The 114,624-nt window shown below is 46.6% G+C and carries 106 protein-coding genes (2 of these 106 running past the window's edge); 40 read left to right on the top strand and 66 right to left on the bottom strand.

Annotated features, from left to right (window positions below; genetic code table 11):
• Positions 1-106, top strand: the end of a protein-coding gene (locus ACMVP2_RS03125) for a hypothetical protein (protein WP_416866669.1). It extends 134 nt beyond the left edge of the window; 106 of the gene's 240 nt are visible here — the last part of the coding sequence; the start codon falls outside the window, past its left edge; its stop codon occupies positions 104-106.
• Here ACMVP2_RS03125 and ACMVP2_RS03120 read toward each other — a convergent pair.
• The 3 genes from ACMVP2_RS03120 to ACMVP2_RS03110 all read right to left on the bottom strand — a co-directional run bounded on the left by ACMVP2_RS03120 (position 99) and on the right by ACMVP2_RS03110 (position 4,567).
• Positions 99-2,180 (bottom strand): ATP-binding protein, encoded by a 2,082-nt coding sequence (locus ACMVP2_RS03120; RefSeq protein ID WP_416866668.1) that lies wholly within the window; start codon positions 2,178-2,180, stop codon positions 99-101. The two genes, ACMVP2_RS03125 and ACMVP2_RS03120, sit on opposite strands and share 8 nt — an antisense overlap.
• 124 nt (positions 2,181-2,304) lie before the next feature.
• Positions 2,305-3,489 (bottom strand): phosphoglycerate kinase, encoded by a 1,185-nt coding sequence (locus ACMVP2_RS03115; RefSeq protein WP_416866667.1) that lies wholly within the window; start codon positions 3,487-3,489, stop codon positions 2,305-2,307.
• A 124-nt stretch (positions 3,490-3,613) separates the two neighbouring features.
• On the bottom strand, positions 3,614-4,567 hold the full coding sequence (locus ACMVP2_RS03110; RefSeq protein ID WP_339793824.1) for an L-threonylcarbamoyladenylate synthase: 954 nt from the start codon (positions 4,565-4,567) through the stop codon (positions 3,614-3,616).
• A gap of 85 nt (positions 4,568-4,652) precedes the next feature.
• On the opposite strand from ACMVP2_RS03110, the gene ACMVP2_RS03105 reads away from it, so the two are divergent.
• A complete protein-coding gene (locus ACMVP2_RS03105) occupies positions 4,653-4,814 on the top strand; it encodes a hypothetical protein (RefSeq protein WP_193217886.1) in 162 nt (53 codons plus the stop codon).
• Positions 4,815-5,183: 369 nt separating this feature from the next.
• On the opposite strand, the gene ACMVP2_RS03100 is transcribed toward ACMVP2_RS03105, so the two are convergent.
• The 4 genes from ACMVP2_RS03100 to ACMVP2_RS03085 all read right to left on the bottom strand — a co-directional run bounded on the left by ACMVP2_RS03100 (position 5,184) and on the right by ACMVP2_RS03085 (position 9,580).
• Entirely contained in the window at positions 5,184-8,015 is a 2,832-nt protein-coding gene (locus tag ACMVP2_RS03100) for a FlgD immunoglobulin-like domain containing protein (RefSeq protein WP_416866666.1), read from the bottom strand.
• Positions 8,016-8,152: 137 nt separating this feature from the next.
• Entirely contained in the window at positions 8,153-8,587 is a 435-nt protein-coding gene (locus ACMVP2_RS03095) for an NUDIX hydrolase (protein ID WP_416866665.1), read from the bottom strand.
• 5 nt (positions 8,588-8,592) lie between these two features.
• Complete coding sequence (locus ACMVP2_RS03090; RefSeq protein WP_339793830.1) at positions 8,593-8,961, bottom strand: carboxypeptidase regulatory-like domain-containing protein; 369 nt, start codon at positions 8,959-8,961, stop codon at positions 8,593-8,595.
• A gap of 31 nt (positions 8,962-8,992) precedes the next feature.
• Positions 8,993-9,580: a hypothetical protein gene (locus ACMVP2_RS03085; protein WP_339793832.1), complete on the bottom strand. Its 588-nt coding sequence runs from the start codon at positions 9,578-9,580 to the stop codon at positions 8,993-8,995.
• Between the two features lie 82 nt (positions 9,581-9,662).
• Here ACMVP2_RS03085 and ACMVP2_RS03080 point away from each other — a divergent pair, with 82 nt between their 5' ends.
• Both ACMVP2_RS03080 and ACMVP2_RS03075 read left to right on the top strand, forming a co-directional pair.
• Positions 9,663-10,040, top strand: a complete 378-nt coding sequence (locus ACMVP2_RS03080) for a RidA family protein (protein WP_339793834.1) — start codon at positions 9,663-9,665, stop codon at positions 10,038-10,040.
• Between the two features lie 57 nt (positions 10,041-10,097).
• Positions 10,098-10,505, top strand: a complete 408-nt coding sequence (locus ACMVP2_RS03075; RefSeq protein WP_339793836.1) for a DUF4174 domain-containing protein — start codon at positions 10,098-10,100, stop codon at positions 10,503-10,505.
• 32 nt (positions 10,506-10,537) lie between these two features.
• Here the strand turns inward: ACMVP2_RS03075 and ACMVP2_RS03070 are convergent, their stop codons facing one another.
• Both ACMVP2_RS03070 and topA read right to left on the bottom strand, forming a co-directional pair.
• Positions 10,538-11,533 carry a 2-hydroxyacid dehydrogenase gene (locus tag ACMVP2_RS03070; protein WP_416866664.1) on the bottom strand — a complete coding sequence of 332 codons (996 nt, stop codon included), beginning with the start codon at positions 11,531-11,533 and terminating at the stop codon, positions 10,538-10,540.
• 11 nt (positions 11,534-11,544) lie between these two features.
• Complete coding sequence (gene topA / locus ACMVP2_RS03065; protein WP_416866663.1) at positions 11,545-13,863, bottom strand: type I DNA topoisomerase; 2,319 nt, start codon at positions 13,861-13,863, stop codon at positions 11,545-11,547.
• A 151-nt stretch (positions 13,864-14,014) separates the two neighbouring features.
• Here topA and ACMVP2_RS03060 point away from each other — a divergent pair, with 151 nt between their 5' ends.
• Positions 14,015-14,536: a SixA phosphatase family protein gene (locus tag ACMVP2_RS03060; RefSeq protein ID WP_416866662.1), complete on the top strand. Its 522-nt coding sequence runs from the start codon at positions 14,015-14,017 to the stop codon at positions 14,534-14,536.
• Positions 14,537-15,673, top strand: coding sequence for a glycerate kinase (locus ACMVP2_RS03055; RefSeq protein ID WP_416866661.1), 1,137 nt, complete (start codon positions 14,537-14,539; stop codon positions 15,671-15,673).
• Here the strand turns inward: ACMVP2_RS03055 and ACMVP2_RS03050 are convergent.
• Positions 15,668-16,243 carry a TlpA family protein disulfide reductase gene (locus ACMVP2_RS03050; RefSeq protein ID WP_416866660.1) on the bottom strand — a complete coding sequence of 192 codons (576 nt, stop codon included), beginning with the start codon at positions 16,241-16,243 and terminating at the stop codon, positions 15,668-15,670. The two genes, ACMVP2_RS03055 and ACMVP2_RS03050, sit on opposite strands and share 6 nt — an antisense overlap.
• A 175-nt stretch (positions 16,244-16,418) precedes the next feature.
• On the opposite strand from ACMVP2_RS03050, the gene ACMVP2_RS03045 reads away from it, so the two are divergent.
• From ACMVP2_RS03045 to ACMVP2_RS03030, 4 genes are all read left to right on the top strand, one after another.
• Positions 16,419-18,722 carry a Tex family protein gene (locus tag ACMVP2_RS03045; protein ID WP_416866659.1) on the top strand — a complete coding sequence of 768 codons (2,304 nt, stop codon included), beginning with the start codon at positions 16,419-16,421 and terminating at the stop codon, positions 18,720-18,722.
• A 74-nt stretch (positions 18,723-18,796) separates the two neighbouring features.
• Positions 18,797-19,057 (top strand): DUF6364 family protein, encoded by a 261-nt coding sequence (locus ACMVP2_RS03040; protein WP_151999454.1) that lies wholly within the window; start codon positions 18,797-18,799, stop codon positions 19,055-19,057.
• Positions 19,054-19,476, top strand: a complete 423-nt coding sequence (locus tag ACMVP2_RS03035; RefSeq protein WP_416866658.1) for a type II toxin-antitoxin system VapC family toxin — start codon at positions 19,054-19,056, stop codon at positions 19,474-19,476. Before ACMVP2_RS03040 ends, ACMVP2_RS03035 begins: the two co-directional genes overlap by 4 nt.
• A gap of 72 nt (positions 19,477-19,548) precedes the next feature.
• Complete coding sequence (locus ACMVP2_RS03030; protein WP_416866657.1) at positions 19,549-20,568, top strand: DUF3500 domain-containing protein; 1,020 nt, start codon at positions 19,549-19,551, stop codon at positions 20,566-20,568.
• A 5-nt stretch (positions 20,569-20,573) separates the two neighbouring features.
• Here the strand turns inward: ACMVP2_RS03030 and ACMVP2_RS03025 are convergent, their stop codons facing one another.
• The 3 genes from ACMVP2_RS03025 to ACMVP2_RS03015 are packed head-to-tail and all read right to left on the bottom strand — an operon-like array spanning position 20,574 to position 22,047.
• Positions 20,574-21,077 (bottom strand): GNAT family N-acetyltransferase, encoded by a 504-nt coding sequence (locus tag ACMVP2_RS03025; protein WP_416866656.1) that lies wholly within the window; start codon positions 21,075-21,077, stop codon positions 20,574-20,576.
• Positions 21,074-21,511, bottom strand: a complete 438-nt coding sequence (locus tag ACMVP2_RS03020; protein WP_416866655.1) for a MarR family winged helix-turn-helix transcriptional regulator — start codon at positions 21,509-21,511, stop codon at positions 21,074-21,076. Before ACMVP2_RS03020 ends, ACMVP2_RS03025 begins: the two co-directional genes overlap by 4 nt.
• Positions 21,512-21,558: 47 nt before the next feature.
• Positions 21,559-22,047 carry a cupin domain-containing protein gene (locus tag ACMVP2_RS03015; protein WP_416866654.1) on the bottom strand — a complete coding sequence of 163 codons (489 nt, stop codon included), beginning with the start codon at positions 22,045-22,047 and terminating at the stop codon, positions 21,559-21,561.
• A 64-nt stretch (positions 22,048-22,111) separates the two neighbouring features.
• Between ACMVP2_RS03015 and ACMVP2_RS03010 the strand changes: the two genes are divergently transcribed.
• Positions 22,112-22,918, top strand: coding sequence for a tetratricopeptide repeat protein (locus ACMVP2_RS03010; protein WP_416866653.1), 807 nt, complete (start codon positions 22,112-22,114; stop codon positions 22,916-22,918).
• A 40-nt stretch (positions 22,919-22,958) separates the two neighbouring features.
• Here the strand turns inward: ACMVP2_RS03010 and ACMVP2_RS03005 are convergent, their stop codons facing one another.
• The gene (locus tag ACMVP2_RS03005) at positions 22,959-23,738 is read right to left on the bottom strand and encodes an NIPSNAP family protein (RefSeq protein WP_416866652.1); all 780 of its coding nucleotides are present in this window, start codon (positions 23,736-23,738) and stop codon (positions 22,959-22,961) included.
• Positions 23,739-23,888: 150 nt separating this feature from the next.
• On the opposite strand from ACMVP2_RS03005, the gene ACMVP2_RS03000 reads away from it, so the two are divergent.
• The 4 genes from ACMVP2_RS03000 (at position 23,889) to ACMVP2_RS02985 (ending at position 30,247) form a co-directional block, all read left to right on the top strand.
• Entirely contained in the window at positions 23,889-25,697 is a 1,809-nt protein-coding gene (locus tag ACMVP2_RS03000; protein WP_416866651.1) for a hypothetical protein, read from the top strand.
• Between the two features lie 344 nt (positions 25,698-26,041).
• Positions 26,042-27,052, top strand: a complete 1,011-nt coding sequence (locus ACMVP2_RS02995; protein WP_339788875.1) for a glutamine synthetase beta-grasp domain-containing protein — start codon at positions 26,042-26,044, stop codon at positions 27,050-27,052.
• A gap of 731 nt (positions 27,053-27,783) precedes the next feature.
• Positions 27,784-29,070 carry an ammonium transporter gene (locus tag ACMVP2_RS02990; RefSeq protein ID WP_416868189.1) on the top strand — a complete coding sequence of 429 codons (1,287 nt, stop codon included), beginning with the start codon at positions 27,784-27,786 and terminating at the stop codon, positions 29,068-29,070.
• Between the two features lie 109 nt (positions 29,071-29,179).
• Entirely contained in the window at positions 29,180-30,247 is a 1,068-nt protein-coding gene (locus ACMVP2_RS02985; protein WP_416866650.1) for an outer membrane beta-barrel protein, read from the top strand.
• A gap of 54 nt (positions 30,248-30,301) precedes the next feature.
• Here ACMVP2_RS02985 and ACMVP2_RS02980 read toward each other — a convergent pair whose 3' ends face one another.
• A complete protein-coding gene (locus ACMVP2_RS02980; RefSeq protein WP_416866649.1) occupies positions 30,302-31,018 on the bottom strand; it encodes an RsmE family RNA methyltransferase in 717 nt (238 codons plus the stop codon).
• Between the two features lie 171 nt (positions 31,019-31,189).
• On the opposite strand from ACMVP2_RS02980, the gene ACMVP2_RS02975 reads away from it, so the two are divergent.
• The 3 genes from ACMVP2_RS02975 to ACMVP2_RS02965 all read left to right on the top strand — a co-directional run bounded on the left by ACMVP2_RS02975 (position 31,190) and on the right by ACMVP2_RS02965 (position 35,362).
• Positions 31,190-33,349 (top strand): glutamine synthetase III, encoded by a 2,160-nt coding sequence (locus ACMVP2_RS02975; protein WP_339788885.1) that lies wholly within the window; start codon positions 31,190-31,192, stop codon positions 33,347-33,349.
• 27 nt (positions 33,350-33,376) lie between these two features.
• Complete coding sequence (locus ACMVP2_RS02970; RefSeq protein ID WP_416866648.1) at positions 33,377-34,228, top strand: alpha/beta fold hydrolase; 852 nt, start codon at positions 33,377-33,379, stop codon at positions 34,226-34,228.
• A gap of 66 nt (positions 34,229-34,294) precedes the next feature.
• Positions 34,295-35,362, top strand: coding sequence for a DUF6340 family protein (locus ACMVP2_RS02965; protein WP_416866647.1), 1,068 nt, complete (start codon positions 34,295-34,297; stop codon positions 35,360-35,362).
• Between the two features lies 1 nt (position 35,363).
• On the opposite strand, the gene ACMVP2_RS02960 is transcribed toward ACMVP2_RS02965, so the two are convergent.
• Positions 35,364-35,558: a Lacal_2735 family protein gene (locus ACMVP2_RS02960; RefSeq protein ID WP_416866646.1), complete on the bottom strand. Its 195-nt coding sequence runs from the start codon at positions 35,556-35,558 to the stop codon at positions 35,364-35,366.
• 173 nt (positions 35,559-35,731) lie between these two features.
• Between ACMVP2_RS02960 and ACMVP2_RS02955 the strand changes: the two genes are divergently transcribed.
• Both ACMVP2_RS02955 and ACMVP2_RS02950 read left to right on the top strand, forming a co-directional pair.
• Complete coding sequence (locus tag ACMVP2_RS02955) at positions 35,732-38,146, top strand: TonB-dependent receptor (protein ID WP_416866645.1); 2,415 nt, start codon at positions 35,732-35,734, stop codon at positions 38,144-38,146.
• Positions 38,147-38,178: 32 nt separating this feature from the next.
• Positions 38,179-39,243 (top strand): DUF4249 domain-containing protein, encoded by a 1,065-nt coding sequence (locus ACMVP2_RS02950; RefSeq protein WP_416866644.1) that lies wholly within the window; start codon positions 38,179-38,181, stop codon positions 39,241-39,243.
• Here the strand turns inward: ACMVP2_RS02950 and ACMVP2_RS02945 are convergent.
• The 6 genes from ACMVP2_RS02945 to ACMVP2_RS02920 all read right to left on the bottom strand — a co-directional run bounded on the left by ACMVP2_RS02945 (position 39,240) and on the right by ACMVP2_RS02920 (position 46,462).
• Positions 39,240-40,724 carry a hypothetical protein gene (locus ACMVP2_RS02945; RefSeq protein WP_339788899.1) on the bottom strand — a complete coding sequence of 495 codons (1,485 nt, stop codon included), beginning with the start codon at positions 40,722-40,724 and terminating at the stop codon, positions 39,240-39,242. The genes ACMVP2_RS02950 and ACMVP2_RS02945 overlap by 4 nt on opposite strands.
• Positions 40,725-40,869: 145 nt before the next feature.
• Positions 40,870-41,475 carry a hypothetical protein gene (locus tag ACMVP2_RS02940; RefSeq protein WP_416866643.1) on the bottom strand — a complete coding sequence of 202 codons (606 nt, stop codon included), beginning with the start codon at positions 41,473-41,475 and terminating at the stop codon, positions 40,870-40,872.
• Positions 41,469-42,476 (bottom strand): beta-ketoacyl-ACP synthase III, encoded by a 1,008-nt coding sequence (locus tag ACMVP2_RS02935; protein ID WP_317487560.1) that lies wholly within the window; start codon positions 42,474-42,476, stop codon positions 41,469-41,471. The genes ACMVP2_RS02940 and ACMVP2_RS02935 overlap by 7 nt, the downstream gene beginning before the upstream one ends.
• A gap of 52 nt (positions 42,477-42,528) precedes the next feature.
• Positions 42,529-44,577 (bottom strand): OmpA family protein, encoded by a 2,049-nt coding sequence (locus ACMVP2_RS02930; protein WP_416866642.1) that lies wholly within the window; start codon positions 44,575-44,577, stop codon positions 42,529-42,531.
• A 110-nt stretch (positions 44,578-44,687) separates the two neighbouring features.
• On the bottom strand, positions 44,688-45,386 hold the full coding sequence (locus ACMVP2_RS02925) for an SOS response-associated peptidase (RefSeq protein ID WP_416866641.1): 699 nt from the start codon (positions 45,384-45,386) through the stop codon (positions 44,688-44,690).
• A gap of 71 nt (positions 45,387-45,457) precedes the next feature.
• Complete coding sequence (locus tag ACMVP2_RS02920; protein WP_339788909.1) at positions 45,458-46,462, bottom strand: YheT family hydrolase; 1,005 nt, start codon at positions 46,460-46,462, stop codon at positions 45,458-45,460.
• Between the two features lie 265 nt (positions 46,463-46,727).
• Here ACMVP2_RS02920 and ACMVP2_RS02915 point away from each other — a divergent pair, with 265 nt between their 5' ends.
• The 4 genes from ACMVP2_RS02915 (at position 46,728) to ACMVP2_RS02900 (ending at position 50,048) form a co-directional block, all read left to right on the top strand.
• The gene (locus ACMVP2_RS02915; protein WP_416866640.1) at positions 46,728-48,386 is read left to right on the top strand and encodes a pyruvate dehydrogenase complex dihydrolipoamide acetyltransferase; all 1,659 of its coding nucleotides are present in this window, start codon (positions 46,728-46,730) and stop codon (positions 48,384-48,386) included.
• Positions 48,387-48,511: 125 nt separating this feature from the next.
• Positions 48,512-49,048, top strand: a complete 537-nt coding sequence (hslV, locus tag ACMVP2_RS02910; protein ID WP_151999427.1) for an ATP-dependent protease subunit HslV — start codon at positions 48,512-48,514, stop codon at positions 49,046-49,048.
• Between the two features lie 7 nt (positions 49,049-49,055).
• Positions 49,056-49,400 carry an arsenate reductase (glutaredoxin) gene (arsC, locus tag ACMVP2_RS02905; RefSeq protein WP_339788915.1) on the top strand — a complete coding sequence of 115 codons (345 nt, stop codon included), beginning with the start codon at positions 49,056-49,058 and terminating at the stop codon, positions 49,398-49,400.
• A gap of 75 nt (positions 49,401-49,475) precedes the next feature.
• Positions 49,476-50,048 (top strand): Uma2 family endonuclease, encoded by a 573-nt coding sequence (locus ACMVP2_RS02900; RefSeq protein WP_416866639.1) that lies wholly within the window; start codon positions 49,476-49,478, stop codon positions 50,046-50,048.
• A 46-nt stretch (positions 50,049-50,094) separates the two neighbouring features.
• On the opposite strand, the gene ACMVP2_RS02895 is transcribed toward ACMVP2_RS02900, so the two are convergent.
• Positions 50,095-51,234 (bottom strand): cystathionine gamma-synthase, encoded by a 1,140-nt coding sequence (locus ACMVP2_RS02895; RefSeq protein WP_416866638.1) that lies wholly within the window; start codon positions 51,232-51,234, stop codon positions 50,095-50,097.
• 70 nt (positions 51,235-51,304) lie between these two features.
• Between ACMVP2_RS02895 and ACMVP2_RS02890 the strand changes: the two genes are divergently transcribed.
• Positions 51,305-51,985: a TVP38/TMEM64 family protein gene (locus ACMVP2_RS02890; protein WP_339788922.1), complete on the top strand. Its 681-nt coding sequence runs from the start codon at positions 51,305-51,307 to the stop codon at positions 51,983-51,985.
• Between the two features lie 156 nt (positions 51,986-52,141).
• On the opposite strand, the gene ACMVP2_RS02885 is transcribed toward ACMVP2_RS02890, so the two are convergent.
• The 7 genes from ACMVP2_RS02885 to ACMVP2_RS02855 all read right to left on the bottom strand — a co-directional run bounded on the left by ACMVP2_RS02885 (position 52,142) and on the right by ACMVP2_RS02855 (position 60,701).
• On the bottom strand, positions 52,142-53,467 hold the full coding sequence (locus ACMVP2_RS02885; RefSeq protein ID WP_416866637.1) for a hypothetical protein: 1,326 nt from the start codon (positions 53,465-53,467) through the stop codon (positions 52,142-52,144).
• 173 nt (positions 53,468-53,640) lie between these two features.
• A complete protein-coding gene (locus ACMVP2_RS02880) occupies positions 53,641-53,967 on the bottom strand; it encodes a hypothetical protein (RefSeq protein WP_416866636.1) in 327 nt (108 codons plus the stop codon).
• Between the two features lie 197 nt (positions 53,968-54,164).
• Positions 54,165-54,842: a M15 family metallopeptidase gene (locus ACMVP2_RS02875; RefSeq protein ID WP_416866635.1), complete on the bottom strand. Its 678-nt coding sequence runs from the start codon at positions 54,840-54,842 to the stop codon at positions 54,165-54,167.
• An 88-nt stretch (positions 54,843-54,930) separates the two neighbouring features.
• Entirely contained in the window at positions 54,931-56,148 is a 1,218-nt protein-coding gene (locus tag ACMVP2_RS02870) for a DUF4249 domain-containing protein (protein WP_416866634.1), read from the bottom strand.
• 222 nt (positions 56,149-56,370) lie between these two features.
• Positions 56,371-57,279 (bottom strand): hypothetical protein, encoded by a 909-nt coding sequence (locus ACMVP2_RS02865; protein WP_416866633.1) that lies wholly within the window; start codon positions 57,277-57,279, stop codon positions 56,371-56,373.
• Positions 57,280-57,721: 442 nt separating this feature from the next.
• On the bottom strand, positions 57,722-58,909 hold the full coding sequence (locus ACMVP2_RS02860; protein ID WP_416866632.1) for a DUF4249 domain-containing protein: 1,188 nt from the start codon (positions 58,907-58,909) through the stop codon (positions 57,722-57,724).
• Positions 58,910-59,135: 226 nt separating this feature from the next.
• Positions 59,136-60,701: a M81 family metallopeptidase gene (locus ACMVP2_RS02855; protein ID WP_416866631.1), complete on the bottom strand. Its 1,566-nt coding sequence runs from the start codon at positions 60,699-60,701 to the stop codon at positions 59,136-59,138.
• A gap of 431 nt (positions 60,702-61,132) precedes the next feature.
• Between ACMVP2_RS02855 and ACMVP2_RS02850 the strand changes: the two genes are divergently transcribed.
• Positions 61,133-61,513, top strand: a complete 381-nt coding sequence (locus tag ACMVP2_RS02850) for a DoxX family protein (RefSeq protein ID WP_416866630.1) — start codon at positions 61,133-61,135, stop codon at positions 61,511-61,513.
• 110 nt (positions 61,514-61,623) lie between these two features.
• On the opposite strand, the gene ACMVP2_RS02845 is transcribed toward ACMVP2_RS02850, so the two are convergent.
• The 12 genes from ACMVP2_RS02845 to ACMVP2_RS02790 form a co-directional block, all read right to left on the bottom strand.
• On the bottom strand, positions 61,624-62,457 hold the full coding sequence (locus tag ACMVP2_RS02845; protein ID WP_416866629.1) for a universal stress protein: 834 nt from the start codon (positions 62,455-62,457) through the stop codon (positions 61,624-61,626).
• Between the two features lie 303 nt (positions 62,458-62,760).
• A complete protein-coding gene (locus ACMVP2_RS02840) occupies positions 62,761-63,477 on the bottom strand; it encodes an SGNH/GDSL hydrolase family protein (protein ID WP_416866628.1) in 717 nt (238 codons plus the stop codon).
• Positions 63,478-63,668: 191 nt separating this feature from the next.
• The gene (locus tag ACMVP2_RS02835; protein WP_416866627.1) at positions 63,669-64,532 is read right to left on the bottom strand and encodes a restriction endonuclease; all 864 of its coding nucleotides are present in this window, start codon (positions 64,530-64,532) and stop codon (positions 63,669-63,671) included.
• A 145-nt stretch (positions 64,533-64,677) separates the two neighbouring features.
• Entirely contained in the window at positions 64,678-65,379 is a 702-nt protein-coding gene (locus tag ACMVP2_RS02830; protein ID WP_416866626.1) for an endonuclease/exonuclease/phosphatase family protein, read from the bottom strand.
• 861 nt (positions 65,380-66,240) lie between these two features.
• A complete protein-coding gene (locus tag ACMVP2_RS02825; protein ID WP_416866625.1) occupies positions 66,241-66,858 on the bottom strand; it encodes a hypothetical protein in 618 nt (205 codons plus the stop codon).
• Between the two features lie 252 nt (positions 66,859-67,110).
• Entirely contained in the window at positions 67,111-67,542 is a 432-nt protein-coding gene (locus ACMVP2_RS02820; RefSeq protein ID WP_416866624.1) for a DUF6326 family protein, read from the bottom strand.
• Positions 67,543-67,561: 19 nt separating this feature from the next.
• Complete coding sequence (locus tag ACMVP2_RS02815) at positions 67,562-68,029, bottom strand: DUF5655 domain-containing protein (protein WP_416866623.1); 468 nt, start codon at positions 68,027-68,029, stop codon at positions 67,562-67,564.
• A gap of 9 nt (positions 68,030-68,038) precedes the next feature.
• Positions 68,039-68,632, bottom strand: a complete 594-nt coding sequence (locus ACMVP2_RS02810) for a peptidylprolyl isomerase (RefSeq protein ID WP_416866622.1) — start codon at positions 68,630-68,632, stop codon at positions 68,039-68,041.
• A 161-nt stretch (positions 68,633-68,793) separates the two neighbouring features.
• Positions 68,794-69,549, bottom strand: coding sequence for a hypothetical protein (locus ACMVP2_RS02805; protein ID WP_416866621.1), 756 nt, complete (start codon positions 69,547-69,549; stop codon positions 68,794-68,796).
• A gap of 1 nt (position 69,550) precedes the next feature.
• Positions 69,551-70,240: a L,D-transpeptidase gene (locus ACMVP2_RS02800; RefSeq protein ID WP_416866620.1), complete on the bottom strand. Its 690-nt coding sequence runs from the start codon at positions 70,238-70,240 to the stop codon at positions 69,551-69,553.
• Positions 70,237-71,340 (bottom strand): L,D-transpeptidase family protein, encoded by a 1,104-nt coding sequence (locus ACMVP2_RS02795; RefSeq protein WP_416866619.1) that lies wholly within the window; start codon positions 71,338-71,340, stop codon positions 70,237-70,239. Before ACMVP2_RS02795 ends, ACMVP2_RS02800 begins: the two co-directional genes overlap by 4 nt.
• Positions 71,341-71,415: 75 nt before the next feature.
• On the bottom strand, positions 71,416-72,018 hold the full coding sequence (locus ACMVP2_RS02790) for a DUF2291 family protein (RefSeq protein ID WP_416866618.1): 603 nt from the start codon (positions 72,016-72,018) through the stop codon (positions 71,416-71,418).
• Positions 72,019-72,564: 546 nt separating this feature from the next.
• Here ACMVP2_RS02790 and ACMVP2_RS02785 point away from each other — a divergent pair.
• Positions 72,565-74,604, top strand: coding sequence for a penicillin acylase family protein (locus ACMVP2_RS02785; protein ID WP_416866617.1), 2,040 nt, complete (start codon positions 72,565-72,567; stop codon positions 74,602-74,604).
• A gap of 98 nt (positions 74,605-74,702) precedes the next feature.
• On the opposite strand, the gene ACMVP2_RS02780 is transcribed toward ACMVP2_RS02785, so the two are convergent.
• The 9 genes from ACMVP2_RS02780 to ACMVP2_RS02740 form a co-directional block, all read right to left on the bottom strand.
• Positions 74,703-75,704, bottom strand: a complete 1,002-nt coding sequence (locus ACMVP2_RS02780) for a hypothetical protein (protein WP_339789003.1) — start codon at positions 75,702-75,704, stop codon at positions 74,703-74,705.
• A gap of 480 nt (positions 75,705-76,184) precedes the next feature.
• Complete coding sequence (locus ACMVP2_RS02775) at positions 76,185-76,478, bottom strand: helix-turn-helix transcriptional regulator (RefSeq protein WP_339789006.1); 294 nt, start codon at positions 76,476-76,478, stop codon at positions 76,185-76,187.
• A complete protein-coding gene (locus ACMVP2_RS02770) occupies positions 76,475-76,825 on the bottom strand; it encodes a type II toxin-antitoxin system RelE/ParE family toxin (protein ID WP_339789009.1) in 351 nt (116 codons plus the stop codon). The genes ACMVP2_RS02775 and ACMVP2_RS02770 overlap by 4 nt, the downstream gene beginning before the upstream one ends.
• Before the next feature lie 168 nt (positions 76,826-76,993).
• On the bottom strand, positions 76,994-77,599 hold the full coding sequence (locus ACMVP2_RS02765) for a hypothetical protein (protein WP_339789012.1): 606 nt from the start codon (positions 77,597-77,599) through the stop codon (positions 76,994-76,996).
• 7 nt (positions 77,600-77,606) lie between these two features.
• Positions 77,607-78,110, bottom strand: a complete 504-nt coding sequence (locus tag ACMVP2_RS02760) for a sigma-70 family RNA polymerase sigma factor (protein WP_339789015.1) — start codon at positions 78,108-78,110, stop codon at positions 77,607-77,609.
• Positions 78,111-78,231: 121 nt separating this feature from the next.
• Entirely contained in the window at positions 78,232-78,594 is a 363-nt protein-coding gene (locus ACMVP2_RS02755) for a hypothetical protein (RefSeq protein ID WP_339789018.1), read from the bottom strand.
• A gap of 77 nt (positions 78,595-78,671) precedes the next feature.
• Positions 78,672-79,844, bottom strand: a complete 1,173-nt coding sequence (locus tag ACMVP2_RS02750; RefSeq protein ID WP_416866616.1) for an alginate lyase family protein — start codon at positions 79,842-79,844, stop codon at positions 78,672-78,674.
• An 82-nt stretch (positions 79,845-79,926) separates the two neighbouring features.
• A complete protein-coding gene (locus ACMVP2_RS02745) occupies positions 79,927-82,554 on the bottom strand; it encodes an FtsX-like permease family protein (protein WP_416866615.1) in 2,628 nt (875 codons plus the stop codon).
• Positions 82,551-82,889, bottom strand: coding sequence for a PadR family transcriptional regulator (locus tag ACMVP2_RS02740; protein WP_416866614.1), 339 nt, complete (start codon positions 82,887-82,889; stop codon positions 82,551-82,553). Before ACMVP2_RS02740 ends, ACMVP2_RS02745 begins: the two co-directional genes overlap by 4 nt.
• Before the next feature lie 149 nt (positions 82,890-83,038).
• On the opposite strand from ACMVP2_RS02740, the gene ACMVP2_RS02735 reads away from it, so the two are divergent.
• Positions 83,039-84,022: an NAD(P)H-quinone oxidoreductase gene (locus tag ACMVP2_RS02735; RefSeq protein ID WP_416866613.1), complete on the top strand. Its 984-nt coding sequence runs from the start codon at positions 83,039-83,041 to the stop codon at positions 84,020-84,022.
• A 154-nt stretch (positions 84,023-84,176) separates the two neighbouring features.
• Here the strand turns inward: ACMVP2_RS02735 and ACMVP2_RS02730 are convergent, their stop codons facing one another.
• The 3 genes from ACMVP2_RS02730 to ACMVP2_RS02720 form a co-directional block, all read right to left on the bottom strand.
• Positions 84,177-85,073, bottom strand: a complete 897-nt coding sequence (locus ACMVP2_RS02730) for a pirin family protein (protein ID WP_416866612.1) — start codon at positions 85,071-85,073, stop codon at positions 84,177-84,179.
• Between the two features lie 275 nt (positions 85,074-85,348).
• The gene (locus tag ACMVP2_RS02725) at positions 85,349-85,837 is read right to left on the bottom strand and encodes a DUF1905 domain-containing protein (protein WP_416866611.1); all 489 of its coding nucleotides are present in this window, start codon (positions 85,835-85,837) and stop codon (positions 85,349-85,351) included.
• 177 nt (positions 85,838-86,014) lie between these two features.
• Positions 86,015-86,404, bottom strand: a complete 390-nt coding sequence (locus ACMVP2_RS02720) for a DoxX family protein (protein WP_416866610.1) — start codon at positions 86,402-86,404, stop codon at positions 86,015-86,017.
• Positions 86,405-86,644: 240 nt separating this feature from the next.
• On the opposite strand from ACMVP2_RS02720, the gene ACMVP2_RS02715 reads away from it, so the two are divergent.
• Together ACMVP2_RS02715 and ACMVP2_RS02710 are read left to right on the top strand one after the other, a co-directional pair.
• Positions 86,645-87,103, top strand: coding sequence for an antitoxin Xre/MbcA/ParS toxin-binding domain-containing protein (locus ACMVP2_RS02715; protein ID WP_416866609.1), 459 nt, complete (start codon positions 86,645-86,647; stop codon positions 87,101-87,103).
• A complete protein-coding gene (locus ACMVP2_RS02710; RefSeq protein WP_416866608.1) occupies positions 87,100-87,543 on the top strand; it encodes an RES family NAD+ phosphorylase in 444 nt (147 codons plus the stop codon). The genes ACMVP2_RS02715 and ACMVP2_RS02710 overlap by 4 nt, the downstream gene beginning before the upstream one ends.
• A 142-nt stretch (positions 87,544-87,685) precedes the next feature.
• Here ACMVP2_RS02710 and ACMVP2_RS02705 read toward each other — a convergent pair whose 3' ends face one another.
• The 6 genes from ACMVP2_RS02705 to ACMVP2_RS02680 form a co-directional block, all read right to left on the bottom strand.
• Positions 87,686-89,230, bottom strand: coding sequence for a RagB/SusD family nutrient uptake outer membrane protein (locus ACMVP2_RS02705; protein ID WP_416866607.1), 1,545 nt, complete (start codon positions 89,228-89,230; stop codon positions 87,686-87,688).
• 38 nt (positions 89,231-89,268) lie between these two features.
• Positions 89,269-92,796: a SusC/RagA family TonB-linked outer membrane protein gene (locus ACMVP2_RS02700; RefSeq protein ID WP_416866606.1), complete on the bottom strand. Its 3,528-nt coding sequence runs from the start codon at positions 92,794-92,796 to the stop codon at positions 89,269-89,271.
• 73 nt (positions 92,797-92,869) lie between these two features.
• Positions 92,870-93,922, bottom strand: a complete 1,053-nt coding sequence (locus ACMVP2_RS02695) for a FecR family protein (RefSeq protein WP_339786178.1) — start codon at positions 93,920-93,922, stop codon at positions 92,870-92,872.
• Between the two features lie 142 nt (positions 93,923-94,064).
• Positions 94,065-94,691, bottom strand: coding sequence for an RNA polymerase sigma factor (locus tag ACMVP2_RS02690; RefSeq protein ID WP_416866605.1), 627 nt, complete (start codon positions 94,689-94,691; stop codon positions 94,065-94,067).
• Between the two features lie 463 nt (positions 94,692-95,154).
• Entirely contained in the window at positions 95,155-95,304 is a 150-nt protein-coding gene (locus tag ACMVP2_RS02685) for a hypothetical protein (RefSeq protein ID WP_416866604.1), read from the bottom strand.
• A gap of 169 nt (positions 95,305-95,473) precedes the next feature.
• Positions 95,474-96,214, bottom strand: coding sequence for a peptidoglycan recognition family protein (locus ACMVP2_RS02680; RefSeq protein WP_416866603.1), 741 nt, complete (start codon positions 96,212-96,214; stop codon positions 95,474-95,476).
• Positions 96,215-96,401: 187 nt separating this feature from the next.
• On the opposite strand from ACMVP2_RS02680, the gene ACMVP2_RS02675 reads away from it, so the two are divergent.
• From ACMVP2_RS02675 to ACMVP2_RS02665, 3 genes are all read left to right on the top strand, one after another.
• On the top strand, positions 96,402-98,276 hold the full coding sequence (locus ACMVP2_RS02675) for a 7TM diverse intracellular signaling domain-containing protein (protein ID WP_416866602.1): 1,875 nt from the start codon (positions 96,402-96,404) through the stop codon (positions 98,274-98,276).
• Entirely contained in the window at positions 98,266-98,898 is a 633-nt protein-coding gene (locus ACMVP2_RS02670; protein WP_416866601.1) for a response regulator, read from the top strand. Before ACMVP2_RS02675 ends, ACMVP2_RS02670 begins: the two co-directional genes overlap by 11 nt.
• Positions 98,899-99,210: 312 nt before the next feature.
• Positions 99,211-103,272, top strand: a complete 4,062-nt coding sequence (locus tag ACMVP2_RS02665) for a T9SS type A sorting domain-containing protein (protein ID WP_416866600.1) — start codon at positions 99,211-99,213, stop codon at positions 103,270-103,272.
• 22 nt (positions 103,273-103,294) lie between these two features.
• Here ACMVP2_RS02665 and ACMVP2_RS02660 read toward each other — a convergent pair whose 3' ends face one another.
• From ACMVP2_RS02660 to ACMVP2_RS02645, 4 genes are all read right to left on the bottom strand, one after another.
• Entirely contained in the window at positions 103,295-104,908 is a 1,614-nt protein-coding gene (locus tag ACMVP2_RS02660; protein WP_416866599.1) for a mechanosensitive ion channel family protein, read from the bottom strand.
• An 81-nt stretch (positions 104,909-104,989) separates the two neighbouring features.
• Entirely contained in the window at positions 104,990-105,490 is a 501-nt protein-coding gene (locus ACMVP2_RS02655) for a hypothetical protein (RefSeq protein WP_339786203.1), read from the bottom strand.
• Positions 105,491-105,497: 7 nt separating this feature from the next.
• Positions 105,498-106,403 (bottom strand): mechanosensitive ion channel family protein, encoded by a 906-nt coding sequence (locus tag ACMVP2_RS02650; RefSeq protein ID WP_416866598.1) that lies wholly within the window; start codon positions 106,401-106,403, stop codon positions 105,498-105,500.
• A 12-nt stretch (positions 106,404-106,415) separates the two neighbouring features.
• A complete protein-coding gene (locus ACMVP2_RS02645) occupies positions 106,416-107,618 on the bottom strand; it encodes an S-adenosylmethionine:tRNA ribosyltransferase-isomerase (protein ID WP_416866597.1) in 1,203 nt (400 codons plus the stop codon).
• A gap of 70 nt (positions 107,619-107,688) precedes the next feature.
• On the opposite strand from ACMVP2_RS02645, the gene ACMVP2_RS02640 reads away from it, so the two are divergent.
• The 7 genes from ACMVP2_RS02640 to ACMVP2_RS02610 all read left to right on the top strand — a co-directional run bounded on the left by ACMVP2_RS02640 (position 107,689) and on the right by ACMVP2_RS02610 (position 113,774).
• On the top strand, positions 107,689-108,783 hold the full coding sequence (locus ACMVP2_RS02640) for an o-succinylbenzoate synthase (protein WP_416866596.1): 1,095 nt from the start codon (positions 107,689-107,691) through the stop codon (positions 108,781-108,783).
• Positions 108,780-109,505: a VIT1/CCC1 transporter family protein gene (locus ACMVP2_RS02635; protein ID WP_416866595.1), complete on the top strand. Its 726-nt coding sequence runs from the start codon at positions 108,780-108,782 to the stop codon at positions 109,503-109,505. Before ACMVP2_RS02640 ends, ACMVP2_RS02635 begins: the two co-directional genes overlap by 4 nt.
• Positions 109,506-109,551: 46 nt before the next feature.
• A complete protein-coding gene (locus tag ACMVP2_RS02630; protein ID WP_339786219.1) occupies positions 109,552-110,406 on the top strand; it encodes an alpha/beta hydrolase in 855 nt (284 codons plus the stop codon).
• A gap of 2 nt (positions 110,407-110,408) precedes the next feature.
• Positions 110,409-110,720, top strand: coding sequence for an L-rhamnose mutarotase (gene rhaM / locus ACMVP2_RS02625; RefSeq protein ID WP_339786221.1), 312 nt, complete (start codon positions 110,409-110,411; stop codon positions 110,718-110,720).
• Between the two features lie 118 nt (positions 110,721-110,838).
• Positions 110,839-111,201 (top strand): four helix bundle protein, encoded by a 363-nt coding sequence (locus ACMVP2_RS02620; protein ID WP_339786224.1) that lies wholly within the window; start codon positions 110,839-110,841, stop codon positions 111,199-111,201.
• A gap of 144 nt (positions 111,202-111,345) precedes the next feature.
• Complete coding sequence (locus ACMVP2_RS02615) at positions 111,346-112,629, top strand: Gfo/Idh/MocA family protein (protein ID WP_416866594.1); 1,284 nt, start codon at positions 111,346-111,348, stop codon at positions 112,627-112,629.
• Positions 112,630-112,868: 239 nt separating this feature from the next.
• Positions 112,869-113,774: a Nif3-like dinuclear metal center hexameric protein gene (locus ACMVP2_RS02610; protein WP_339786231.1), complete on the top strand. Its 906-nt coding sequence runs from the start codon at positions 112,869-112,871 to the stop codon at positions 113,772-113,774.
• A 55-nt stretch (positions 113,775-113,829) separates the two neighbouring features.
• Here the strand turns inward: ACMVP2_RS02610 and ACMVP2_RS02605 are convergent, their stop codons facing one another.
• Both ACMVP2_RS02605 and ACMVP2_RS02600 read right to left on the bottom strand, forming a co-directional pair.
• Entirely contained in the window at positions 113,830-114,282 is a 453-nt protein-coding gene (locus ACMVP2_RS02605; protein ID WP_416866593.1) for a DUF1569 domain-containing protein, read from the bottom strand.
• A 5-nt stretch (positions 114,283-114,287) separates the two neighbouring features.
• A protein-coding gene (locus ACMVP2_RS02600) for a VOC family protein (RefSeq protein WP_339786237.1) crosses the window boundary here: on the bottom strand, positions 114,288-114,624 show its 3' portion. It continues 92 nt past the right edge of the window; 337 of the gene's 429 nt are visible here — the last part of the coding sequence; its start codon lies off the right edge, out of view — the gene reads right to left on this strand; the stop codon is at positions 114,288-114,290.

Below are 114,624 nucleotides of genomic sequence, written 5' to 3'. Positions count from 1 at the left end.
GGGGTATTCTGGCAAGACAAAGGAAGCGAGAATGTACGGGATCAGACACTTGCTGGATGAAGAAAAGGTGCGATACAATGAAGTAGGGAAGCTGATGCTCACTTAGCCAGCATCGTCGGTTGAGGCACGTGGCTATTTTCCAATGTTGGAATGCTCACAATAAAACGGCAGCCCCTGCCAATATCACTTTCTACCTGAATATCCCCTCCCAGCGCCTGGGTTAGCTTTTTTGCTATTGACAAGCCAAGGCCTGTGGAAGACTCATTTCCGGTTACCTTGTTGCTGGTGGTGGTGTATTTGTCAAACAAGGTCAATTGTTCCTTTTTAGAAATGCCAGGCCCATTGTCTCTCACGATGATGGCGCAATGCTTAAGCTGCATGGCAAACTCCAGGCTTACAGTGGCACCCGACTGGCAATACTTTATAGCATTCGACAAAAGGTTGGAAAGGATTTGCGAGATGTAGTCGCCGTCAGTTAGCACCTTGTGTTTTTTACGTGTTGGGGTAAATAGCAGCTCGATATCTTTTGATGCAGCTTTTGGACTAAACTCACTCATCGTTTCAACAATCAAATCATTGATACTCACCATCTCAAGCTCTGGTACCCTGCTGGCTGGTGAGGCTTGCTCATTCCTGCCCAGGAATTTAGAAATGCTGCTATTGATTCGCTGGCAGATGGATGCTATCAGTTGTACATATTCTTTTCTCTCTTCGGGGGTAGTGGCTTCATGCTCCAGCAGCCCGGCGATGGAAACAATATTGTTAACAGGGCTGCGCATGTCGTGTGCCACAAGCTTAATTAAGTCACTTTTCTCGTCGTCAAGTTTCTTTAATTCCAAATTTTTTCTATTCACTTGTTTGTTAACAGCATAGAGCTTTTTTGTGATCTTTTTTAGCTTTAGCTGGTCAAAAGCAATGAATGCGAGCAGGGCCACAAAGAAAAGTGTAGCGGCCAGGTAATACTTTGACAAAGTGCTGGTGCTTGCCAATTCCCCCTGTGTAGCTTCAAGTTGATTGTTGAGGGCTTTGATTTTAAGGTTGGATTTTTGAATCTCGAAAGAGGCCACCATATCTGCAATGTAGTTCTTGTAGCCTTCCGAGTTAATTGAATCCTGAAGGGTGTAAGCCCTTGAAATATCCCTTAAAGCAGGTCCTTCCAACCCCATTTTTTTAAGGATTTCGGCTTTGGTGAAGAGTACCCTGGTGAGCAGGGCAATGGCCTTGGTCTTCTCACTCTGTATGAGCGCAGAGTCGATCATCTCAAGCGCACTTCTCAGGTAGTTTTGTTTCAGGCAAACGCTAGACAGATCCAGCATTATTTCTCCTTTTTCAATATCGTTGGTGCCCTCGTCAATGACGGTTTTTGCCTCAAAAAAGGACTTTTTAGCCTCTTTGTAAAGGCCTTTTTCCAGATAGAATTTCCCCAAAGCCCTGAGTCCGGCTGCATTGATTCTCGGCGATAAGTTCTCTTTTCCTATCAGCACCAGCCCCAATTTATAATTCTCGAGGGCCAGCGTGTCTTTATGCATGCCAGCGTATATGTCTGCCAAAAGAATGTGGGAGAGTCCACCTTCAATTTTGACACCATTGCTCAGGCTGAATTGATCACATTCCCGCACCCTGTCAAGCGCCTTCTGGAACTCTTTATTTTTCACATAAACAGCCGCTTCATCGTAGTAGCAATAGGCTATTAGCTGGTTTTCATTTCCCTGGCGGTAAACATCCATAGCTTCATTGAGGTATTTCAAAGCGTACTCATGGAAACCGAAGGCAGAGTAAACAAGGCCAATGCAATGTAAGGATTCGCCAATGAGCCGGTAATCATTGATTTCAACGCTAATATTTCTGGCCTGTTCAAGCAACGTAAGAGCCGGAATGATTTCTCCATTATTTAGCTTCATCATACCCTCCTCCTTTGTTGCGAAGGCCAGACCTGCATTGTAGTCGAGCTCTCCAGCCAAACTTTTTGCTTGCTGGATATAAGCGCTGGCTTTTGAGGGATCGGATATATTGTAGTAAAGGGAAAGTTTGTTGAGCACGTCCACAAGTTGCTCTTTCTCACTGGTTTGGAGCAGGTTGATCAAGCTGTCCCGACTTTTGTCAGAAGGGAAATAGACGGAGTCAGCCAATAGATTGGCTGAAATAGAAAGGGTTACAACGAAGAGAAGAAGTGATTTCACCTTTATAAAAAGTCTTTTATAGGTTAAAGCACTCTAAGGATATAAGTTAAGGTCTGTGGTGAACGAAAATACAAAAAGGCGGCCTTAAAGCCGCCTTTTTTTTATTTATTTTCAGGGTGTGGCTCTATTGAAGGGCCTTTACGCCCGGAAGTTCTTTGCCTTCCATGAACTCAAGAAGGGCTCCTCCTCCTGTTGATACGTAACTTACCTTGTCTCCGTAGCCGAGTGTGTTAACGGCGGCAGCAGAGTCGCCTCCCCCAATCAGAGAAAAAGCACCATTGCCTGTTGCTTTCACTACAGCGTCGGCGATTTTCTTTGTTCCATTAGCAAACTTTTCCATTTCAAACACGCCCATAGGCCCGTTCCAGAGAATAGTTTTGCTGGATTCTACCACCTTCGAGAAGATGGCCGTTGCCTCAGGCCCGATGTCAAGCCCCATCCAGCCGTCGGGTATTGAGTGGTTGTTGGCCACTTTTGTGTTGGCGTCGTTGCTGAAGTTATCAGCTATTATCGAGTCGATAGGCAAGTGAAGCTCAACACCTTTTTCTTTGGCTTTCTGAATCAACTCCTTGGCGAGTGAAAGCTTGTCTTCCTCCACCAGTGATTTGCCAATATGGCCGCCCATTGCTTTGAAGAACGTGTAGGACATGCCGCCGCCAATGATGAGGTGATCCACTGTATCCAGCAGTCTTTCGATGATCAGTATTTTATCGGAAATTTTAGCACCACCCATAATGGCCGTAAATGGCTTTGTGGCATTTTCAAGCACCTTCTGTGCATTTTCAAGCTCAGCCTGCATCACGTAGCCACACACCTTGTCCTTCATATAGTTGGCTACAATGGTGGTGGAGGCGTGGGCCCTGTGGGCAGTTCCGAAAGCGTCGTTTACGTACACGTCGCCATGCTTGGCAAGTTTTTGTGAAAACTCAGCATCACCTTTTTCTTCCTGCTTGTAAAACCTCAGGTTTTCAAGTAACAAAACACCTCCTGGTTGCAGAGCGGCACTCATTTTGAAAGCAGCGTCGCCAATACAGTCGTCTGCAAACTGAACCTTTGTTCCAAGGGCTTCACTTAGGTAGGCTACTACATGCTTCAGCGAGAACTTGTCTTCCGGCCCTTCCTTCGGGCGACCTAAATGGCTCATGAGAATCACCGAGCCTCCGTCTTTTAATATTTTATTGATCGTCGGAATGGCTGCCCTTAAGCGGTTGTCGTCTGTTATATTGTTTGACTTGTCGAGGGGCACATTAAAATCGACCCGTATTAGCGCTCTTTTTCCTTTAAAATTGTACTGATCTAGTGTTATCATAAAAGGTTTTTAATTTTTTAAAACCAGGGAAATAAATTGGCTCGAGAATGTGGGCTAATGATAGATGTAAAATTACTTTTTTTAGGCGAGTTTGAAAGCGGTTCGCCGGGTCTTTCATTTTCAGCTATGCCTGGGCACGCTTCAGGCGGTCATTAATGGCCTTCCCCAAACCGATTTCGGGAACATATTCGGCAACAATGCAGTTCGCAGCGGTTTTATCCATTTTTCGCATGGCTGAAAAGAGGTTGGCGGCCGCCTCTTCAATATTTCCCGTCTGCGAAAGGATGAACTTATGGCTTTCGGGCACCTCTGGGTAGTCTTTCTGAAATGAAATAACCGCCACTTTTAGCGGGTTCAATTTGGGGATCAGCTCTTCCAGGTCGCCAATAACTACTCTTTTCACAGGAGCGTAGTGGCTTTTTAGCATGCCTGGTGCCGTGGGGTCGGAACTCATATTGGTTCTTATGCGCACAGTGCCAATGAGCTTTTCTATTTCGTCAATTCGCTTACCACCCAGGCGATAAACAACCGGCTTATTGTTTTCGAACCCGATAATGGTTGACTCAATACCCACTCTGCACGGCCCCCCATCGAGGATGTATGGAATGGCTTCTCCAAGTTGGTCCTGCACATGGTGTGCCGTGGTGGGGCTTACATAGCCAAATGGATTGGCACTGGGTGCCGCCAGCGGATAGTCAAGCTTTTCCAGCAATTCCGTAGTGATCGGGTGATCGGGGATTCGCACCGCCACAGTTTTTAACCCGGAGGTAAGCAGCAGCGGAATCCTTTTTTTCTTTGGAAGCAGCAAAGTGAGCGGGCCGGGCCAAAATGCCTCAGCGAGGTCAAGCGCTACATCCGGGATGTCCTTAACAAATGTCTTAACTTTTTCGAGGCTATTGGTGTGTGCAATAAGCGGATCGAACGAGGGCCTGTTTTTTACCTGAAATATTTTTAAAACAGCGGATTCATTGAAGGCGTTTCCCGCAAGACCATACACAGTCTCGGTAGGGAGCCCTATCAGTTGCCCCCGATCCAGAAAGGATTTTGCTTTGTCTATGTCGATCCCTATTTCCGCCATGAAATTTCATCAGATACTGCGAATCTACAATTATTCTGTTTATTTCGTGATGTATTAAATTACACACAAAAAATATTTTAAAGCTATGAGTCAAAGAACCAGATCTATCATAAAACTAATCGCCGTGCTCGTTGTGCTGCTACTTGTTTTGGGTGAATTGAGTATTGTCATTATCCCCGCTATCGCTGCCTACAAGTTTTGGCTTATGGTCATCGCCTTTATGTTGGTGCTGATTAGCTCCAAATAGGATAAAACAAAGATTATCTTGCAGATGCTCCTGATGAAGTTTTGACTATTCAAAGGTATGAATTAGCGCTGCCTACGAGTAATCGCCTAATATTTTGTAGAAAACAAGGAAATACTTACATCAGTTCTTTGCTTTCATAGCACTATTCTGATGTGTTATCTTCCTGAAAGGCATACAAGTATTGTTTTTTGCACCAAAACTTACATGTATAATATTGGCAGGTTTAATGCCTGAATAGTATCAAAGCAGCGCTCTATATTTGAATTAATTAATCAAATGGAAAACGATCCAATTGATTAGGTTCTTTAAGGTTTAATTAAGGTTGATGGTGGGCCCCGAGCAGATTTTGTCTGCCGGGGTTTCTTATTTTTAGTGGTTGAGTATCAGCCTGACGGTTTTTTGTTCACCCGAGGCCAATTGTATCCGGCAAAAGTAAACTCCATCCACCACTGCCGTGCCCGTCACGTTCGTTCCATCCCAGGTCATAGTAGTGGCCCCTTCAAACTGTGTGCCCCAAACAAGCGTTTTGATCTGCTGGCCGGCAGCATTGTAAATGATGGACTTCACAATTTGCTTTTTTGGTATTTCGAAGGGAATGCTGATCAAATCAGTGAAAGGGTTGGGGTAGGGGGCGCCAACAATAAATTTCTCTGAAGGAGATTGTTTTTCGATCACCAGATGATCCGATATAAAGGTTTCAAATATCCCATTTCCATGGGTAGCAATGGCCAGCCTCCCATCAAGCGGATTGTAGCTCAGCATGGGCACCACGCTATAGCCAACCACGTCTGCACCTTCTCTTGCCCAGGTGGTGGCAGTTCCCGACAGCGCTTCGGTTGCGTAAAGCCCCGATCCGGTTCCCACGGCAGCCATTAGCTCACCGGCTTTCATAGGGATGAGCTGCCCCCAACGGACACTGGGGCCATTTCCGGTTCCATCTGCATTCTCTTCCAGATTGCCACTGATGTCGGTGAACGAAAGGCCACCATCGTCTGAAAAGAAGACACTGGGAATACCGTAGTTGGAAAAGACTACCATGATGTTGTGGTGATCGGAAGGGTCGATAGAAATGGAGCTTATGAAAGCCTGCGGAAAATCGGGATCCGTGATTTCCTCCATCTCAAAACTATTTCCATTTGCTAATGGCAGTTTGAAGAGCCTTCCTGTGCTGTTGCCATAGAGCAGCCACTTTTCGCCTGTGGTGCTTATCTCCATGGCTGTGATTTGCCCTTCCGGAATAACCGAAGACTCAAGTCGCTGCCAGTTGGTGCTAGTCTTGTCTTGCGAACCGTTGGCGATTTGGCTTAAGTTTGAGTTTCTCCAGATGACATTTCCACCTGCCAGAAACATGATATTATTATTGACAGGATCCAGCCTGAAGGGGTTCACGAACAGGTAGCCATTGTCGCTGGCGAGGCCCCCATTGATTGGATCCACTCTGGCATAGCCGGTGAGCTCGAATTTAGTATTGAATGTAAGCCGGTAAATTTGTGCCATTTGCGCCGACACATACCAAAATGTGCCGTCGGAGGTGGTTTGGCAGTAGCTGCCATCTCCCGAAAAAACCTGGTCCCACGGAGGGTTTTCGCCAGGCGCACTTCTCAGGTAGGTGCCATTGTCCTGCATGCCACCCACCATCAGGTCGCTGTATTCATATTTGGGGATGTCAATGGTGAAAAACTGAGAAGTCAGGTAGCCGTTGTTCAGGCTTAGCCAGTTTACTTCTTTCGATAGTCCACTCCAGGTTATCGAGATGCCTGCGTCGTGCCCGGAAAGCATTTTGGCGGGATCGGAACTGTAAAAGGTGAGCACATGCTGGTCGGCGTGGTGATTGGAATACTGGCTTGCGTTGTTTTCCGGGCTGTAGCCACCAATCCACTCGGTATTGTCTTTGCTTTTGAATCCGTCAGAAGAACGAAACAAATTGGTACCACCCAAGAACACTATGTTTTCATCTGTGGGGTGCACCTCTAGCAGCATATTGTAACCGTTTTGGGTATCAAACTCGCCCACTCGGCCACCAAAGTCAGGTATATTGGCAGACAGGTTCTCCCAAATATAGTTGTTGCCCGAAGGCAGGTAGGTGGCTTTCCACAGATTAGTAGCGGCTGCATCAACTAAAAAGTAGATGACTCTTTCGTTGGAAGGCGACGGCGTAATTACGATTCTTCTGTATTGCACTGGAAACCCTGTCGGGGTAATGTTGACCCAGGATAGCCCATCATCTGATCTGTAAATACCCGCTTTTGCCCAGTTGTTGTCGGCGTTACTCACAGTGCTCAACGCACCATACTTAATCCCATTTTTGGTAATTGACACGTCGCTAAAGAAAGGGAAGGTTTTGTCATTCAAATCTGTTCCAGGTGGCTCGTTGAGCAAGTCTGCACCCAGCACTGTTGCCCAGGTCTCGCCGCCGTCGGCAGAGCGGATCACACCTCCAATAGTGGCGGCATACAGTTCGTCTTCATTGCTGTTGGCCGTATTGATGGCCAGTTTATAGACATATTGGAAAGGACTCCCAAAGGTGGTAACATCTCCTGACACCGTAGCGCTCAGTGCCTGCCACGTGAGGCCTTTGTCGGTCGACTTGAAAATACCGTCACCTCTGTAGGGTGTGGAATTGTTGCCTCTGGCCGAGTTGAAAAGCGAGTATTCACCGGTGCCAAAGTACCAGGTATCGGTGTGGCCAGCCCGGGTGTCCTGCACCAGGCAACTCACGCTGTTGATCATCTCGGGAGGCGTGATCCTTTTCCATATAATGCCTTCGTTTTCAGTTCGCCACAAGCCACCGGAAACGCCTCCAGCCAGAATTACCTTTTCATTGCTGCGGTCGATGGCCAGCGCCCGGGTACGGCCGCCTACGTTGAAGGGCCCTCGTGGGATGTATGCCCTTTCCTCGGTTCGTGCAAAACCACCGAGCTTCATTTCTCTGCTTGTAGGCAGCTGCCGGGTAAACTTGAGTGCCTTGCTGTGAATACCGGCCGGGATCGCTCCTGAAGCCGGATCCGCCAGCATCATGTGTTCAAAGTTGGCTCTGGCATCCGGATCTTCCTCAACCCCCAGGCTGGTGGGGGTAAACGGCGTGGCCAACACTTCAGCCGACTGCTGGTCGCCGTCGTTTGAAAACGTTCCTAAAAAGTAAATCGAAAGGACGCCGCAGACTTGTAGCAGTGCGGAGATAAAGAAAATCCTTCTGTTCATATCAACTTCACTGTGTCAGGTTAGCGATGCCTTTAGCTTGAGTGTTTTTTTAACCATCCGGAGAATCGATTCTTCAAAACCTGCTTCTTCAGTAACAGACGACAAGGGCACCCACCTTACATCTCTGCTTTCGTTGCTTACAACAAGGGGAGCTGAAGCTTCAGCCATGGCAATAAACCTGATGTCGTAGTGAAAATGAGCCGCTCGTTGCCTCTTTCAGGAATAAGGTGGATATCGATATCAAAAATATCTCTGGTGACCCATTTATAGGCGCTAAGCCCTGTTTCTTCTTCGAGTTCTTTGGCGGCAACTTTCAACACGTCCTCTTCACCATCGGAATGACCGCCTGGCTGCAGCCACCTGTTGAGCTTTTTGTGGTGCAACAGTACTACCTGATCGAAAGCTGAAGAAACTACCCAGGCAGAGCCGGTGATGTGGCCAGAAACCAAATCTCTGCGGAAGCAACCTGGGAAGTTTTGAAGAAGAGATACAAACCTTGGAGCGTAATGAACCTCACTTGCATGCGGTGTTTCGTAATTGCTCAAAAGGCTGGTCAATTCTTTTCGGGACATCCGGCCTACTGAATCACAATGTTTACTTTGTTCATTCGCCCCTCTTGTAGCGGAGCTGTTTCAGCGCCCTCGCCGTTGTTGTCAAGGTCTCCTTTTCTTGCCACAACAAAGTAAGGCTTTGGCTGGAGTTTGGTGAACGTTACTCGTCCTTTGGCATCGGTTAACTGCGATTCCTGCACCGGGTTCTTTTCTTCTATGTAGTTTTCTTCGGTGGCATAAAGAGTCACAGTAACACCCTCTTCTGCATTACCAAGACTATTCAACACAGTGATTCTCAGGTTGGTGGGGAGCAACTGAGTGGAAGACGTAAGCAGCACAAAGCATGCAATCATTAAAATATTAAAGCCTGTAATTCTGTAAGCTATTCTTTTCATTGTTTTGAGATTTATAACGGTTTTAAGTTTATCAGTCAATGGTAAACAAATGTGAGATCAATTCTCTATGGTCTTCAGCAGGCTCATATTGTCTGTCGAAGTAGATATTAGCCAACAGCTTAATATAGCTCGGCTGATCATCGATCAATATGTACTCCACAAGAATGTTACCAAAAAGTTGTTTGGACAACTGGTCAGCGGCACCGATGGGTGGTTTTAGGTAGTGTTTCTCTCTGGTTTCAATGGTGTCGTTCTTCTCGGTGATCGTCACGTCGCTGTTTACCTGCCTGTAGCCCAGTGTTTTGCTGATCTCAGCCAGGTAGTCGAATAGAAACTGAAACTCCTGCTTATCGAAATCTGGCGAGTAGGTCAGCGCAAATCCGTTGGACGCCGAGGAGGCAAATACGTGCACATTGGGCTCACTTTGAACTCCTGCTTTTTTGAAATGATAGGAGCGGCTGTAGTCTGAGATCATTTTGGCGGCACGGCCATCCAGTTTCCATTGCTCATAGCCCTGCAGGTATTTTTCATTTCTTACAATTACCTCGTGAAGGATGAGCGAAGTTTCGCTGACCCGATTATTGAATAATTTTTGATATAACTGATCGAAGAATGCCATTTCCGAAAGATAACGAGATGCAGGGTGGATTAGTTAAAACAAGATTAGATTTTTATAGATTGGCTTAAATAATCAAACAAAGATGAGGAAAATATATTCAGACGAGGCACCTAAAGCCATAGGGCCCTATTCGCAGGCGATCAGGTCAGGTAGTCTCGTATTCTGTTCGGGGCAAACACCCATTGTGCCCGACACCAACAAAATGGTTGACGGCGAGATAGGGCCGCAGACCCGGCAGGCACTGATGAATTTGTCGGCCGTGCTGAAAGCAGAGGGTTTGTCATTGGCCGACGTAGTGAAAACGACGGTGTTTCTCAAAAACTTCAGAGACTTTCCGGCCATGAACGCTGTGTATGCAGAATTGTTTGGAGAGCACCAGCCCGCCAGGAGCACCGTGGAGGTGAGCAGGCTGCCCCTGGATGCATTGGTGGAGATAGAGTGCATAGCTGAAGCCGGTTAATAACAAAAAACAATAGCGGCTGGTTATTCATTGATGGGATATATAACATTCGCTTTAATGTTGGCAATAGGCTTGGGTGGACAGAAGCCCATTGACCCGCTTGAACAGTTTGCCTGGAAAAACAGGATCGTTCTTGTCTTTCATTCTGAGTCAAATGCTGAGATCGGCGTTGAGCAGGTGGCGCTTTTTAAAAAACAACAAAAGGAGTTTGATGATCGTGACCTCGTGTTAGGAGTGATTGACAGTGGGGGAAATGGGGCAATTGACGGAGCTTCGATTGGTGCCAAAGATGCTGCCACGTTGCAGCAAACTTTTAACCCAGCCAACAGTGATTTTTTAATCGTTCTGATTGGAAAAGATGGCGGTGTTAAGCTAAAGGAACAAACTGTGGTGCCAGTAGAAACAATTTTCGATTTGGTAGATGCTATGCCTATGCGGCGGGCAGAGATGAGGCGAAACCAGTAGGATCAGATGGTGGTGCGACAGAGAGCCAGGAACTAATTTTTATTTAAAGTAACTTCATTGGCAAGTGGTAGCCCCTGGTTGAAGCTCCTGATGTTTTGCAGCGTTGTCAACGCAATTTGCTCCAGTGCTTCACTGGTAAGAAACGCCTGATGTGCCGTGATAAGCACATTTGGAAAGGTCATCAGGCGGGAGATAATGTCGTCGTCGATGATGACATCGGAGAAGTCCTGAAAGAAGAGATGCTCCTCCTGCTCGTAAACATCGATGCCCAGAGCACCCAGGCGGCGGCTTTTCAATGCGTCGATAGTAGCCGGAGTGTCAATGAGCGCTCCCCGGCTGGTGTTAATTAAAAAGGCTCCCGGTTTGATGTGCTCCAGTGCTTTTTCGTCTATCAAGTGGTGTGTTTCAGGTGTCAGCGGGCAGTGAAGCGATAGGATATCAGACTGAGCCAGTAGCTCGTTCAATGGGTAGTACTCAATGCCCTTCTCAGTCAGTTCCGTGTTTGGGAAGGGATCGTAGGCTATCACCCGGCAGCCAAACCCCAGCATGATACTGGCAAAGGTGGCCCCAATTTTACCGGTGCCAATCACTCCAACGGTTTTACCGAAGACATCGAACCCGGTCATACGCTCCAAAGAGAAATTGCCCTCTCTCACTCTGTTGTATGCTTTGTGAGTTTTTCTGTTCAGGGCAAGCAATAATGCAACCGCATGCTCGGCCACGGCGTGAGGAGAATAGGCGGGTACCCTTACCACCTTGATGCCGGCTTTGGCAGCGGCTTCCAGGTTTACCTGATTGAACCCGGCACACCTGAGAGCTATCAGCCGAACCTTCTTACTTTTCAACACCTCAATGACTTGCTCATTGATAGCGTCGTTCACAAAACAGCAAACAACTGCTCCATCAGGAATGACTACCGCAGTGATGGGGTCAAGATTTGCCTGTATGAATATGAAGTCAAATTCCTTGTTGGCTTTTTCGAAGTATTCTTTGTCGTATGATTTGGTGCTAAAGAATACGATTTTCATGTTCGTTTGTGCTACTTGGACTTTCTCTTGAATCCTCCCTTTTTTGCTGGCGCTGCTTCGGCCAGCTCCACGCATTCGGCGTAGGTCAGCTCCTTGGGCTCTTTGCCTTTTGGGATTTTCACATTTTGTTTGCCAAACTTGATGTAAGGGCCAAAGCGACCGTTTAGCACCTGAACTTCTTCGTTTTCAGTGAATTTCTTGATGAGCCTGTTGGCTTCCAATTCTCTCTTAGCCCTGATGATCAATACAGCCTCTTCTTCGGTCACCGTCATTGGGTCAAAATCCTTGGTAAGCGAGTAAAACTGACTTTTATGACGAATGTAAGGCCCAAACCTGCCGATAGCAGCTACCATTGGTTCCTCTTCAAACAGCCCAATCTCTCTGGGAAGCTTGAATAGCTCAAGGGCGTCCTCCAATGTTATATTCTCCATCAGCTGCCCTTTTTTCAGGCTGGCGTATTTGGGCTTCTCGTCTTCGGTTGCTTCGCCAATTTGGGCCAGCGGACCAAAGCGACCTAGCCTGACAGTCACTTTCTTGCCGCTGGCCGGGTCAATGCCCAGCTCTTTGCTGGCACCTACTTCCGACCGGTCAACCTTTTCGGTGCTTTCTACCCTTGGGTGAAATTTGCCGTAGAAGGAATCAATCATTGTTTGCCATTCCACTTTGCCAGAGGCTATATCGTCAAACTCTTTCTCCACCCGGGCAGTAAAAGTGAAGTCGATCACGTTGGGGAAATGAAGCACCAGGAAGTCGTTGACCACCATGGCCAGGTTGGTAGGGAAGAGCTTCATTTTTTCGGCGCCGTAGTTTTCAGTACCGGTTTTGGCTGTGATTTTGCCGTTGGCCAGCGTCAGCTCCCTGTATTTTCTCTCCTTGCCGTCACGAGACTCTTTAATAACGTACTCTCTTTTTTGGATCGTTGAAATGGTAGGTGCGTAGGTCGACGGACGGCCTATGCCCATTTCTTCCAGCTGTTTTACCAGGCTTGCTTCAGTGTACCGGGTAGGAGGTCGGGTAAACGATTCTTTGCCAGTTATTTCCCTTAAAGTCAGCTTTTCACCGACCTTCAATGGTGGCAGCATGCCTTTTGCTTCTTCTTCATCCTCCTCGTCGTCGGTCGACTCGATGTACACCTTAAGGAAGCCTTCAAATTGGATCACTTCTCCAGTGGCAGTCAATACCTCATCGGTAGTGGAAATGCCAATGGAAGCGATGGTTTTTTCTATTTGTGCATCCGCCATTTGAGAGGCAATCGCTCGTTTCCAGATCAGGTCATAAAGCCGCTGTTCATTTCTTTCAGCACCGGCGGTGTGCGCTGAGAAGTCGGTAGGCCTGATGGCTTCGTGAGCTTCCTGAGCACTTTCTGACTTGGTTTTATACTTTCTGTTTTGAACAAAATCGTTGCCATACGAAGACTTAATTTCGTTGGTGGCACCGCTGACGGCTTCGTCTGACAGATTGAGCGAGTCAGTTCTCATATAAGAGATTTTACCTGACTCATAAAGCCGCTGAGCGATGGTCATGGTTTGACTCACCGAGAAGCCCAGCTTACGGCTGGCCTCCTGCTGCAGGGTAGAGGTGGTAAAAGGAGGAGCAGGCGATCTCTTGGTGGGCTTTTTCTCCAGGTTCTTGATAGAGAACTCTGCGCCGTTACATTTTTCAAGAAAAGCCTGTGCTTCAGCTTCAGTTTTAAACTTCTTGCCAAGCTCCGCTTTCAATACTTTACCGCCTGCAAGCAGAAAATTGGCTGTGATTTTGAGAGAAGACTCGGAGTTAAAATGTTCGACTTCTCTTTCTCGCTCCACCACAAGGCGTACAGCAACGGATTGCACCCTGCCAGCTGAGAGACCAGTTTTTATTTTTTTCCAGAGAATGGGGGAAAGCTCGAAACCTACCAGACGATCAAGTATGCGGCGGGCCTGCTGGGCATTTACCAAATCGATATCAATGCCTCTTGGGTTCTGAATAGCATTGTCAATCGCCTTCTTGGTAATTTCCCTGAAAACGATCCGCCTTGTGTTCTTGTCGTTCAGATCCAGCGCCTCCTTTAAATGCCACGAAATGGCTTCTCCTTCACGGTCATCGTCACTAGCCAGGTAAATCATCTCAGCTTCCTTCGATAATTTTTTCAGCTGTTTGATGACATCTTTTTTGTCGGCCGTTATTTCGTAGGTCGGCTTAAAACCATTTTTAATGTCAATCGCTTTGTCCCCTTTGGGCAGGTCACGAACATGGCCGTAACTCGACGTCACTGAATAGTCCTTTCCTAAGTATCCTTCAATTGTTTTTGCCTTTGCTGGCGACTCGACTATTACAAGGTTTTTCGACATTTCTATGGGTTTTTTCCTTTCTACCAAAATGGTGGGGCGGTCAAATATCTTTAAAAAAAAACAAAAAAATCAAATGGCGGGGATATTGGTAGGCTCGTTTTGCTATATTTCCCCTGCCATACTGACTTTTATTTAACCACGTTATAAGAGAATGGTTAAGAAATTAATGATCGTCCGACATGCCGAAGCGGGAGAGACCGACCATGGGTCAAAAGACATCGAAAGGTATCTAACCAGGTCAGGCCAAAGAGAGGCAGTTCATACCGGTATGTACATAAAACGGCATGATTTGATCCCCAACCTGATGGTTACCAGTGCGGCTGTCCGAGCGTTTCAAACTGCTCAGATTATAGCCGAACAAATCAAGTATCCGGCCGAGGAAATACAAGAAGACCCGGAGCTGTACGACGCCTCAGTGAGAATTTTTTTAAGAATTGTGAATGAGCTGGATGTAAATTGCCAAAGTGTACTTTTTGTAGGACACAACCCCACCGTTAGTTATATGGCAGAGCTGCTGACAGGCGAAACTGTAGGAAATATGGAGCCGGGCAGTCTTGTTGAAATTCATTTCCCCATGGATTCATGGAAAGAGGTGTCGCAGAATACTGGCAAGCTGATCCAGTATATCACGCCGGGCCAGATTGAAGAAGACGAACACAGGCCGGACAACTAAATGCGGGAGCTTAATATACTTGTGGCTCCAAATGCCTTCAAAAGCGCTGCTACAGCCTTCGATATCGCTCAGGCCATCAAGAGTGGAGTTCAAAAAAGTAGATGTCAGTCCAGAATAGTTTGCAAGCCAATAGCTGATGGCGGTGATGGCACTCTGCCTATCCTTGTAGATGCGCTACGGGGGAAGGTTTTCAAGACGGAAGTGTCGGGTCCGATGGGACGGAAGGTGATAGCACCATTTGGGTATATAGCTGACAAACAGCTGGCGATCATTGAAATGGCAGATGCCTCTGGCCTGCGGTTGCTCTCAGAGACAGAAAGGAACGCCATGAAAGCAAGCAGTGCTGGCACAGGCGAGCTGATGCAAGAGGCAATCGACCTGGGGGCTACACATATTATATTATGTATCGGCGGCAGCGCAACCACCGATGGCGGCATGGGCATACTCACAGCCCTTGGCTATAAATTCCTTAGCAGTAGCGGAGAAGAGCTCGGCGGATCGGGCGAAGCGCTAAAACACATAGTTCAGATTGTTGAGCCCGAAGGCTTGAAAAAATTGCATATAACTGTGCTGTGCGACGTGAGTAACCCTCTCCTGGGTGCCTCAGGGGCAGCCGCAGTTTACGGGCCGCAAAAAGGCGCATCGCCGGAGCAGGTAGCTCAACTGGATGATGGACTGGGTCATTGGGCCAATCTTATCAGGCAGCATAGGGGGGTAGACGTCACTGGTGTGAAAGGAGGAGGGGCTGCCGGTGGTATTTCGGCGGGACTGGTTGGCTGGATGGATGCTGAGCTGAAGCCTGGGGCGGAGTTTATACTGGAGCTTTTGGAAATGGACAAGGCGATCAAAGAAGCTGATGTGGTGATTACGGCCGAAGGCAGCCTTGATGAGCAGACAGCCGAGGGCAAAGGGCCGTTTGCGCTGTTGGAAATGGCAGAGAAGCACGACAAGCCTGTAGTTGGCCTGGCGGGACGGATCCCACGGGAAATTCCGGATAGCGAGCTCCGAAGATTTTTGGCGCTACTGCCTGTAGGGAATCAGCCGGAGAGCCTGGAGACGGCAATGGCCAACACGCTTATTAATATAGAAAGAACGGCTTTCAACCTTGGGAACGTGCTGGCTTTGCAGCAGCTATAAGCTCAATAGCAAGTTTCTAAAGTCCTCGGTGTCATAGCTAGCCATGCCAAACTGCTGCACTTTCACCTGGCCATCGGGTGCTATCACAAAAGTGGTCGGAATCGACTGAGAATGAAAAACAGCTGGCAGCCCGCTCACCAAAGTATAAACGGGGAAAGTATACTCCTTCTTTTGGATAAATTTAATCGCCTTGTCCCGCTCGTCGTCCAGCGAAATCATAACAAACACCACTTTGTCACTCCCCACTTTGTCGTAGAGGTCCTGAATTTCTGGCATTTCTGCTATGCAGGGAGGGCACCACGTGGCCCACAGATTGATGAAAACGGTTTTGCCCTTAAGGTCACTAAAAGAAGAAACTTTCCCTTCCAGGTCTTCAAGCTGAAATCGATAATCTGACTCCGTGAGCGACAGCGTACTTTCTGGCTCGCTGGGCGACATGATGCCAGTAGCCAGAATACCCCTTTGCAATGTGCCGATGACTTCCGTATGCAGGCCGGTGAAATATAGCGTGGCCATAACTCCCAGAATCACAGCCCATTCAATAATTTCCCTTTTCTTTTTCTTATCCATTTTATCTTAATTCATTAGAAGTCAGCAGGTTTTTAGTCTCCGCAGCAATCAATACAAAAAAAGTCTTCATTTGATTCCGAAAGCCTTTATTTTCGAGCCCTGTTTCGAGTAATTTCGAAAATCACTTTGAGCAAAACACGTATTTAACAGACCCTAATCAGAAGTCAAGGAAGACATGAGCCAGGCACATTACCTCAAAATCGCAGCTGAATTAAGCATTTCCCCAAAACAGGTCGTAGCTACTGCTGAGCTTCTCGACGAAGGCGGAACCGTTCCCTTTATTTCCAGGTACCGTAAAGAGAGGACAGGAAGCCTCGACGAAGTTTTTATTGCGAAAATACGTGACCGGATCGGGCAACTGCGTGACCTCGACAAAAGAAGAGAGGCCATCCTCAAGTCGATTGATGAGCAGGGCAAGCTGACCGATGAGCTGAAAGCGCAAATTGATGCAGCCGAAACCATGTCATCGCTGGAAGATATTTATCTGCCCTATAAGCCCAAGCGCCGCACCCGGGCCACCATTGCCAGAGAAAAAGGACTGGAGCCGCTGGCACTTTGGATCTTTGAAAGGCAAGCTGGTGAATTGGCAGGTGAGGCTGAAAAATACCTGGATGAAGAAAAAGGAGTGGCATCAGCCGAGGAGGCTTTGCAGGGCGCACGTGATATTATTGCCGAAATAGTGAATGAAGATCCCGATGCCCGAAAGAAAATGAGGGAGTTGTTCAATCGCAATGGCGTTGTTTACTCCAAAGTGATGAAAGGCAAAGAGGAAGAAGGACAGAAATACAAAGACTACTTTGAGTGGTCTGAGCCCCTTGACAAGGTACCCTCTCACCGCTTGCTTGCGATGAGAAGAGGCGAAAAAGAGATGATCCTTATGCTGGATATGTATCCACCGGAGGAGGAAGCGACTTTGTTGCTTGAAAGACAGTTTGTGAAGGGCAGCAATCCCGTGGCCGATCAGGTGAAAGAGGCTGTACATGACTCATATAAGCGCTTGCTGAAGCCTAGCATGGAAACTGAAGCACGGCTTGGGTCAAAAGACAAGGCTGATGTGGAGGCCATTAATGTGTTTGCCGAAAACCTGAAGCAACTGCTGATGGCTGCCCCGCTGGGGCAAAAGAGCATTCTTGCTGTCGACCCGGGATTCAGAACGGGGTGCAAAGTAGCTGCTTTGGACAGTCAGGGTAAGCTGCTGGACTTTGAAGCCATTTACCCCAACGAACCTCAGAAGGCGGTGCAGAAGGCGGCTGCGACGGTTGCCTACATGATCGAGAAATATAAAATTCAGGCCGTAGCCATAGGAAACGGAACGGCAAGCAGGGAAACCGAGCAGTTTATCAAATCAATCGGGCTGCCTTCGCATGTGCTGGTGGCCATGGTGAACGAAAGTGGCGCCTCTATCTATTCTGCGTCGGATGTGGCCAGGGAAGAATTCCCCGATCAGGACGTGACTGTTCGTGGTGCAGTGTCTATTGGCCGCAGACTTATGGATCCGTTGGCTGAGCTGGTGAAGATCGATGCCAAGTCGATAGGAGTTGGCCAGTACCAGCACGACGTGGATCAAACAGAGCTAAAGAAGTCGCTCGACGATGTGGTAATGAGCTGTGTGAACGCCGTTGGCGTGGAACTGAACACAGCAAGTAAGCAACTGCTGACCTACGTGTCGGGGCTGGGCCCACAACTGGCACAAAACATAGTTGAGTTCAGGAATGCCAACGGGCCTTTTAAAGACAGGGAATCATTGAAGAAAGTACCCCGCCTGGGAGATAAGGCTTATGAGCAGGCTGCTGGCTTCCTTCGCATACGGGATGGCAAGAACGTGCTGGACACCAGTGCGGTTCACCCAGAGCGGTATAATTTGGTGGAGCAAATGGCCAAAGACCTTGGTTGTGGCGTTACTGATTTGATGACGAGCAACGAGCTTCGACGCAAATTAGATTTGAAAAAGTATGTATCTGAGGAGGTTGGGCTTCCTACTTTGACCGATATTATTGAGGAACTAGCCAAACCCGGTCGTGACCCAAGGGAGTCGTTCGAGGTATTCTCTTTTACTGACGGAGTGAATGAGATGGCCGACCTTAAAATGGGCATGAAGCTTCCGGGCATCGTCACCAACGTGACCAAGTTTGGCGCTTTTGTGGACATTGGAGTGCATCAGGACGGCCTCGTTCACATCAGTCACCTGGCCGATAAATTTATTAGCGATCCGTCGGAGGCTGTTAAGCTACAGCAGAAGGTAATGGTGACAGTGGTAGAAGTTGACCTCGCCAGAAAACGGATAGCCCTGTCAATGAAAGCCGACCCGTTTGCCACAGGCCCGGCACCCAGAAAGGCAAGTGATAAAAAAGACGAGCGACCAGAGCCAAGGCGACAGGAGCGAAGAAGCTTTCAGCCTCAAAAGTCACAGCAATCAGATGAGCCGGACGGAGATTTACAGGCTCAGTTGGCTAAGCTAAGGGGGAAATTTGGAGGATGATTGAGTAGCGTCGAAACTTACTTATTTTTTATACGTATAGATTTTTTATCTTTGTCGTATAAAATAATAAAAGTATGGACGCCAAGATCACTTTGAGTTTTGATGCCAGTGTTATTGCCTCAGCCAAAGCATTCGCCGAGGAGAATAATATCAGTCTGTCCAGGTTAACCGAATACCTTTACAGGCAAATGACATCCCGGCATTATCAGTCGCTCGAAGACCTGGAGGTAGCACAATGGGTGATGATGGTGGCTGATGGGCAGGCAGAATACAAAACCTCGAAGCCAAGAAAAGCGGCAAAAAAGGAGTACTACGAAAGCCGCAAAAAGAAGTGAAAACCCTGATAGATGCCAATGTATTGGTTGCGGTGCTCAACAAGGAATATCCAGTATTTTCCAATGCAGCGAGAGTGTTAAGTTTGGCGGGAAAGCAGGGTTTTGAATTGTATGCCACGCCGATGAGTCTCGCCATCGCTTTCTATTTTTCATCTAAGAAAAGTGGAGCAGTGCAAGCGAAGAAAAAGCTTACGATTCTGAAAGAGCATATTCTCACAGCCGTTATTGATGATAACGCTGTTAATTATGCTTTGACTAATAAAAGTATTCATGATTTTGAAGACGGCATGCAGTACTATGCTGCATTGGAAGTAGGGTGCCGGTGTATTGTTACTGAAGACAGAGATGACTTTTACTACTCCACGATAGATGTTGTGAGTTGTGAAGGGTTTTTAAAGAAGTACTATTTTAATACCTGACCATGTAAAGGCTGCCCTGGCTAATCGATTGGTTGTTAGTGTTTTTATGCGAGATAATAGCTAACTTCTGGTATGAAAACGCACTCTAAGTTTTATTTGTCAGCTATGCTGCTGGCCTTTGCCATTTTTACCAGCTCGTTCAGGTTCCATGGTTTTAGCGCCGAAATAGCCAGCCTCTTGCTCGAGTCGGCGAACGATCAGCAGAAGGCAAAGCTGCTGATGGCCTTCGACGATGCCAAAAGATTCGATTGGTCTTACGTGCCTCCCTATCAGGTGGCTAGAAACGGCTTGCCATTAAAGGAAATGGACAGCAATCAGAAAGACCTTGTGACGCAACTATTAACTATGTCGTTGAGCGAAGCTGGCTTCAACAAGGTCAAAATGATCATGAGTCTCGAAGACGTGCTGGCAGAACTGGAAGATAATCCAAGGAGGGATCCTGAAATGTATTTCGTGTCTATCTATGGTAAGCCTGGCACAATCGAACCATGGGCCTGGCAATTTGACGGCCATCATATCTCTCTTCACTTCACAGTGGTAAATGGTGAGGTGTCTTACACTCCAAGGTTTTTGGGTTCTAACCCCGGTGAGGTGAAAAATGGCCATAAGGAGGGCCTGCGGGTGCTTGGCAGGGAAGAAGACCTGGCTTTCGAACTGTTGAATTCGCTGAAGGGAGCACAAAAGCTGCAAGCCGTATTTAGTGGAAGCACTTTCAATGATATTGTGTCTAAGACTGTAGCGCAGGCAAAACCGCTTGACAGGGCAGGCATTGCCTATGATCAGCTTACGGATCAGCAGAAAAAGATGCTATGGGCAATCGTTGATGAATACCTGGCAGTGATGCCGGAAAAAGAAGCGAGGATAAGAAAAAGCAGCATACTGAAAGAAGACGTGAATCTCATTATGTTCGGGTGGGCAGGTAGCGATAAACCCGGCACCCCACATTATTACAGGATACAGGGGCTCTCTTTCCTGATTGAGTTTGATAACTCACAGGGTAACGGCAATCATATCCATACCGTTTGGCGTGATTTCGATGGTGACTTCGGGAGGGATTTGATCAAAGAGCACTATGCAAAGGTGAAGCACTAGAGCGATCAGCGCAGCACCAGCTCATATTTCTGCTCCATCAGGGGTTTGCCGAAATCCGAAAATGGCTTTTCCTCTGTCAGGCGAAAGCCATGCCGCTTGTACAGCGAGGCAGCGGCAGGAAGCTCATCCACCGTGAGAAGGTAAGACGACTCGTACCCAAGGCTGTTCAGTTCGTTCATATACAAATTCATTAGTTTCTTTCCCAGTCCAATACCCCGGTAGGGCTTTTTCATTATGAAGTACCTGAGCTGGGCCGCCTTGTTTCTGTGCATGAGTGCGAGAAAGCCAACGATCTTTTCATAGTGTTCGCAAACCCACACCCGATCAAGGTTGGCGTCATATTGCTTGTAGAACTCCGCAAAGCTTTCAGCCACGTACGATTCGAAACCCAAACTGTAACCATACTCTTTTGAGTAGATGTCGCCGTGCATGTAGATCACATACCCTATGTCGCCTGGCCTCAGCTCAGTTCGTATGGTCACACTTTCAAGAGAGATGGCAGCCTTCATAAAGTCTTCGCTAAAATTGATTTGATACTTTGAAGCTGATTAGAAAGCAAGTCGACTTCTGCTGTGCTTATCTTCTTTAGTAACGAGGCTATGTTATCATGTGAGGCTTTGTCGAGCCTGGCAAATTCCCGTTGCCCTGCTACTGACAGCGACAACAAGAACGCTCTGCCATCCTCTGCTGACCTGGCTTTCTTCAAAAGGCCTTGTTTCAACAGCTTATCTACTATTCTGCTCAGATACCCCTCATCCATTTTGGTGGCAGCTTTTATATGTCTGGCAGTGCAGCTTCCCGTGCTACTGATCTCGAACATGACCCTGGCCTCCGACAGAGAATAGGGGCTGTCGAGTATGTGCCTGTCGAGCAGCCCGATAACACTTGTGTAAAACCTGTTGAAATCACGAACGGCGGCTATTGCTTTTTCACCTTCAATCATGAGGTGAAGAAAATGATATTACTTGACAAAGTCAAGTAATTAAATGCTCAACTCCTCGTAAGGGAAGTGATGATTGATTGGTGCTGGGGATATTCTTTGATCAACTTATTCCTTTCAGCCATTTCGAAGTCCTGAAAGTCAAAACCTGGAGCGACAGTGCAGCCGACCAGAGAAAATTTGCCACCGACAGCCACTCTGGAAGCAAACCAGCAGTTGGCCGGAACGACTGCCTGAGGCGTTTGGCCTGCTGAAAGATCCAGGCCAAGGCGAACCTCTTCAAGCATACCGCTTTGATCTATAATGTATACGGAAAGTGAGTCGCCATCGTAAAAGTGCCAGGCTTCATCTGACTTTATGCGGTGAAATGCAGAAAAGTTGCCGGCTTCCAGCAGGAAGTAAATGGCCGTGGAAATGCTCCTTTGACCAGCTTTGGTGGTGGTGACTTCAACACTTCTATATGTCTCTTTAAAATATCCGCCCTCAGGATGAGAGTCAAGGTTCAGTTGGTCTATGTAGTAATTAGCGTTTCTGTTCATTCACTTTCTGGAATTAAATAATAAAAGCGTTTGCTTCAACTAAACGATTAGTTTATCTTTCAGCATGAGAAACGCTGGCTTTCTTTTTCTACTGGCTCTCTGTCTTTTTGCTTGCGAAGACAAGGAGGAAGCAGCGTTTGAAGCGTTTAAAAACGAAGATTTTGAACAATCTTTGGCAATTTTTAAGGAATTATCAAGCCTTGATCCGCAAAACTGGTATCACCTCTACAACATTGCCCGAAGCCTGGAAGAGCTGGGCAGGTACAATGAAGCCATTACCTGGTATGGTAAATCGCTGAAATACAATGAAAAGGCCAATGAGATTTTGATAGCCAGGGCAAGGTGCCTGTTGAAAACAGACTATTTGGACGGAGCAAAAACCGATCTTTTTCGGGTGTTGCAGCGAGACGAGGAGAATTTTGAAGCAAACTACCTGATGGGGCGTGTAATGATGGCAGACAATGACCCATGGGGTGCTTTGAGCTACTATAACAAAGCCATAAAAAAGGATGACAGTGATGTTACACTGTTCTATCATCGGGCAATAGTGATGGGGACTGTCGGCAATGGTTACATGGCCTTAAGAGATATTAACTACGTGATTTCCCAAAAACCCGACTTCAACCAGGCCTATTTTAATAGAGGAATCTTGCAAATGAGGGCGGGTAGATACGCCGAAGCTATTGAAGACTTTGATACGGCAGAAGCACTTGCGTATGCTCCGGCCGACTTGTACGTCAGGAGAGCCGATTGTAAATCAAGCGTTGGGCTCAACAGTGCCGCCTGCACTGACTACAAAATAGCCTCAGACATGGATCCGAAGCACTACAAAAAGGTGTTTCTAGAAATGTGTGCAGTGTCTTCCAATTAGAGGCTTAGCCCCTAATCGGAATGACGTGCAGTGAATTCAATCAATAATCAGAATACTCTGTTGGTGTCAGAAATCTGGTATCATTTTTTGAAACATTGTTCTGATACTTAGGCATCACCTTTAGCTTTTCCCACTCCGGAGCAGTCGAAAATGCCTTCCAGTGCTCATCTCTGCTTGCTTTGTTCTCAAAGGTGGTCATGTACATCAGGTTTGGCATGGTGGAACCGGAAATTACTTCTCCATAGAACACCGCATTGAATCCAAGCCTGTCGAAAAGCGCTACCTCTCCATCATTAAACATTTCGACTTTGTTTAGGTGGATTTTTTCGGTAGCCGATTCGTAGCTCCTAAGCTCATACACACGTTCGCTTCTCGGGCCGTTGAGTTTTGGCGTTTTCATGAATGGCATTCCGGTAAAAGCCTGAAGTAGGGTGCTCTCGATCCTAATGTACGGAGGCTGGTTGTAAGCAGCGTTGATATATTCGCTTCCAGCCGTTTGGTACTGTGCGTCCTTCGAAAGCGTATTGGCCAGGGTGCTGAATTGATCGTATGAAGGAAATGGGATCAGCACATAGACCTTACGAACAGTGTCTGTCACGCTTAGTTTTGTTTTAAATACGCCAACCGACTTGATATTGGCCCTGTGAAGCGCCGGGATAAAGGCGTCCTTTAAATACTTGTCAACCACTTTTTCCTGTGCATCAGAAGCAAGGGTATATACTTTTAGCTGATAAAACTCCCTCTTCGACTTCTGAGCGAAGGAAGCGGATGAAAAGGCCACCAGAAAGGTGATAACTAATGCAATGCCTGAAATTTTCATCTTATTGATGTTTAAGTAAGTATGAATTTTGGTAATCTAAGTTGCAATCTAATAACTCACGTCGTGGATTCATCCGTTTTTGGCGAAATAGTGGGGTATTTTACATTTGTGGCAGAACATTTTTAACTTAGAGGTAAATTGTCATTGCCAATGAGAAAGTCTTGTGTATCTACCGCCACTATTATCCTATTTTTTTCACTTGCTGTTTCGGCTCAGAAGTTAAAGTACAAAGATATCTTTCCTCTAATGCAGGCATCTAAATGGGATGAGGCTGAACAACAACTGGATTTGTTTATCGCCGACCCCAAAAACAGTGAGGAAGCCAATGCTCATTACAGCCTGGGCAAAATACTTGAGCGAAAGGCATTGTCTGAAAATATCGTTACCGATACTGCCCAGATGTTTGTCCACATCGATGCTGCTGATCTCCATTATAATAAGTCACTAAAGCTGATCGATGAAAAGGAGTTAAAGAAAAACGAAGAGTATTATCAGGAGTTCAATAGAAGGGATTTGAGAACTGGCGAGTTTGGGATCAAAGTGTCCGATGTTCATCTCGATATAGAAAACAAGGTAAAATCCCTTCAAGACAGAAGGAACAACGTCAGGGCTTTCCTGAAAGAGGCATCGGTGGCGAATAAATTGTACGATGAGGCACAAGACATACTGCAAAATTTTAAGATTGACTTCTCAGACCAGTCTTCCTTCCTCCTGGGCATGGACAAGGAAGTTGAGCAGGAGTTTGTGAAGCTCGAAGGAATTGTAAAAAACCTTGAGAGCTCCGTTGCAAATACCGAGGCCTCTCTTGCTAAGATACCATCACCCGGGCTTGCTCACACCCTTACGAAAAAAACGCTGTACGACCTGGCTGATTTCAGCAAAGGTTCTCTTGACCTTACCAGGGAGGGCAACATAGAATATTGGGATTTGAAGGCTTGGATAGAGATGACAAAATCTGAGCAGAAATCTAATATCGGCCCATTCAGGCAGGAGTTAATTGCTTATGATCGTGACCTGGTGGCAAAAAAGCAAGCCTTTGTTCAGAACCCATCCAGCGTTAGCGGGCCTTTCGAGTTTGACCCGACGATTTTAGCCAAAGTCAGAGGCTTTGGCGCAAATACCCTGACTGAGAAGGTGGTCAGTTTCAAAGTGGAAGAATTGAACTACCTGATTGAAAAACAGCCAAATGTGATGCCCGATAGCGCTAAAGTCGACGACCTGTATATGACTGTTTCAAACCTTGTTGGCAGGCTGGATAAAATGAAAGGGTTTATTGCTATTGATAAGCAAAAGGCTGAAGGAGGCTTTCAGCGGAACCCTGTCTTTTTTACGAGCAGGTATGTTTCTCCCGACCAACTGCTGAGCTATGCCAACGAAAGGGAAAGCTTTGTTGATGCAGAGCTGAGCGTGTGGAGGAAGAAAGCTGAGGACTTGAAGAAGCGCAGAAGTTGGTTGATTGCCCAAAATGGTGATTCGATTGCCTTGGTAGTGAAAGATAGTATTGCTAGCCCAACGGGGTTTAGCACAATACACATTGCAGATAGTGCGGGGCTTTATGTAAACGGGCTGAAGCTCGTCGGTAAAGACTTGAACTTTGTAGTGGCAAAGGCGACACCGGCCTACACGGTGGAGTGGATGTTGAACGAAAAGTTGCCGACACCAAACAAAGACTTCTCCTTTAAGCCTAAAAACGCCGGGCATGCCCCAACTGCTGATGGCTTCAGGACTTTTTATATCCACTATCCATTGAAGGAAAAAACTCATCTTTTCATCACTACCGTCGACAATGCAGGGAAAGCGCTTTGGAAGGCCTCTCTCGACCTCGATCATCCTCCGGTTTCGGTTTCTTTTAATAAAATGGTGATGGAGACGATCATTTACCTCGAAAAACCTGCAGGTGACCCAACTGCCGATCTTGCCTATATTGTCATCGACAGAACCGGTAAAGTAAGGAAGTAGCTCTCACTTGCGTTTTTGCCACTTTTAAGCCTGCGAGTGTCAGGCTTTTCGCATTTTAACAACTCCGAATATTATTCTGATAATACTGGCTAATTCCCTCCTTACAGTAGGTTTTACAGAGGTACTGGATGCGATAATTCTGATTTTGAAATTGCACTCGATTGAATTACTTTAAATTTAACAATTCCGTAACTGAACGGTATATATTTTATCATATATACAATATTTAACCAAGTTTTGTAAAAATTTCAATTTTACCGTAACATTGCCTTTGATAATCACCTTAAATCAAAGGTTTTTTTGCAAATCACTTAGTAACTGGTTCAAAATTAAACTTAACTATTATGTCAAAATCCAAACTAGAGTACATTTGGCTGGACGGATACAAGCCTACTCAAAGTTTAAGAAGTAAGACTAAAATCGTTGATGGTTTTAGCGGTAAGCTTGAGGACGCCCCGATGTGGTCATTTGATGGAAGTTCAACAGAGCAAGCTCTTGGCGGCTCCTCAGATTGCTTATTAAAACCTGTCTTCATTTGTCCTGATCCTGCTATTGAGAATGGATACCTTGTGATGACCGAAGTTCTCAATGCCGATGGAACCGCTCATGTTACCAACGGTAGAGCAACGATTGATGATTCTGATGACGATTTCTGGTTCGGATTTGAGCAAGAGTATTTCCTTATGGATCCTGAAACTGGTAAGCCAGTTGGATTCCCCGCTGGTGGCTATCCTGCTCCGCAGGGACCTTACTATTGTGGTGTAGGTGGCAAAAACGTCTTTGGTAGAGAGTTTAAGGACGAGCACCTTGATTTGTGTCTAGCCGCCGGTCTGAATGTTGAAGGAACCAATGGTGAAGTTGCTGCAGGTCAGTGGGAATGGCAAATTTTTGCCAAAGGAGCCACGCAGGCCGGAGATGAAGTGTGGGTTGCAAGATTTCTTATGGAAAGGCTTTCTGAGAAGTATGGCTTGTACATTGAGTACCATCCTAAGCCACTTGGTCAGCTTGACTGGAATGGCTCAGGCATGCACGCAAACTTCTCTAATACCTACCTGAGAACCGCTGGTTCCAGAGAGAAGGTGGAGAAAGTTTGTGAGGCCTTCAGAGGTGTGGTGAAAGAGCATATTGCGGTATATGGTGCTTACAATGATCAGCGTTTGACTGGTAAGCATGAAACTGCTTCTATCAATGATTTCTCTTATGGTGTTTCTGATAGAGGTGCCTCCATTCGTATTCCGGTTTATACGGCAACTCATGGATGGAGTGGTTACCTGGAAGACAGAAGACCAGCATCGAATGCTGATCCCTATAAAGTAGCTGCAAGGATCATCAAAACTGTTAAAACAGTGAAATAAGGTTTTAACACCTATTTCCTTTAGTATAATAGCCTCCTGAATTCAGGGGGCTTTTTTTTTGCCTCATCATGGCTGGTTTCTACCACAGTGATGCCTTTTTTTCGGTCACTCACTGGCCCAAATGGCATTGATTCTACCGATTGATTCCCCGACATTTTATCCTGGTTGCCGAAGTTTTGAATTGAAGCATATTAACCACCTAATATTCTGCGATTCTTCAAGGGCTCGAAACTAAAGCTAGATATACTGGTTTTCAGGCGAAATAATTATTTGCGAGCGTGACAATTAGCAGATCGTTTTTAGGTATCGATTCCATCGGGTAATATTTTGATAAATCACCAATAAAGCACCCACTTTAATGCGATATATTTAAAAATATTCCATTTTTTGAATATATCATAATGTAAAACCTCTCTTGTTATGAATGTGTTAAAATCAGTGGTCGTATGGGTAACATTAGCGGCAATGATTTTAATAAATGCAAAAATGAACTCATACGTGGGTAAAAAATGAACTGAAAAATGAATGATTTGCAATTTTTGATATAAAATTGGGTCAAAATTTAATCACTAGTTAGTAACTATTGAAAATTATTCATTCAAATACATTTAAACCTAACACTAACAAGTAGTAGTATGATGAAAGTCTTTACACCCGTTCTTGCTTACGTTAGCTCAGCTCAGGACTCCTTGGCAGTCGACAGTGCTGTGGCCGAAGTAGCCGAGGCCACCATGGTGGTAGCCTCTGAAACCGCAGCTGAAGTTGTGGATTACAGCACGCAAATTGCTGATGTACTATTGACAGCCAACAACATCTGGATGATGCTGGCTACAGCGTTGGTATTTATTATGCACCTTGGATTTGCCGGGGTAGAAACTGGGTTTTCTCAGGCAAAGAATACGGTCAACATCCTATTCAAAAACACAATCACTCCTATAATAGGGCTTTTGACTTATGCTCTTTGTGGTTTTTTCCTTATGTACCCAGGATTTGATGTGCCTGGCTGGTTTGCCTTTGATGGAGCCGGCTGGTCAATGTTCTGGTTTTCTCCAGCAGACGCTGACGTAACAACAGGCTACGCAGATGGCGGCTACACTTACTGGACCGACTTCTTGTTCCAGGCTATGTTCGCAGCCACTGCTGCAACTATCGTATCTGGAGCTGTTGCAGAACGCATCAAGATTTCTACTTACTTGATTTTCACTGTTATATATGTCGGATTTGTATATCCACTAATTGGCTCATGGAAGTGGGGTGGTGGTGCGCTTGACGACATGGGCTTTTATGACTTTGCCGGTTCTACACTGGTTCACTCAGTAGGTGGATGGGGTGCATTGGCAGGTATTATCCTTCTGGGGCCTCGTATTGGCAAGTATGTTGACGGCAAAGTGGTTGACAAGCCAGGTGCCAGTGTGCCTCTTGCAGTCATTGGTGTGTTCATGCTGTGGCTGGGCTGGTTTGGTTTCAACGGCGGTTCTGTGTTGTCTGCTGATCCTGGGCTGGTTTCATTCGTTCTCGTTACCACGTCATTGGCTGCTTGTACTGGCGGTATCGGTGGTTTCATCGGTGGCTACCTTCTATTCAAGAGACTTGATATTGGTATGATGCTAAATGGTATCCTGGCTGGCCTTGTAGGTATCACAGCAGGTGCTGATGTGATTAACCCAGGCTGGGCACTTTTTGTAGGCCTTGTGGCTGGTATCGCTGTAGTTTACTCAGTTGTACTTCTTGACAAACTGAAACTGGACGACGTAGTAGGTGCCGTTTCTGTTCACCTTGTTTGCGGTATATGGGGCACACTTGCGGTGGGTCTGTTCTCTACCAATCCTGAGCACACTTTCTGGATTCAGCTTAAAGGAGTAGTTATCTGTGGTCTGGCTGCGTTCACTGCGGCTTTCCTCATCTTCTTCATTCTCAAGAAAACATTCGGTATCAGAGTATCTGAAGAGCACGAGAAGTCTGGTCTTGACAGCCATGAGCATGGTATTAGAGGCTACACTATCATCTATCCTGATTGATAATCGATCGAAACTCACAATAAAAAAAGAGGCCTCCTTGCTTGCGGCGGCAACCTAACGAGCAAGAGAGGCCTTATCCAAAAAACTTTAAAAAAACAGATTAAAGCTTATGAACACTTTTACAAAATTACTATTCCGTGGCGTATTCGCTACCATTTTTACACTATCATTATCTGTGAGCGCTTTTGCTCAGGAAGAGGAAGAAGAAGATGCGCCACTTTCTATTTCCGGTTCAATTGACACTTATGTAAGAACAGCACCGGGTTATGAAGGTGCCGCCCCTGGTACTTCGTTTGCAAATGGCAACGGCTTTTCAATGGGTATGCTTGACTTAATTATTTCCAAGGAGGTTGGCAAAGTTGGCTTTGTGGGCAATGTTGTTTTCGGCCCACGTGGTCAGGAAGCGGCTTTTGGAGCACCAATAGGTAAGAACTTTGTTAATCAATTGTATGGTTATTGGAATGTCAGTGACAAAGTAACCCTCACAATGGGAGCTTTCAATACCTACCTTGGATATGAGGTGATTTCTCCAACAGCAAATTTTAACTATACCACTTCCTATATGTTTTCTTGGGGCCCTTTCAACCAGGCCGGCTTGAAGGCAGATTTCGCTCTTTCCGACAATTTCAGCTTGATGCTTGCCGTAATGAACCCAACTGATGTATTGGAAACCAATGATTTTGGAAATCACCTCACTGCTGGGTTGCAACTTGGCTACTCTGGTGACTTCGGGAGCATTTACTTGAATTCACGTTATGGTGACTACAGCGGAAAATTGTTCCAGGGTGATATTACGGCTGGTTTCGATATCTCAGATGCTTTCTTCCTTGGTGTGAATGCTACAGTACTTGACGATGATGGTGCAGGCTTCTCAGGTGTTGCACTCTACCCACAAATTGGTGTTTCAGATAATTTCTCTATCGGAGTTCGTGGCGAATATTTCGCAGTTAAAGGTGCTTACCTTGGCGGAATTGGTGCTGGCCCTATCGGTTACGATACTAATGGAGACGGTAGTGTTATCGATTTGACCCTTAGCGGAAACATTTCAGTAGGTAAGCTTACTTTCATTCCTGAAGTTCGTATCGATGCTACTTCAGAAGATACCTACGTGAATAAAGACGGCGAAGCAGGCAAGTCGTTGCCTTCGCTACTGTTTGCAGCGATCTACTCTTTCTAAATTATTTAGTGATATCAGTTAATAGAAAGCCCGTGAAAGCGGGCTTTCATCGTTTTAAGGCGTTGGTATTTGGTTGGCAACATGCAATAAGTGACATGCCACAATGCCGGCTGTTTCAGTTCTCAGTACCGACTCTCCCAGGCTTACGGGTAAAAATCCCCTGGAAATAGCCTGGTCTATTTCGGCCGCCGAAAAATCTCCCTCGGGCCCGATCAGTATCAGGTAGGAGGTATGCGTCTTCACTTTTGCTATCAGATAGTTTTCTATGGGCTGGTTGGCAATAGCCACAAAGTTTTGCCTGCCCTCTTGCGGTGTTTGTATCACTTCATCCAGTTTAACCAAGCCATTCAGTTTTGCTTTGATGAAGTTCTTAGACTGCTTCAGTGCACTGACCGTAATTTTCTCAGCTCTCTCCAGCTTCAGTTTGGTTCGCACCGAATGTTCGCATTCAACAAATGTGATTTCATCCACACCCAGCTCGCACACTTTTTCCAGAAACCACTCAATTCTGTCGGGCTGCTTGGTTGGTGCTATGGCAATGTGAATGTGATAAGGCCTGGAAAAGCTTTCGGCACTCAGCACCTCCAGTTGAGCGCCTCCCGATTGATCGCCGACAATTCGGCATAGAAAGCGTTCACCCATTCCGTTAGTGAAATAAACCTGGTCACCTTTCTTGTGCCTTAGTACTTTCAGGCAGTGTTGCGACTCTTCCTTATCGAGTGTAACGATGTCGTTGACGGAGAATTTTTGAGGATGGTAGAAAATGTGCATAATGTTATCTTGGGAATGCAAAATACGTTGCCTGCAATTAAGCATCAAAGAATTCAATGCGACGGCTGTAATTTGGCTAAATCGTTCATCAGGATCAAAAAATGATTAATTTCGAAGTTGGCAGAAATGAGCGGACTAACAGTTTTTTAAATACATAAATATCCCTGAAAAATGGCAAGACTGAGGTTTAAGGCACTGGAGGCCCTTAGCATGAGAAAGAAGGTAGAGTTCAAGCTTCCTTCATTGAAAATATCTGACTATTTCGGTCAAAATGCCTTTGGTATACCTCAAATGCGAAGTGCTCTTGCACCGGAGGTGTTTGAGAAAGTAGTGCACGTGAGCCATGGTAAGCGGGTGGACAAAGACACGGCTGATGCAGTGGCTGCTGCTGTGAAGACGTGGGCCATGAACAGGGGAGTGACGCACTACACGCACTGGTTTCAGCCTTTGACAGGAGCCACGGCAGAAAAACACGATACTTTTTTTGATTCCACCAAAGGCATCGAGGAATTCAAAGGCAGCGCCCTTGTTCAGCAGGAGCCAGACGCTTCTTCCTTTCCAAGTGGAGGGATCAGAAGTACCTTTGAGGCAAGGGGCTACACCGCCTGGGATCCAAGTTCTCCCATTTTCATTTGGGACACCACATTATGTATTCCCACCATATTTGTTTCTTTCACAGGGGAGGCGCTCGACTACAAAGCACCGCTGCTGAAAGCCATTGAAGCCATCGACAGGGCCTCTACCAAAGTTTGTCGGCTGTTTGACAGAGCAGTGGCCAACGTGACTCCCACACTTGGCTGGGAGCAGGAGTATTTTGTAGTAGATAGAGCCCTTTATAATGCACGTCCTGACCTGGTGATGTGTGGCCGAACGGTGTTTGGACACAATCCGGCCCGTGGTCAGCAATTGGACGACCATTACTTTGGAACCATTCCCACACGGGTACAGGAGTTCATGAAGGAGTTTGAGGTGGAGGCTCACAAGTTGGGAATTCCGATTCGCACCAGGCACAACGAGGTGGCTCCTTCTCAGTTTGAGGCAGCTCCGATGTTTGAGGAGGCCAACGTGGCTACCGACCACAACCAACTATTGAGGGACATCATGGACAGGATCGCTTTTAAGCATGACCTCAAAGTGTTGCTGCACGAAAAGCCTTTTGCCGGCGTGAACGGAAACGGCAAGCACAACAACTGGTCGCTTATGACCGACACGGGTGTGAACCTGCTTCAGCCCACCAGCAGTGCCAGGGAGAACCTACTTTTTCTTACATTCTTCGTGGTATCCATCAAAGCGGTGTACGAGCATGCCGATTTGCTCAGGGCCAGTATTGCGTCGTTTGGCAACGACTTTAGGTTGGGGGCTAATGAGGCACCACCAGCGATTATTTCAGTTTTCATTGGTCAAACGCTGAGCAACGTACTGGATGAGCTGGAAAAAAACGGTAATGTGAAAATTGAAAAGGGTGATAATCTGTATATGAAACTTGGAATTGATCAGATACCTGAGATCATCATGGACAACACCGACAGAAACAGGACATCACCGTTTGCTTTTACAGGCAATAAGTTCGAGTTCAGGGCAGTTGGCAGCGAGTCGAATGTATCGAACCCGATGATGGTGCTTAACCTGATTGTGGCTGATCAGCTTAATAAGTTCTATTCGGAGGTAACCAAACTGACCAACAAAGGCAAGGATCGCAGACTGGCGATTATCGAGGTCCTGAGAAAATATATCAAAGAATCGAAGTCAATCAGGTTTGAGGGTGATGGTTATTCGGAGGCATGGGTGAAGGAAGCTGAGAAGCGTGGTCTTTCCAATGTGCGGGACACGCCAAGAGCTCTCGATTTTTACCTTTCTGACAAGTCCACTCAGCTATTCAGCTCCAATAAAATATTGAATGAAAAGGAGGTGAAGGCTCGTCATGAGATCATGATTGAGAACTACATCAAGAAGGCACAAATTGACTCCCGGGTAATGGGAGACCTGGCTCTGAACCACATCATCCCAACAGCCATTGCTTATCAGAATAAGCTCATTCAAAATGCAAAAGGCCTGAAGGAGCTTGGGGTGGATAACAAGGAAATCATCAGCTATATAGAAGAAATAAGTCAGCACATTTCTGCCCTTCGCAAAAATGTGAATGAGATGATTGAAGAAAGGAAAAAGATCAACAAGATTGAGGATTCAAGGAAGCGAGCCATTGCCTATTGTGATGACATCCGGCACAAGTATTTTGATAAGATCAGGTATTCGGTTGATAAGCTTGAGTTGTTTGTTGACGACGAAGACTGGCCGCTTGTGAAATACAGGGAACTTTTGTTTTTGAAATAGGTTAAAAGCCTCATATATGGAGTGGTTTTGAAAACAATCCTGAAGGTTTTTTTTATCGTTTCCGTTAGTGCCCTCGTTTCTCACTTCATTGGAGGGTGCATGGAATTTCGGATGTCTTCCAAAGAAATGGGCAGCTACTACGAGGGCTATCCAAAGCCCGAGCTCGTGTCATTTGCATTTGGTGGCCGAACGGTTCACTATGCAGAGGCAGGCGACCCCACGAAACCATTGGTGATGTTTGTTCACGGCTCTCCCGGGTCGTGGAGCGCCTTTGCTGACTTTCTGAGGGATTCGGTGCTCATTGCCAACTTTCACATGATTGCTCCCGATAGGCCAGGGTTTGGCTACTCAAATTTTGGTAAGGTCGAGCCATCCCTGAAAAAGCAAAGCGAGTTCTTGTATCAGATATTGAAGCGATATCCGGAAAAGAGGGCTATCCTGGTCGGTCATTCTCTGGGAGGCCCGGTCATTGCTCAAATGGCTATGGATTACCCTGACAACGTGAAGGGGCTGTTGTTCGTGGCTCCTTCTATTGACCCGGCACTTGAGCCGGACGAATGGTTCAGACCGCTGCTGCGCAACTTCGTTGTTCGCACTTTCACACCCATAAGTTTGGCGGTATCCAACGAAGAAATTATCGGCCTTAAGGAAGAGCTGGGGATGATGACTGATGGCTGGAAAAGCTTAAAGAAGCCTGTTTATATGCTTCAGGGCGACAAAGACACGCTCGTGCCGATGGAAAATGCTTACTACCCCGGTAGGTTCATGCCCGACAGCCTTATTTACATTCAACTGCTAAGCGGGGTCAATCACTTTATTCCCTGGTCGCATCCTCAGGAAATAGTGAAAGGTATCCACTACCTGAATGCTTTGCCTTAGCGTCAATTTGGGAATGTAGGATTTTTGGTATCTTTATTGAGAAGCGTTTCTTTAGACTAGAATATTATGAAACTAACCAATCACACCCTGAAGCTTTTAGTGGCTCTGCTGGCTATAAGCCTGGCCGCCAGTTCCTGCACCAAATCGGTATATATCAATACGCTGAGGCCTGCGGAGATCACCTTTCCTTCGCATGTCAACACAATTTTACTGGTCGACAGGACGGAATTTGAGAGGAAAGGTCTCGGTATAATGGAAGGAGTACTTACCGGGGAGATGCCGGGTGAAGACAGAGCCGGTGTGCAGGAAGCGATGAATGCCTTTCAGCAGCAGTTGATGGCCAGCCCCAGGTTCCAGCTGAAGCGAGCCAGCGAAACGTTGAAAGGCAACAGTATGACGGGCGCTTTTCCTGATCCGATTTCATGGGGAGTGATCGAAAGACTTTGTCGGAACTATGATGCCGACGCTGTGATCGCCGTCGAAATTTTTGACACCGACTTCATCGTTACTAACGGGAAACGTGATGTGGAACGAGAGGTTGAGAAAGATGGAAAAAAAGTAATGGAGAAGGTAGTCGAGTATTATGCTGAAGGAGTGGGCAATGCGAAAATAGGTTTTCGACTATACGACCCTCTTGAAAAAACGATTGCAGACCAGCAGCTCTTTAACCCGTCCAATAATTGGAGTGCCACTGGAGCCAATGTGAAAGATGCCGTGTCGCAGTTAATTCAAAAAACGGAGGCCACCAGGCAGGTCAGCCGTACGGCAGGCTCTACCTATGCTTACAAAATTGCCCCCATGCCGGTGCAATTGAGTCGGTTTTATTACGCTAAATCCAAAAAGACGCCCGAAGTGAGGCAAGGTGCCCGGCAAGCTCAGGTAGGGCAGTGGCAGGGTGCCATCGACACCTGGCGGGGCAGACTCAGCCAAAGCATTAAGCGGAAAGAAGGGGGCAAGCTGGCCTACAATATTGCTGTGGCTTACGAAGTGCTGGGAGATTTTGATAGCGCCAAAGAATGGGCTTCAAGATCTTACGTTAAATACGAGAACAAGAAGGGCCGTGGATACAATAGCACCCTGAACCAGAGGATATACAATGATCAGCTGTTGCAGCAGCAGGGAGTCAGGGACTGATCTACTTTTCGGGAAAGGTTTCAATTTTACGCATTAGCGCTTCAGCTTCGGCAACTTTTTCGTCCGATTTTCGACGATTTATACTGCTGAGTTTAAACGACTCTTCAAGCAACTTTCTGTGCTTTTCAATGAGTTTTTCTTTTTCACTTTTCTTTCTGAAGAATCCGAATGCCATGTTTTGTGATTTATAAATCATATAACAGGATGATCGGTATAATGTTTTTAATGATGGTATTTTGTTAAAATGTTATCACCATGGAATCGTTATCATGCTTTTTTTGTGAAAAAATTAATCGCTACTTTCGGGGTCTCGACACCTTTAGCTGTTATTAGATTTTTACCACTGGATTTTACTACATCGCAAACTAAATGAGAAACTTTCTAAGAGCTCTCCCGGCTCTTTTTATTCTGCTCTTTTGTGCTTTTTTTTCTCTCTCTGCACAGAATTTTCAGTTCAAAGGTTACGTCAAAAACAGTGTTACAGGGGAGCCCATAGAGGGGGCTAACGTGTATGTTACGAACCTGTCTACAGGTGTTATCACTGACTCAACCGGGTATTTTTCTATGTTTTTGCCTCAGGGCACACACGCTGTGGAGTTCACTTACGTGGGTTTTGAGTCGAAGAAAAGGAATATTGCCCTAAACAGGACGGTTACTATCAACATGAACCTCGAGGAGTCGTCGCAACTGTTGCAGGAGGTGAGTGTGAGCGGGCAGGTCGAAGATCATAACATTTCCAGCTCGGAAATAGGGGTGAGTAAGATGTCGATGAAGACCATCGAAAAGATGCCGTCGTTCATGGGAGAAGTGGATGTAATGAAGAGCTTGCTGATGTTACCCGGAGTGAGTACGGTGGGTGAGGGCACCACAGGGCTGAATGTGCGAGGAGGCAATATTGATCAAAACCTGATTTTGCTCGACGATGCCCCTGTTTTCAATAGCTCCCACCTGATGGGCCTATTTTCAGTTTTTAATCCCGACATGGTGCGAGACGTTACTTTTTACCGTGGGGCTATCCCTGCGCAGTACGGAAGCCGGGTGTCGTCGGTGCTTGACATCAAAATAAGAAACCCTGAAACGGAAAGGCTGAAACTGGCAGGCGGGGTCGGGCTTATTTCTAACCGGCTGATGCTGGAAGGCCCGATTGGAAAAAGTGAAAAGCTTAGCTTCCTGATAGGTGGCAGGGCTTCGTTTTCTGATTATCTGCTCAAAATTTCGCCCAACAAATCTATTCAGGACACCAGGGCCAATTTTTATGATGTTACGGGCAAGCTGTTGTACAAGCTGAATAACAATAACAAACTGCAGGTGTCTTTCTATAGGGCGCATGATGGGTTCAAGCTGGCATCCGACTCCTTGTCGGCAGTAGAAATAAATGCTTCTTCTTCTCAGTTTGCCTGGGAAACAGCCAACGCCACCGTTCGCTGGGACCATGCTTTTACTGATAACTTCATTGCCAATATCGTCGGTGTGTACAGCGACTACAATGCGATCATATCGAGCCCCGAACCTACCAACGGCTTTGACCTTACCTCGGCAGTAAAATACCGCAAGCTCAAGTCGGACTTTAGTTGGTTTAGCTCCGGTGGACATTCGGTGATGTTTGGAGCGGCTGCCACCAAGTACATTATTGACCCTGGCCACCTCGACCCGAATAGTGACCAGTCGAGCATCAATGAATTATTGCTGCAGCAGGAAAACGGACTGGAGCTGGCTGGCTTCGTTAGCGACGAAATCATTTTCAACGACAAAATCACCTTGATGCTTGGGCTCAGGTATTCGTACTTCCAAAGTATGGGCGAAAGAAATGTGTATTCGTATGAGCCCAATCAACCTTACTCGCTAAAGACCATCACCGACACCACGTTTTTCAGTAAGGGAGAAAAGGTGGCGAGTTACCATGGGGCAGAGCCAAGGTTTTCTTTTAAATACAGCCTGAACCCCAGCAGTTCTATCAAGCTTGGGTATAATAAAATGCGACAGTATTTGCAGCTCGTATCGAACACCACGGCTGCATTGCCTATTGACAGGTGGCAGCTGAGCAATACCTACTCTCAACCAATTATTGCTGATCAGCTGTCAGTTGGCTATTTCAAGAACCTAAATAGTAATGAGTATGAGGTGTCGGCTGAGGTGTTTTACAAAACCACACAAAATGTAAGCGACTATAAAGATGGGGCAGAGTTGTTGCTCAATCAGGCGCTTGAAACGGCCATCTTGCACGGCAGTGGCTATGCCTATGGGCTGGAGTTTCAAACCAAGAAGAATTTGGGGAGGCTGACAGGCTGGCTGAGTTATACGTATTCTCAGGCACGTCAACAGGTGAAGGGTGATTTTGAGGAAGAAGAAATAAGCGGGGGGGAGTACTACCCAACTAATTTCAACAAACCACACATTTTGAACATGTCTGCTACGTGGAAGGAAAGTGCCAGGGTCAACTTTTCTGCCAATTTCACCTATAGCACGGGAAGGCCAGTCACATATCCTGACGATAAGTACTATGTATACGGACTTTTCATTCCGAACTATGTGAGCAGGAATCAGTACAAAATACCCGATTATCACAGGCTGGATCTTGCAATGACTGTTGGACCCGATCCGGCCAAGCAGACCAAATGGCAGGGCAGCTGGACATTCTCCATTTACAATGTTTACGCACGCAAAAATGCCTATTCAGTATTTTTTAAGCCTAATAATCAGGCTGCTGTGAATCAGGCTAATGCCTACAAACTGTCCATTTTCGGCACCATTTTCCCCTCCATCACCTATAATTTCTCCTTTTGACAGCCATGATGAACCTATTGATTTTACAGCATATGCATAAGGCTTTCTACATAAGTTTTTTTCTTTTTTTAGTGTCTTGCATTACCCCATTTGACCCTGATTTGACTCAGGAGAACCCCAAACTGAGCGTGGAAGGAACGGTGACGGACCTGGCGGGGCCTTATGCGATCAAGCTGAGTTACAGTACATCGTACACCAGCGGTGATAAGAAAAATGAGAATACGATCAGAGACGCAAAAGTCTTCATTAGCGACAGCGAGGGTAACGAGGAAGAGCTGACCTATAGTGGCAACGCAGGCACTTATGTGACCGCAGCCGATGGCATTCAAGGTGTGGCTGGCAGATACTACACGCTGAGGGTTGAACTTTCTAATGGTAAAGCCTATGAGTCATACCCTGAGCTGATGCCCCATGCGCCGGAAATAGATACATTGTACGCTGAGTACAGGGATGTGACTGGTGAATTTGTGCAGGGTGAATTTGATGTTTACCTGGATGCCACCGATCCGGCAGAAGAGGAGAACTATTACCTGTGGAAGTGGAAGCATTACAAAAGACTTGACTACTGCCTGACCTACGTGCAAAATTTCCCATCGCCACCCACCTGGTATGCGAGGTATTGCTGTAGCGAGTGTTTCGAAATTGAAGCTTGTGCCGGTTGTGTCAATATTGGATCGGATGCTCTGGTGAACGGCGGGAGGATCAGCAGAGTGCCCTTGATGTCGTTTGAGTACGACAGCCGGGAGCCTTACTATTTGCAGGCTGAGCAGTATTCACTGACGGAGTCGGCCTACAAGTTTTGGAAAACAGCTAGCGACCTGATTAACAATGCGGGTGGTGTTTTCGATAAACCGCCGGTGACCGTTAAAGGAAACCTTTTCAATGTGAGCGATCCGAATGAGCAGGTGTTGGGGTATTTTGGTGCTTCCTCAGTAAAAGTAAAGGCGGTGTACTTTAGGAGAGATAATATTCCTTCGTTTCCCTATAGCTCAACACCCCTCTATAATATCGACACACGGGGCTGCCAGGAATGTGAAGAATCGATTTACAGAACCGGAAGAAAGCCATCGGAGTGGGATAATGCGCCAACGTATTAATTGGAATAATTGATCTGATCGGTTATTCTGCCCTTTCGGTTGTAATACCTCCAAAGGCCAGTGCGCTCATCATTCAGGTATTTCCCTTCGGCTTCCACTGCACCATTGTCATGATAGTACTTCCATGGGCCCTGCTTTTGCGAGTTCAGTAGCTGCCCCTCAGAGGCCAGTTTGCCATTGGGGTGGTGGTACTTCCAGGTGTCAGCAGTGAATCCGTTTTTATAATAGCTTTCCAGCTTAAGGGTGCCGTCTTCATAGTAAGTTATCCTTGAGCCGTAGCCATCTTTTAGGGTGCCGCCAGGCAAGATTTCGCCTTTTGGGGTAAAGTATTCGCTGACTGCCAGTAGTCGGCCATTGTCCCAGTTTTCATCCTGTATCAGTTGTTCATTCTGGTAAAACCTGCCCCAAATGCCGTCCTCCAAATCCAGTCTGTAGCTACCGATAGCAGATATTTCTCCCGTAATATAGTAGCTGACCCACTGGCCGTCTCTCATGTCATTTTTGTACTTGCCTTCGGTTTCGATTGGGCCAGCCTCATAAAAGTATTTCCACAGGCCAGTCTTCTGATCACGCAGGTAGTCGCCAATAGAATAGAGGTTTCCATTCTCAAAAAAGCTTGTCCACGTAGCCGTCTTCAGGTCGTAGGCATATTTGCCTTCAACGCTCTTTTTGCCCCGGGCAAAAAACTCCTGATAGATGCCGTCCTTTAGGCCGTTCTTATAGTTGACATTTAACTTGAGCTGACCATTCTCGTAGTATTGCTGCCAGTTGCCAGTTGCTATGCCCAACTCATATTCTTCCGTCTTTTCCAGTTTGCCACTCGGGTAGTAGTACGACTGTTTTCCATCCAGCGAACCATTTTTATATTTCTCTTTGGCTAAAATCAATTTGAAAGGGTCGTATTCTACCCAAACGCTGTCTTTCTTTCCTATTTTGAAGACTCCCTCAAGCGCCACACTTCCATCGGGATAAAACTCCGTAACTGGTCCGTGAAGCGTATTCTCTTTGTAATATACTTTGGACTGCAATTGTCCGTATTCGTCGTAAAATTCGGCCTCACCGTCCAGTTTATCATTCTCATAAAACACTGCTGACTTCAGGTTGCCTGTTTCATAATACTCTTTCCAAAGTCCTTCTCGTTTGCCCTCGTTGTATTTGCCTTCGTAAAGCTTCAGCCCAAAGCGATAGAACCCTTCCCAGTCGCCAGTTCTCAGACTATCTTTGTACCGGCCTCGTTCCTTGATTTCCCCATTTGAATAAATACTGGCATAGATACCGTTAAGAATACCTCCTTTGTAGCTCTCCATTTGGTTGCGGCGGCCATCTGTGTTGTAGAAAAACCAAAGGCTGTCTTTCTTATCATTTTTGTAAAACCCTTCCGCCAGCAGCTGGTTGTTGCCCCTGTAAAAAAGCCACAGGCCTTCCTTTTTACCATTCTGTACCTCGCCTTTGTAAGTGGCAACGGTGTCAGGAAAAGACATCGTTTGGGCCTTCAATCCGGGAAGCAAAAAGCAGGATAGACAAAAAATGCTTAAAGAGTATATCAACAAATAGCTTGCGGGCTTATTCATCCGGGGTTTGATTGTTGTCCGATTACTTTGGCATTCAAAAACAATGCTAGATTATTCAATCCTTTAAAATAGACATAAATTTTTTAAAACCTTTGGTAGCGAATTCATCGAGATTTGGGATCTCATGGAGAGGCAAATAGTAGCTGAGCCGCAAAAAGGTGGATTTTTCAATTGAAAGTGTTTGCACGCTGTCGGAGGGGTTTAAGTCGTGAAAACTACCTGAGAAAATGTCGTTTTCCCAGGGCGAACCGTCGACTTGAAAACGAATTTTTTCAAAAGTAAGTGCCCCAATATTCTTTAAAATGTTTGGTTTTCTTTCCTGCCAAAACCCACCGGCCATGTGAAGCGAGAGGGTGAAGTAATGCCCCCACCAAAATAGCAGCCGGATATTGAGCACATCGTGACGGGTCATAAGCCGTGGGTAGTCCAGCACAATATAGGGGAGGCCTTTGTAATTTTCTCCTCTCGATACCTTTCCAGCTTTTACCAGGGTGTCGGGTGGTAAGTGAAGGCTGCTTTCACTCAGCATTATTTGCCTAAATTTTCCTTCTACTGCAGAGAACCGGTCAGCCATCTTCGAAATTACCTTTCGTTTGGTCAACAGTAGTTCACTGTCACCCATCAGGTCTATTTCTTCTGTGGAAAACCCGTCTTCTACCATCTAATAAGTGCAGAAGCCCAGGTAAATCCGCTACCAAATGCAGCGAGGCATACTAAGTCGCCTTCCTTTATTTTTCCCTCCTGCCACGCTTCACTCATAGCAATAGGAATGGAGGCGGCTGTTGTATTGCCATATTTCATGATGTTGTTGAATACCTGGTCGTCCGACAGTCCCATTTTCTTTTGAATGAACTGGCTGATGCGCAGGTTGGCCTGGTGCGGGATCAAAAGGTTGATGTCTGTGCTCTTAAAGCCATTCTTGTCCAGCGCCTCATTGATTACCTCTTCAAAGCGGGTAACTGCGTGCTTGAACACAAAGTTGCCATTCATGTAGGGGTAGTAGCTGATATCTTCGGGGTCGTTTTCGACGATTAGTTTGTCCACCCAGTGCTTGGTGCTTGGTCCTATGAGTGCCAGCTCCTTCGCATGCTTGCCTTCGGAATGAAGGTGGGTAGACAGGATGCCCTGACCTGGCTTGTCGGCTGCCTGCATCACCACGGCACCTGCACCGTCGCCGAAAATAACTGAGACGCCACGCCCTCTGGTGGTCATGTCAAGGCCGCTGCTATGGAGCTCGGAGCCTATCACCAGAATGTTGTTATACATTCCGGTTTTGATAAACTGATCGGCAATGGAAACTGCATAAACAAACCCTGAACACTGATTTCGGACGTCAAGCGCACCAATTTCTTTGATGCCAAGCTGCTCCTGCACCATCACACCCGGGCCTGGGAAGTAGTAGTCGGGGCTGAGGGTGGCAAAAATGATGAAGTCAAGATCGTCGGGCGTAATGCCAGCGTTTTTGATGGCAATCCGGGCAGCCTTGGTACCCATGGTTGACGGGGCTTCATCCGACTTTGGGTCTACAAACCGGCGCTCTTTAATGCCCGTTCTTTCCTGGATCCACTCGTCAGTGGTTTCTATCAGTTTTTCAAGGTCTTTGTTGGTCACTACGTTGTCGGGCACATAGTGGCCAATGCCTGCTATCTTGCTTGCTCTCATTTGGGTGTTGAGTTTTATTTATACAAGAATAATAAACGAAACAATTTAAGTTCTATTCAATAACAAGGACTTCGATGCGGCGGTTTAGCTCACGTCCTTCTTTTTCATTGTCATTCGACGCCAGGGGTTGCGTGGCTCCATAGCCCACTTCCTTAATTCTATCTTCCGATATTCTTCTTTGCATCAGGTAGCTGCCCACTGCTCTGGCCCTGAGTTTCGATAAATTCTGTGAGCTGGTTTTTTCCTCCAAAGCGTCGGTGTGCCCGCCAATCTCAATTCTCAGTTCAGGGTTTTCGCTCATCACCTTGAACAGTGCGAAAAGCTCGGGTGTATAAGCAGAGCTGATATAATCAGACCCCGGTTCAAAGTATATATTACTCAAAATAGCCTTGTTGCCTTTGCTGAATTTCTTCCCCAGGTCACCTAGCTCAGTGTATTCCGAAATGGGGGCTGTGGTTTCGGTGCTGGCACTGGCAACTTTTGTTGTCGTTTTGGTTGGAACGGCTGATTTGCCTTGCTGTAAGCCCTGCTGATGGGTTTGCTGAGCAAGGATGGTCTCTGTCAAGTCGATTTCAAAAACTTTGTTCAGTATGTCGGTGGGGCTGGCCTGATCCACTGAAATACTCTCTGTTTTAGCATGCAGCCCCATGTAGGTCAGGTCGAATGCCTGGTCAAATCCCGACGTAAGCAAGACCTCAAACTCCCCGTCCTGATTGCTTTCAGCCGAAAGTGTGTTCAGATACTGGTTGTCGGGTGTTACTTTCACCAGCACCCCCGCCAGAGGCTGCTTTGTAGAACTGGCGATTACCCTGCCCTTCATCGGAATCTTGATTTCTTCTACGAAAAGGTACGCATCGAGAAAACCAACTGTGCCGGCCCTGTCCGAACTAAAGAATCCAGTTTTCCCATCTTTGTTGAACTTGAAGAAAATTTCATCACCGGGTGTATTAATAGGATACCCCAGGTTTTCCGGAGTTCCCCACCTGCCTGTAGTAGGGTTTCGTACCGACTTGAATATGTCGAAGCCCCCAACGCTTGAGTGGCCTCTTGAGCTAAAATAGATGGTGGAACCGTCCGGTGTGATGTAAGGGCTGTCTTCGTCAAACGGAGAGTTGAGTTCCTGTAGCTCGGTGGGGGCCGACCATTGACCTTCACCCTGCCTTGTCACCATATAAAGGTCGATGTCTTTGTCCGGCTTTTTTGACTCAGCGGTATAAACAAGCACTTCTCCATTGGAAGTGAAAAAGCCGCTGACCTGCATGCCTGAGCGATCTATCTGCTCCAAAGGCTTGGGCTTTTGCCAAACACCATTCACTTTTTCCGATTGATACAGATCACCCTTTTTGTCCTCGTAGTAGAGGAGAAGCTTGGTTTCGTTGTCGAAAAGCTGAAGGTTGACGATGTTGCCTTTCATTTCTTTGAAAGCCGGGTAGCTCACTGGTGCCGACCATTTGTTTTTCCCCTGCCGCTCAAAAAAGTAAATAGTTGACCTTTGCTTTCTTCGGCGGACACTCTCGTCGTTGCCTATGCTCGCAAGCATCAGCTTACTTTCGTTGTCGAACAAGATAGGGTTCTCTTCAGAATTGAACGTGTTGATTGGTGCCGGCAAATGGTGCACTGAATAGGTGGACGGAAGCTCGATAAAGGATTTTTTAACAATAGCGTCTTCAATAAACGCCTTTGTTTCGTCGGTAATTACTTTGCTTTTGTAGGCCTTCAGGTCGAGGAATTTCTGCCAGGCTTCTATGGCCGCACCATAGTCGTACCGTGCCGCATAGATCCTTCCCGCCCAGTAATAGAAAAATTTGTCGCTGGTACCCAGGGTAGCTTCAAACTGAAGAAATTTATCGAGTGGTTTGGCGGGGTAGTAGGTGAGTAGTGAGCAAATCTCGGCGTAGTACTGGGCCTTTCTGTCGTCGGGTGATCCAGCCAGGTATTCGTTGAACAACAGGAAGGCGGTTTCCAACTCCTCGTCGTAAAAAGAATCCTCCGCTCGCACATACGTGCTGTGCTTGCCCTGTGAGGAACCTGCATAGGGAAGCAGGACACCCACTGCAAGGAGGGCTAGAGAAGTAAAGCGTAAATAGATCGAATTTTTCATGCTGGTATACAAATACAATAGAAATCGGGTTGGTTGATACTTCTTCAAAACGCTATGAACACGAACTTGTTCAAGATACAAATTGTCTCAGGATAATGATAAATCGTTAATTAGTCAAAGAGTGTATAGTTGCCGAACTGATCCGAAGGCGCCGCCGGTAAGATCAAATCAGGTGCATCATACTTTATATTATTAACTCTTGATGACACAGGATGGCGTTGCATTTGCAGTGCCGGAAAGGGAGTTAACATGCTCACAAGCTCCCCGAACGGCGTAGCTTTGTTGAGCCAGGCACTTTCACGGGTTTTCTCAATCATTACTGGCATCCGGTCACTGGCTTCCGTTACCAGTTGGTTAGCAGCACAAGTAATTAATGTAAACGAATGCATTTGCTCTCCTTCATCGTCGTCAAATTCCTCCCAAAGACCTGCCATAGCAAACGGCTGATGCTGCTTTTCAAAAAAGTAGTAGGGTACCTGTCCTTTCTTACTCACTTTTTTCCAATCGTAAAACCCATCAGCTGGTATCAAACACCGGCGCTCCATCAGTGCGGTTTTTGCACTTGCTTTCTCGGGAATCTGTTCTGCTCTTGTAATGTAGAGCCTTTCACTGATGCTTTTATTGTTGGCCCATTTAGAGATCAGTCCCCAGTAAAAAAACGAAAACCCCTTCGGTGCGTCGCTGGTAATAACCGGTGCGAGCTGCGTTGGCGCTATGTTAAATCTTGGCTCATATGAGTCTGTTACGTCGGCTTTAAATCGCCTGGCAACTTCTTCCGGTGGCTTACTCAACGTATAGCGTGAACTCATTCAATGATTGGTTTCCCCAAAGCTATCTAATTTGCCGTAAAAATACGACCGTAACACTGACTGTGAGTCATTTATACCATTTGATTGCCCTGAAGCCACCGCTCAGGGTGCAGGCAAAACTCAGTAGCCACCTGCTCCGACCAGTAGGTGCTGCCGTTTCGAAACTCCGCAAAACCGCAATGCCCGCCGTGCTGTGGTTTCAGCAATAAGGTGTTTGGATTGGCGCTGAATGCACTTTCATCGTAGCACTTTTCGGAAAGGAAAGTATCGTTTAACGCATTGACCACAAGCAGGGGCGTCTTTACTTTTGGCACAAACGGAGCTGAGCTGCACCGGGTGTAGTAGTCAACAGCGCCTTCGTAGCCATGCAGGGGGCCAGTTACTAATTCATCAAATTGAAAGATGCTTTTTATTTTTCGGACGCCCTCAGTGTTGAACGATTCGGGGAATATTCCGGCTTTTCGAACCACTTTCTTAATCAACGTATTCAGGAATCTTCGGGTGTAGAGGTAGTTGTGCCATTTGTCTATTTCAACAGAGCAGCTCTCCAGGTCAAGAGGCACGGAAAACGCCACGGAGGAGGCAATGGGATATTGGCCAGCATAGGACTCACCCAGAAACTTCACTGTCATGTTGCCGCCAAGACTAAAACCCACGAGTGAAATTTCGTTGTAGCCTCTGTTAACGGCTTCGGCCACTACTGCGTCCAGGTCTTCGGTAGCTCCGCTATTGTAGAACCTCGGCAGCCTGTTGAGCTCGCCACTACAGCCCCGTAGGTTCCAGGCCATCACGTCCCAGCCAAAGGCATAAAAGGCCTTGGTCATTCCTTTGATATAGGGTCTGCTGCTGTCTCCTTCCAGCCCGTGAGTGATAATTACTACCCGGTTGTTGCGATTTGCTGTGTGCTGTATGGCATAATCAATGTCAAGAAAGTCACCATCTTTCATTTCCAGCCTTTCCCTTCGCACGGCAGGGGGATTGGATACTTTTCTGAAAAGAGCAGGGTAAATCGTTTCGAAGTGCTTGTTTACAGAAAGAAAGGAACCCTTGTAGCCGGGTTTTTGGAGTACGGGCATTGCTGGTTATTCAATAAATTTTCAAAAAAGCCATGAATACTGCTGTAGTTATTGCTAATATCGTAGCAGACGGGAACCTATGCACACGTTTGTAAATTGATGTTTGGGTAGATTCGCTGGCCGACCAAAACATTTTCCAACGAATATCATTTAATATGTTCATGGCTAAGCCTCAATTTTATAAATTTACGAGTCGCAACATGATAATGCATAGTTGTGATTAAAATTTCAATAACGCTATTTTTGATATAAATAAGGACAACGAATGGCTGAAGTAATCAGAATGCCAAAAATGAGTGACACCATGGAAGAGGGTGTTATCGCTTCATGGCTGAAGAAAGTGGGGGATACAGTGAAATCTGGTGATATACTCGCCGAAGTAGAAACCGACAAGGCAACAATGGAGCTGGAATCGTATGAGGATGGCACCCTCCTTTATATTGGTGTAAAGGAGAAAGAAGCTGCCCCTGTAGACGGAATCATTGCTATCATAGGCAAGAAGGGAGAGAATATTGACGGATTGCTGAAAGATGTGAAGAGTGGAGGAGCAGGCAACGGCGCTGCTGAAAAGGCCGCAGAAAGTGCCACCCCGGCACCAGCTGCCAGCGCACCCGCAGAAAAAATTGATACTTCAGGCATTAAGGCAACGGTGGTAACAATGCCAAAAATGAGCGACACCATGACGGAGGGAGTTATTGCGTCATGGTTGAGCAAAGTAGGAGACACTGTGAAGGCTGGAGACATCATTGCCGAAGTGGAAACTGACAAGGCTACCATGGAATTGGAGTCTTATGAAGATGGTACCTTGCTTTATATCGGCGTGGAAGCTGGTAGTTCTGTGCCAGTGGATGGAGTTATTGCTATTATTGGAGAAAAAGGTGCTGACTACAAAACATTGCTGAAAGCACATGAAGCGGGCGCTGGTTCAGCTCCGGCTGAGGAAAGTGCTCCCCAGGCAGCAAGTGCTCCTGCAAGTACTTCAAGTGCACCAGCGGCTCCAAGCCAGGCGGCCACTGCAGATCATTCGTCTGACAATGGAAGAATAAAAATTTCTCCTCTGGCCAAGAAAATGGCTGAAGATAAAGGATACGATATCCGTCAGATTGCTGGCTCCGGCGATGGAGGCAGAATTGTGAGAAAAGACGTGGAGAGCTTTAGTCCTTCGGCGCAACCATCAGCTCCGGCTGCTGCACCAGGCAAGGAGGCACCCAAAGTGGTATTGCCATCGATAGTGGGCGAAGAAAGCTTCGAAGATGTGCCGGTTTCTCAAATGCGGAAGGTTATCGCCAAAGGGGTGTCCGATAGCAAATTTACTGCACCGCACTTCTATGTGACCATGGAGATTAACATGGACAAGGCGATTGAAGCGAGAGGAAGTCTGAATGACATATCGCCGGTGAAGATTTCGTTTAATGACATGGTGGTCAAAGCAGCAGCGGCGGCTTTGAGATTGCACCCCGATGTAAACGTATCGTGGCGAGGTGATAAAATACGGATGAACAAACACATCCATGTGGCAGTGGCGATGGCTATCCCGCCGGATGGGCTGCTGATGCCTGTTGTTCGTTTTGCAGACAATAAGTCACTGTCGCATATCTCCGCCGAAGTCAAAGATTTTTCTCAGAAGGCGAAGAACAAAAAGCTTCAGCCGACCGACTGGGAGGGAGCTACCTTCAGTATTTCCAACCTTGGTATGTTTGGTGTAGATGAATTCACAGCTATCCTGAATGCGCCTGCCTCCTGCATATTGGCCGTAGGCGGTATTAAGGAGACTGCGATTGTGAAAAATGGTCAGCTTGTGCCTGGCAATATTATGAAAGTGACGTTGACTTGCGATCACAGAGCAGTGGATGGAGCCATGGGTGCTGCCTTCCTGCAGACGCTGAAGAAGTTCCTGGAAGATCCGATCAAACTGCTGGTTTAAATAAAACACTGTCTTTTTGACACATCGAAGCCAGCGGGTATCATACTTGCTGGCTTTTTTAGTTATTGTACCAATCAGGGAAACTAAACACAGCTAAAAAGCGGTTTCTCATTATCATACACACAATGGAAAAAATCAGATCAACAACCGTCCTGGCGGTTCAGCATAACGGGGAAATTGCAATAGGGGCCGACGGGCAAGCTACCATGGGCAATACCGTTGCTAAAAACAATGTTAAAAAGATCAGAAAGTTGCTTGATGGTAAAGTAGTCACCGGTTTCGCCGGCTCCACTGCTGATGCCTTTTCGCTGCTCGACAGGTTTGAGGAAAAACTGAATGCTTATGGAGGCAATATGAAGCGGGGCGCTATTGAGCTGGCTAAAGACTGGCGAACTGACAGGTACCTCAGGAAACTGGAGGCTATGCTGATCACCGCCAGCAAAGAGGAAATCCTTGTTGTGTCAGGCACTGGCGACGTGCTGGAACCAGAAAACGGAGTGGCAGCGATAGGCTCAGGTAGCATGTACGCTCAGGCAGCAGCCATTGCGCTCAAGAAGCACGCACCGCAACTGACTGCTGAAGAAATAGTGAGAGAGGCACTTAATATTGCCGCTGACATCTGTATTTATACCAATCACAATTTGATAGTAGAGAAACTCTAAAAGACACATGTATACCATATACCATAACCCGAGATGTGGCGCCAGTCGGGAGGCGTTGAAAATATTACACGAAAGAGGAGGAGAGGTAAGAATTGTGGAATACCTCCAGAATTGCCCGACCAAAGTTGAGTTGCGGGGCCTGATTGAGAAACTTGGAATCAAAGCTGAAGACCTGGTACGTAAAAAGGAGCCTGTGTTCAAAGAGAAGTATGAAGGCAAGACGCTGACAAGTGCGCAGTGGATCAGCGCTATGGTCAACGACCCCATTCTTATCGAACGCCCGATCATCGTAAGAGATGGCGTGGCGGTGATAGGAAGGGGAGAGGAAGAGATGGAGAAGATACTGAATTAGGTGTTTTCTGGGTTAGCGGGCCCGCTGCTTCGCTGGTTTTTATTGACTCATTATAAATGATATATTTATAGTTGTTTGAGAAACACCACTATGGAAGGTTTAGTGATCAACAGAACTAAAGAGTGGACTGCCAGTGACTATCAGCTACTGGGTGAAAGCGCTGCGCCTTGCCAGTTAATTGATGGAGAATTATTTATGAGTCCCTCCCCAACACCCGAACATCAACGTGTCGTTCGCAGGTTGTTCAAGATATTGGACAGTTTTGCTGCCAGCGCAGGAGAGGTCTTTTTTTCACCCATTGATTTGTATGTAGACGATAGGAATGTTTTTCAGCCGGATCTGATCTATATAGCAGAATCAAACGCTAATGCTGTCACAACAAAGGGTGTGGAAAAGGCGCCAGATTTGATTGTTGAAATAATTTCTCCTTCAAATAGCTATGTTGACAGGTATACCAAGAAGAAGGCTTACCTAGAAATGGGAGTGAAGGAATACTGGATCGTCGACCCGGCTAATCAAACGTTGGAAGTGTTTTCGGACGATTTGGATGTCGTCGATAAGCCATCCTTTTTTCTTTCGCAAAGCGGCATTGTTTCCAGTCGGGTGATTCCGATGCTTAAGTTCAATCTTGAAGATATCTGGAGCTAAAACAACTGTCGATAATTGATAGTCAACTATCGACAGTTCTCTATTTTTATCCAATCGCCTTTTTCAAATCTTCGATCAGGTCATCTGCTCCCTCAATGCCCACACTCAACCTGATCAGCGAGTCACTCAGTCCGTTCTTGATCCTTTCCTCACGGGGAATAGACGCATGTGTCATGCTGGCCGGGTGATTGATCAGCGATTCTACACCACCCAGGCTTTCTGCCAGTGAGAAAAGTTTGGTAGAGCTCAGCACTTTGTTGGCTGCGGCTATTGTTTCATCTTTTAAGGTAAAAGAGATCATCCCTCCAAAGCTGCGCATCTGCTTTTTGGCTATGGCGTGACCAGGGTGTTCTTCAAAACCCGGCCAATATACTTTGCCCACTTTTGGGTGGTTCTTCAGGAAGTGTGCGATCTTCTCACCGTTTTCGCTGTGGCGCTCCATGCGTACATGCAGCGTTTTGATGCCACGCAACACCAGGAAGCAGTCCTGAGGGCCGGGAACCGCACCACCGCTCTTTTGTATGAAGTAGAGCTTGTCTTTCAGGTCTTTGTCGTTCATGACCAGACAGCCGTGGATCACGTCGCTATGGCCTCCGAGGTATTTGGTGGCTGAGTGCATCACAATATCGGCTCCCATGTCAAGCGGGTTTTGCAGGTACGGCGAAGCAAAGGTGTTGTCCACGCACACAATGATGTTTTTACCTTTGGCCAGGTTGGCCACTGCCTGAATGTCCACGATGTTCATCAGTGGATTGGTGGGTGTTTCTAACCAAATCAGCTTTGTGTTGGCATTGATGTATTTGCTGATGTTGGCTGCATCCTGCATGTCAACAAAGTGAAACTTGATCCCAAATTTTTCAAAGACTTTGGTAAACAGCCTGTAGGTGCCGCCATACATATCGCTGGCAGCTATCACCTCATCGCCGGGGGCCAGCAGCTTGATAACGGCGTCGGTGGCGGCAACTCCACTGCTGAAGCATAGACCAAATTTACCATTTTCCAGAGCCGCAAGGGCTGTCTCCAACGCCTCACGGGTTGGGTTCTGAGAGCGGGCGTACTCATACCCCTTGTTTTTTCCCGGCGCTTCCTGCACGTAAGTGGAGGTTTGATAGATGGGAGTCATTATGGCTCCTGTGGAGGGGTCTGGCTCTGCGCCGGCGTGAATAGCTTTGGTTCCGAATTGCATATAAAATGAATTATTTGGGTATTATGTGGTTACTTGTGCCGCAAAGTTAGGTTTAGTCAGCTTCTTTCAAATGCTTGTACGAGAAATCATTCGCCGCAGTCCCGCATCCCTGGTGCTTATTCTTTGGATGGCGGCCATGCCACTTATTTTTAGCACCATCTCAGGTTATCAAAGCTGGCAGCATGCTGAATGGCTCACTGGCCTAACGCAGTTGGAGTGGGCTTGGTTCTTTTTGCTGACTGTTTTTACCATGGCCTTTGCTTTTACTCCCACCACGTTTGTGGCAGCGCTTAGCGGCTACTTTCTGGGCTTCGAAAGTTTGTGGTTGCTCGTGCCTGCTTATATGCTGGCGTCTTTACTTGGTTATGCGATGTCGCAGTTAATTGGGGCCAAAGCTGTTCAGGCTGTTTTTGATGCTTATCCACGCTCAACGGCTGTGCTGGATGGCTTGAAGAAGAACGACCTTGTGCTGGTGATCATGTGTCGCATCTCGCCAGTACTTCCATTTGCCATCATGAACGTAGTACTTGGCTATACGGGCATACGGATAAAACCTTTTCTGGTAGGCGGGTTAATTGGTATGCTACCCCGAACGGTGATGGCAGTGGCTATCGGAATGCAAATGGAGGCTTTGGCCACTGGGAGCCTGTTCTCGCTGCTATGGATTGGATTGCTTGTGGTGAGCTTTGTTGGCTTGGGGTGGGTATTTAAGCGGTCAATAAATCGCTCCCAAAGCAAGGACGGTCTCTAGCTGGCCAGTATGAAAAATCAACGGCGGACCAAAGGCCCGCCGCTCATCAAACTGTAAACTGTAAACTGAAAAATAAGACAATCAAGTAACCAACCTATGGTTCTTCATTGTACCAACCTAACCTAAATTGTTCCAACTCTCATTGATTTAGCCATGTTAAAAGCTCACCTGATATTGTAAGACAAACATGCCCTTGCTCCCGTTTTTTATGTTTTCTCCGCCTTGTGCAACAAACACTGGTCTGTTTTGATACACGGCGCTTATTTTGTTGCTGTGCGAACCATGGATAAAGTAATTGCCACCTAATTCAAACATGGTCACGTTGTCGGCTGTGTGGTCGTAGCCAGACAGTTGCACTGCGGCAAAGGGCTGTAGCTGCCCGCCTTCTGTGATCATATTCTGACCAAACAGGTATCCCAGTTGAGCGTACACTGTGTTGCCGGTGCCAACCATCGGAAAGGCGTTGCCTGCGCCGCCCGGATTGGGGGCGTTTAAGCCCGTGGCCGGATTGTTTACACCTATGTTTCTGATGTAGCCGCTTCCAAAGTCATAGTTGGTAAGGGCTGCATAAGCTGTGATGGCGGCTGTTTCAGATATTGGTTTGTCGTAGTAAACGTCGAGGCCATATAGTGCCATATTGCTGTGAACTGTTGCGCCGGCATCATTGAGGGCCCACATGGCATCTTTCTGGAAAATAACTCCCGCACCTATGTTGAATACGCTTTTTCTGCCCAGGTAGGAGCCTGTCGAGTAAGGTGTTAGGTTGCTTTCGCTATCGAGAAACATGTACTTGACATACCCTTGTAGTTGTTTTTTTGGTGGTTCGTTTGAAAATGTAAACTGGGTGCTTGTGGGTGACACTTCAGCATTGGGAGTGCCTGTTACCGTCATGGGCTGGGTTACGGCGATGCGATAGTCCAGTTTGCCAAGCTGACCCTTGGCGTACAGGCTAAGCTTGCGTAGAAACTGGTCGTTGACGCCATTGGTAGCCTGCTGGTAGAGCGGAGCGTCTAACGTCAAAATGGAGGCAACACTTGGAGAGGCATAACGAGCCAGTCCGCTCCATCCTGTTAAGCCACCGCCGATCGAGAGTTTCTGTTTGACAACGGCAAACTCGCCAATGGCATCGTGGAAAAATGCTCCGTCATATTTATTGGAGTGAAAGTTGAAATTGTTCTGCCCAAATTGTGCGTAGAAAAACACCCTGTCGGTGAGCTGTCCGTAAGTTTGAAAGCGAAGCCTTCTGATGCTTAAGTCAGTGTAGCTATCCTTTGAATAGCCGCTGATGGTTGTGCCAGGGTTCATTTGCGTACCCCTGAACCAGGTTTGCAGCAGGCCAGTCATTTGGATGTAATGGCTCCCATCTTCATTCATGTTGAACTTCAACTGGTTGTTGGAGAACACGGGCTGATTTTGCGCTGATAAACTTAAAGTACCTAAAACGATGAGCAGTGCGCTGCTATAAACTTTGAAGATTTTCATATTCCTGAATGATAATTAATAGAGTGATGGTCAATAAGTGATAAGAAACGGTGCTTGCGGGTGCGGCTGGCCTGCCCATACCCGCACGGTGAGTAGTGGGGTAGAAGAATACTTCGGAGATGCGTTGCCTCACTGGCAGGTGCATCCGATACTATTCAAAGAGGCCTTGAGGATTAGCAGTGATGCCTTAGCTGGCAGTAGAGAAGGTAAAGCCTTTGATCGGGAGCGACCTCGACGGATTTTGCAAGGTGTTCTGACGGCACAAAAAAGGGAATATCAAAATTGAATGGCTGCGGTGCATTGCCAATATTGGCCCCGCCCATGTCGAAGAGCTTAAGTTTGAGCAAAGAAAGGCTTGACTTTTCCTCCAGCTGATTGCCCAGCTCAGACTCTACCCCGAACAAATCATCTTTTCCAGACAAGTTCTCCATCCACAGAAATTCCGTAGTTGATACCAGCAGGAACAAAGAAACCACGATGAGGAAATGTTTCTTTAACAATTGATTGGTAGTTATTGCATCCGTTTGCTCAGTGCCACTTTGGTAGCACGGAAAGAACAATGTAAAAGTAGCCGTTCGATGCCTAAAAGCACAAAGGATTAACGGAATATGTTATGAGGAGCAAATATCAATGGTAGGTTCGGCCACAGTATGTGCCAGCGGTAATTTCAGGGCCGCCAATATCCCTGGCGCTAAGGTTACTTTAGCTTTTCAAAGGGCACATTGGTGATCCTGTAGCTGCGCCAGTCGTTGAAGTCGAAATGCCACCACTCATACTCATACACTGTAAAGCCTTCTGCTTCCATAGCGGAGCGGAGGAGGTCTCTCATTTGGCGCTGCTTTTCAGTGCCACCGGTATAGTCGGGGTAAGAGCGCTCGGTCATTTCATCATATACTCCCGTCATTTCTATTTCCTGGCCTGTGGCAAGGTCGTACAGGGTCAGGTCGACTGCGCAGCCCCGGTTGTGTCGGGAGCCCTGATTGGGGTCGGCTACGAAGATGCGGTCTTCCACCGGGGTGATGTCCCAAAATATTTTCGTCACACTCCAGGGACGGTAGCCATCGAATACCATCAGTCCGAAGCCTTTTTCCTTCAATGAGGCATTTATCTTGGCAAGTGCCTCTGCCGCTGGCCGCTGTAGAAAGGCTCTGGCCTGGGTATACACTGGTCGGCCTACGAGGTTGTTGTCGGTGGCATAGCGGATGTCGAGTTTGATGGTGGGATCCAGCGAAACAAGCTCCACCAGGTCAGTTTTTTTGAAGTCACCTTTTTCCTTCGGAGGGTTTTTAGGCGAATGGTGGGAGAGGTCAGCTTCCTGAGCGAAAGCAGTTTGAATCAGTAAGCCGCAAAGAAGGAGGAGCAAAAGTCTTTTCATGGTATTAAAGTTAACAGATCAGACGAGATTTGAGGCGGTCAATTTCACATGAGCTCATTTAAACATTAAGAGCGGAGCATTGTGGTGCTTACCAAAAATCTGGTTTGGTGGTGATGCCACCCTGCGTTCTACAATCTCCACAATAATCACGTGCAAAGCTGTAAGCGTAGGGCTTGCCCATTAAATCATAAGCAGCCTCTATTATCATGGCGTTGTCGCTAATGTCTTCGAGAAAGACGCAGGGAGGCTGGAGGGTTGTTCTTGGTATTCTGATATCGCATGTAAACTCCAATTGACATCCTTTGGTAATTGGGGATGCCTGAAGGTCGAGAGGCAATTCACCCTTGTTTATGAAAAAGCGTTCTTCATATACTTCTGCTGCGCTGAAATTTCCGAGGATCATTTCCGAGCTTCCACCGTCTCGGCTTATGTTGCCAATCACCTCACCTGGCAGAGGATCGAAGAATGTCCCTAACCTCTCGGTTACCTGCCTAAGTTGATATAGATAGTCATATTCCTTCGCACTAAGTACTCGTTGCCTGATCAATATGCTATAGCGAACGGATATTTTTGGGGAGTATTTTGGTATAATGGTAAGCTCTTCTCCCTGAATAACGTCTTCGGCAAGTGCTGTTGATGTGCCAAGTAGTATTCTGGTGGAAGGAACCGTGAGGTAGCATATATTGACAGCCTCTTCAGCAGTTCGCTGCACAGGTTGATTGTTTTCAAAGGTGAAACCAGAATTGAAATAAGAACGATACTCGTAGGTCTCTGAATACTCCCAGCTATAGTACCGGGAATTCCCCGTGTCATCGTGAGTGTTTAGCCTTATACTTAGCCCAAGGTTGTCGTTTGAGAGTCCGTAAGTCAGGCTGTCGATGGGAGGAGTGCTTCTCACCGTGACAGGTTCGGAGGTATAGGTTGCACCGGATGCAGTCTGCACTCGCAGGGTATAGGAAGCTGTTTTGTTAACGGGTATGTTTTGCAAAGCATATTTACCCGAGTCCAGTTCCTGCAGGGAGAAACTTTCTCCCTCGGAGGATTCAATCATCACCCGGGCGTTTTTTTCTGGGCTGAAAACGCCACGGGAGGTCAATGGCCTGGAATGTGAAAGAGTGACAATGGCGGTAGAGTCTGTAGCATTGACAAAACCATCTACCACAAAAAGGTCTGCTGTTTCTGCATCGACGGATGGGTTAAATGGATCTGTACAGCTTACTATAACAGGAAATAGAATAGAGATAGAAATAATGCTTTTGCGGAGAACAATGCCAAAGGTTAATTTATATGTCTTTTTTGCTTTCAAAAATATAGTCAATGAATTGGACAATATAACACCTTTGAAAGCTAAAACCATCAGTATGGTTGTTGGAAATTGCTGTAGTTGACGAGTGAATTATTAGGTTTGGCATGCCTGAGTTTTCTCTGGAAAAAGGGAAAGCTTTCCGGCAGGCAGGGAAAGCTCAGCTGAATCATCCTGGCGGTTTTACAATTCCGGGTTCAGGTTGCGAGTAGCTGCGGCTGAAAATTAAAGCCCGTATCGCTTCTTGAAGTTAGCCAGAAGCTCACTGTAGATAGCCTTGTTTGACAATGCGGTGGCCAGTTCGTGCATGCTAAGCGCACCATACGTGTCGCCCTGATACTCGAGATGATAAGCGGTTTCCAATGCGGTAATGGCGGTTTTTATGTCGCAAACATCAACCAGCGCCCGGTTGGGTTTGTCGATGATGATCGTCATGCTGTTCGCCGACTTAAGTCCTTCACCCATTTCACGGACGGTTAATTGGAAACGATTGGACTCACCGCTTTTGCTGTACTGCCGCACGTTCAATTTGTAGGTATTGCCTTTTACCATTTTGGTGCCCAGGAGCTCATTGGCTTCATTCAAAATACTGAGCTGGTATTCATTCGACTGGCTGTTCGGATTTCGGGTCCACCACCTCAAACACACTTCCTGCACCGGACCGACTTTTAGATTAAAGGGCTGTGGATGTGAAAATTGAAGGTAGGGTATGTTGGGGTCGTATATTTCGTGGTGCTGATCTGTTTCAAACAAATGCCGGAGTGTGGGCCTGCTGTCGCCAGAAACACCGTCGTGGTTGTCAAAGTGGTAACCGGGCTTTTCGTAACCAGCTTTTAAATTGAACGGCTCGATGTTAATGGTCGTGTCGCCCTGGAACTCGAAGAAGCTACCCGAATAATGGGCAAGCAGCAAGGTGCCTCCCTTAAGCTGCACTGTATCATCCCAGTTGAGGAAATCATAGGTTTTAAGGGGCTCGTTGCCAGCAAGGGAATAGGCTCCATCAGCGTAGATCACTTCAAAAGGATACAGCACCGTTGATTTTGACTTTTCCACATAGCTGGTGATGTGCGTTTTGGGGCTACATGTAAAAAGCGCCAGTACAAAAAATGTTGTTATGAAACGAGAAGAAATCATTGTCTAATGTTTGAGAAAAAGTTTAATCTACTATCGGCATTGTATCACAACCTGCCCATCAAAGTCTTGCCGTTGTTTTGCAAGAATGAAAAATGCGATACCGAGGTTAAAGTAGCTTAGCCAAGCAGGCAAGGACTCAGGGGTTGCAATCTTTAGCTCAGATTAGAAATGATGATTTACGTGAATATCCGAAAAAACTCCCGGAATGAACAGAAGACATTGATTTAATGAAGGAGGCTTTGGAGAGATTTTGACTAGGAGGCGACCGTCATGCGAGGGACCGCTAAAGATCATATTGTTAATAACGGGCGCTATAAAAACCTGCCAACCTCTTCAAAAATTTAACTGGTGTCGTTGTAGCATTTGCTTCATCATCATGTGGGAGGGTCGTTGTATTTATCGGTTTGCTCGCAAGTTCGAAAGATCTCAGTACGTCCCCGTCTTACCAAAAATCGGGTGGAGTGGTGATACCTCCTTGCAGTCGGCAGTCGGCGCATTGCGCCTTAGTGAATGTATAAGAGGTCGGATTAGTACCACCGGAAAATACACCTATTATTGCTGACTTGCTACTAAGATCCTCAAGGAAGAAGCAAGGAGGGATGAAGTTAGTAAACCTCGGTTGAGTGCTGTCACAAGTGAAACTCAACTGGCAGCCGTCTTTTGATGGAGGCTCTCTGAGGACTTCCGGCAGTTCGTTGAATGTTAGAAAATGCCTTTCCTTAATTATTTCTGAACCACCAAAATAGCCAAGTACCACCGCCTTGTAATCGTTAGCCTGGTGTATATTTCCGACTACCGGTCCCGGTGACCCATCAAAAAGAGTTCCCTGACCTTCAGTTGTTTTTTTTAGAAGGCTGAGGTATTCAAATTCCTGACTACTGAGTACCCGCTGCTCTATTAAAATGCTATATCTCACTGATATTTTGGGCGAATATTTAGGAATGATATTCAACTCCTGCTCGCTGATAATATCCTTTGTCAGATTCTGACTGGTACCTATTAAAACGTCGGTTGACGAAATTGATCTCCAGCATTTGTCAATTCGCTCTTCGGGAGTTCTGATAATTGGTGCCCCGTCAATAAATTTATAGCCCGAGTTAAAAGCTGCATGGTACTCATAGGTTTCTGTATAGCTCCAGGCATAATAGCGGGATTGCCCCGAGTCGTCATGAGTAGTCAGCCTTATACTTAGTCCCATGTTGTCGTTGGTCACGCCAAACGACAGACTGTCTATCGGTGGTGTTGATTTGATACTAACAGTGTCAGAGACATAGTCAGTACCATTCGCCGTCGTGATGTTCAGTCTATAGGTTACTGATTTGTCAATTGGGAGAGAATAGGCGACATAATTGCCCACGGTTTCCTCTTTGAGTGTGAATATATCACCGGCAGAAGAATGTATCGAGACAGCCGCTCCAGGTTCGGCGTAAGAAGTATCAACCTGAGACAACGGCCTGGCTCTTGATAGTTTCACTAATGCAGTTGAGTCACTCGCATTAACGATCCCTTCCACTACCAGAATATCAGTTTGACGTTCGTCGACCGGAGGTTCAAATGGCTCAGTACAGCCGAACAAAACAGGAAGCGAAACGAATAACCAACCAAGACTACGACGAAATACATCGGACATCCGACAGTTTTGCATGGTCTTTTACTAAAATGGATGATATCCAAATTAAGGAATTAATTGATGTTTTTCTCAGTATTTTTTTGTGAAATGGAAGACTTTTGGAAAGGAATATTTTTTTATACCCGTGGCTTTGCTTTTGAAATTAAACAAGACCCCCGATTTGCCAACAAACCGACGCCTGTTTTTTTAACCCATACCTCTTAGTTCATGAGAAGAACTGTGCAACTTACTCCCCCGACAATGGGATCAACTGTGCACTCAAATCAGGATCTTCCATATCCTTATCGAATGGGAACATTGGCCTGTTGATTCGTTTGAACTCCAGCCTTTCGAGGGCCTGATCCACTCCTCCTGGTGTCGTAGCCATGACCCAATCGGCTCGCATGTCGTAGAGCTCTGGCACCAGGTAGCCGATTTTCACCACTACAATGTCTGATGCACGGGGATTGAGCCCCAGGTTGGTAAAGTCGCTTTCCCTGTGGTAGGGCTTACGCTTTTTAGTCACGATCACACTCACGCTGCCGATTTTCACCACGACTTCTGTTTCTGCACTGGCGTCTCCCGTTTCAACGGCGGTTACTGTGCCCGTTAGCTGAATGGGAGGAGAGAAGCGGGCGTCAACCGCTGCCCCTGCTGTGCCGGATACCTTGCCACCTACACCGGCAGCAACTGCTTTCTCCACAAACTCAGGCCCGGGAATGGAGGCGTAGATCAAAGAAGGGCCATCTGCTGACTTGAACTCTGGCCGGGCGAGTATTTGGGCCAGCGTCCAGGTAACGTCACCGGCGCCACCAGCTGTGGGGTTGTCGCCCATGTCGCTGATCATGAAAGGATGCTTGTCGCTGGCAATGGCCATGTCGAGGCTTTCTTTGAGCGTGGCCGTAGGGGCAATAAACTCAAACTCATTTCTTACTTCCCAGAAGGCATTGGCCAGTGACTCGGCTGTGCTGGTGACCTTGGCCTTGTCGTCGCCGGTCACCATCACCACGGCGTGGTTGCGGGGCTCGTCGGCCCAGGCGTAACCAATCCAGATGGCTGCATCTACAATTCCTTCCTGATCCGCCGCTGGAGCTACTTTCGCATACAGACTTTTTCCCGGATCAACCCTTGTGCTGGTCTTTTCCCCCGGCAACAAAATAGGCACTGGAATCCACGCTTTATAAGCAGGTTTTCCTTTGCCACTTTCAATCCTGTCCAGCAGGTTTTCTACTGCCCGCTTGTCCGACTCCCTCGAATCTTCATGTGGTGCCATGCGGTAGCAGGTGATGATATCGCTGTTTTGGGCCAGCGTTTTTGATACGTTGCCATGGAGATCCATTGATGTGGAAATGATGGTTTCGAAGCCTACCACTTCCCGCACCCTGGTGATGAAATCTCCCTCAGGGTCGTCGAGGCCAACCACACTCATGGCGCCGTGGATATCGAAGAAAAGGCCGTCGTAAGGTAGGCTGTCCTTCAGCATGGTCAAGGTTTTACCGACCAATGATTCGTAGGCTTCCCTCGTCACGGCGCCGCCGGGAATGGCGTGAGCCCTGAGGGTGGGGATCCAGTTGGCCCTTTTTCTGTCAAGTGAGTCGGGATTGAGAAACGAGTAGAAAGAAAAGACGTCGTCGCCTACCCTGGCACGAAACATTGCCTCGTCGGTTAGCGCCGGGGAGAAGGTGCTCGACTCAATGGCCAGGCCTGCGATGGCGATGCGGGGAAGGGATTTGGTGTCGTCCGGTTTGTTTTGCTGACTGCATGAGGAAGCGAAGAGGATGGCTGCGAAAAGGAAGACGCTTAGTCTTTTCATAACGGTTGGTTTGGTTGTTTATTCAAAAGTAAGCCGGCTTGCTTTTAAAGCAAAGAGGGATTGTGAGGTGTGGTTCATTTCTTTTCGGAATGATTGGTCGGCGCTATTATTTGGTGTCTTGCGGGAATTGTGGCTTTTTTCGGGCCTTCTGGTACCGATATACCGTCCAGAGGGGACTAGGTTGTGCGGTGAAGAAGCGTTGGTGTACCGATATGCCGTCCCTACGGGATTGGAAGATTGGGTTCGCTAGAATTAACGCACCCGTGATTGCGAAGGAGTCAATTGCAGGGTCTCTTTGAGCCCGTTCATTGAACGACTGCGGCAATCTGTTCATTTCGAAGCGTAACCTTAAAAGACAGACAAACAACCGCATCCTACCCATGAGGGAAGTTGGTCGCACAAGTGTTAAAAGCCGAACAACTCCTCTATTTATGGCAGCATTTATCTCACAGCGGCATGCGCTCTTTGCTTTGCGCATCATGGTCGGCATCATAATGATGGCTCATGGCTTTCAACGGCTCTACTACGACACAGCGGCCGACTTTGGCGGCTACCTCGATTCGCTTGGGCTGATGATAGGCACGCCCATTGCCTGGAGCATTACCCTGTTTGAGCTAGCAGCTGGAGCAACGCTTGCCCTTGGTTTCTTTCAGAAATGGGTCAGCCTGACCTGGCTGCTGGTGATTGTGCCTGGCATTTTTCTGGTGCATTTGCCGAACGGCTGGTATGTAGTGGGCCCGGGCACCGGCGGCGTAGAGTATAGCTGCCTGATTGCGGTTTGTTTGCTGGTGTTGTCGACGGAAAAAAGCTAAGAGCCTCGGCTGATTTTCGATCACCGTGCGCCATGCCCGGTCATTAAAGGGGTTACTCTGTGTTCCGCCACAAGAGTAACCCCTTTAATTCTTGCCTTGCGGATCAACGCCTAATTCATGTTGGCATTGGGCAGTACCAGCAAAGGCACCCTGGTCTTTAGCGTCATGCTACGGGTGTTGCTGCCTTTTAGCAGCGACTCCAAAAAGCCGGTTTTGTGAGGCACCATCACCAGCAAGTCCGCCTGAAATGCCTCTACTCCCTTGACGATGCCTTCGCCAATTTTTGAACTCCCGATAACGCTGTATGAATGATCAACATCCTCCAAAAGGATATCTACAGCGCTGATCATCTCGTCTTCAACGGCCACGGCAGCCCCAGCCTTTGCTTTGGTGTCTACATGGAATACCTGTAGCTCTGCGGCGAACTTCCGGGCAATTTCCTTCATCAAATCAAGGTGGTTGTCCTGATCGAGGCAGGTATGTTCATAGGCATACAGAATTTTTTGTATGCCCTTGAAAGGAACGTCGCTGGGCACTACCAGCACCGGGCAATTCAGTCGCTTGATGGCTGCCGTGGTGGTATTGCCAAATAGCTCGTATTCTATGAGGTTGGTCTCCATGCCCATCACTACGAGGTCGGCGTTGTGATCAGCGACGTATTGCGCCAGTTCACCAATAGTATCACTCGTTTTGCTAACCCCGCTCACTTTCAGTCCGTATTTTTTGGCGGTTTCGTCCGCTAACTTTTGCAAGTCGCTCTTGTTGTGGTCGATCATCTGCTCTATGGCGGTGGGGCTAACCAGGCCGTTGGCAGCATGGGGGCTGAGGTGGTAGGAATTGAAAAGTACCAGATCGGCTTTCACAATCGACGCCAGGTTGGCGGCATATTGAAGTGCGTTGGTGGCGGCGGGTGAATAATCGGTGGCTATAATTATCGTGTTCATGACTGATGTGGTTTGTTGGGTAAATCTGGCATTTATCCACCGGCCACATCATGACCTGCGTCAGCAGTTGAGGTGATTTTTGTGGGTGGGGAGGCATGGGAGCAGTGTCGTGTGAGGCACACGCCAGAACGACAGAGTCCGGGAGTGCCGACATGGCCTGTGAGACACATGCCAAAACAGCACATGGCAGAACAACACTTAGAAGAACACAGGCAGTCCCATTAAAGAGGTTACTCTTGTACGGCAGCATAACGATTAAAGAGGTTACTCTTGTATGGGAGCAGAGAGTAACCTCTTTAATTGCTACGGAAAAGCGAGGAATGCCACCTGTAGCTCGCCCAGCTTTTTGTAGCCCAGGGCGTTCATGTGGATGGGATCGTGGTAGTACAAATCCTTGTTGTAGACGTTGTAGCCGCCCAGCGTAAACTGGTCGAGGTAGGGGATGCCGTGAAGCTCGCAGACCTTCTTTTGCATGTTCACGTGCTCCGCCATGCCCTTTGGATAAAACGGATCATAGGCTCCCCTGTCGTTGAATGCTTTGCTGGAGGTGAAAAAGTAGATGGTAGCCCTGGGGTTGAGCTCGTAAATCTTCTTGATGCAGTAGTTGATGCCGCCTGCCTGGGTGGTGAGCTTTGTTTGGTCGTAGTTGTCAAACTCGGTGTAGTCGGTGTAGGTGCCTACCGCCCGCTTGTTGGTGTAGTCGTTCGTGGAGGCCCACAGGATGTAGATATCGAATACACCGGCTTCATCCACCTGCTGCTGCGGTGACTTGCCCTGCAACGATGAAAACCCAGCGCCCGGCACACCATAGTTGGTGATTTTCATGCCGAGCTGCCTTTCCCATTGTACTTTGGCACTGTCGCTGGGGGGTATCACCGATACCGAACCGCCAAACACCGCCACCGACTTGCCATAGTTGGGTGAGGCTTTGATGGCTGCTGCGTCCATGCTGCTTTGGGCAAAAATGCAGCCCGGCAGTAGGAACAGGAGCACTGCCCAATAATTGATATGCTTTCTCATGGTGGTAGGTGTTTTAGATTGAGCCATCACTTGATTAGTCGACTAATAGGGCTTCAATGTAAGAAAAATGGGGGAGGCTATCGCAGAGGATTGAGTGGTGGGTGATGACTCCACAATAGTTCAAGCGTCCGTGGCTGTTGCACAACCAATTAGTAGGAATAATACAAGACTCAGGCTGCATTAGCGCTGAGCTACAAATTCTTGAACCAGTCAGATTTTATTTTTACTTCTTCAACCATTTCTACCGTAACTCCTAAGCCCAATTCCTTCAGTCTTTCTGCAAATTCATTTCCGTCAATCAAGTCGATTGGAGTTGCCCCGTCTCGTGTTGCTTCTTTTTTTGCTTCTCTCGAAAAGCTTCCGGTTGTAAGTATTAATCCCTTATCTGCTCTTCCACTCATTGCGCCTCTGAAATCTCTGATTACAGAAGAGGAAACCGAACCTTGATAACGTTTGGCTTGGAAAACAACGTGATAAGACAGCACTCCTCCCAGTTTGATAATTCCTTTACCGTCAATTCCTCCGTCATTTGTCCGGCCGGTGACTTCAACATTCACAAATCCTAGCTCCCTTAATAGACGTTGACAAAGCCGCTCAAATTGATCAGGATGAATTCCTCGCATGGTCTCAATTAACGAGTCTTGCCAACTGAATTCTTCTAACTCTTCGGTTTTCTCTTTTAGTTCTGGTTCATCCTTCGACTTAATCTCCTTTTTGGATCGTTCCTCTTTATCTTTTTTGACAACTACTTTTTTGACCTTTTCTTTATCAACCTCTGTCGTGTTTTGGCCTGCCTCGGTCAAAGCCCAAACACCTCTGGCTGAGTTTTCAAGTAGTTCGTACCGTTTTAGGTAATTGCGGGCCCAAGCAAGACGATAAGTAAGTTTTGTAGTGCTTTCTCGATGAATTTCATTAACCGCTGCTTCGGACAGATTAAGGATTGAAATCACCTGTTCCTCAATTTCGCTGACTGCACCCGATCCACCCAAATTTTTCAGAGCCCTTAAGGTCGGATTGAAAAGGTCGTCATATTTAAACTTGAAGAATTTGTCCATAGTGAAAAATCAAATGAGATAAAGGCGCTATTCGTTTTTAACGTCATTCAATCTAATACGAATATCTTAAAATTTATTCTAACGGGGATTCTACGGTAAAAGAGTATTAATTACTTCATACAAAGATGCTTTTTTATTCTCTATTTCAGGTTTCCAAAACCAATGGAACATGATCGCTGATTCTAATCCATTTTTCATGAGGTTCGATCTGAAATTGCTTTGGCGCATGGAAGTCTTCACTTGCAAAGAAATAATCTATGTGGTAAGGCTTGCCCGGGTTCTTTTGAAGGAAGAATGTGGGTGTAAATTCTTTCCCTTGCTCTTCACCTCTCATTAGGTGGTAGAGGCTCAAAATGCCTTTTTTCTGAAGAGTGTTAAGCACATCGGTATGGTTCCACCAGCGATCCCATTCATCCCAGATGGCATTACTGTTGAAGTCCCCGGCGATGATGATCTTATCAAACAATTCGAAATTAGTTTGAAGGTATTTCCAGAATTGCCCGATATATCCAAAGTTGGGAGACTTGTTGCCGTGAGCCCAAACACCCAATAATTGGAATTCTTTGTTTACAACGCAAGGCAAAAAGTATTTCACTGAATGATCTCTGAATGTATTGGGCCAGTCTAGTGGTGTGATCTCAATTTCTGGTTTGGCGAATATGCCCAATCCCTTGTTTTTTGAATCTCCGATCCACAGGTAGTTGCTACTCCACTCCATATAGCCGAAGTGGTTGGATTGAGTAGGGTCTTCACACTCCTGGATAATGTAAATATCCGCATTGAGTTTTGATATATACTCAAACTTTCTTCTAAATGCGCCATTACAGTTCCATGAAACGATTTTCATTTTTGATTAATTCAGCCCAATGAATAATGTCCGAAAAACTTCCTCCATTGTTAATCTATCAATTTACATCAATTCATGGAAGTCGGGGTTCGGCGCAATCCATTTCCATCCCAAAAAAAACCTTTTCAACCATTCTGAAGTGAGGTAACCCACTTCGAAACCGAACTTACCCACTTCAGAGCCGAACTGGTTCAACTTTTTACCGAACCATTTCCCTTCCGAACCGACCCAGTTCACCTTTTTCACGAAACCTTCTGCCTTCCGAACGGAGCCGTCCTCCCATTTTACCGACCCAGTTCAGCTTTTTCACGAAACCTTCTTCCTTCCGAACGGAGCCGTCCTCTCATTTTACCGAACTGGTTCATCTTTTTGTCGAACCCACTTCTTTTTTTGATAGCAGTACGGAGCTATGCAAACCGCAAACGCACAAAAAAGTGCCTTCTACCCCCTCGCAGAGGGGGGTACCCCCCTTCCAGATACCCCCTCCCCCTGATTTTTGTGACAGCTGTCATCTTTTTGGTCACACCTGTTAACTCCGGGCAAATAGCTGTTAGTTTTTTGAGACACGTGTATGCTTTTTGGTGACCTCTTCCACCTCCGAAGCGACAGCTGTTATGTTTTTTGTGACACGTGTATGCTTTTTGCTAATGGCTGTAGGTTGTTTGGTAAGGGCTGTTACTTCCAAGCCGTGGGCTATAGGTTATTTGGTAACAATGTGCTGGAAAATGTGTGAAGACACACATAAGGACGGGATGTAGGGATTAAGCACAAGCCTGCGCTGGCCGGCGGGCGCTTTGCGCCAAGGGGAAGAGGTAAAAGAGGGTTTTCTGGCGCTGATCCCCCATGGTTTAATATTGAATGTTACGGAGCTGTTTCCTTTTTTACTTTAAAGAAATCCATCCAAATTGCGGAACCTTTTGCAGTGATTGGCCCTGCTCTTAGCTTGCTATAGTGTTGAATTGGATATTTGAAAATCTCTGTGTCATCTATAAGAAAGTATGCATCTAAGTCCCTGTAGATAACTGTTAGTTTCTTCAGTTTGGTGTTAATTTGGTTATTGTAGGTTCCTTCTGCCAGAAGTTCACTTGAGGTGATATGATACTCTCCAACATTGTTTAACCGCAATTCAATAAATTCATCATCCTGATCAAGGTTGCCAAAGATGAGCCCATAAAATGCGGAGTCTTCGCTATCTGGCCCGGTTATCGCTAATTCGATTAAAAAATTGTCAGCACTATCAATGTTGAAAGGAGGAGCATTGAACCTGGCACTCGAATCAAGAGATTCAAAGTAATATCTGCCTTGAGATATTTCAGCAAATTGATCTCCATCATCACCTGTCCAAAAAACAGAGTCCGTGTTATTGAAATGATTAAAGTAGACAGTTTTCATATTGCCAATATCCCTTTCATCCTTTTCGTATTGGCTAGTACAGGAGATCACTATACATAAAGAAAAAATGATGATGATTGTTCTCATATGCTCTGTAATATCTCCTCTTCGATCATCCCGTTAATCTACCACCAATTTCCGGAAAATGAACAGGGCTGGTGTGCAAGAAAATGTGTGAAGACACACATAAGGACGGGGTGTAGGGCTTAAGTACACACGGATGCTTTGCGCCTGAGGGGCACTCAGCTGAGTTTGTTGCCAATTTTTGGAAATAGCCAGGCCTCTGGTGATCTGACAGCTCATTCGAAGTTGCACAAGGACGGTCTTGGTAATCGTGAGCTATACTGTCGCTGCCTTGTCTTCTCTGGGCCACGTCCAGGCATAAATGACGATGAATATGGTAATGATGCTTTCCGTAACTGCCAGAAAGACATAGAAGCTGTACCAGGGAGTGATTGAGGTAACGGCTATAAGGAGCATCATCAGCGTGAAAAAAGTCCCAAAAATGATATTGACAATCCTGCTAATAGAGGCTTTAAGAAGAAGGGAGAGGCCAATCATTAGTGCAGGAATAGCCAGCACGACTGAGGCAGTCAGTAATTTTGCAGGAGTGTCTAAAATAGTGTCACCGGTAAGGAGCCCGTTGACTTTGTCGGGCACGTATAGCTCAAAATAGTCACCATATACGTAGCAAAACATGACTGACGCCCACAAGGCCGAGAGTTTGTGTTTCACGTTGATGCTGGGTTCCTGTAGTACTTTTGTAGTCATTGTTTGTGAGGGTTAATTTTCACCAGTAAGATGCTTCCATGAGCATTGGGGTTGCGTCGATATGCCTCAGGCTTTGGCAAGGCTTGCAATCACCCTGCATGAGTCGTCTTTTGATATCGAGGTAGGAGTCTTTTATAAGGGTTTTTATTTCAGCATCATCATGCGATGCCTCTGGTTTTAGCTTAATATGCCGCATTCTTTTTCCGCTACCCTCCAGCAGTCCTCGCCTGTCGGGCAGGTAGGCTCCATAAAAAAAGCCTACGTTCACATGAGATTTGAAAATGTTAACGTAGGCAAACGGCGTTTTGCTCACACAGCCCTGCGGATAGCCGTCATGGAAAATACCCTGGACGTCATCTCCACAGCTTTTGATCTCATTGAACCATTTTACTGCGATTGGCTGCAAGGCGGTTGCTTTGTCGCTCAGCCAATCTTTCATGGTTAAGTCCTGAAAGTCTTTGTCGGTATAGCGAAAAAGCTGTTCCATCTGTTTTTGCTATTCAGTTTTCAGCTCAAACCCGCTTTCCCTGAGCTCTTCTTCAGTCATCTGGATGATGTTCACATCCAGCGGCACCCGATCCAGTGGCGCATCCAGAGAGTCCGTTTCCGTGGTCGCTATTTTGTTGAGCACATCGAGCCCTTTGAATACCTGTCCGAAGATGGTGTAGTCCCCATCGAGCCGTGGAATCCCGTCTTTGCGGTGCACAATATAGAACTGGCAGCCAGCTGACAGCTTTTCGGGGTTGCCGTCTCTGCCAGCCCCCACAGCGCCATACACGTGGTTGTGGGTGGGTTTGATTTCAGGATCAAGCAGGTAAGGCGAATCGCTAAAACCCTCGGGAGTGTCGGGGCAGCCGCCCTGGATGACAAAATTCTCGATCACCCGGTTGAAGCTCAGGCTGTCCCAGTAGTTTTCATTGGCCAGTTTGATGAAGCTTGCCTTGTGGGCGGGGGTGTCGTCGTAGAGCCAAAAGAGCATTTCGCCGTGAGGAGTAATGATTTGGCCCACATCGTAGCGCTTAGCTTCTTTTGGCGATGAGGTGCAGGCCAAGGCAACGATGGCTATTAATAGGGGGAGGTGTCTTTTCATGTTTCGGATAGATTGGACTTGGGTTTGGAAATCTACGTTCATTGCCCGATCAATTTAAGGAACATCACTTGAAATGGCATCAATGTTTGCCTGGTAAACCAACATTGTAGCACCCTCTTTTGATGAGGCGCAATATGCCAGATTGGGGGTAAAGAAGAAAATCAGTAACGTAACACGAGCTTCCCATTTACCGGTAAAGCCCGGTATATAGCTCTTAGGTCGTCGACAGGCATCGAGACCAGGATTTGTACAGGAGAGGTTGACTTACTCAGGTGAAGAAACCTGGATAATGACTCCCCATGGTACCGGCTCCGAATAAATTCATTGAACTGATCTCTTACCTCTGTATCCAGCGGGGTTTTGTCCGTTGCCTGGCTGAAGACAAGGTCAATTTCTCCTGGAAGTTGAATGAGCCAAAAAGCCGGGTTTTGCATGAGTGTGTCTGGCTTGTAGGCGTTCGATGCCGCCTCAATAGTGTCTTTGGGGGCTTGCCTCACCACAACGGGCTCCTTCACAATACTGGCTGTGTCCGTTGAAATGGGAATTATTGGCCCAAACAAGCTCATATACGCTCTGTTGGAGAGGTTCGAAAGCACAGGGTCAAGGTAGTAGGTGTCTGGCTTTATGCGATGGATGATCACACCGTTGATGTACAGTCCAACCATTGAGTCTTTGAGGTCAACGATCAAGTGAATAGAATCCTTCTTGAGGGCTAGCAAACTCCGCTTGAACTGCGCTTCTCTTGTTATTTCTATTAAATCGGGATGACTGTAAATGGAATCATAGGCAGCATCTGAAGTGCTTAGCGCAAATTGCTCGAGTTTTTTCAGACTATTGGCAGGTGCCAGTGCCCTCCAGGTGAGCCAAATGATCCAAAAAATCAACAACGGAATGGAAATAACAAGTCCCTTTTTCATCTTAGAAAATAAAAACTTTTGACCCAATTGCCATCTTCTTGTAAATCAATTCCAGGTTTTCATCGTTTAGCCGCACACAGCCATGAGTAACCGGAAGCCCAAGAAAACGCTGGTACAAGGTGCCGTGGATAAGATAACCCTGACCCAGGCTTAGAGAGTAATCACCAAGTACACCATACTCAAACCTTGACGAATGGTTCGGTGAGGGAACCCGAAGACCTTCTTCCACAAAAGCCCAATCAGGCTTCTTCCATACAGGGGAGGTGTTTTTATTCCGTATTTTGAGCTCTCCCTTCGGTGTTTTAAACATCCATTCCTGGTTGTCGCCGTTTTTTAGAAGCACATAGCTGCCTGTCGAACATTTATCCCTTTTTACTAATTCGGTGTTTTTGTACAGGTAGAACTCATTGCTCGAGGTATTGATTACCATATAAAAGGACTTTGGAACCTTGTTGGAAAGTTGCTTGTCCAGTTGTTGGATATCGGCTGAGATCTTCGCCTTTTCAAGAATAACAGCGCTGGCATCATAGCCTGGAAATTGGCCCTGGGGTTTAAGAGTCATTTTCCTGACTATGTTGGGGTAAAAGAAAAGGAAAAAGATCATCAGCAATAAGACAGAAATAGTGAGAATGACGGTGAACTTCGATGCTCCCCGGATCTTATTCCATTCTGATTTCAAGAAGTCTATCATTTGCCCATTTCCTTTATAGGTGTCAACGACCCAACTATTAAAACCTCAGTACCTACTGAGCACAGTTCAAAAAGTTTGTCAACTTCTTTGTCTCTCAGGGCTATGCATCCTTCTGTCCAGTCAATTCCCTTACCGCCATTGCCATGTATCTCGATCAAGCCTCCTATTTTGGCTTTTGCGTTGACTATGCCTTGCTTCTGATTGTCCTCAAATCGTGCCTTGTCATCCTCGTTCGGGTAGTCCAACAGCAAGGCCCTAAAGTATTTGGTGTCCTTCTCATGCTTCTTTTTTAATACTTTATAAAGCCCCTCCGGTGTTGTCTTGTCTCCCTGAAGCTGCTTGTCGCCCACCCAGTTGGGCCCAAGCTCAACCTCATAGGTAGTCTGAACGCTTCCATTTTTATACACTTTCAGCTCACGGTTATACTTGTCCACGACAAGGAAAATCTTCTTTTCTCTTCCGGAGCGAGCTTTGATCTCTTTCTCTTCCTGAACCCATCTGGGTAGACTGCTGAAATACTCTTCAAGAATGCCCTCCGGATACTGATATACTTTCTGAATCAAAACGTAGGCTGAATCCAGTTTATCAATTGCTTTGAGGTAATTTTCATCTTTGTAAGCAAGGATACCCTCTCCCAGCAATATTCGTCCTTTTGTCCACTCCTGTCTGAGCACAGGGGCCAGGGGTATTTTTTTATAGGTAGCCTCGAAATGCGCTACTGTTTCGTTTAAGTCGGTTATTTGCTGAGCTTGGAGCGTCTTGATCTCTTGTAAGGATTTTTTACTTCTGGAAACTGCTTCCTCAGCATACCTGGTAGACTTCTCAGCATAGTCGATTGAGATATCAAAGGCTCTCTGGAAAAACCATTTTTGGTTTTCCATTTGCCAGTATATCATGGCAGAATCATAATAAACTTTGGCTTGTTGAAAGGGTACATTTGCGTACGCCAGAGATTTCTCCTTCTCAGCAAGAGATATTGCCTCTGTCGCTTTGCGGATAGCTTTTAGTGGTGTCTCCTTTTTTAAATAAATAAAAATTGAAACTGTAGAGACAGTCAATACTATTAAGGCAAGAAATACAAAAAGGAGCCTCCTTTTCATTCTTTGTGGTATAAAAAAGGTTGCATTCTTCCGTTGTGAGGACGAATGCAACCCTGGTTCATCTTGGTAAGAAGATTATTTCTTAGCGCCTTTGTATTTGTCGATGACAGTCTGAAGCTCAGTGTTGATAGAAGTTGCCTTCTCTTTTGCCGCTTTAACTTTGTCAAGGGCTGGCATTAACTCACCTTTTTCAGCTTGGGCTGACGCTTCGCCAATAGTAGTTTCCACAACTGTCAGCTCCTCTTTGATCGCATCTACAGCGGCTGCACCTTCTTTGCCTTTTGGAGCAACAGCAGCCAGTTGACGACCTGTTTCGATCAGCGCCTTAACTTCTTCAGCTAGTGCCGCTACTTGTGTTTTGATCTCCGCCTTACGAGTTTCGGATGCTTGCTTCACAACAGCAGCCTGTTCGGTGATTTTTACAAGCTTCTCTTTTTGTGGTCCGAATTTTTTGAAGAATTTAGAATTCTCAGCTTCGATTTCTGCCATTACTGATTTCAAAGAATCAGAAAGTGCCACGTAACTTTCAGATACGTAAGTATCTGCACCTGAAGCTTTCGCTTCGTTTACTGCTGCTGTTGCAGCATCCGCTTCGACCTGCGGTACTTCCTCGCAACTTGAAAGGAATAAAACGGCAACACCTAGTGTCGCCAGACCGGTCAAAAATTTGTTTTTCATCTTATGGTTTGGATGATTCAGAATTTCCCTTTTTCTGAATTCGGATGCAAAGCTACGCAGCTTTTATCGAGATATTTATGAGGTAAGCAAAAGATATTTTTTGAAAGGTTCTTGATGAGGTATTTTCGGCTCTATTTATAGGGTGATCGGAATTTTGGAGGCTATTGAGAGCGGGTTGCTAAGGTGATGCGGTCGGTTGCATCACCTATCTTCATTTGGGTGGTGTAGTAAAATGTGAACGAAAGATTTGAGCGAGGATAAGTATTCATATTTCCGTTGCGCCGTACCATGAATTACATTCATTCATAGCTCTCAGTTTGTTTGAACAGGGCGTATGCCCTTGGTTTTCTTCCGCTCCATAGCGAAATAAATGATAGATATTATTGTAATAAAAATACCGTTTGAAAACATTTATTACGCATTGGCACCGGGAGCTAGCCAAATAACAAGGGAGAAAAAGAAGTACTGCGGCACATGCCAGAATGGCCAACCGTTTCAAACATTTTGTTGCTACTTTTAGTCTGGAATAGTACGATTCACTAAAACATGAGATACATCATCCTTCCCTTTCTATTTGCTGCCTATGTAGTACAAGCGCAAATCAACCCAGCGAACATCACCATTGCCCGGGATGCTTACGGCGTGCCTCACATTTTTGCGCCGACCGACCCTGAAGTGGCCTATGGCCTGGCCTGGGCTCATGCCGAGGATGATTTTGAAACCATTCAGCAGGTGGCACTTATTAGCAAGGGAATGCTGGGCTCGTACCTTGGAAAGGAGGGAGCAAAGGCTGACTATGCCTTCAAACTGCTCAGGTGCAGGCAGCTGGTGGAGGAGCAGTGGAGCACGATTAGTCCTGAGGTCAAAGCCCTGATTAATGGCTATATCCAGGGGTTAAAAGCCTATGCCGATGCTCACCCCGACGAAGTGCTGAACAAGCATGTGTTTCCGGCCGACGAGAAGGACTATCTGTCGGCGGTGGTATTTTCAGTGGCTGTGTTCAGCGGGGCCGATCGTGCCCTGTCCAACCTCTTTGCAGGCAAGGTGCCCGCCCTTCCTGGCTTCGATTCCCGGGGGTCGAATGCTTTTGCCATACACCCGAGCAAGACCACAACTGGCGAGGCTTTTCTGGCCATTAACGCTCATCAGCCACAGGAGGGGCCAGTAGCTTTTTATGAGGCGCATGTGCAAAGTGAGGAGGGCTGGAACATGCTTGGCGGCGTTTTTCCGGGAGGTTGCGTTATTTTTCACGGCACCAACGAAAACCTGGGCTGGGCGCATACTGTCAATATGTTCGACAAGGTGGATGTGTTTCAGCTGCAAATGAACCCGTCCAACAGCAACGAATACCGGTTTGACGACCAATGGCTGAAACTTGAAAAGCAGAAGGTAAAACTGAAAGTGAAGGGCATTCCTGTTCGGATTGGCAAAAAGGCCTACTGGAGTGTGTATGGCCCCACAGTAAAGGCCGAAAACGGCACTTTTTCTGTGCGGATGCCGGCGCTTATGGATGCCAAAGCCCTGGAGGAGTGGTACAGGATGAACAAAGCCAGGAACTTCTCTGAGTTCTACCAGGCGCTAAGCATGACCAGCCTTCCCATGTTCAATATTGTGTATGCCGACAGGTACGACACCATCTTTTACGTGAGCAATGGCAAGCTGCCCCGCCGCAACCCCGATCCACAGTACGATTGGGGCAGCACTTTACCAGGGAACACTTCGGCCACCCTTTGGACAGCATTCAAAGGCATAGAGGAGTTGCCTCAGTATGTAAATCCGGGGGCGGGATATCTTTTCAACACCAACCACTCTCCATTTCTGGCCTCAGCTCCGGCCGACAACTTGGATACGGCCAACTTCGATCCCAACGATGGCTTCTTCCGCCGCCATAATAACCGCAGTAAGCGGGTAACAGAGATTATGCCCGAGGACAAGCTGGATTACGATACCTTCAAGCGGATCAAATTTGACCAGCAGTTACCGCAGGAGTTGCAGTACGAAATCAATCTTGACGCCTTCTGGACGCTGGACGCAGGTCGGTATCCCGATCTGGCCAATTTGATCAACAGCCTGCAGCAGTGGGACAGGAAAGCCACTGTGGACAGCCGGGGAGCGGCCGTCTTTCTGCTGATGTACTACAAACTTTACAGCAAGTATCGCAACGTTACCGGATTTCTGCCAGAGGAGGAGGCGGTGGCGACTTACCAATATGTGCATGATTATATGATGGAGCATTTCGGCAGCGACACGGTGGCCCTGGGTGACGTGCAGAAGCTGGTGCGGGGTGGTGTGGCATACCCTATCTGGGGCTTGCCCGATGCGCTGACGGCCATTCACTCCCGGCAGCAGGACGACGGCACCCGCAAAGCCGTTTCAGGCGATGCTTATATTGCCCTTGTGCGCTACCCAAAAGAGGGCTTGCCCATCATTGAAACCGTGAACACCTATGGCGCCAGCATGCATCCCGATTCGCCCCACTTCAAAGACCAACTGGAGCGGTTCCAAAATCAGCAGCCCAAACACATGACCCTCGACAAGGACGAGGTGTTGCGCACGGCGGAAAGGGTGTATCATCCGGTGAGGTAGGGGCAGTTCTAAGCTGACTTCCGTGCATTTTTTCGTAAGAAAAAATCATAAAAAAAGCGTACCTGGAAAGGCACGCTTTTGACTTCTGCTCCTGTTAACTACCCGTTTGCACTATCAATTAGTTTTTGGATCATTTGATCCAAATATTCATTTAAAGCTTGAAGCGATTTGGTTTTATAGGCATCTCTGTCTGCTTTTACCTGGTGGCTCACTTCTATCTTCTTTTCCTGCGTAATCACAATGTTTGCATAAGATGGCTTGTAACTATTGCTGGAAACATATTCTTTAAACTTTTTCTGCTCCACTACCCCTTCAATGGAGATATCACTTTTAGGGCTGAATTGAATGATGGACAGCGCACCAGCGCCGACTGCACCGCCTTTCCAAACGACCCTTTCAATGGTAGGTGAAGTTTCGATCTTTGAGCCAAAAAATCCTTCAGATGAAGTGCCAATGGCTGTGGCAGCCAATACAAAGTCGACATTCCCTTTCATTTTGGCAGCTCCTGCGAAGCTACTACCGTCAATGGTCACAAACTGAAAACTTACGTTGGCTTCCAGTACCGGAATATCGCCAAGCTCCTTTGACAATTTAGGTGTAACATCAAAAAAGGCATCTTTAGCTTTTCCCTTGTTGGTCACTCTTTTTACATAGTAATCATAACCTGTTGGGGCTGTTGAGATATAGCCAATAATTTGCGCCTGGCTTGGGGTGCCACCAGTCAATTTGGTATAATCCTGAAACATTTCTGCTTTGCCAGCTTCTTCACTTCCAACTATTTCATAGCCTGCGTCAGCCAGCTTGCCTACCATTCTTTTGTAGGCCGCATCTGTAATTTCCTGAAAGTCTTCAGTCTCCAGGCCTACCAGCCCCACAGACATCATCGAGGTGGCTCTGTCCAGATCGGAGTTGGTGGTGGTTTCTGAGTTAGACGATAATACCTGGTAGTTGACAAAAAAGTCTTTTATATAAATCTTTTTTGGTGCCTTCTTGATCTTATTTTCCCCATAGCCCCAGTCTTTGACATTTTTTTCATTGACAATTTGGCTATAGCCTAAAAAAGGCAAGCATAGGAGTGCGAGAACTAATAGCTTTTTCATAAGTCTAAATTTTGTATGGTGGCAAATTTAGGTCTATGAATGAGGCAATAGTATACCCCGGAGAGGGTATATGGTGCTACCCTTCAAGCGCAAGGCCGTGGTTGAATTTTGGAAAAAGCGGTTGCTGATAATTTTGCAATTCAGAGAAAAGAGCCGACAGGAAGTCTTCTGAAAATGCCATGTGACTGAAAGTAGGGTGTCTCTGTTAATGAAGGTAAAAAGCGGGAAATGCTAGCTAAGCTACTATTTTTTTACCCGACCAGGCAAGAACTGGAAATCGGGTAGGTTTGTGGAGAAACCATTCGTCAGTGGGAGTTCTTAGTGTACCTCAGTTCCCGTTAGAACCTGGCCCTGCTTTGGTAGTGTTGCTTAGCAAAGGACGATCGATGAATAAAAACTCAATGTGACAGGGGTGCAATTTGCAACCGTGATTCTTTATTGATCAAGCCCTTTCCCGTCAAAGTATTCATGTGGCTCTTTTCAGCCGATTGTTAGTGTAACTCTTTTGCCAAGTCCTATTTCCATAAGTCTGTAGAGTGTGGATAGCTGTATGTCGCTCTGTCCATTCTCAATTCTGGAAATGAAACTTTTCTTGGTTCCGGTTAGCTCGGCAAGCTGCTCTTGTGTAAGACGTGCTTCTTTTCGGGCGTCTCGAATTATTTCGCCAATTGCAAAAGCCTTGGCCTTGATCTCAAAATTTGCTCGCTCTTTAGTTCCAACGGCGCCATATCTGGCGTCAAGGTGCTCATCGAATGTGGTTATGTGCTCTTTCATTTTGTTTTAGTCTTCAGTTCAAAATATTCGTTCTTGATTTTTAGCGCTTTGTCGATTTCATTTTTTGGTGTCTTCTGAGACTTCTTCTGAAACCCGTTAAACAATACAACTAAGTTGCCCTCGTCGAAACAGCAGAAGATTCTATAAATATTGCCTTGAAACTCCACACGAATCTCGAATAGGCCATCTGTTCCGGTCAAGTGCCTGAAGAACTTAGCAGGAATTCTGTCTGCAATCCGAATCATGAACAGAACTTGATCGATTTTGTCCTTTAGCTTATCGTTTAAAGGCTCAAAAAAGTCCCTAAAGTGATGCTTAAAGAATACCAACTGTCGTCTCTGTTGCACAAGACAAAGTTAACTAATAATGGAACAAAAGAAAGACTTCCGAAGTTTCTGGCCGCACAGGCAGCAAGTAGCAAAGAGCGAGAGTTGGGTATTACTCAACCGATGTGCCTACGATCTTTTTCGGGTGATTTGCCACAATTTTCTCGCTCCTGGCATTTTTTTCGATATTTACTTTTCCTCTTTCAGCTCCTTCAAAAAGTCAATAGACTCCTGAAGCCCCTTGTTGGGGAACATCCGCAGGAAGAAAACGACAATGCCTGCCACCACAGCGCTGCCCGCTACATATGAAATGAGCCATTGACCTGCCAGATCGTACAAGTTAATAGCCAGCCCCGCCTTCGCTGCTACGATCAGGAAGGGTGCCGAAAACAGTGGTATGATGACCAGCAGGCTATAAGTGTCATAGGCTTCAAGCTTTTTCAATGATGACAGCTTCCGCTGGGCTTCTGCAACCGAGGCCTTAGCGTTGATCGTGAAAAGCATAACCAACTGCCCAATGTCAAAAATCAGGCTGTACACCGTGATGACGATTAGCATAATGGCTGGGATGAGAAACATGGGCTCGGCGTGGTGCCGGAAGGCAAAGCCCAGCAGAAAATCCAGGAACCAGATGCCTACCACAATTTGGACAATACTTGTCCATTTGATCTCTGAAAGACTGGATTTCACCTTACTGAAGCTGATTGTCTTTACCAGCTCTTTGTTGATTTTCACCGTTTGGTCCAGCGTTGGATTAGCGTTGTTCCATATGCTCGTTAGTTGTTCAAATTCCATGACCTTTTTATTTAGTTGTTTCAAAATGTGATTTTAACTCTTCTTTGATTCTCAGCTTTCGGGTGGAGATGTTGGATGCCGAGAGCCCCATGACTTCTGCTATTTCTTTGTTGCTGCATCCTTCCAGTTGCAATACCACAATGGCCTTGTCGACAGGCTTGAGCAGGTCGATGGCACGGTAAAGATGCTCCAGGTTTTCATCTGTCGTTTCGGCCTGCACCTGCATAATTTCTCCTTCGCTGTATTTGCTTGCCTGCACCGCACTTCTTGTCGTTACTTTTCTCAGGTGAGAGATGGACGTGTTAAGAGCGATTCGGTAGGTCCAGGTGGAAACGGCGTAGGTGTCGTCGTAATTGGGAAAGGCTTTCCATAACTGCAGGGTGATGTCCTGCATCAGATCCTTGCGCTCCTCTTCGTCTTTGCAGTAGACCCTGGCTACTTTGGCGATCAGCTTTTTGCAGCTTTCGAGGTAGTCTATAAAGAGGGCTTCCTGTTGTTCTGTTCGTTTCACCTTGCTGAGTTTAAGCGTTTTTTTAGTGCTTTTACTTCATTATTCGCATGAGGTGTTGAAATGTCACAACAGTGGGGAGTTTTTTCTAAAAAAATAAACAGGAGCCGTTCCTGAGGGCATCCTATTCGATGTGTTTCCTTAAGAGTGTATAGTTTTTAGCGCTGTCTCCCGGAGTCAAAATGGGCATCGTATAGTCGCCTTTTGGCACAAACATGGGCATTCTGTCGTCGGATGACTCTGCGATTTGGCCTGGCAGGTCGTCCGCAATGTTAATATCTATCTCGTTGTCAGAGTTAAAATTTTTGAAGACGAACGGATGTACTTTATTACCAGGGATATTCAAAGGCGACAAATAAGAGAGGGTATCAAAGGGTCGTACAGGCGTGGGCTTTATGTTGCCAGTGCCCGGTGTTATGCCAGATTGAGACAATGCAACTGTTGCCGCTAAACACATGAATAGAGTTAACACGAGCCTGTTCTTCACTTGTTTTGCCTTTTGATTCAATACAATATATAAAAAATGCAGCTAATTGCCTCCTAACTACGGCAAAGTCGCTGTCATCATTCTTTCACCCACAACAGCGGTTGCCTGACAAAGAAGTTGCGGATCACTTCATCTTCTTCGGAGTCTGCCGGAAGGGCTTTCCAGGTCTCAAGGTACTTGCCATCTCCATAGGCCATGTAGGCAAACAGCAGGGCTGCCTGGCGCATTGGCCAATCCTCGAAATACATCACGTCGGGTGCGTAGGGCCAAGTTGCTTTGTCGGCAATGTAAGGCACCATAAAATCTACGGCGTTTCTTATGTTGAGGCTCTCTCCCGCCGGATGCTGCCATACTTCCGGGTAGCGCCTGCCAAGGATATGCAGCAGGGTGTACATGGCGTCAAGATTGAAGAGCGAGTAGCCGTAGGGTTTGGTGCGGGCCAGCTCTTTAGGAAAGGAGCCGTCAGCCGCCATTTGTGGAAGCAGTGTTTGATCATAGAAGCCTTTAGTAGCAAGCAGTAGCGAGTCGCTGCCTGTAAACGTGGCATACTGTGCTACCTGCATGGCCCAGCAGGTGCTGTGGTTGTTGCCATTGTCCCGCTCTTCGATGCCGTAAGGGTGCGTGGTGATCCAGGTGTTGAATTGAGCAAACCAGGCTTTGGTTTTTTCCAGCGCATCATCTTTCAGTAAACCGTTTTCTTCCAGTACCATCAAGGCTTGCACTACTTCTACCAAATGAATAGCGTCGATGATGCCAATGCCCCGGCCAGTCACCCGACCGTAAATAGCCTGGCTGTAGAGCATGTCGGGGTTCATGCGGGTGGCCTCGTTCACAAACCATGCGTTTGTGTGCTCGATAGCTTTTGCGGCATACTTGTCGTTGTGAGTGATGGTCCAGGCGGCGACCAAAGTGGGCACGATGAGGCTCAATCGGCGCATGCGGTTGCGATGCTCCACGAAGTTGTCAGGATTGGTGAGCCCATCCTTCCTGATGTACGGGCCCTTAGGGTTTTCAGGGTCAGGCCACCAATAATCTCCCTCTGAGTAGAAGTCGTGCGGGCCGCCAGCCGAGCGGGGGCTTGTCACTTCGTTGATGGTTTGTATGTCGGCCGACATGTATTCGTCGGCTGCGGTGAGCACCCTTTCTCTCTCCAATGCAACTAGTTCATCTCTCAGACTTTTTTCGGGAGCGGTGCAGCCTAAAACCGTTAGTGCCAGACAGGAATAATAAAAGACCAACCGATATTGCATGCTCATCAGGGTGAATCGCTTAACCAAACAGCTAATATAAGCAATGACCGATATTTAGGATGTGAGATGCTGGAGTACTCGACTAATCGTACCGCAAGGTCTTGCTTGGATCCAGCTTCATTACACGCAGCAGTTCTCTGGAGACGGTACCTGTTGAAATGACCAACAGCAGGACCAGCGTGGCCACGAATGGCGTGGCTGTCAGCGAGACATGGTAACCGAAATTCTGCAACCACTCGTTGGCAACGTAATAGCCAACCGGCCAGGCAATGGCGCTGGCAAGGAGAATAGCGGTGAGAAACTGTTTCGAGAACAGGCTTGAGATGTGCACGTAGCTGGCGCCGAGCACTTTCCTAATCCCTACCTCTTTGGTTTTTTGCTGCGTCGCAAACCTTATGTAGCCAAACAAGCCCAGGCAGGTGGTGATCAGTGCCAGCAAAGCCATGGCGCCAAGCCCGCCGGCGAGGCGTTTTTCGGTTTGGTAGAGCCTCACAAATTCGTCATCCAGAAAAGTGTATTCAAAGGGAAACTCAGGAAACATGTCTGACCATGTGGCTTCCAGGTGAGCGAGCCCCTCAGGAATGCGGTTGCCGTCGAGCTTGACGTTGATATAGAAGTACCAGTAGGGCTTGACCAGGAAAATCATCGGCTTGATGGTCGAATGGAGCGACTCAAAGTGGACGTCGGGTATCACACCTATCACTTTGCCTTTTCGTTTTTCCACCGGTTCGCCAGGATCGCCGGTGTTGAATTCTGTGTCCAGCGAGGCTCCAAGGGGATCGGATATTCCCAGTAGTTTCACGGCGCTTTCGTTGAGGATAAACGACCGGGTATCGCCGCCAGCCACTTTCCCGAATCCGTGACCTTGCAGAAAATCAATTTTGTAAGTGGTGAAGAAGTCTTCGTCTACTGAGTTCGCCGCTATTTTGACCTCTTCCTGTCCATTGTAGGTCACGCCAATCGTATTACCAATGCCGTCCGTGGGTTTGTAAAACGAAAGAGATACATTTTCAATCGCCGGATTGGCCATAACGCTATTTTTGAAGATGTCCGGATTGTCACGGATTTGGCGGCCATGAGGAATGTACACGATCTGGTCTTTCGAATAGCCAATGGACTGGTTTTGTACATAGTCGATTTGCTCGAAAATGACAATGCAGAAAATGATCAGGGCTGACGCAAACACGTACTGCAGGGTGAGCAAGGCTTTTCTCAGGAAGACACCCGACTTTCTTCTTTTCAACTGTATGGACTCGGCAATATTGGATCTGGAAAATAAGATAGCGGGATAAAGCCCGGTAACGATGGTGGTAACAATGATCAGGCCTGGTAAGGCAAGGAGCAGCCAGAGGTGCTGACTTAGGTCCAGCGTTACTTTAGACACCATCAGGTAATTAAACCCATGGACGCTGGCTGGTAGCATCAAAAGAGCGAGCACGAAACTAACTGTGACGAGCAGGAAAGTTTCAAATACAAACTGCGAAATCACCTGCCCCCTCGATGCGCCAATCGCCCTGCGGATGCCCACTTCTTTGGCTCGTTCATGCAGCTGTGCCACCGTCAATGTTACGAAGTTGATGGAGGTAATGATCAGGATCAAAAGACCCACTGCCACAGCCAGCTGAGGGTAAATGGGGTCAATCACATTGGCGTAGTTAGTAATGACAGAAGGATCGGTGTGAATGGATTGTACGGGCTGCAGAAATCCAAGGTAGGCTTCGCCCGGCTTTTCGTTGTCTTTCACATATTTGGCTACAAAAGCCGGGAAGCTTTCTTCCAATTGCTGCTTGCTAACAGCGGGAGTAAGCTTTGCATAGCTGTAGCAGTAGTTCATGTTCCAGCTGTCGGTGATGCTTGCAGGAAACACTGACTCCGCCGTGGCAAACGACAGCAGGAAATCGAAGCTGATATGCATATTGTCGGGCCAATGGTCGATGACGCCCGTCACTTTTAAGGTTGAAAAGTCACCATTCCACTTGAATTCGATGAGGTCGCCGGGCTCAACTGGTTTGTCGAAGTACTTTTCGGCGGCATCCCTTGTTAATACCAGACTGTACGGCTCCCGAAGGGCAGTGGCCGGATCTCCTTCAAACCCATCGAATGGAAAAATGCTCAGAAAGTTGGCGTCGGCCCAGATCATTTTGTCTTCATAAAAGGATTTGTCACCCTTTCGGAACAAGGTTTTGGAGCGGTCTTTGAAAAAGTGAGTAAACAGGTGCTCCGGGTACTCGTTTTGCAGGGTTTCAGCCAGGGGAAACGTGGTAGTGGCCACTTTGCCAGCTTCCGTCGTGCGGACGATCCGGTAAATATGATCAGCCTGAGGATGGAAAGAGTCAAACGACTGCTCGTAATTGTAATAGAACAGGGAAAGCAACAAAGCAGCCACGCCCAGCGAAAGCCCGATGACCCTGATGGCGCTGTAAAGCATGTTTCTTTTGAACAGACGGAGGGAGGAGGTAAGGAAATTGCTGAGCATGGTAAAGTGGCTTAAAATGGATACTGTTTCTTTATTGAGTTCGGGCAGGCCTCTTTGTTCAAACCTGTCCATCACCCGGTCATAAGCATTACGAAACGACTCTCCTTTCTCCATTCTCTCCTCAATTTCGCTGCATACATGGTCAACCAGGTCTTCGTGCAGGGGATCGAAGGTGACTCCTTTCCGACGAAGATCCTCTTCGATCAGCTCGATTTGTGCGTCTTTCAGTTTCATGCCGTGCCGGAGTTAGGTTGCATCAAGAGCTTCATGGTTGACATGAAACGTTCCAGCTCCTCCATACGCACCATAGCTTCTGATGAGCCAGCCCTAGTGATGGAGTAGTAGCGCCGCACCCGCCGACCAATATGCACTTTCTCCATTTTCAGGAAACCCTCTTCGGTCATTTTGTGAAGGATAGGGTAGAGTGAGCCTTCTGGTAACTGAATTTCTCCATTGGATTCCTCCTTTACCCTCTGACTGATTTCGTAGCCGTACATCCGTTTGTTCTCGTTCAATAGTTTGAGAATCACGGTTTGATAGGTGCCTTTGAGGAGTTGGGATGAGTACATCGTTAATAAGTTGTAATGCAATATATCGGTATGCAATGTATTTTCAAATAGCCAAATTCATTTTTTGGAGAAGAGTATTAGAAATTTTGGAAGCCCGAGGTCGTTCCGTATCTGCGTCTTAAATTGACCAATGAATAAACAATGAGCCAATGAGAGCAATCATCATCACTTTCCCGGGCGGACCGGAAGTGTTACATATAGCAGAGAGACCTGTTCCCGAGATCAAACCAGATGAGGTTTTGATCAAAGTAGCTGCGGCCGGAGTCAATCGTCCGGACATTATTCAAAGAGAAGGCCGCTACCCTGCACCTCCCGGCGTGCCTGCTGATGTACCGGGCCTGGAGGTGGCCGGTGTGGTGGATCAGGTGGGTGCCAACGAAAAGAGGTGGAAGCGGGGCGACAAAGTATGTGCTTTGCTTGCTGGAGGAGGTTATGCGGAGTATGTGAGTGTATCAGGTGTGCAGTGTTTACCCGTTCCCGAGGGGCTTTCATTCGAAGAGGCGGCGTCTCTTCCCGAAACCTTTTTCACGGTATGGACCAATGTATTTGACCGGGGCCGCTTTGAGTCGGGCGAAAGTTTTATGGTGCATGGGGGCACATCGGGCATCGGGGTGGCAGCTATTCAGATGGTGAAGGCGCTGGGCGGTAGGGTATACGCTACGGCGGGTACCGACGAAAAATGCGCCTATGTGGAGAAGCTAGGGGCGACTAAAGGCATCAACTATAAAAAGGAAGACTTTGCCGAAGTAATAAAGACGTTGGAACCTAAGGGGCTGGACATCATCCTCGATATGATAGGGGGTGACTATACGCCAAAAAATATTGGCCTGCTGGCGACGGAGGGACGGCTCCTGATCATCAACGCTATGGCAGGTGCTACCAGCCAGGTGGATATGATGCGGGTAATGGTGAAAAGGCTGACTATTACAGGTTCCACGCTCCGGGTACGGGAAAGCAGCTTCAAGGGGGCCATCGCTGCCAATTTAGAAAAGCACGTGTGGCCTTTAGTGGAAAGTAAGGCAATCAAACCTATCGTTTATAAAACATTTCCACTGGCACAGGCAGCACAGGCGCATGCGCTGGTAGAAAGCAGTGAGCATGTTGGGAAAGTGGTGTTGACGCTGGTGAAGTAATCCACAATCCACACCTTTACTCAGGCGAGCCGCTTTCGTTAGGCAAGATTACAAAAGTTTAGCAAAGACAATCTGGCTCCAATGAAGGAACCAGCTCTGAAAGGCTGCGAGCGTTTCTGCGTGCGATGAAACTTTTGTAATCTGAAGTCTAAGCCTACATCTTCGGCCTAAGTCCAAACGCTTGAGGTGGCAACTGAACGATGTCAGTCTCTCCCTCGATGAGAGGGAATTTTTGCTCGTGCCAGTCTCTTTTTGCTTGTTCTATCAGCTCGGGATCCGATGAAACGAAGTTCCAGTAGATATGTCTGGTTTCAGCAAAGGCTTCTCCGCCAAACACATACACGGTAGTGTTTTCATACATTTCGAAATGACACAGGCTGCTGTCTTTCGCTACCAGGATACGTTTGGGCTCGTGCACGTTGCCTTCGTTTTCTACCCGCCCTTCCAGAATATACAAGCCTACTTCGCCGAAAAGGTCTTTGCTAATGTCGATGGTTCTTTTTGTCTCAGTCTTTATTTCAAGCAAAAAGAGAGGGCTATAAACCGGCACTGGCGACTTTCTGCCAAAAGCCTCTCCGGCTATGAGTTTGAAGCTGGCTCCGTCTTTTTCCCAGGTGGGGATGTCGTCTTTGGATACGTGGAAAAACTCAGGCTCCATTTGCTCCAGGTGTTTGGGCAGCGCTACCCAAATCTGCAAGCCGTGCAATGTTTTGCCTGCATGACGCAGGTACTCCGGCGTCCGTTCTGAATGTACGATACCTTTTCCAGAAGTCATCCAGTTGACTTCGCCGGGATTGATTTCCATATGGGAGCCCAGTGTGTCTCTGTGTACTACGTGTCCTTCGAACAGGTAGGTGAGGGTAGAAAGTCCAATATGAGGGTGCGGGCCAATGTCCAGGTTGTCGTCCTGCCCCATCACGGCCGGGCCCATGTGGTCGATAAAGATGAACGGGCCTACCATGCGGCGGCCACGGAAGGGGAGGAGGCGACCTACTAAAAAGTGGCCGATGTCGGCTGGACGTTCTTCGATGATGAGGTCAATGTTTGACATGGCGTTTTCATAATTAGATCAAAAACAAGTTACATACGAATTGCAATACTTTCAGTTCCATCGTTTTGCCCTCAAGCCGGGCAGGCTGTTACTTTTCCTTGCGGTTCCCCGCCGGGATGAAAAGTAACCCGCTTCGGCGGATCGAAAAATCATCGAAAAATTAACGCACTAGCTAGGCGCTCAACCTGCCGCCATTTTTCGCCCCATCCTCCTCAACGGAGATGCGTTAATGGAAGCTTGAGAGGGATCAAAAACTCGGCATGCTCGGATTCGCATTAATCCGGATCGTACATCTTTTTACCTACGGCCAGGCGATCCATCATTTTCACGATCCTATTGGCTTTGGTGTCTTCCGTTTTAGCATCATATACCCATTGGAGGTAGTATTTTTGTTCGCTTTCTGAGAACTTCCTGAAGTGTTCGTAGGCTTTTGGTGGCTCCATTGAGAAGCAATCGATGATTTCCTGGGGCACTTCAAGGGGAAGTGTGTCTTTGTAAAGGATGACCCTTACGGTGTCGCCCTCTTGCTTGCCAATCTTCTTCCTGATTTCAGCTTTTACAGGCAGAAAAAGCTGGCCATTGCCCATTGGTGCAAGCTTATAGCCTTTCAACTCGTAGTCGTCGATGCTTCCACGCACACGAACCCACCCAAATGGGAAGCTTTTATCCTGGAGTACTTCCGGAATTTGAGCGTAAGTCCAGCCACCCTTGCCAGGAAATTTTTGCAGAAGGTAGTCGCCGTTAACGAGCGGAATATCGGTCATTGCTGAAGATTGTTATGCAATTTAACAGCTTGATTCGAGTAAATAAAAAATACCGAATTGATTCAAAAGGCCCTGGGAAACGAACCAACGTGGGGGCATTATGGAATAAAAAATGGCGCAGGTAGACCCGCACCATTAGTCAACTTGGATATTATGAACTCGTCAAATTCTTGTTTTTCAGTATGCCCTGGTCTTGTGGTAGTATACATAGGATACGACCAGCACCAGCAGGACAATTAGCGGCAGGTACACATGTTCCATGCTACCGTCCACAGCCAGGTGGCCTATAATCGCTGAAAGTGTGGAAATGCCAAATCCTACGTAGGCCCATTCTTTTAGTCGGTGAGGTACTTGCGGAACAATAAGGAGAACACCTCCAATGATTTTTCCAATGCCAAGCTCAACACGAAAAAAATCGGGGAAGCCAAGGTGAGCGATGCCCTCGATGGCTGGCTTTGTATTGAAAGCGATAGCACCCACGCCATCGAACAGCACGAAAATGCTCGTGAATACCCAAAAGATGACCTTGTCGCTTTTGGATGTCTTTTCTAGTGTTAAAGTAGTCATGGTTGTTTCTTTTTTGGTACGTTACAAAGGTGCGGGGTTCCGACGGCACATTCGATGTGCAAATACGGCAATTGCTAGGGGTAATTGCGTCAAAGCTTTTTAAGAATAGAATTTTAGTAGCGGGTATGCTTTCCTTTGGCTCACAGACCTTAATGGCGTCGAAAAGGAGGCCTGTAGATGCTTTAAGAAACGATTAGAAAAAATTCTATTTTTTTAGGAAATTATTCCTATTTTTACTTTATGAAAAAGTACAGAGTGGATAAGTTGGATCGAAAGATGATGGTTGAAGAGCCTGAAGTCATCTATCAAAGGCTTAGGCCTGCGGTTTCCAATCACACCACGTTGGCCTTTGAAGCGCTAGATGGGGTGCCTGCTACCATTTTTGATGATGTGGTGGGTTTGTTTGGCCACCATGATTACCTGGCTGAGGTAGTTGAGCTCAATCCCAAAACCATTCATAAATACCAGGCGCAGCAAATCAAGTTTAGCCCTGCCAAAAGTGAGCTAATGCTTAAGTTAGTCGCTCTTTACCGTAAGGGCGTGGATACCTTCGGCCAGAGAGAGTCATTCCTTAACTGGCTGTCCAAGCCCGCCTTTGGTATTGATAATCGTACTCCATTGCATCTTATTAAAACCTCCGATGGCATAGACCTCATCAGCGAAGAGTTGGATCGAATTCAGCAGGGTGACACTGCATGAGGGTGTACAGGATTACGCTGGCCAAGTTTAGTACAAGTTTATTTGCCTCTGGATTTGTGGCCAGGTGGAACTCCAAAGGTACTTTTGTCATTTACACTGCCGGATCAAGATCACTGGCCTGCCTTGAAAATTTGGTGCACAGGAGTGGAGAAGGGCTTGATGCTGGATTTAGGGTAATGACGATTGAGATACCCGATGATCTTGCTATTGATCGGGTGGTTTTAAATGACTTACCAGTCAACTGGAAGGAGTTTTCCCAACAAGTGTCGACAAGAACCATAGGTGACACATGGCTGAAAAAGAGTAATGCCGCAGTGCTTAGAGTGCCATCAGCCATTATTCCCCAGGAGTTTAACTACATTTTGAATCCCAGCCATCAGGAATTTAAAAGGATTAAGCTAATTAGCTCTGATGAGTTTTCCTTCGACAGAAGGTTGTAACGGTTTACCTGTTGATGATAGCTCAGGCTTGGGTCAGCTAATAAAAAGGATTTCAATATAGGCGTGCAGCCTGCCAAAAAAAAACTCCCCGATTGCAAAACCCTATGATTGCAACCGGGGAGAGCAGAGTTTAATTGATTAGTTAATTATACCCTGTGTTTTGAGGTGCGAGATTCGGGTTGTTCACTATTTCCTGTATTGGAATTGGAAACAATAGATGCTTAGCCTGAAGCGCCTGATCGGAGTTTAGGTTGACGTGTCCGACAAAATCATCAAATCCACCGTTGGTTTCATTGAACACTTTTCGTAGCCTGATCATATCAAACCAGGTGATGCCTTCATAGCAGAATTCAAACCAACGCTCTTTCCAAACAGCCTCTCTGAAGGTAGCCTGACTGAACGTTCCTAAAGCAGGAGTTATCAGCCCCGCTCTGTCTCTTATAGCCTTAAGCGCATCGTAAGTAGCTTGCGAGGGGCCGGCCACTTCATTTTGTGCCTCTGCATAAATCAGAAGCACTTCTGCATAACGAATCATTGGCACATTCAGATTGTCCTTGGCAGTTCCCGGAACCCCTTCTGTGCCGTTGGCAATAACATTGAAATGCTTGAAGATATATGGTGCGCCGAGGTCAAATGGTGCGCCACTACCATTGGTGTAGTAGGTAGTATAGAAATAGCCTTCCTGATCCACCGCTCTGATGTCTCCGTCTTCATAGGAGTTGTAAAACGATAGCGTAGGAACTGTACTACCTGTTCCGGAAGGGCCACGATAGCTCACAGGCTTGAAGTTCGGAAACATGTTGCCCATCGGGTTGTCAGCCACCAGGTTATTGTACTGCAGACTGAAGATGTGCTCTTTTCTGTTTCCCAGCCTTTCGTTATGGACTTCAGCGTAGGTATCAAAAAGTGCTATTTCACCTGCATTATCGATAATCTCTTTGGCCTTGGCAGCTGCTAACTGGTAGTGAGACGTTCCTTTATCAAGCGGTTTGCCAGCCATGGTAAGGTATACTTTTGCAAGCATGGCCTTGACAGCGGACGTTGAAACACGTCCGGTCACATCGGTCCATGGAAGTCCTGCCGATTCAGCAGCTATTAAATCTGCAACAATCTGATCATATACTTCCTGTTGAGTGGCACGAGACGGGTAGAAGTTCTCTGAGGAGGCCGTTTGTGGTTCCAGGATCAATGGAACATCTCCCCACAGCCTCACAGCGTAGAAATAGGCCCATGCTCGCAAAAATCTGGCTTGTCCGAGAATTCTGGCTTTTTGAGCCTCATCCATCGGGGTTATATCTGGAACCCTGTCCAGCACCAGATTGGCCTGAGCAACCAGGCGATAGATACCTCTCCACCAGTTGAGAATGTGGCCGGTGTTGCCGTCCCAGGTAAGAGAATACAGGTTATTCAAATCTGAGTTTTGAGCAGTTTCCGTGGTAGACGTACCGGTAGGGCCCTCCAAAAGTTGCCAGTTGGAAGAGAAGATACCGGCACCGTCACCATAGAATCTGGTGTTATCGTATACGGCTGCGACGGCTGCCTCCGCATGGTCAGGTATTGTATAGTAGTTTGAAGGAGTAAGATTAGATGGGTCTTCTTCGTCCAAAAAACCTGAACATCCTGTCCAGAGTAGCAATGTGCCGCTCAAGACGATTTTGCTTATGTTTTTTATCGAATATTTCTTCATGATGTTTGTCTTTTTATGGTTGGAAAAACTGACACTGACTAAAGTCCAATCTGAATACCCATTGTCCATACTGTTGGCTTAGGGTACTCGTGCCATTTCATCCCTTGCGAGAATACATTGTTGCTGTCATTACCACGAATTGGGGTAATCTCAGGATCACCAATTACCTCGTCGCTTACTATCAGGAAGAAGTTTTGCGTAGAAGCATAAATCCTGACATTGCTAAGCTTGATCCTTTCAACTGCTGTTGTTGGCAAGGAATAGCCCAGCAGTAAGTTTCGACCTCTGATGAATGAGCCGTCCTGCACCCAATGAGTATCCACGTTGGTTACATAGCCTGCCCGGGTGTCTCTTACTTGGGCAATCATAGTATTCTGATTCTCAGGAGTCCATGCGTTCAGCACAGTGCGGTAGCTATTGGCTAACGACTGGCGGTCTTCACTAGAGTGGAGGTTCATGTCCATGATGTCGTTGCCATACATGAACTGCAGATCCAAGGTCAGGTCGAAATTACCGAACCGTACATTGTTTATGAACGAACCCCATCCTTTAGGGCTACCATTCCCTATAATCATTCTATCAGCATCTGTGATGGCTTTATCACCGTTCACGTCTTCATACTTGATATCGCCTGGCAGCATGGTTAAGCCATTTCTGTAGCTGGTAAATTCAGCAGCTTCAGCAGCTTCGTCGGTTCCCCACACGCCCAGGCGGTTAAGTCCCCAGAAAGCGCCAGCAGGTTCGCCTTCACGAATAATGCTTGTTTGGTTGGTGATGCCAGGACCACCTACTCCAAAGATGTCTGATCGGGTAGCCAGCTCCAATACTTTGTTCTGGTTGAACGAAATGTTGAATGAGGTATTCCACGAGAACCTGTTGAATTCAACGTTTACAGTGTTCAATGCAAGTTCAAGCCCTTTGTTTTGCATTGATCCAACGTTTCTGCGGATGGTTGCATAACCACTGGTCTGCGGAACCGGTGCATCAAGCAGCATGTCTGTAGTCTTCCTGTAATAATAGTCAGCTTCAATGCCTATTCTCCCTTTGAAAAGGCCCAATTCAATGCCAACGTCTGCTTGTGCAGTTTTTTCCCATCTCAGATCAGGGTTTGCCAGGCGATTGATGCCCGTGCCACCCACTCTGCTGTCGTTCAAAATGGCTGCGTAGCCAGAACCCAATAATGATAAAGAAGAATAGGGTGGTATTTCTGAGTTACCAGTCAGACCGTAGCTTGTTCGAAGCTTCAAATTGGAAACCGCAGGGACACTCTGCATAAAACCCTCTTCACTTATTCTCCAAGCCAACGCTGTTGATGGGAAGAAAGCGTACTTATTGTTGTCGCCAAACTTAGATGAACCGTCGGCCCTGCCGGTAAATGTGATGAGGTACCTGTTCATCAGGCTGTAGTTGAAACGACCGAAGTATGAGTTGAGCGCCTCTCTATTGGCACCGGATCCCACAGCCAGGTTCTGGCTACCAGCACCCAGGTTATTATATTGGAAATAGTCTGTTGAGAAATTTCTGATTTCCGAAGACTGACCAAAATAATTCGACTCCTGCCATGACAGACCAAGCATTCCTGTGAAGGAATGAATCTCAGCAAAATTTTTGGTGTAGGTCAAATAGTTTTCAAATGACCAAAAATCTTCTTCTTCTTCAGCAAGCCAGGCACGTCCTTGAGAACCGATCTGTATCGTACGACCTTCGTAGCGTTGTGTGCCTCTGGTTACAATGTTGGAAGCAAGCACTGTGCGTAGAACCAGGCCTTCTGCCAATGTGATATTGGTGAAAGCACTACCAAGCATGGTCTGTGTGCTGATCAGGTATTCACGCTCCAGCAGGTTGTGAACCGAGCTCATAGTTCCTTCGGCAAACGGGTAGTCCCTGTTGTCGGCGTAGGTGCCGTCGGGATAGTACACAGGAAGGAACGGGAAATCTTCCACCATTCGGCGTGGCACCTGGTCACTATAGTCTACATTGTTTTCCTTTTGGTAGTTATAGCTGAGGTTAGCGCCCACTGTAAGCCATTTTTTGACTTTGGTTTCGATATTCAGTCTGCCCGAGTACCTGGTCATAAATGACGTTCTGTACAAGCCTTCGTCATCTCTGTAACCCAATGAAAATGAGTAGGTTGTTTTGTCATCGCCTCCGCTGAAGTTGAGCTGATGATTTTGCGACAGCTTGTTTTGCGTTGTTTCTTCTATCCAGTTAGTGTCGTAGTAGGGATTGCCATTGGCATCGAAAAGCCTTGGATCGGTTCTCTTTAGGGCAGGATTCAGATACGCCCATTTGCCAGCGGCCCAGCCGTCGGGGTCAAACTTTTCCATGTTGCGCCAGGCAAGATCTTCCACTTCCAGGTATTCTTTTGCGTTTAGCACCTCTGGCTTGTTAGGGCCATAAGTGTTTACACTGAAGATTCCATCATAGGTGATTTTTCCTTCACCTGACTTGCCCTTTTTTGTCGTGATAAGGATAACGCCATTGGCACCTCTGGCACCGTAAATGGCAGTCGAGGAAGCGTCTTTTAACACTTCAACAGAAACGATATCGCTGGGGTTAATATAGTCAATGGCCGAGCTGCGCTGTGTTTGATTGCCCACTGGCAACTGCACTCCGTCCACAACATACAATGGGTTATTGGAAGAGTTGATAGAGCTGAAGCCACGAACTCTTACATTCGATTTTCCACCAGGGCGGCCTGAGTTGATGTTTACCTGCACGCCGGGTATTCTGCCCGCAATGGCCTGATTTAAAGAAGGTGCAGGACGCTGCTGAAGCTGGTCAGTGTTCACAGAACCAACAGAGCCAGTTAAATCCGACCTTTTTTGCGTACCGTAACCAATAACGACAATTTCGTCCAGGCTGGTCACGTCTTCTTTCATCGCAAAATTAATAGTGGACCTGCCTGCGATGGGAACTTCCACCGTGACAAAGCCAATCGATGAAAATACCAGGGTAGTTACTTCATCGGCAACAGTAAGGCGATACTGACCATCCATGTCAGTAGTTGTGCCAGTTGTGGTTCCCTTGGCTAGTACAGTTACGCCCGGTAGCCCTTCTCCAGTCTTTTCATCTGTTACTTTACCGGATATGGTCTGCTCTCTTAAAACGGGGATTTTTGGTAGCTGGTATGAATTGATCTTGGCAATTGAAGCGTACAGTGGTCCCCTATCGAGAGAGGTGGTAAAGCCCGCTGTCTTTTGGCCTTCAATTTTCTTTGGGGTATTGTCTTTCACAATCAGGTAATAGTTGTCATCCAGCTTGCGAAAATTGAGCTTTAAGGGTTCCAGCAAAATGCTCAGTGCATCTTGCAGGTTTTTCCGATCAAAATCAGACAGATCGCCAGAAACTTTTGCGTTTCTGACCATTTGTGTTTCGTAGTGAAACGATACCTGGTGTTTCTTTTCAAGGTGTTCGAGCGCTTCTTCTATCGTATAGGTGTTGGATAAGCTAGCATCTGCCGACAACAAAAGGTCGTCGACAGGTTGCCCAATTCCACTGTGGTAGAGTAGGAGTAGAAAGGTAAATCCTACCGAGTACAAAAATTTTTTTGTAGAGATTTTCATAAGTTTTGCAGTTTAATTTCCTTGGTACTGGTTCGATCTTTAATTGTTCTACATTGGTTTTCCATAGGCAGCTTTAGTTTAGAGTAACAGTTCCGTTGCGGCGCTCAAGTTTCAGGTCAAACAGACCTGAGAGTGCCATTAAAATGACTTCAGGGTCAGGATTTTTGAACTTTCCTGTGTAATGCCGTTCAGCAATCCCTGGTTTTTTTAGTTTTATTCTCAGGCCATAATTGTCTTCCAGCACGTGAATAATTTCACCCACGGGGGTATCTTCGAAAATGAGTTCATTCTCTTTCCATGCGGTGGCAACATTCACTTTAGCTTGCTCCTTCGTTGGCGATTTCTGACCTGAGGTATATGTGATTTTTTCGCCGGGCAGCATGGTGATTGGCCCTACACTGTCGGTCTTCGTGAGCTTGATCTGTACCTGGCCCTCGGTAAGTACCACTTTTGTGCTCGCCCTTCTGGTGTTCACATTAAATTCCGTGCCCAGAACTTCTACCTCGAGGTCGGCTGTTTCCACAATGAACTTAATCTTGCCGCCGCCTGGCAAGGCACGCTTGCTTATTTTGAAAAAGGCTTCGCCGTCCAATTTTACCGTTCTGCGGTCGTCATCGAAGTGTTGACTGTTATAGGTCAGGCTTGAGTTAGCATTCAAAGTCACCACCGATCCATCGGGCAGTTCAATCGTTTGGTTTTCGCCATATTTTGTGTGGAAAGACACAGTTGTGTCTCCCAGCAGGCTGCCGTAGCGTTGGCTGATTCCGACTGCAATTAGAATCAGGACAATAGAAGCGGCCACATAATACCATGTGGAGGAAATTGACCGCACTCTGGCACCCGAGGGTGTTGATGCCATTGCCTGCTCCTGATTATATATCTCAGACTCGGAGCTTTTTTCAATTTGAGCCCAAATAGTTTCAAAGTCGGAGGTGGGCAATTGATAGTTTACCCTGGGAAGCTTTTTGAGGAATAGCTTGGCTTCTTCAACCAGTTCTTTCTTTTCGGGGTTTGTCGAAAGGTATTGCTCCCATTGCGCTTTTGCTTTGGGGTCGTTTTGAAGCACCCACTTTCTAAAGGAATTGTCTACGATTAGGTCTTCTACTGTATTAAAGGTAGGGTTCATAAATATTCGTTTTATGACTACTTTAATACTAAAAGCAAGCAGAAATGAAATCTCTACCTTTTTTTGAAAAAAAAAATCACGTCCAACACAATTCCGGACAGAGATAAAGGTTTTTTGAGAGAATTATTGGGGTGGGAATGGCTTAATTCAGCAGGCATAAGCCGAGCAGGATGGGGATGATATGAGTAATAACTTTCCTGGGTAAAAGTGTCTTCCGCAGGGCCTTTATGGCTTTCCAGGTGATGGTGTACAGGTAGTTGGCGTCAATTTCCAAAATTTCAGCAACCTCGTCTCTGCTTAGGTTTTCAAAAAAAATTAATTGGATAACCTCTTGTTGCCTTTTCGGTAAAGATTGAACTGACTGAAGAAGCTTCTTCCGGCTCAATGCATTAGCTTTTTCAACTGTTTCTGAAAATTCGAAGAATACCTCGGCACCATCGGTGTCTGAAAAATGCTCCTGGCTCGACATTTGACGTGTAATCTTCTTTTCCTCATAAATAATTTTTCGCCGAAGTGCCTTGTACAGGTAGTACTTGATTGAGGAGGTCTTGCCGAGGGTTGCGTGGTTTTTTAGCAGTTCTAAAAAAAGGTCTTGGATGCAATCTTTGACTAAATCTTTGTTCTGCGTCACGTGCATGCCGTAGTTGAAAAGGAGTTGAGCATACGCAGTGTAGATCGATTTAAGGGCTGTTTTGTCTCCACACCGAACCAGCTGATCCCAAAGATCGGACTCACCGCTATACTCGTTAATAGTGACGAACTGAGACATACTTTAGCTGGTTGAGGCAAGTGATCGCCTAATAATATTGCCAACAGGTATTAAATAGATGTAACATGTGCCAACTTGAATTAATATACCCGAAATATTTCGATCTATTAGTTTGTGGGCGTTAACACCATTTTTAATCAATATTACTAAACCGGACAAATACCAAACAATAAAGTACGTTATGATAGTGTTATTTCATAGTGCTTTTTAGTTTTTCTAGCAGAAAATTAAAAATGCGTTGAGTGCGAGTTTGCTGATTTGTCTACCGAAAAACCATGGCATGTTGTTGCAAACGATAAAAAATGACGATTTAATTAAGAATAATTCAATAGTCATGATACTTTGGTAGTTTTGACTATGAAGTAACGAAGCCCTGTTCCGCTCTGAATCCGTGTGATACGAAGCAGTCTTGATTTTGCTTACCCAAATGATGTCACCAACGTTCGTGTGGTGAGCAATCCATTCAACTAACAGAAGTTTCTTCTACCAACTCTCTGTGGATGGCCTTGCCATCAAACCTCTTCAGTACCGCCCTGGCTCTTTCAGGAACGTGGGCTGTTTCGTAGTCATCTCCGGTAAAGCTCCTGATGTTTTCGAGACTGTCGAAATACATGATCGTCGTAAATCTGTTTCGACACCCACAGGCCGTTTCATGACTTGTATCTTTCTGAAGCCTGGTAAATTTTTGGCTTTGATGCCAGGAATGACTTCATTAAGCAAAATGGTCTGGTAGGCCATTTCGTTTTCGGGGGTAGTCCAGCCGTGCCAAATGCGGGCGATCATTATTTCATAAAAGTTAGGTTGTATTCAGCCTTGAGCTTTTCCCTGAGGTCAGAAATAAACTTTGGCCCCGGATCTGGCTTGTTGTGTGGTTTGTACGACTCGTCTACCGCCAGAAACAGCTTGTAATGAGCCAGTGAGGTGTCGTTGTACTCGTGATGACCTACCAAATATTCCAGGCCAGGGTTTCTTTCCTTCAGCACTGCAATCAGCTTTACATTACTCTCCAGCTGAGCAGGAGTGAGGTCAGCTGCGTCTTTGGCAATGTTTTCGATACCAATGGAGACATGATTGAAGCCAATGGCGTGACGAGCAATTACGGTGTCGGGAACGAGCTTATAGATACTGCCATCTTTGTCAACGATGTAGTGAATGCCCACATTCATTTGACTGAACTTACTGATGTTTGTTCGGCTCGATTCGATAGAGTCTTTCTGAAAGTACGCAACGGTTTCTTCCAATGTTGGAATGACAGTGAAGTGTACCAGTACAATTTTTGGGCTGTCTAGTTTATAGCTGGCCACCCCATAGTTTTCAAGGCAATACTGTTTCGTAAGTTCAAGCTTGGTAGCGTTGAGGGTAGGGATGGTGTCGACTGTGAAATCAACAGTACTCACGACTTTCTTTTCTTGCTGACCAGAGGCATTGTCACAATTCGAAAGCACCGAAATAAAAACCAGGAGCACGAAAAGCAGTGATGATCTGCTGTTGATCGAAAGAACTGTAGTTAAATAGTTGTGCATTTTCGGAGGCCACTTTTTTGAGTGAACAAGTTGTGAAAATCTATTGGATTTACGGAAAGACTGGGTTGAAATTCATTTTTTCTTCGTAACGAATTCATTGTCAGTATGCTTTTGGTAATTGGAAACCCACTATACTCCTTTGTTTGTATTTCTTATTCCCAAAAGAACCACTTAGTTTGTTCGGGTAATGAAAACCCTTCTGAAAACGACTCTTTTGATTGTTGCGATGCTAATGACTGCGGCAAAGTTAACAAGCCAGCCGATTGATGCAGCTGTTTGCAAGGAAGATTCCTATCCCCTTGTTAATAAGTATGTTGAAGTGCTCAAGACTAATTTTTTGATACCGTTTGATTCGGTTACCAAACCTCTTTATGACTCAAAATTCATCCGGTTGGACAACGATCCCATTATCCATGTGGGCTACGACGAGTTTCACTATTGGTTTAGATTCAAGATATACAATGGCGATTCAACCAGCAGGCAGCTGATGCTACTTTTAGGCCAACTGGGAATGCGTGAAGGGGAGTTATTCCAGTCTTCTGATGATGGCTGGAAATCGCTCGGTAAAATAGGCTACTCGTACCCATTTGAGTCAAGACCCTATGCGTATGCTCATTATACCTACCCAATATCTATCGGGCCCAAAACAACTGATACGTTTTACTTAACGACAGACGAGAGTCACGCATATCGGGTTATTGCCTTGGCTCTTTTGCACCCCAAAGCCCAAAAGAAGATGGAGGCTCGGTTCTATTTTTCATTCGGACTCATGATAGGCATGCTCTTGCTTTTCCTTTTTTTTAATTTTTACCTCTATTTCTCTACGTTTGACAAAATCCACTTCTGGTATTCACTGTACATTGCTATTCAAATCTTATTATTATTCAAACATGAGAATCTGGACGCACAGTTTCTTGGTATGGACTCCCGCTCCGGCTACCGTACCCTGGGAATGGCAGGCGTAGCAGCGCTATCCATTGGGATGTTGATTCAAGTGCTCCAGCTTTTCTTTACGAATATTGGCAGCAAAAGCCTGCTTTATAAAACTACAAGCATTGTAAAGTGGATTCTTTTCCTCTCAGCGGCGGTTCATTTTGTTGTATTTTATATAGAGATACCTCACCGGCCTGAAATCATTTTATTTGAAATTGCTAATAAGAGCACATTTGTAGGACTGATTTTAATAGTCATAAATTGCGTTTATAGCCTGTATAAGGGCTTTAATACCAGCTGGCTTATTCTTGTCGGCTTGCTTATCTTTCTGATAGGCGGGTTTGAGAGAATTTTGTTTTTGACTTCCTCTTCCTACCTTTTTCCTCCCTCTCTTTTTGAAATAGGCATGGTGATTGAAACCATTGTCATTTCATTTGGGCTGATGTACCGCTACAGAATCTATCAAAGAGAAAAAGAGAAAATCACTTCGGAACTTCAAAAGCAGAAGGTAGTGCAGGTAAAAAAGATTATCAGTGCCCAGGAAGAAGAAAGAAAGCGAATTGCAGAAGATCTTCACGACGATTTGGGCAGCAATCTGGCTGTTATAAAACTCAACCTTCAGTCGCTGGAGTCAGACGAAGCGCAAAAATCCTCTCTTATGCAGTTGTTGGATGATACCTCAGCACATGTAAGGCAGGTTTCACACAATCTTATGCCGCCGGAGTTCGCCAATACCAATCTCAAGGATGTTATAGCAGCCTACGTGCAACAGTTGAATGATGATTCAAGAGTAAGCTTTGCTTTTTACCAAAAGGGAGGGAGCAAGTATTTTGGAAAAGATGAGGAGCTGATGATCTACCGGATCGTGATGGAGCTTACCAGCAACATCCTGAAACATGCTGAGGCCACTGAAGCAACAATTCAACTTTTCTATCACGATGAGTCCTTCGAGATGGTTGTGGAGGACAATGGAAAAGGCTTTTCCGATGGAGCGGGAAACGGAATCGGCCTGAAAAGCATTCAGTCGAGGGTGCAGTACCTTCAGGGTGAGTTGGCCATTGACTCCAATAAGGCCGGAACTACGGTAATAGTTTCTATTCTACTTAAATCAAAACAAAATGACAGCTAAACTGAGAATCGTTATTGCTGATGATCATTTGTTGTTTATTGATGGTCTGAGGTTAATGCTAACAAAGGAGCCCGACCTGGAGGTGGTGGGCACCGCCACAGGCGGGAAACAGTTACAGTCGCTGTTGAGAGATACACAAGTGGATGTGGTATTGATGGATATCAACATGCCTGGCATGAACGGGCTTGAAGTGACAAGAGAAATCAATGCATGGAACCCTCATGTTAAGATCATAATGCTTTCCACCTACGGGGAGGACTATATGATACAGAAGGCTCGGGAATACGGTGCACGTGGTTACTTGCTTAAAACCAGCCCAAGGGAGAAGCTAGTGGAGGCAATAAGAAAGGTTGCTTCCGGAGAAACAGTGTTCCCTTTACGGAAGCCAGATCACGCCGCCAGCTTCACTGAGGATGAAAGTTTTGTGAAGCAGTTTAATCTCACCAGAAGAGAAATGGAGATCATTCAGCACATTAAGCAGGGAATGACCACAAAGGAAATGGCCGACCAGCTCAACTTGAGCCAGTTTACCATTAAGACCCATCGTAAAAACATTGCCTCTAAGCTTGGCTTGAAAAACTTTGCTTCAATGATGAAGTTCATAGTTGATAATAATATTTGAGTTTAGGTATCAAGCGGAAAATCTGGGGGATTACCCTTTTAACCCAATGTCCCGAGTGGTCATAAAAAAGCAAAGGGTCCAAGCCTATCTGACTGGAGAAGCCCGACCGGGCGAGACGCATTGAACCAGTTTTGCTTTTTTATTTAACCACAAACGAAACATTCGATCCCCAGAAATGCAGATTGATCCGAGTTTAGTCAAAAAGAATAAGTATGCATTTTTTTTGACTTTTTTCGACAAAAAATACTCCTTTTAGAGTATAGGCAGAGTGTGTTGAGATAACCTTCTTTGTATACCACCATTCACTGCCCTATGAAGAAGCTCATCACACTTGCCTTTACGATCTTATTTCGCTACAGTTTAACTTCCGCCCAACAGTTTCTGCCACACGATTTGCTTGATGCCAACAAGTTTGTCTACTACCCGGACGAGGCCATTTCCTTTGATGTTGATGCGGATGGGGATAAGGATTTGATAGTGTATGAGACGACTGTGCTAACTCCAAGGCTGCTGTTGTTCAGAAACGACGGGGCGGGAAACTTTCTTGATGCAAATACCATCGCATCGTTGCCTGACACACCAGTCGATATTGACTATGGCGATATTAATGGTGATGGCAAAACGGACATTTTTGTCAACATGGCGAGCAATGGGCTCAGGTGGTATGAAAATGACGGAGCCGGAAACTTCACGGAAAATATTATCCAAGAGCAGGCGGGAAGCAGTTATTGGAATACGGCAAGGTTAGGTGATATCGACGACGACGGTGACCTTGACATCATGGGGCCCGGCATGTGGATCAAAAACACCGATGGCTTGGGATTCTTTAATGAGGAGGTTATCGTTAATTCGATTTATGACTTAGTAAATAACCCTGGTAACAGCGGTATCATCAATAATGTTCAAAATGTGTCTAACATGATTCTGGAGGACTTAAATGGTGATGGCCTCATCGATGTTCTCTACTCTTCTTCGTCAATTTACGTGCAGCTTTTCTCAGGAAATTTGGAAGGATTTGACGAGCCTGACACCATCGCCTACACCTTTCAGGGATCATCGAAAGTTGAATTTGCTACAGCCGACCTTAACAATGATACATACATCGATTTGATAATCGGACAAAGCACAGGATCAAGTGGGAGTGTCATGTGGCTGCGAAACAATGCTAACGCTTCTTATTCTGAAATCATTATCAATAATTTTGGAACGGGTGCAATTAGCATTGGTGATTTCAATGGTGACGAATTTGTGGATCTGGCGGCTATACAGTCCGGTGAAATATCCGGGTTTACTGACAATAGGATTTCAGTTTTTGAGAATAATCAAAATGAAACGTTCACAAGGAAAAGAACCTTTGGGGTGGCACCACATACTAATGCTAATATCCTCACTATGGATTTCAATAACGATGAGTTAGATGACTTAATTTTGACTTCCAATCAGGTGAAGGTTGTTCACTACAAAAACTTGGATAATTGGACTTTTGATGAACCTGATTACCTGTCCAATACATCTCATCAGACGACCCAGATGCTCCACGTAGATGTGAATAATGATGGGAATAACGACATCTTGATGGCTTCATACGAAGATCAGAATATTTCTTGGGTCGAAGGTCTGGGAGATGGAATTTACGGAGAGCAAATTGTTATAAATGATACGATCAGCAGAATTCTCGATATTGGTTTTGTAGACATAGACGGGGACGAATTAAAAGATATCGTCTATATAAATTCTGTTGACCTCGGGTGGCTCAAAAACATAGGCAATGGCGAATTCGAAATTCAAGACCTGATTATTTCTGATCGCTCAGGGGGGCTTTCTGTGGTTGGCCCAGGTAATGCAAGCAATATATTTGATATAGTAGAACTGGACGACGACGGTCTGCCAAATATCCTGTTTACACAGTATTACCTCAATGCCATTCGGGCTCACAATATTGACTCTGATGGCACTATAGCCAGTTACAAGTCACTATCGACAAATGTCGAGAGCGTGTCGTCGGTCACATTTGGAGACCTGGATGGGGATGATGATTTAGACGTGCTGGCAACCGCTGACGGAACAGATGAGGTAGTTGTTTTTAAAAACACTGATGGTGTTTTTGCCGAAAGCAGTAGACATTCGGTTTCAGTTGTGAACCAGCTTCGGGCTGCAGCGGCAACAGATTTAGATGGAGATGGAGACCTTGATATTTTGACAGGCAGGCCCAGCTGGTTTGAGAACACGGACGGCGCCGGGACTTTCGGGCTCGAAATCCTGCTGCCTAATGAAGGAATACTACAAGGTGAAGAGATAAAGGCTAACGATCTCGATGGAGACGGTGACATGGACTTTGCTATCACCTATTCTTCTGGAATCAAAGTGTATTTAAACGATGGGGAAGAAGTTTTTACTCACTTTGACATCAAGTCAGATGGAAGCAATTCTGCTAACCAACTGGAAATAGTGGATGTGAACGGCGACGGTACACCTGATATTTTATCCGCCGACGTATTCATGCCACGATGGTATGAAGTGTGTTTTCCAACGTCAGCCGAACACTCGGAGGAAGCTTGCGAAAGTGTCACGATCAACGGCGAGACCTTTGTTCAAAGTGGAGATTTTGAGCAGATGCTTATTAATAAGGCCGGATGTGATAGCACCCTAACGCTTCACATAACCATCAATCCTGTTTTTGTCAGAGAGGAAACTGTCAATCTTTGTGATGGTGAAACTTTCGAGTTCGGCTCACAAAATCTAACGATGGACGGGGAGTACACCGAGCTCTTTCAGACTGCGCATGGTTGTGACAGCACGGTCACCGTTAACCTGATGGTACGTCCAATATTCAACGAAACGGCGGCAGTTGCTATTTGCAATGGGGAAACCTTCGAGTTTGGTAGCCAGAGCCTAACGTCGGCCGGTGAATTCACGGAGCTGTTTCAGTCACAATACGGGTGTGATAGCACGGTCATACTTAATCTTAAAATCAACCCAATTTTTGATGAGCAGGCTACCGCCTCCATTTGCGAAGGCGATACTTACACATTTGGCACCCAAAGCCTCACCACTACAGGAGAGTATACCGAGCTTTTTCAATCAACCAGCAGTTGCGACAGCACAGTTGTTCTCAATCTGAAAGTGAATCCGGTTTTTACGGAGACAGCAACTGCTACCATTTGCGAAGGTGAAACTTATCTATTCGGTTCGCAAAGCCTCACTGCGACTGGAGAATACACTGAACTCTTTCAATCGCTCAGCAACTGTGATAGCACTGTTGTGCTAAGTTTAAAAGTAAATCAAAGGTTTTCGGAATCGACGACTGCGACGATATGCCAGGGTGAAACTTTTGTATTTGGCTCGCAAAGCCTCGATAGCCAGGGAGACTACTCTGAACTGTTTCAGTCCCTCAGCGGCTGCGACAGCACAGTTGTACTAACCCTGAATGTCAATCCAATTTTCAGTGAAACACTATCAGCCTCCATTTGTGCTGGTGAAAACTTTGCATTTGGCTCACAAAACCTCACAACAACGGGGGAGTACACAGAACTGTTTCAGTCCGCAAATGGCTGCGACAGTACTGTTGTACTCAATTTGCAAGTCATCCCCGACGTGGGCGAAATTGTTTCAGCTAACATTTGTGCTGGAGAAACGTATTCCTTTGGGTCTCAAACTCTTTCGTTGTCAGGTAGTTACTCCGAATTATTTAAAACTGCCAATGGATGTGATAGTACTGTGGTGGTGACACTGGTGGTAAATCCCGCTATAGAGGAGTCTCTGGAAATGTCGATTTGCGATGGAGAGGTGTACACGTTTGGATCGCAGAGTTTACAACTGGAAGGCAGCTACACTGAGCTATTCACAGCTCAGTCGGGCTGCGATTCTTTGGTCAATCTAAGTCTCGAAATCCTATCGCTAAATAACGAAATAACCATAGCGGGAAAGAGGCTGACAGCGACAGAGTCCAATGCACAATACCAGTGGTTTAAGTGCATTGACGGAGGACTGGAGAAAATCGACGGTGGGGTAGGGCAGCAGTTGATGATCAGTGAAACGGGAGAATATGCAGTCAGCATTACCAAAAACGAATGCGAGACCATGTCGGAATGCATTTTTGCTGAGGCGACTTCTGTTCTCTCTGGATTGGCAAAAGACAAAATTTCGGTATTTCCAATTCCGGTTAGCAACTTGCTTCATGTGGCGCTTGATGTCAATTACTCTATGCTTTCAATAAGTATTTATGACATGGCGGGAAAGCTGGTGCAAAATCGAAAGTTTGAAAATCAGAACACGCTAACAATGGCAACAGACAGGCTTCGCAAGGGCGTATACCAATTGATTATCGTCCTGGATGATCAAATTTACTATCAGGAATCAATCATTAAAGAATAATAAGTTATCTGCAGTCTATTTTTCATTTTTTTTGTGAGCCAAAATACCCCCGCATCTTCTCCCCCGCCTTTTCCACTTCATACGTCGGGGAAAGGCTTGGTTTGCCGGGCATGTTTTCTATGTGAAGCGTTTGCGTTGGGAAGGCGAAGTTGATACCCAGGTGCTCTGCCAGCTTCATTATTTCCAGGTTGATTTCATGGCGGCCCTGTAGCTCTTCCGACCAGGTGGGCACCTCAAAGAACATATAGAACATGATGTTCAGACTGGAAGGGCCGAACTCATTGAAGCTGATTTCGACGAAGTCCTTTCGTGTGTTTGGGTGAGCCTTTACTATTTCCTTCAGCCCTTCCACAAATGTTTCAATTAGTTGTGGCGGCGTGTCATAGGTAATGCTAAGTTTAGTGAAGTAACGTCTGTACACTCTCAGCCCGTGGTTGTCGATCATGGCATCAGCAAGCTTACCATTTGGGACATACATCAACGAATTACGAAAGGTACGAACCCTGGTGGACCGGAATCCCACTTCTTCTACTGAACCATCGATGTCGCCCGAGGTAATCCAGTCACCTATCTGAAAGGGCTTGTCGATAAAGATCATCAGTGAGCCAAACAGGTTCTTGATGGTGTCTTGTGCGGCCAAGGCAAAAGCCAATCCACCAATGGAGAGGCCGGTTAACAGCGGGAGTATGGGTATGTTGAGGTTGTCGAGGATGAAAAGGCCTCCAACCAGCACAACAAAGATTTTTAAAGCCCTTCTTACCAGAGGCACCAGCTGATCGTCCAGCGTACTTTTGGTTTTTAAAGCCAGGCGCTGCAGGTACACGCAAAGGATTTCCACCAAGTGGTAGAACACCATCGTGCCGAAAAATGGTAGAGCAGCCTTTACGCCCATTACCACATACTGCATAGTTCCTGGTGGCAACTGCAATACAGGAATGAAAATGAATAGCAGCAGGAACACCACAAACAAACTGACCGGCCTGGCTACGGGCAGAATATACTCATCTGCCAGCCTTTCGTAGCCCGCCCGAAGCAAGGCCTGCATGATTATTTTTTCAAACAAAAAGGTCAGTAGCTTGTGAATGAGTACACAGAAGAGGGTTAGCGCCAGAATGCCAACAAGCTGCCAAACATGCAGCCCCAGGTATTTTTTTGTGCCAAGTTTGGGCAGTAAGTTCAGCAGCTTGTCGGTGCCAAATGGAAAGACTTTTTCATGAAGTTTTCCAATCTCTCTTACCGATTTTTCGGATAGTAACCACTTGTCATTGTACTTTTCCAGGTAAATATTTGGGTAGTCTTTCACCAGCACGTACCGTTTTTGCCTGGAGACCGTGTCTGTGTACTCTGGGTCGTTAGGTAAATCTTCGAGGTAGATAAAATGCCCTTCGCCATCCAGCACCTGCTTTAATTGCACGACGATTTCCTGGGCTTCTTCGCTGCCTCTAAGAGTTTGTTTTACAATGCCTGCTGCTAGCTCCGGAAAGTAAGAATCTTCCTGCAGATAGCGTAGAAAAGTGTAGATGCTTTGATAGGGTGTCTTGAAAGAAACTGAATCCGGGGTTGGAGTGTCGGCCGATTGAGCCGTTGTTGAAGAGTAAAGAAAAACACTGAGAACTATAAGAAAAAGCTTCCGCATGATGCCTGGTTTCGAAATGAATGGGCAAAATTAAACAATGTGACAAAAAATGCCTTAGAAAATATCGATTTGAGGCATTTGTTAGTTCTCTTCTGGCAAAGAGGTTCTGATCCAGTTGCTAAGAATGAGGGCCATAATCACTGACTGGAGAAAGGTGACCCAGAAAAACCGCTCGTGCACCAGTGGCGCAAATTGGTTTTGCATATAAAGCATCCCTTCCAAACCACCCGGAGATATGCCCGGGCTGGCAAGGAATCCGACAATAAAGTAAAATCCAATGATAGCGATGAACCTTCTTTTCTTACCCCATCGCTGCAACGTTCTGCTGATGGAAAAAAAGACAATGCCTAGGAGGAATCCCCTTACCAACTCGATGGGAAACAGCTTTTGCCCTATCAAAGCCCACTCTTCAGGTTCGCCGGGAGTAGCCAGGTAACCTCTTAGTGGAGAGGCTTCGTTGTTGTAGAGGTCACGAAGGAGAAAATAATAGCCAGCGGTTGCGGCAATTGCGTAGGAAACCAGATGCGCAACGACAGTTTTTCCAACAAAGATGGCCTGCGATTTCAAGGGTTGTGGAGTCATAATAAGGTCAATTCAGTTTGGATTGAATTTGTTCCACTGTAACCGGAGAAGTTTTAATGTGCAAATCTCTCTGAGGGAAGGGAATCTCCACGCCTTGTTCGGCAAATTTTTTAAATATTTCGAAGTACAACTCACTTTTTAGAAATCGTGGCTTTTCAATATGGGTGGATGTCCAAACGCCAAGGTAAAAATTCAGAGAGCTGTCTCCAAACTCGTCAAATAGCACTACTGGTGGCGGTGTCTTAAGCACATGTTCATTTTTTTCGGCTACATCAAGGAGTATTTTTTTTACCTTTTCCGGGTCTTCTTTGTAGCTGACTCCAACTGGGAAAAGAAACCGCACATTTCGGTCGGAATGGCTCCAGTTGATGACCGTGCCGGATATGAATTCTGAGTTGGGAACAATTACCGAGATATTGTCATTGGTGATGATGGTAGTAGCCCGGGCGTTGATGCTCATGACATCACCATTAATGTTGCCGACCTCGATGCGGTCACCTACCTTAATCGGCCGCTCAAAAAGGATGATAAGTCCGGAAATGAAATTGTTGGTTATATTTTGGAGGCCAAATCCTATACCTACACCCAGGGCACCCGCAACGATGCTCAAGGCGCTGAGGTCGATGCCGGCTGTTTGGAAGATGATCACAAAGCCGACAACCAGGATACCGAACCTGACCAGCGTGGCCACGGATTGGAGCATACCTTTCTCTACGTGGGTGTTTTTGAGCACTTTGCCCACCACAAATCTCATTAGCCATTTGCTGAGGATTATCAGTATAGCAATGGAGACGACAAGGTAAAAAATCAACCCAAGGTCAACTTTACTTGCACCAAACTCGAAGAGCGGGGTTTGGAGCAGCTCATTGAAGCTTGCCCACCACTCTTTGATTATTGCCCCAACATTTTCCATGGTTTAAATTGTCTATTTCCCGGGAATTAACAAAGAAGAATCGCCATAGCTGAGAAATCTGTAGTCGCTTGCCAGTGCCTCACCATATACTTTGCGCCAGTCATCGCCAACAAAAGCCGCAACGAGGAGTATCAATGTAGAGTTAGGCTGATGGAAGTTGGTTATCAGCCCATTGACCACCCTAAATTGGTAGCCAGGAAAAATAAATATTTCTGTTGTGCCTACTAGTTCATCAACACCCAGCTTGTCCATTTTGTTTTGTACCACCTGCATGCTTTCGCTCATTGAAGGAATCGCTGTTGCCTGCTCGTAGGGAAAAAGCTTTGGTATTTCGAAAGCAGCATCCGGGTCTTGCTTCAGCATCACTCCATACCAATAGGTGCTTTCGAGGGTGCGCATGGAAGTGGTGCCGACGGCCACGTTGAATCTCCCTGGTTTCAGCAGCTGCTCCAGATTTTCCCGCTTGATAATGATTTGCTCGGAATGCATCACATGCTCTTGGGCGGTGGCTGTTTTTATTGGCTGAAAGGTGCCTGCACTGACATGAAGGGTGAGGAAATTGGTGGTAACTCCTTTATCACGTAGTTGTCGTAAAACTTCATCGGTAAAATGAAGGCCCGCCGTTGGAGCCGCTACTGCGCCTTCTTTCTCGCTATAAACAGTTTGGTATGTTTTTTTGTCGTTCTCTATTGCCTCACGATGCAGATACGGCGGCAGTGGAGTTTTGCCGATAGCATCTACCACGTCTACAAAACGTGCAGTGGATTTATCCCAGCTAAGTTGCACTTCGTCGGCGCCCAGCCGTTTTACCTCAACTTTCACCGTGGCTCCTTCGAGTTCGATGTTTCTTTCAAGGACGCCTTCTTTCCAGCGTTTGGCATTGCCGATCATGCATTTCCAAACCACAGGGCTCCTCGCCTCCATGGCAACGGAAATAACTGGTGATGGTAAAACTGGTTGAAGCAAAAAGATTTCGATCAACGCCCCTGAAGACTTCTGAAAGGCAAGCCGGGCAGGAATAACTTTCGTGTTGTTGAAATAGAGTGAAGTGTTTTCAGGAAGCAGGCCCGGGACACTGCTAAACCGCAGGTGTTCAATGGTGGCTTTGTTGTAAAAAAGTAGCTTTGATGCCGATCTGTCTTCCAGAGGAAATTTGGCTATTCTTTCGTCTGGTAGATCATAAGTATATTCGGAAACGTTAATTTGACGAGGCATTGACCTTTTTTGGCAAAAATAGACCAAATATGGCCATAGTCTGTAACAAAAAGCTACATAATCAACCCGCATGCCTTTAAAACTAGATTTTACTACCCACACACTTCAGTTTACATTCGATGCAGGCACCTCACGGGGGGTGTTAAAGGAAAAGCCCGGTATACTCCTGAAATTGTATGATCCCTCGGATCCAAAAATGTTTGGGCTTGGAGAAGCCGGGCCTTTGAAGGGACTTAGCATGGAGGACATAGATGACCTGCCAGACGTTATCAAAACTCTCCAGAGCGACATTCTGCCTGTAAGAGCTCCTGGTACCGTGGAGGATGCATTCCACCTTGCACATCAGTTGGTGCCGTCAGGCTACCCGTCGCTCAGATTTGCTCTGGAGACAGCCCTTTTGGACTTTATGAATGGCGGGTCGGGCATTATATTCAAAAACTCGTTCACTACCGGCAGTTTGCCTATCCCGATCAACGGGCTTATCTGGATGGGGGACAAAGTTTTCATGCTCAAGCAGATCAAAGAGAAGCTTGATGCAGGATACACCTGCTTGAAGTTGAAAATAGGCGCCATTGATTTTGAAACGGAATGCGAGATTCTGGAGGGCATTCGAAAAGAGTTTGGGGCAGCCGATATCACCCTCCGGGTGGATGCTAATGGGGCTTTTAAGCCGGCCGAGGCGCTTGTAAAGCTTGAGAAACTCAGCCAGTATCAGCTTCATTCTATTGAACAGCCCGTGCAGGCAGGGCAGTGGGAGGCCTATCATGTGTTGTGCAGCCGTTCGCCGGTGCCCATCGCCCTCGATGAAGAGCTGATTGGGGTGGAGCAAAAGGCCATGAAAGCGGAATTGCTTGATTTTATTAAGCCGCAATTTATTGTGCTGAAGCCTTCACTGCTCGGCGGCTTTATGGCAACCAGGGAATGGATAGACCTGGCAGAAAAGAGAAATGTAGGCTGGTGGATGACATCGGCACTGGAATCAAATATAGGTTTGAATGCTATCGCCCAGTTTACGGCAGAATTCCCAATTGATATGCCTCAGGGTTTGGGCACAGGCCAGCTCTACAATAATAATTTTACTTCGCCCTTATTTATCAGTCATGGTTTTTTAAATTCAAGTCAGGCAAATGTGTGGGATTTTCGCCAGCTAATCTTTGATAAATGAACGAAGCTAAATTACATAAAGAGGGTAAATGGCTCTTTTTCGACAAGGAGTACATTGCAGAATTTGTATATGGTGGGATCGACGGTTCCATCACCACTTTTGCCGTAGTGGCTGGGGCCGCCGGGGCCAACGCTGACATCCGGTGGGTGCTGATCTTCGGCTTTGCCAACCTCATAGCAGATGGTTTTTCCATGTCCGTGGGTAATTATTTTTCGAGCAAAGCGGCCCTGGATAATTACGACAAGCATGAGGCGGTTGAGTATTGGGAGATTGAGCACCTGAGGGAAAAGGAAATTGAGGAAGTCAGGGAAATATATGAGGCCAAGGGTTTTAAAGGGAAATTGCTGGACGATGTAGTGCACACAATTATCTCAGACAAAAAGGTGTGGGTGGATACGATGATGAAGGAAGAACTCGAGATGACTCGGGAAAGCAAGTCACCATTGAGTACCGCCATCGCTACCTTTATTAGTTTTAACATAGTGGGTTTTATTCCCCTGGTGGTGTATGTAATCGCCATGTTCACAGATGTTAACCCTTCAGCGCTTTTCCCTATCTCATGCGTGGGTACTGGTCTGTCGCTTATTCTCGTCGGTTACCTGAGGGGAGTAGTTACTAATATCAATAAAATGAAAAGCATCATCCAGACTTTGGCGCTGGGTGGACTGGCAGCAGCTTTTGCCTATTTTGTGGGGGAAGTGCTAGCCAAATGGATTTTGTAAACTGAAGAGATTACTGAGTTTTTTACCTTTTTAAAACCTACTTAAAATGAAAAGAATGTCTGTTCTGCTGGGCCTGGTGCTCACCGGCCTCGTAGTTTTTGCCCAGGAATCGGGCAAGCAAATGTACCTGTGGCCTGATGGCGCACCCGGTTTCGAAAACCTGAAAGACCAGCCAGAGGAGGCTAAGGACTGGTGGGTCAAGAATGTACACAATCCTTCCATTACCGTTTACTATCCACCCAGGGATAAAGCCAACGGTACGGCTGTGCTCATTTGCCCTGGTGGGGGACACCGAACCCTTGTGTACAATGGAGAGGGGAAAGAGGCAGCGGACTTTCTCAATTCGTTGGGCATTACTGCCTTTGTGCTGAAATATCGACTGGCCAGAGAAGAGAATTCGCCCTATACAGTGGGGAAAGAAGCCAAAGAGGATGCTTACCGGGCGGTGCGAACGATCAGGAGCAATGCGAAAGAGTTTGGAATTAACCCGGCCCGCATTGGAATCATGGGCTTTTCCGCCGGTGGTGAGGTAGTTTCGTGGGTGGCTTACGGAGACGGCAAAGGTGACGCCAATGCGAAGGATCCTGTCGACAAGGTAAATGGCAAGCCCGATTTTCAAATGCTGGTGTATCCTGGTCCCCTGGGTATTCCGGAAAAAGTACCTGCCGATGCACCGCCGGTTTTTATGGTGGTGGCAACGAACGACGACTGCTGCTCCGAGCCTGTCATGAGCCTGCTGCTCAAATACCGTCAGGCCAAGCGGCCCGTTGAGGCACATGTGTATGCGAAGGGGGCACACGCCTTCAATATGGGATACCGGTCGGAGTTTGTCAGCTTGAGGGGCTGGCCGCAGCGCATGGCAGACTGGCTGATGGACATGGGCTATTTGAACGGGAAGTGAAGATGAAGAGAGCATTCAAAATGAAGCTGAAGCCGGGGTTTGCGGCTGAATACAAAAAGCGACACGACGAGATCTGGCCTGAGCTGAAACAGTTGCTAAGCGATTCAGGCGTTTCAGACTATTCCATTTTTCTTGATGAAGAATCCAATACATTGTTTGCCGTGCAAAGTGTAAGCGGCGCTGGTGGATCGCAGAATCTGGGGCAAAACCCTATCGTGCAGAAGTGGTGGGCCTACATGGCAGATATTATGGAAACGAATGAGGATCATTCGCCGGTGTCGGTGGGGCTCGCAGAAGTTTTCTATATGGAGTGAGGAGTAAGGAAGACGGAAGACCGGAGACGGAAGATGGGAGACCGAAGGTTCGTGGCAGAGAGACAGAAGACAAGAAACAGACAGAGAAAGAAATTTATGTGAACTCATTTAAGCTAAAATGGAAGAAGCTCGATTCAAATTTGAGAAGCTGATTATCTGGCAAAAGGCGATGGATTTTGGAGAAGACATCTATAAAATCACTCTGCGGTTTCCAAAAGATGAACTGTATAATCTTAGCTCTCAAATAAGAAGGGCCAGCGATTCCATTGCTTTGAATATCGCTGAAGGATCAATTGGCCAGTCAAATTTGGAGGTAAAGAAGTTTACAGGCTATTCCATTCGATCTCTTGCTGAGGTGATCACCTGTCTTCATAAGGCTAAAAGAAGAAACTACATCTCGCACAACGAGTTTAACGTTCTTTATGATTTCTCCTTCAATCTTATGAATATGATGATTGCTTTTAAGTCAAAAGTAAAATAAAGACAGTTAGATGTCATGTAGCCACCCCCGTCTCCGGTCTTCCGTCTTTCAACCTATCTGTCAAATAATGTAGCCACTCCCGTCTCCGGTCTTCCGTCTTCGGTCTTCTATCACTACCTTACGATACACCCAAACACACCCCACATGAACCCACTTAACAGACGATCCTTTCTCGCCAAATCCGCTGCTGGAGCTCTTGGCCTGACTATTCTGCCCAACCTCATTTCTAAAGCAGCTCCAAGCGATAAATTGCGGGTGGCCCATATCGGCTTGGGCGGCATGGGCAACAACCACATGAACTGGTTTGCCAAGCTGCCGGATGTAGACATCGTGGCCCTGTGCGACGTAGATTCAGACCATCTCAACACTACTTTCAAAACTTTGCAAGGCCTGGTGCCAAATACTAAGGCCAAATTGTATGGTGACTTCCGCAAGATTCTCGACGATAAAGAAATAGACGCCATCACCGTGGCTACGCCCGACCATTGGCATGCACAAATTGCTACGATGGCTTTCCAGGCTGGTAAAGATGTGTATGGCGAAAAGCCATTGTCCTATGATATCGCCGAGGGGCAGATCATGCTGAAAACGCTGAAGAAAGAAAAGAAAATATTCCAGCTAGGCACGCAGATACATGCAGGCGACAACTACCATCGGGTGGCAGAGATTATAAAATCTGGCGCTATTGGCGATGTGCATACTGTTCGCCTGTGGAAAACAGGTGGGGCACCAGACCTGGGTAATCCCAGCCCTTCCACTCCTCCGAGCACTTTCAACTACGACATGTGGCTTGGCCCGGCACCCAAAGTGCCCTATATCAAAGAAAGAACTCATTTCACTTACAGGTACTTCCTTGACTACTCAGGTGGGGTTTTTGCAGATTTCTGGTGTCATATTGCCGACATTGTCTGGTGGTCGATTGAGCCAAAAGGACTGACCTCTGTAGCTGCCAAAGGCGAAAAGCCGCAAGGCATTGCTGATGCTCCCAAGTGGCTGGATGCTGAAATGCAGTTTGATGGGCTGAAGCTATACTGGACCACCGAGCCACCTAATGTACCGGGAGCCAAAGACAGAGGCATCGGTGCTTACTTTGAGGGAAGCAAGGGCTCGCTGATTTGCGATTATGGGTCGATGGAAGTGACCATCAATGGTGAAACAGTAAAGGACATTCCGGAGGTGCCCAAAACCATTGTGCGCTCCCCTGGCCATCAGCAAAACTTTGTCGACGCTGTAAAGGCACGCACGCAGCCGGAGTCTAACCTGGAATATGCCAGGGCCATGACGTTGCCCATGCACCTGGCCCTGATCAGCTACAGGCTGGGAAGGCCGCTACAGTGGAATGCTAAAAAAGAGCAATTCATAGGCGACGCCGAAGCCAACGGCTATTTATCGAGAGAGTATAGGAAAGAGTGGAATTTTATAAAGTAAACGAGATCACAAAATGTCGGTAATTGCGAATGAGCAATCCATTCGTTTTCTAAGTCAATATACACCTAGCGAGTGTGGCAATCTTTTCATTAGTACCTGGTAAATTTAAACAGATTGCCACGCTCATATGCATTTCTTCATAAGAGGAAGATCAGTTTATTCGCTCGCAATTACCGATTATTTGGGAGCGTTGGGCAACCCATTTTTTTAACTATCATCAATTGAAATAAGAACTTATCATGAACACCAGAAGAACCTTTCTCAAAAATACCACCGCCTCCGTTGCAGGAGCTACTGTGCTGGGCTCCGGCGTTTTCTCGGCTTGGGCCAACCCAACGCCCGTGCAGGGAGACCTCACCATCCAGCAGGTGATCGACCAGATCATTGCCACCATCCCCGGTGGAAAGTTGGATCAAACGGTGGATACGATTAAGCAAGGTGACGGCTCCCAAAAGTGCACAGGAGTGGTCACCACTTTCATGGACAATGCCGAAGTGATCAAAAAGGCAGCCAGCCTGGGTGCCAACTTCATCATCAGTCACGAGCCTACCTTCTACAACCACCTCGACAATACCGACTGGCTGGAGAATGACCCGGTGTATCAATACAAGAAGAAGCTGATTGCTGATAATGGCATAGTGGTGTGGCGCTTCCACGACTACTGGCACCGCCACCGACCCGATGGCATCACCGAAGGTTTCCTTGAAGAAACCGGCTGGAAGAAATACCAGAGTAAGGACAGTGAAAAGTCCAATCTGTTGACTTTACCAAGTGCGTCTGTGAAAGACATCGCTTTGGAGCTAAAGAAAAAACTGGATTTGAAGCGGCCGTTTATCGTTGGGGATGCCGCTATGAAAGTGAGCAAGGTAGGCCTACGGCTCGGGGCTTCAGGCGGCACCAGCCAAATCAACATGCTGAGCAAAGAAGACATCGAGCTGCTGGTGGTGGGAGAGATCAACGAATGGGAAACAGCAGAGTATGTGAGGGATGCTCAAACAGCAGGCATCCGCAAGGCCCTTATCATTTTAGGTCATCAGCGCAGCGAAGAGCCCGGCATGAAATACCTGGTCGGCTGGATGAACAAGAAGTTTCCCGGACTGAAGACAACCCATGTGGTGGCCGGTGATTCTTTTCAGACGGTTTAGCGTGAAAAGAATCAGAAAGTTGCCCTGGGCTAAGCCCTGACTACCCCGCTCTTGCTTATGCTCCAAACTGGCGTAAGTGGTGGTCGGAGTGCTTGTAGGCAAAAATGCCAATTTGCTCTCTTGTCATTTCCCCAAAGAAATCGTGGATAAAAGCAGGGTTGTCAAAATGCTCGTATTCAGCAATTCGTTCTACCCAGGCCTTTTTTTGAAGCTCCACGTCTCCGGTTTTGTCTTTTATCACAAAATCCCGACCTGCCGGTATGTTTTTCTTCATTGGCTGGTCGTCTTTTACATTGCTGCGTAGCGCCATTTTACCAAAGATTCGCCCCAGTAGCTCCTGCTTATAAACCGGCTTGTGAGTGCCAAGTACCCACTCGGCCCACTTCGTAGAATGTTTCAACATTTGAAATACATTCATTTTACCCCACTGAGCCACATTTGAGTCGGTAATTGTGTTAACCCTGCCGATTAACTCCGCTCTTACGTTTTCGTCAAATACAGTCTTCATATCCGCTATTCGGTTTTAGTGAAGTTGCTCTTTGGTTGCAACGAGAACCAGTTGCCCGAGTCATCTTTGAACTGTGCTTCAACGCCATAAAACTCCTCGGTTGGCGCTTTCAGAAACTCCACTCCTTTGGATTTGAGCTCTTCGTAGGTGGCGTAAATGTCGTTGCATTCAAACACGCCATTGGCCAGCTTGCCTTTTTGCAAAAGCTCCAGCATAACTTTAGCGGTTTCCTCCGGATACATTTTCCCTACAGTAATGGGGAAAAGGACAATTTCCAGGTTGGGCTGGTCAGGTGGCGACACTGTGAGCCAGCGGGTGTCCTTTCCCATGGGCATGTCATCC

Origin of the sequence: Imperialibacter sp. (genome assembly GCF_048007035.1) — a bacterium.
Lineage (GTDB): Bacteria > Bacteroidota > Bacteroidia > Cytophagales > Cyclobacteriaceae > Imperialibacter.
This window is presented reverse-complemented; position numbering and strand designations above follow the sequence as displayed.

What these genes read in the sequence shown, in the direction of transcription:
- ACMVP2_RS03115 (WP_416866667.1), bottom strand. Translation starts at nt 3,489, where the DNA reads ATGATAACACTAGATCAGTACAATTTTAAAGGAAAAAGAGCGCTAATA.
- ACMVP2_RS03110 (WP_339793824.1), bottom strand. Translation starts at nt 4,567, where the DNA reads ATGGCGGAAATAGGGATCGACATAGACAAAGCAAAATCCTTTCTGGAT.
- ACMVP2_RS03105 (WP_193217886.1), top strand. Translation starts at nt 4,653, where the DNA reads ATGAGTCAAAGAACCAGATCTATCATAAAACTAATCGCCGTGCTCGTT.
- ACMVP2_RS03100 (WP_416866666.1), bottom strand. Translation starts at nt 8,015, where the DNA reads ATGAACAGAAGGATTTTCTTTATCTCCGCACTGCTACAAGTCTGCGGC.
- ACMVP2_RS03095 (WP_416866665.1), bottom strand. Translation starts at nt 8,587, where the DNA reads ATGTCCCGAAAAGAATTGACCAGCCTTTTGAGCAATTACGAAACACCG.
- ACMVP2_RS03090 (WP_339793830.1), bottom strand. Translation starts at nt 8,961, where the DNA reads ATGAAAAGAATAGCTTACAGAATTACAGGCTTTAATATTTTAATGATT.
- ACMVP2_RS03085 (WP_339793832.1), bottom strand. Translation starts at nt 9,580, where the DNA reads ATGGCATTCTTCGATCAGTTATATCAAAAATTATTCAATAATCGGGTC.
- ACMVP2_RS03080 (WP_339793834.1), top strand. Translation starts at nt 9,663, where the DNA reads ATGAGGAAAATATATTCAGACGAGGCACCTAAAGCCATAGGGCCCTAT.
- ACMVP2_RS03075 (WP_339793836.1), top strand. Translation starts at nt 10,098, where the DNA reads ATGTTGGCAATAGGCTTGGGTGGACAGAAGCCCATTGACCCGCTTGAA.
- ACMVP2_RS03070 (WP_416866664.1), bottom strand. Translation starts at nt 11,533, where the DNA reads ATGAAAATCGTATTCTTTAGCACCAAATCATACGACAAAGAATACTTC.
- topA (WP_416866663.1), bottom strand. Translation starts at nt 13,863, where the DNA reads ATGTCGAAAAACCTTGTAATAGTCGAGTCGCCAGCAAAGGCAAAAACA.
- ACMVP2_RS03060 (WP_416866662.1), top strand. Translation starts at nt 14,015, where the DNA reads ATGGTTAAGAAATTAATGATCGTCCGACATGCCGAAGCGGGAGAGACC.
- ACMVP2_RS03055 (WP_416866661.1), top strand. Translation starts at nt 14,537, where the DNA reads ATGCGGGAGCTTAATATACTTGTGGCTCCAAATGCCTTCAAAAGCGCT.
- ACMVP2_RS03050 (WP_416866660.1), bottom strand. Translation starts at nt 16,243, where the DNA reads ATGGATAAGAAAAAGAAAAGGGAAATTATTGAATGGGCTGTGATTCTG.
- ACMVP2_RS03045 (WP_416866659.1), top strand. Translation starts at nt 16,419, where the DNA reads ATGAGCCAGGCACATTACCTCAAAATCGCAGCTGAATTAAGCATTTCC.
- ACMVP2_RS03040 (WP_151999454.1), top strand. Translation starts at nt 18,797, where the DNA reads ATGGACGCCAAGATCACTTTGAGTTTTGATGCCAGTGTTATTGCCTCA.
- ACMVP2_RS03030 (WP_416866657.1), top strand. Translation starts at nt 19,549, where the DNA reads ATGAAAACGCACTCTAAGTTTTATTTGTCAGCTATGCTGCTGGCCTTT.
- ACMVP2_RS03025 (WP_416866656.1), bottom strand. Translation starts at nt 21,077, where the DNA reads ATGAAGGCTGCCATCTCTCTTGAAAGTGTGACCATACGAACTGAGCTG.
- ACMVP2_RS03020 (WP_416866655.1), bottom strand. Translation starts at nt 21,511, where the DNA reads ATGATTGAAGGTGAAAAAGCAATAGCCGCCGTTCGTGATTTCAACAGG.
- ACMVP2_RS03015 (WP_416866654.1), bottom strand. Translation starts at nt 22,047, where the DNA reads ATGAACAGAAACGCTAATTACTACATAGACCAACTGAACCTTGACTCT.
- ACMVP2_RS03010 (WP_416866653.1), top strand. Translation starts at nt 22,112, where the DNA reads ATGAGAAACGCTGGCTTTCTTTTTCTACTGGCTCTCTGTCTTTTTGCT.
- ACMVP2_RS03005 (WP_416866652.1), bottom strand. Translation starts at nt 23,738, where the DNA reads ATGAAAATTTCAGGCATTGCATTAGTTATCACCTTTCTGGTGGCCTTT.
- ACMVP2_RS03000 (WP_416866651.1), top strand. Translation starts at nt 23,889, where the DNA reads ATGAGAAAGTCTTGTGTATCTACCGCCACTATTATCCTATTTTTTTCA.
- ACMVP2_RS02995 (WP_339788875.1), top strand. Translation starts at nt 26,042, where the DNA reads ATGTCAAAATCCAAACTAGAGTACATTTGGCTGGACGGATACAAGCCT.
- ACMVP2_RS02990 (WP_416868189.1), top strand. Translation starts at nt 27,784, where the DNA reads ATGGTGGTAGCCTCTGAAACCGCAGCTGAAGTTGTGGATTACAGCACG.
- ACMVP2_RS02985 (WP_416866650.1), top strand. Translation starts at nt 29,180, where the DNA reads ATGAACACTTTTACAAAATTACTATTCCGTGGCGTATTCGCTACCATT.
- ACMVP2_RS02980 (WP_416866649.1), bottom strand. Translation starts at nt 31,018, where the DNA reads ATGCACATTTTCTACCATCCTCAAAAATTCTCCGTCAACGACATCGTT.
- ACMVP2_RS02975 (WP_339788885.1), top strand. Translation starts at nt 31,190, where the DNA reads ATGGCAAGACTGAGGTTTAAGGCACTGGAGGCCCTTAGCATGAGAAAG.
- ACMVP2_RS02965 (WP_416866647.1), top strand. Translation starts at nt 34,295, where the DNA reads ATGAAACTAACCAATCACACCCTGAAGCTTTTAGTGGCTCTGCTGGCT.
- ACMVP2_RS02960 (WP_416866646.1), bottom strand. Translation starts at nt 35,558, where the DNA reads ATGATTTATAAATCACAAAACATGGCATTCGGATTCTTCAGAAAGAAA.
- ACMVP2_RS02955 (WP_416866645.1), top strand. Translation starts at nt 35,732, where the DNA reads ATGAGAAACTTTCTAAGAGCTCTCCCGGCTCTTTTTATTCTGCTCTTT.
- ACMVP2_RS02950 (WP_416866644.1), top strand. Translation starts at nt 38,179, where the DNA reads ATGCATAAGGCTTTCTACATAAGTTTTTTTCTTTTTTTAGTGTCTTGC.
- ACMVP2_RS02945 (WP_339788899.1), bottom strand. Translation starts at nt 40,724, where the DNA reads ATGTCTTTTCCTGACACCGTTGCCACTTACAAAGGCGAGGTACAGAAT.
- ACMVP2_RS02940 (WP_416866643.1), bottom strand. Translation starts at nt 41,475, where the DNA reads ATGGTAGAAGACGGGTTTTCCACAGAAGAAATAGACCTGATGGGTGAC.
- ACMVP2_RS02935 (WP_317487560.1), bottom strand. Translation starts at nt 42,476, where the DNA reads ATGAGAGCAAGCAAGATAGCAGGCATTGGCCACTATGTGCCCGACAAC.
- ACMVP2_RS02930 (WP_416866642.1), bottom strand. Translation starts at nt 44,577, where the DNA reads ATGAAAAATTCGATCTATTTACGCTTTACTTCTCTAGCCCTCCTTGCA.
- ACMVP2_RS02925 (WP_416866641.1), bottom strand. Translation starts at nt 45,386, where the DNA reads ATGAGTTCACGCTATACGTTGAGTAAGCCACCGGAAGAAGTTGCCAGG.
- ACMVP2_RS02920 (WP_339788909.1), bottom strand. Translation starts at nt 46,462, where the DNA reads ATGCCCGTACTCCAAAAACCCGGCTACAAGGGTTCCTTTCTTTCTGTA.
- ACMVP2_RS02915 (WP_416866640.1), top strand. Translation starts at nt 46,728, where the DNA reads ATGGCTGAAGTAATCAGAATGCCAAAAATGAGTGACACCATGGAAGAG.
- hslV (WP_151999427.1), top strand. Translation starts at nt 48,512, where the DNA reads ATGGAAAAAATCAGATCAACAACCGTCCTGGCGGTTCAGCATAACGGG.
- arsC (WP_339788915.1), top strand. Translation starts at nt 49,056, where the DNA reads ATGTATACCATATACCATAACCCGAGATGTGGCGCCAGTCGGGAGGCG.
- ACMVP2_RS02895 (WP_416866638.1), bottom strand. Translation starts at nt 51,234, where the DNA reads ATGCAATTCGGAACCAAAGCTATTCACGCCGGCGCAGAGCCAGACCCC.
- ACMVP2_RS02890 (WP_339788922.1), top strand. Translation starts at nt 51,305, where the DNA reads ATGCTTGTACGAGAAATCATTCGCCGCAGTCCCGCATCCCTGGTGCTT.
- ACMVP2_RS02885 (WP_416866637.1), bottom strand. Translation starts at nt 53,467, where the DNA reads ATGAAAATCTTCAAAGTTTATAGCAGCGCACTGCTCATCGTTTTAGGT.
- ACMVP2_RS02875 (WP_416866635.1), bottom strand. Translation starts at nt 54,842, where the DNA reads ATGAAAAGACTTTTGCTCCTCCTTCTTTGCGGCTTACTGATTCAAACT.
- ACMVP2_RS02865 (WP_416866633.1), bottom strand. Translation starts at nt 57,279, where the DNA reads ATGATTTCTTCTCGTTTCATAACAACATTTTTTGTACTGGCGCTTTTT.
- ACMVP2_RS02860 (WP_416866632.1), bottom strand. Translation starts at nt 58,909, where the DNA reads ATGTCCGATGTATTTCGTCGTAGTCTTGGTTGGTTATTCGTTTCGCTT.
- ACMVP2_RS02855 (WP_416866631.1), bottom strand. Translation starts at nt 60,701, where the DNA reads ATGAAAAGACTAAGCGTCTTCCTTTTCGCAGCCATCCTCTTCGCTTCC.
- ACMVP2_RS02850 (WP_416866630.1), top strand. Translation starts at nt 61,133, where the DNA reads ATGGCAGCATTTATCTCACAGCGGCATGCGCTCTTTGCTTTGCGCATC.
- ACMVP2_RS02845 (WP_416866629.1), bottom strand. Translation starts at nt 62,457, where the DNA reads ATGAACACGATAATTATAGCCACCGATTATTCACCCGCCGCCACCAAC.
- ACMVP2_RS02840 (WP_416866628.1), bottom strand. Translation starts at nt 63,477, where the DNA reads ATGAGAAAGCATATCAATTATTGGGCAGTGCTCCTGTTCCTACTGCCG.
- ACMVP2_RS02835 (WP_416866627.1), bottom strand. Translation starts at nt 64,532, where the DNA reads ATGGACAAATTCTTCAAGTTTAAATATGACGACCTTTTCAATCCGACC.
- ACMVP2_RS02830 (WP_416866626.1), bottom strand. Translation starts at nt 65,379, where the DNA reads ATGAAAATCGTTTCATGGAACTGTAATGGCGCATTTAGAAGAAAGTTT.
- ACMVP2_RS02825 (WP_416866625.1), bottom strand. Translation starts at nt 66,858, where the DNA reads ATGAGAACAATCATCATCATTTTTTCTTTATGTATAGTGATCTCCTGT.
- ACMVP2_RS02820 (WP_416866624.1), bottom strand. Translation starts at nt 67,542, where the DNA reads ATGACTACAAAAGTACTACAGGAACCCAGCATCAACGTGAAACACAAA.
- ACMVP2_RS02815 (WP_416866623.1), bottom strand. Translation starts at nt 68,029, where the DNA reads ATGGAACAGCTTTTTCGCTATACCGACAAAGACTTTCAGGACTTAACC.
- ACMVP2_RS02810 (WP_416866622.1), bottom strand. Translation starts at nt 68,632, where the DNA reads ATGAAAAGACACCTCCCCCTATTAATAGCCATCGTTGCCTTGGCCTGC.
- ACMVP2_RS02805 (WP_416866621.1), bottom strand. Translation starts at nt 69,549, where the DNA reads ATGAAAAAGGGACTTGTTATTTCCATTCCGTTGTTGATTTTTTGGATC.
- ACMVP2_RS02800 (WP_416866620.1), bottom strand. Translation starts at nt 70,240, where the DNA reads ATGATAGACTTCTTGAAATCAGAATGGAATAAGATCCGGGGAGCATCG.
- ACMVP2_RS02795 (WP_416866619.1), bottom strand. Translation starts at nt 71,340, where the DNA reads ATGAAAAGGAGGCTCCTTTTTGTATTTCTTGCCTTAATAGTATTGACT.
- ACMVP2_RS02790 (WP_416866618.1), bottom strand. Translation starts at nt 72,018, where the DNA reads ATGAAAAACAAATTTTTGACCGGTCTGGCGACACTAGGTGTTGCCGTT.
- ACMVP2_RS02785 (WP_416866617.1), top strand. Translation starts at nt 72,565, where the DNA reads ATGAGATACATCATCCTTCCCTTTCTATTTGCTGCCTATGTAGTACAA.
- ACMVP2_RS02780 (WP_339789003.1), bottom strand. Translation starts at nt 75,704, where the DNA reads ATGAAAAAGCTATTAGTTCTCGCACTCCTATGCTTGCCTTTTTTAGGC.
- ACMVP2_RS02775 (WP_339789006.1), bottom strand. Translation starts at nt 76,478, where the DNA reads ATGAAAGAGCACATAACCACATTCGATGAGCACCTTGACGCCAGATAT.
- ACMVP2_RS02765 (WP_339789012.1), bottom strand. Translation starts at nt 77,599, where the DNA reads ATGGAATTTGAACAACTAACGAGCATATGGAACAACGCTAATCCAACG.
- ACMVP2_RS02750 (WP_416866616.1), bottom strand. Translation starts at nt 79,844, where the DNA reads ATGCAATATCGGTTGGTCTTTTATTATTCCTGTCTGGCACTAACGGTT.
- ACMVP2_RS02745 (WP_416866615.1), bottom strand. Translation starts at nt 82,554, where the DNA reads ATGAAACTGAAAGACGCACAAATCGAGCTGATCGAAGAGGATCTTCGT.
- ACMVP2_RS02740 (WP_416866614.1), bottom strand. Translation starts at nt 82,889, where the DNA reads ATGTACTCATCCCAACTCCTCAAAGGCACCTATCAAACCGTGATTCTC.
- ACMVP2_RS02735 (WP_416866613.1), top strand. Translation starts at nt 83,039, where the DNA reads ATGAGAGCAATCATCATCACTTTCCCGGGCGGACCGGAAGTGTTACAT.
- ACMVP2_RS02730 (WP_416866612.1), bottom strand. Translation starts at nt 85,073, where the DNA reads ATGTCAAACATTGACCTCATCATCGAAGAACGTCCAGCCGACATCGGC.
- ACMVP2_RS02725 (WP_416866611.1), bottom strand. Translation starts at nt 85,837, where the DNA reads ATGACCGATATTCCGCTCGTTAACGGCGACTACCTTCTGCAAAAATTT.
- ACMVP2_RS02720 (WP_416866610.1), bottom strand. Translation starts at nt 86,404, where the DNA reads ATGACTACTTTAACACTAGAAAAGACATCCAAAAGCGACAAGGTCATC.
- ACMVP2_RS02715 (WP_416866609.1), top strand. Translation starts at nt 86,645, where the DNA reads ATGAAAAAGTACAGAGTGGATAAGTTGGATCGAAAGATGATGGTTGAA.
- ACMVP2_RS02710 (WP_416866608.1), top strand. Translation starts at nt 87,100, where the DNA reads ATGAGGGTGTACAGGATTACGCTGGCCAAGTTTAGTACAAGTTTATTT.
- ACMVP2_RS02705 (WP_416866607.1), bottom strand. Translation starts at nt 89,230, where the DNA reads ATGAAGAAATATTCGATAAAAAACATAAGCAAAATCGTCTTGAGCGGC.
- ACMVP2_RS02700 (WP_416866606.1), bottom strand. Translation starts at nt 92,796, where the DNA reads ATGAAAATCTCTACAAAAAAATTTTTGTACTCGGTAGGATTTACCTTT.
- ACMVP2_RS02695 (WP_339786178.1), bottom strand. Translation starts at nt 93,922, where the DNA reads ATGAACCCTACCTTTAATACAGTAGAAGACCTAATCGTAGACAATTCC.
- ACMVP2_RS02690 (WP_416866605.1), bottom strand. Translation starts at nt 94,691, where the DNA reads ATGTCTCAGTTCGTCACTATTAACGAGTATAGCGGTGAGTCCGATCTT.
- ACMVP2_RS02685 (WP_416866604.1), bottom strand. Translation starts at nt 95,304, where the DNA reads ATGTATTTCGACAGTCTCGAAAACATCAGGAGCTTTACCGGAGATGAC.
- ACMVP2_RS02680 (WP_416866603.1), bottom strand. Translation starts at nt 96,214, where the DNA reads ATGCACAACTATTTAACTACAGTTCTTTCGATCAACAGCAGATCATCA.
- ACMVP2_RS02675 (WP_416866602.1), top strand. Translation starts at nt 96,402, where the DNA reads ATGAAAACCCTTCTGAAAACGACTCTTTTGATTGTTGCGATGCTAATG.
- ACMVP2_RS02670 (WP_416866601.1), top strand. Translation starts at nt 98,266, where the DNA reads ATGACAGCTAAACTGAGAATCGTTATTGCTGATGATCATTTGTTGTTT.
- ACMVP2_RS02665 (WP_416866600.1), top strand. Translation starts at nt 99,211, where the DNA reads ATGAAGAAGCTCATCACACTTGCCTTTACGATCTTATTTCGCTACAGT.
- ACMVP2_RS02660 (WP_416866599.1), bottom strand. Translation starts at nt 104,908, where the DNA reads ATGCGGAAGCTTTTTCTTATAGTTCTCAGTGTTTTTCTTTACTCTTCA.
- ACMVP2_RS02655 (WP_339786203.1), bottom strand. Translation starts at nt 105,490, where the DNA reads ATGACTCCACAACCCTTGAAATCGCAGGCCATCTTTGTTGGAAAAACT.
- ACMVP2_RS02650 (WP_416866598.1), bottom strand. Translation starts at nt 106,403, where the DNA reads ATGGAAAATGTTGGGGCAATAATCAAAGAGTGGTGGGCAAGCTTCAAT.
- ACMVP2_RS02645 (WP_416866597.1), bottom strand. Translation starts at nt 107,618, where the DNA reads ATGCCTCGTCAAATTAACGTTTCCGAATATACTTATGATCTACCAGAC.
- ACMVP2_RS02640 (WP_416866596.1), top strand. Translation starts at nt 107,689, where the DNA reads ATGCCTTTAAAACTAGATTTTACTACCCACACACTTCAGTTTACATTC.
- ACMVP2_RS02635 (WP_416866595.1), top strand. Translation starts at nt 108,780, where the DNA reads ATGAACGAAGCTAAATTACATAAAGAGGGTAAATGGCTCTTTTTCGAC.
- ACMVP2_RS02630 (WP_339786219.1), top strand. Translation starts at nt 109,552, where the DNA reads ATGAAAAGAATGTCTGTTCTGCTGGGCCTGGTGCTCACCGGCCTCGTA.
- rhaM (WP_339786221.1), top strand. Translation starts at nt 110,409, where the DNA reads ATGAAGAGAGCATTCAAAATGAAGCTGAAGCCGGGGTTTGCGGCTGAA.
- ACMVP2_RS02620 (WP_339786224.1), top strand. Translation starts at nt 110,839, where the DNA reads ATGGAAGAAGCTCGATTCAAATTTGAGAAGCTGATTATCTGGCAAAAG.
- ACMVP2_RS02615 (WP_416866594.1), top strand. Translation starts at nt 111,346, where the DNA reads ATGAACCCACTTAACAGACGATCCTTTCTCGCCAAATCCGCTGCTGGA.
- ACMVP2_RS02610 (WP_339786231.1), top strand. Translation starts at nt 112,869, where the DNA reads ATGAACACCAGAAGAACCTTTCTCAAAAATACCACCGCCTCCGTTGCA.
- ACMVP2_RS02605 (WP_416866593.1), bottom strand. Translation starts at nt 114,282, where the DNA reads ATGAAGACTGTATTTGACGAAAACGTAAGAGCGGAGTTAATCGGCAGG.